Raw genomic sequence first — 114,187 nt, forward strand, 5'->3', positions numbered from 1 at the left:
ATCCAAACCACGAGGTTTTTGGCATTTGACATTGTGCACGCTGTTGAGTTCTCAAGGATCGGACGCACCCGACTTCAGGCCTAATGGCTGTCGCTCCGGGGCACTTCGATGTTGTTCTTGTTGTCTGCTGGGATCCCGGTTAGGGAATGCGAAGCAAACTTCATCAAGCTGTACAAAGCGAAGAATCGCTTTCTTTTCTGCTTGGATTTGGTCCCGCTTGAGGCCGGTAGCTCTTCGGCTTTCCGAACCTGTGGGGTGACGAGAGATGACATTACGGGGATTCTGGGGGGGTCGCAAATCCCATCCGCATCCCGGGCGTGTCGCCGCGTCGAGGCTAGGGTCGATACACCAGCATCGGCGCTTGAGAAGGGCTCTTCCATGGACTCCACGCACGACATCGTGATCGTCGGGGGTGGCCACAATGGCCTCACCGCCGCGGCCTATCTGGCCAAGGCCGGGCGGAGCGTGTTGGTGCTCGAGCGGGACGACCACGTGGGCGGTGCCGCGGTATCGGCCGCCGCCTTCACCGGGGTGGATGCCCGCCTGTCCCGGTACTCCTACCTGGTCAGCCTGCTTCCGGCGCGGATCATCGCCGAACTCGGCCTGTCGATCGAGCTGGCCCGGCGCCGGTATTCGTCGTACACCCCGGATCCGGCCAACCCGGCGACCGGCCTGTTGGTGGATGCGGGCGACTCCGAGGCGACGGCGGCCTCCTTCGACCGGATCGGGGCCGGTGCGGATCTCCCCGCTTGGCAACTACTGGGCGACGAACTCGGGCATCTGGCTCGTGCTCTGTTCCCCACCGTGTGCGAACCGCTGCCCACCCGGTCGGAGGCCCGCCGGCTGGTCGGTGACGACGCCCTGTGGGACGAGGTCATCGAGCATCCGCTCGGCGAGATGCTCAATCGCCGCTTTGAGAACGACCTGGTGCGCGGGGTGCTGGCCACCGACGGCCTGATCGGCACGTTCACCTCGGTGCACGACGCGTCGCTGGACGCGAACCGGTGCTACCTGTACCACTCGATCGGCAACGGCACCGGCGACTGGGATGTGCCCATCGGTGGCATGGGCGCGGTGACCGGAGAGCTGGAGCGGGTGGCCAGGCAGGCCGGTGCGCGCATCCTCACCGGCGCCGAGGTCACCGGCATCGATCCGGACGGCGCCGTGCGCTACCGGCACGAGGGCATTGATTTGAGCGTTAAGGGACAACACGTGCTGGCGAACGTGGCGCCGTGGGTGCTGGACGGCCTCCTCGGTGAGCGCACACCGGAGACCGTGAAGCCTGAGGGCGCCCAGGTGAAGGTGAACCTGCTGCTTCGCCGACTCCCCCGTCTGCGGGATGCGTCGGTGTCGGCCGAGGCCGCGTTCGGTGGAACCTTTCACATCAATGAGACCCTCAGCCAGCTCGAGGCCGCGCACCGGCAGGCCAGCGCCGGCCGGATCCCCGAGCTGGTGTCCTGTGAGATCTACTGCCACTCCCTCACCGACCCGAGCATCCTCTCGCCCGAGCTGGTGGCGGCCGGCGCCCAGACCCTGACGGTGTTCGGCCTGCACACCCCGGACCGGCTCACCCGCCAGGACAACACCGCCGCCAGGACCGCGCTACAGGCCGCCGTTCTGGCATCGCTCAACTCGGTGCTGGCCGAACCCATCGAGGACCTGCTGCTGAGCGACGCCACCGGCAGGCCCTGCATCGAGACCAAGACCACCGCGGACCTCGAGGCGGCGCTCAACATGCCCGGCGGGGACATTTTCCACGGCCTCCTGTCCTGGCCGTTTCTGGAGGACGACGCGCCCAGGGACACGGCCGCCCAGCGCTGGGGCGTTGACACCCGGCATCCGAGGATTCTGCTGTGCGGCGCCGGCGCCCGCCGCGGCGGCGGGGTCAGCGGACTCGGCGGGCACAACGCCGCCATGGCCGTGCTCGAGAGCGACTGAGGACTCTGGCGGCGGCCCCGAACTAGGCATAGCCTCAGAGAGAAGGCTCGTGTTTCACTCAACGTGGAGGTCACCATGCCCACACTGCCCCTGCCCGGTCCGCCGGAGGTCGCCCACGCCACGGGGCGGTTCGCCCACCGGGATGACGGGCTCTACCTGCTCTTCGACCGCATCTTCCCGGCGGCCCCGGAGTCGGTGTGGGAGGCCGTGACCAAACCAGAGGGCCTGCACGGCTGGATCGGCACCTACACGGGGTTGCCGAGCACGGGGGCGGTGCGGTTCCGGATGGAATCCAAGAACGATTCGCAGTGGGAGTACGTGAGCATCCTCGAGTGCGTCGAGCCCAGGCGGCTGGCGCTGGACATCGGCGAGGGTGAGGATGCCTGGCGGGTGATGGCGCATCTGACGGGGGGATCAGGCAAGACCGTGCTGACCTTCGGGCTGCGGTTGCACTCCCCGGCCGAGGCCGCCACCTTCGGGCCGGTCTGGGACTACTACCTCGATCGCCTCGTCGCATCGCGCACGCACCACCCGCTGCCGTCGTTCAGCAAGTACTACCCGGCGCTGAAGAGACACTACGAGGAGCTCATGGTGCCCAAGGCCGCCCCGGCGCCGGCACGCGAGGACCTGGCCTAGCCGCTAGTCCCAGATGCTGGGGGCCGGTGCCCGGGTGGCCGGCATGGCCACGTCGGCGCTCCAGTCGAGCAGCCAGTCGGGCACGGTCACTCCGGCGGGCACGGCACCGACGGCGTCGGTGAGCTCGTCGATGGTGACCACGCCGCCCGTTCGCTTGAGGAACCGGCCGCGGATGAAGCCGCGGGCGTAGACCTCGACGTCGCCTGGCGTCGCATCCGGGCCCTCGACGGGCCGTACGAAGCGTTGCTCGACGTAGACGGCCTTCTCGTCGAAACCCAGGATCCGCGACTCCACGGTGAACCGCTGGCCGATGGTGAGCGACTTGCGGAAGCTGATGGTCTCGGCCACCACCACCGGATACCAGCCCTTGGCCTGGAAGATGGCCCAGATGCCGGTGCGGTGCAGCATGTCGAACCTCGCGATGTCCATGATCGACAGGTACACGCCGTTGTTCATGTGCCGCAGGATGTCCTGATCGGTGGGCAGCGTGATGAACCGCGTGCGGGCGACGTCGTAGTGCCCGAGTCGTGGGCCGAAGCGGGAGAGCAGGCTGTGGAGCAGGGTTCGAAAGAACATGTGCACCCGATGATGCTAGCGGGCGGCGGCCTCCGAGAGCTCCCGCAGGGCGGACTTCTCGTCGATGGTCTGCAGCACCCTGTCGCGCAGCACGATCCGGCCCCGCGCCACGGCGTGTCGTACGTCGGTGGCGGTGGCCGTGTAGGCCAGCGCCGACCAGGGGTCGCGGCCTGGGCTGGTGTTCAGGGTGTCGACGCGCACGACCTGGAGGTCGGCCTGCATGCCCGGCTCGATCGTGCCCACGTCGGCCAGGCCGAGGGCGCGGGCGCCGTCGACGGTGCCGAGCCGCACGGCGAGTTCGGCGCTGATCATGGTGGGGTCGTTGCTGGTGCCCTTGTGCAACAGCGCGGCCATCCGCACGGCGGCGTACATGTCGAGGGCGCCGGCGGAGGCGGCTCCGTCGGTGCCCAGGCCCACGGCGGCGCCGTGCTGCAGCAGCTCGGGCAGTCGGGCGATGCCGCAGCCGAGCTTGAGGTTGGACATCGGGCAGTGCGCCACGGCGGCGCCGGCGGCGGCGATGCGGGCGATCTCGTCGTCGGTGAGGTGCACGGCATGGGCCAGGACGGTGTGCTCGGTCAGTAGCCCGGCCGCATCGAGCACGGCGACCGGCCGGTCACCGTTGACCTGCACCGTCAGCGCCAGTTCGCCGAGGCTCTCTGAGGCGTGTGTGTGGATGCGGGCGTCGACCTGGCCCGCCAGCTCCCGGATGCTCTCCAACTGGTCGCGGCTGAGGGTGTAGGCCGAGTGCGGCATCACCCAGAGGTCGTCGTCGGGCGACTCGGCGCGGTTGTCGGTGAGGATCGACCTGGCCTCCTCGAGCATTCCCGCGAAGTCGCGGCCCTCGGGGTCCGCGTTGCCGAGGAAGGTGGGGCCGTTCAGCAGGCGGAATCCGGCCTCGGCCGCGACCGCGCGGCTGGCCCGCGGGTACCAGTACATGTCCAACGCCGTGGTGGTGCCACCGGAAAGGCACTCGGCGATGCCGGCCCGGGCGCCGATGGCGACGGCCGCGGCGCTGAGGGTGCTCAGTTCGGCGCCGATCATGCGCTCGAGGAACACCTCGAGGGTGACGTCGTCGGCCGCGCCCCTGAACAGGTTCATGGCCAGATGGGTGTGGGTGTTCACCCAGCCGGGGGCGATCACACAGCCCGGGCTCTCGAGCACCTCCGCCGCGTCGAACCGGGCGAGCAGATCGGCGGCCGGCCCGACGCCGACGATGACCCCGGCGCGGATGGCCACGGCGCCGGCCTCGATGATCGTGCCCGCGGCGTCGACGGTGAGCACAGCATCCGCGGTGAGGATCAGGTCGACGTGCTCGGCGACCATCAGGCGAGCTCCGGCAGGGCGACGAGGGCGTCGAGGGTGACGGAGATGCCGCGGCTGACGCCGTCCGCCACGACGGTGCGGTGCGGGTCGTATCCGGTGGTGTCGACGAGGTCGTCGGCGGTGGCGCCGTCGATCACGAGACCGCCGCCCGCGCGCACGCCGCGGGTGGAGGCGAGCACCAGCAGCGCCGAGAGCTCCATTTCGATGGCGAGTACGCCGAGCTTGACGTAGCCGGCCTGGTTGAGGTCGATGATGCCCGGGTAGAAGGCCGCCCGGGTCCAGACGATTCCGCGGTGGTGCGGGGCGTCGTGCCGCCGGGCGGCGTCGGCCAGAGCGATCACGACCTCCGGGCTCGAGGCGGCGGGGTAGCTCTCCGGCACCAGCTGGTGGGTCACTCCGTCGTCGCGCACGCAGGACTCGGCGATGATCAGGTCGCCGTCACCGATGCCGCGGAGCAGTGCGCCGGCGGTGCCGAGCCTGATGATGGTGTCGACGCCGGCGTCCATCAACTCCTGGAACAGGCAGATGGCGCCGGGGGCGCCCACTCCGTGGGAGGAGACGACGACGGCGGCGCCGTTCCAGTCGCCGACGAACGAGCGATACTCACGCCGGTGGGCGACTTCGCGCACGTTGTCGAGCTGGTGGGAGATCTGCTCGGCCCGGAACGGGTCGCCGACAACGAGTGCGCGGGTGGGCAGCCCGGTCTTGGGGAGCCCGGTCACCGGGAATGTGTCGGCCTGGCTCATGTGTGCTCCTCTGGCTGGCGCGGCCCGGGTGGCCTGGCAAGTGTCGAACTTGTCTACCATGCCCGGAGGGCCATTCGCAGGCCGGGGAGCTACGCCAGGGCGGGCTCGGCCAGCGCAGGCAACGACAGCGCCTGGGTGGACGGGGCCGGCACGGCCGCCACCTTGCGCACGAACGAACCCAGACGGCGGTACACCTCCTGCGACTCGGGGTGCCGGGCGTCCTGCTGCCAGGTGTGCCGGGTGTTGGTGCGGTGGCGGCCGTAGATCACGGTGTCGGCCACGATGGACCGTCGGCGCAGTGCCTCGATGAAATTGAGGTTGGCCCGGTAGAAGTAGTCACGCTCGGAGGTCGTGATGAAGACCGGCGGGAAGCCCTTGTCGAGCCACTCGATGGGCGAGAGGAATCGGGCAGCGTCGCGCAGGGATACTCCCTGGCTGTGTGCGGGAAGCAGCATCCGCAGGAAGTTGAGACTGAGCACGAATCCACGCTCGAACATCACCGAGAAATCGGCGATGCTGCAGTGCTGCACGAGTCCGCGCAGATGCCCGGGCTCGATCGGCAGGTCGAGGTTGTAGTGCGCGGCCAGGGCTTCGTCGTTGGCCGCGGCGGTGAGCAGGGCCGCGATGTGGCCGCCGGCCGAGTCGCCGCCGATGACGATACGGGTGGGGTCGCCGCCGTATTCGTCGATGTTGCGCGTGACCCAGGTGAGCACCGCGTTGGCGTCGTCGAGCATGTGGCCGATCTTGAAGCGAGTGGCCATGCGGTAGTTGGCGTTGACGACGACCATGCCCTCGACCGCCTGACTGGCGGCGTACTTGGTGAGGGGAGCCTTGTCGCCGGAGGTCCAGCCTCCGCCGTGGAAGTAGATGTAGACGGGCAGCGGGCCCGCCGGTGTGCTCGCGTCGGGGCCGTCGTGGTGCTCGTGCGGCACGAGAACGTCGAGCCGGTGATCACGGCTGCCGTCGCCCACGTAGTCGAGGTCGAAGTGGTAGTCGACATCGTCGATCGGGTCGGCGTTGAATTTGTGCAGTTCCCCCGGCGCGACGCGGGTCATGATGGCCTTCCAGAGCCAGACGGGAACCCGGGACAATCCGGTCTCCCGGTGCGTGAGGTGCGAGTCCGCGGCGGGACCGGCGGCCGGGTCGAAACTGGTGCTGGAGTGGGGGGAGGAGTGGAACATGGTGCCTTACTGCCGACGTGGCGCTACCGGAAGCGGCTTCGAAGTGCCGACTGGCGTTGGTAGCGCTTGCATCGTTTTTTGCCGCGTGACGACGATAGGCGTCACACCCTGAGATCACCTGAGAATCCCTCAATTCGTTCGAGGTGGGCGTACTGCGGGGACCGACTAGGCCTCGGCGCCTCCGGCGAACGCGGTGGCCTCGAGCACGGCGCGGGCCAGGGTGTGGAAGTGCACGTTGAAGCCGAGCACGGCCGGGGTGGCCTGCGGGTCGACGCCCAGGTGTGCGACATCCAGGGCGTGCAGCACGAACTGGTAGCGGTGTGTGCCCGTTCCGCGCGGCGGGGCGGCACCGATGAACGTGGGCCGGCGGATCTCGTTGGGCATGACGACGGCGCCGGCGGGCAGCAGCACCGAGTTCGCGACGCCGGCCCCGGTGGGCAGGCTGTCGACGTCGGCGGGAATGTTGAAGACCGCCCAATGCCAGTACCCGGAACCGGTCGGGGCATCCGGGTCGTACACCGTGAGCGCGAAGCTCCGGGTCTCGGCCGGGAAGCCGCTCCAGTGCAGGTCGGGCGAGACATCCGCGCCGCCGGCACCGACGCCGTACTGGGCGGCGGCCAACGGACCGCCGTCGGTCATCACCGAGCTGGTCAGGCTGAACAGGGGCACCTCGCCGAAACGGGCGAAGGGATCGATCGTGCTCATTCACACTCCAAGGATCTGGTGGCGGTCTGGTGGGGCCCAGCCTACGTGGGCCACCTCACGGCCCCTCTGCGCCGCCTAAAATGTGGGGGTGGCCATTCCGAAGATCCTGCTCTACTACGTCTTCACCCCGCTCAGCGACCCCGAAGCCATTCGCCTGTGGCAGCGTGACCTCTGCGAGTCTCTCGGCCTGCGCGGCCGCATCCTGATCTCGAAGGACGGCCTGAACGGCACGGTGGGCGGCGACCTGCCCGCCCTCAAGCGGTACGTGCGCAAGACCCGCCAGTACGCGCCATTCGCGGGCATCGACTTCAAGTGGAGCGAGGGCACCGGGCTCGACGACTCGGGCTCGAGCCTGGACTTCCCCCGGCTGGTGGTGAAGGTGCGCGACGAGATCGTGAGCTTCGGCTCTCCGGACGCCCTCACCGTGAATGCCGACGGCGTCGTGGGCGGCGGCACCCGCCTGGCCCCGGCCGAGCTGCACGCCCTCGTGGCCGCACGCGGCGACGACGTGGTGTTTTTCGACGGCCGCAACGCCTTCGAGGCCGAGATCGGCCGGTTCCGGGGTGCCGTGGTGCCGGATGTGGCGAACACCCGCGAATTCGCGGCCGAGCTCGACAGCGGAAAGTACGACCACCTCAAGGGCCAGCCCGTGGTCACCTACTGCACCGGCGGCATCCGCTGCGAGGTGCTCTCCTCGCTCATGAAGGACCGTGGCTTCGGCGAGGTCTACCAGCTCGAGGGCGGCATCGTGCGCTACGGCGAGGCCTACGGCGACGACGGCCTCTGGGACGGCTCGCTCTATGTGTTCGACCAGCGGATGTCGGTGGACTTCAGCGACCACACCGTTGCGCTTGGCCACTGCCAGGTCTGCGGCGAGGGCACCAAGAACATGCTCAACTGCCGGGACCTGTCCTGTCGGGAGCAACTCGTGGCGTGCGTGGACTGCGTGGCCGTGGCGGCCCCGGCCTGCGTGGTGCACGCGGCCTGAGTCGGCCCTCACGATCGCCGAACCGGCTGCTCGCGCAATGTAGTTGCTTGCGCACTTACCTAGCGTGTGCAATCATTTATAGCGCGCCTGCAACTATCGTCGCCGGGTCTACTTCGACAAGCTCAGGACGGCGTCGACAGGCTCGACCAACGGGGCCGGCGCATCCCCACGCGCTTGAAGGAGCTTTTGCATGCCCATTGGATTGATCGCACTCGCCCTCGGCGGTTTCGGGATCGGCTTGACCGAATTCGTCATCGCCGGCCTGCTACCCGAGGTGGCCGCCGACTTCGCCGTGACCGAGGCCGCGGCCGGCTGGCTCATCTCCGGCTACGCCCTGAGCGTCGCCGTCGGAGCCATCCTGCTCACCGCCGCCGTGACCCGGCTGCCCCGCAAACACGTGCTCGTGGGACTGATGGTGCTCTTCATCATCGGCAACCTGATCTCGGCGCTCGCCCCCAGCTACTCGATCATGCTGCTCGGGCGCATCATCGCCGCCCTCTGCCACGGTGCCTTCTTCGGCATCGGCGCGGTCGTCGCCGCCAGCCTGGTGCCGGCGAGCAAGAAGTCCGGCGCCATCGCCATCATGTTCACCGGCCTCACCCTCGCCAACGTGCTCGGCGTGCCGTTCGGCACCTTCATCGGCCAGAGCTTCGGCTGGCGCGCCACCTTCTGGGCCATCACGGTGATCGGCGTTGTCGCCCTGGCCGGCATCGCGGCGCTCGTACCCCGCGCCACCGACGACACCGCGCACGTGAGCAATCTGCGCGGCGAACTGCGCGCCTTCCGGTCGAGCCAGGTCTGGCTCTCCCTGGTGGTCACGGTGCTCGGCTTCGGCGGCATGTTCGGTGCCTTCACCTACATCGCCTACACGCTCACCGAGGTGAGCGGCTTTTCCAGCGCGGCCGTGCCGTGGCTGCTCGTGGTCTTCGGCGCCGGTCTCTTCGTGGGCAACATCCTCGGCGGCAAGGCCGCAGACCGTCGTCTCGATCCCACCCTGGTGGTGCTGCTGATCGGGCTCACCGTCGTGATGGCACTCTTCGCCCTCACCGCCGCGAACCCTGTCGCCACCGTCATCGCGCTCGTGCTGATGGGCGGCTTCGGCTTCGGCACCGTTCCCGGGCTGCAGACCCGCATCATGATCTACGCCGACACCGCGCCGACCCTGGCCTCCAGCGCTAACATCGCCGCGTTCAACGTGGGCAACGCCCTCGGCGCCTGGATCGGCGGCATCACCATCAGCGTGGGCCTCGGTTACACCTCACCGCTCTGGGCCGGCGCGGCGATCACCGCCGCCGCCGCGATCGTGATGATCGTGGCCGCCACCCGCCGCAACGTGCTGACCCCGCCCAGCGCCACGCCGGGCCCCGCGGCGAGCGCCGCCCCGCTCGCCACCACCGCCTCCTGACCTCCCCGCACCCTGAACCAAAGGACCATCGCATGAGCATCCCCACCATCACCCTGAACAACGGCGTCGAGATTCCCCAGCTCGGCTTCGGCGTGTTCCAGGTACCGGACGACGAGACCACCGCCGCCGTGACCGCCGCCCTCGCCGCCGGGTACCGCAGCATCGACACCGCCGCCATCTATGGCAACGAGGCGGGCGTGGGCCGCGCCCTGGCCACGTCGGGCATCCCGCGCGACGAGCTGTTCATCACCACCAAACTGTGGAACAGCGACCAGGGTTTCACGAGCACGATCGCCGCCTACGAGGCAAGCCTGGCCGCGCTCGGCCTGGACTACGTGGACCTCTACCTGATCCACTGGCCCGCACCGGCCAACGACAACTACGTGGAGTCCTGGCGCGCCATGGAGCAGCTGCTCGCCGACGGGCGAGTGCGCGCGATCGGCGTCTCCAACTTCGCCCCCGAGCACCTCGAACGCCTGGCGCAGACCGCGCAGATCGTGCCGGCCGTGAACCAGGTGGAGCTGCACCCGAGCCTCAGCCAGACCGAGGTGCGCGCCGCCAACGCGGCACGGGGCATCCTGACCGAGGCCTGGAGCCCGCTCGCGCAGGGCGGCCTGCTGGCCGACCCCGTCATCGCGGATGTCGCCGCCCGCGCCGGCCGCTCCCCCGCGCAGGTCATCCTGCGCTGGCACCTGCAGCAGGGCCGCATCGTGATTCCCAAGTCGGTCACGCCCGGCCGCATCGTTGAGAACCTGGCCGTCTTCGACTTCGAGCTCAGCCCCGCCGATCTGCTGCTGATCGACGGCCTGAACACCGACTCCCGGATCGGCCCCGACCCCGTGCAGTTCAACGGCTGAGCCGCGGCGTCAGCGTGCCGCCCGGTCATGCCGGGCGGCCCGCACGGCCCGGGCATAGCGCCGTGCGTTGGTGCTCGACAGCGCCAACAGAATCAGAATGTCGATCGTGACACTGACCAGCGAGGTGCGTAGAGAGATCTGGGCGCCGTTCAGCGAATAATCCGCGAACGAGACCAGGATGCTCACCGAGGCGAACGTCAACGCCAGCACCCTGGCCCCGTTGCGCCCACGGAAAACCAGCACCGTCAGCCCCAGATAGAGCACCAAGATCAGCCCGTAGCCGCCGACCAGCCAGCCCAGCACGGCCGATGCGGTCTGCGAGGTGGGGCGGTCGCCGTCGAGCATGATCGTGGCGGTGAACTCCTCCCACCTGCTGAACACCGTGATGATGACAAACCCGCCGGACACGGCCCTGGCGACCATCAGCAGGCACCCTACGATCACCGACGAGGGCCGTCGGGGCCGCGCGGTTCCCTCCGACACGGCCATGCCGGCCCCGGTCATGACAGCCCGGTCAGCTCGACGACCGAGCCCTCCGAACCGGTCACCCCGTCACCGGCCGGCGGGGGCGTGCCCGGCCGGCCGGCCACGGGCATCCCGCGCAGGTCGATCACCGGCAGGTCGCCATCCGTCTGGATGGTGTCGCCGCCCCCGTTCCGGGAATGGTAGCCGGTGGCGAAGTCCCGGATCAGCACGAGGCGGGTCTGCGGCACCGCATGGCGGATGCTCGCCACGATGTGGTCACGTTCGACGTCGGTGTGCTCGTCGATCTTGTGGGTGACCTGCAGGGTGAACAGCGACAGCCCCACCGCCCTGTCGAAGGTGCCGGCGGCCACCCAGTCCACCCGGTGCCCGCCGGGCAGCATCCAGCCGTCCGGGCAGCGCCAGAACCGCACGTGGTGGCGCTTGGCCGGGTTGTTCGCCACCTCCTGCTGGTACGCGAAGTCCTGCACCCTGTCGAAGAGCAGCAGCGGACTCACCGGCGCCCGCAGATAGCTGCGCCGGCGCACCGTGGCGGTCACGATACGCCAGCTCGAGGCGAGCGTGACGTCATCCGCCCGGGTCCAGCCGGCCGCGGCGAGCGCCGCGTGCACCTGCTCGGTGCTGCCGGTGACGGCGAGGTTGACCGGGTCGCCGAGCAGGCCGTCGCTGGTGCGGGTGCGACCGATGAAGTAGTCAGGCACATAGAGCCGGGTGAGGATGCGGTGCAGGCGCGGCAGCACGAGATAGGCCAGCAGCGCCCAGAACAGCACGGCGAACCAGAGCAGCCCCCAGCCCAGCCCCAGGCTCTCGGTGGCCAGGAGCACCGCCAGCCACACCGACGCGAAGCCGGCCAGCACGAAGAAGAACGCGTCGAGAATCGCCCCGGGCGAGACGCGTCGGCGTCCGGAGGGCACCGCCGGAGTCTCTGGCATGGCGCCATGGTAGTTCGGTGTCGGCGTCAGCGGCGGCCGCGGCCGGATCAATGCTTGGATGGCAGGGTGACCTACGACGTCGATTCGATCCGCGCCCACTTCCCCGCCCTCTCGGCGGGAACCGTGCACTTCGACAGCCCGGGCGGCACGCAGACCCCGCTCAGCGTCGGCCAGGCCATTCTCAGCACCCTCACCGGCCCGCTGTCGATCCGCGGTCGCCGCAGCCTCTCGGAGCGGAACGCCGACGACGCCGTCACCGGGTTCCGTGCGGCGATGGCCGACCTTCTCGGTGCGGACCCGCACGGCATCGTCTATGGACGCAGCGCCACCCAGCTCACCTACGACTTCTCCCGCCACCTCTCCCGCGACTGGGCGCCCGGCGACGAAGTCGTGGTGTCCAGGCTCGATCATGACGCCAACATCCGCCCATGGGTGCAGGCCGCCGACCGCGCCGGGGCCACCGTGGTCTGGGTGGACTTCGACCCGGCGACCGGGGAACTGCCCGCGTCCGCGGTGGCCGCGGTGCTCACCGACCGCACCCGCCTCGTGGCGGTGACCGCCGCCTCCAACCTGATCGGCACCCGCCCGGCGATAGCCGAGATCGCCCAGGTGGCGCACGAGGCCGGGGCCCTGCTCTTCGTCGACGGCGTGCACTACGTGCCGCACACGTTCGTGGACGTCGCCGCGCTGGGTGCGGACTTCTTCGTCTGCTCGCCCTACAAGTTCTTCGGCCCGCACTGCGGAGTGCTCGCGGCGGACCCGGGGCTCCTGGCCGGCATCCACCCCGACAAGCTGCTGCCGTCGACGGATGTGGTGCCGGAGCGTTTCGAACTCGGCACCCTGCCGTACGAGACCCTGGCCGGGGTCAGCGCCGCCGTCGACTTCCTCGCCGGGCTCGGCGAGCTGGCCACCGGGGTGGCGCCGCGCCCGAGCATCAGTCGCCGGGCGCTGCTGCGCGCCTCGCTGAAGCTGGCCGAGGCCCACGAGGATTCCCTCCGCGACCGGCTGGAGGCCGGGCTGGCCGCCCTGCCCGGCGTGACGGTGTACTCCCGCGCCGCCGAGCGCACCCCCACCGTGCTGCTGGGCTTCGCTGCCCGGCCCGCCGCCGACGCCGCCGAGTTCCTGTTCGAACGCGGGATCCTCGCCCCCTCCGGCTCGTTCTATGCGCTGGAGGCCTCCAAGCACCTGGGTCTGGGCGAGAACGGGGCCCTGCGCATCGGCCTGGCCCCGTACAGCACCCCGGTTGAGATCGATGTGCTGCTGGCGGCGATCGCGGAATTCGTGCTCAGCTGACCTCATCCCACCCAGCTTGTGCAACCGCGCTCAAGAAACCCGGGCGGACCGGCCCGTTCTCCCCATAAGCTGGGCACCAAGCGACAGAGGGGACTCGGATGCCAATCGGCGCTGTCATCGAATTCACGAGCATCACCAAGAAGTTCGGCCAGGTCACGGCGGTCAACGACCTGTCCTTCACCGTCGAACCCGGCCGGGTCACCGGCTTCCTCGGCCCGAACGGCGCCGGTAAGACCACGACGCTGCGGATGCTGCTGGGCCTCGTCGCCCCGACCTCGGGCACCGCGACCTTCGGCGGCCTGCGCTACCGCGACCTGCCCCGGCCGTTGCACACCGTCGGGGCGGCGCTCGAAGCCGCCAGCTTCCACCCCGGCCGCACGGCAGCGCATCACCTGGGCGTCTACGCCATTGCTGCCGGTCTTCCCCGCACCAGGGTCACCGAGGTGCTGCACACCGTGGGCCTGGCCGACCACGCCACCCAGCGGGTCGGCGGGTACTCGCTGGGCATGCGCCAGCGCCTGGGCCTGGCCTACTCGCTGCTCGGCGACCCCGGCGTGCTGGTGCTCGACGAGCCCATCAACGGCCTCGATCCAGAGGGCATCAAGTGGATCCGTGGGTTCCTCAGCAGCATGGCCGCCGAGGGGCGCACCGTGCTGGTCAGCTCCCACCTGCTCAGCGAGGTACAGCAAAGCGTCGACGATGTCATCATCATCGCCAAGGGCGAGCTCGTGCACTCCGGGCCGCTGTCCAGCCTCGACACCAACATCGCCCCGCAGGTCATCGTGGACTCCCCGAACCGGGACGCCCTCATCGCGGCCCTCACCGAGGCCGGTCTGCCCTTCACCTCCGGCCGCACCGGCCTGATCGTCGCCGTGCCGGACCCCGGCCTGGTGGGGCATGTCGCCTTCACCGCCGGCGTGGAACTGAACGTGCTGCACCGGCAGAAGGCGGGCCTGGAAGACTCGTTCCTCGCCCTCGTCGAAGGAGGCGACTCACTGTGAACCTGATCCTGCGCCCCGTGGCCGCCGAATTCAGCAAGATCCTGACCACCCGGATGTGGTGGATCCTCGCGCTCGTGCTGTTCGGCTACATCACTCTGCTGGCCGGCGGCCTCGCCGCCCTATTCGGCGGTCTGGAGAGCGGCGCCATCAGCCCCGACGCCGTGAACACCGGCGGCGGCAGCGGCAGCCTGACCGGCCTCGGCAGTCTGCCCCCGCTGATCTACAGCTTCGCCTCCTCGGTGGGGTACGTCTTCCCGGTGCTGCTGGGCGCGCTGGCCACCACGGGCGAGTTCCGGCACCAGACCCTCACGCCCACCTTCCTCGCCACCCCGAAGCGCGGCCGAGTGCTGGGCGCCAAGACGATCGCCCTGTTCGTCGTGGGCGCGGCCCTCGGTGTGGTCGGCCTGGCCGCATCCGTCGGCGTCGGCGCGCTGGTGCTCAGCAGCTTCGGCGTCGACCCGCTCCTCGCCGACGGCGAGACCTGGGCACTGATCGGGCGCACCGTTCTCGCCATGGCGCTCTGGGCCGTCATCGGTGTGGGCCTGGGCGTACTCGTGCCGAGCCAGGTCGCGTCGATCGTGATCGTGCTCGCGTTCACCCAGTTCGTTGAGCCGCTGCTGCGCTTCGCCGCGACGTTCACCGAGGTGACCGCCGACATCGGCAAGTTCCTGCCCGGCGCCGCCTCCGACGCCCTCGTAGGGGCGAGCTTCTTCACCCTGACCAGCCCGGGCAGTGCGGTGCTCACGAGCTGGCAGGGCGGCCTGGTGCTGCTCGCCTACGGGCTGGTGGCCGCCGTCGGCGGCTACTTCATCAGCTGGAAGCGCGACGTCACCTGATTGTGTTCCCGGGCAGAAAGGCCCGGTGTGCGGCCGGATCTGGCGCAGATGCCGGGTCTAGGGTGAAGGCATGTCTGCTACCGAATTCCGCGCGATCGTCGTCACCCGCACCGAGGATGAGTCGGGCAAGCGCACCCAATCCTCAGCATTGACCACACTCGGGAACGATGCGCTGATGGACGGCGACGTCACCGTGGCGGTGGAGTTCTCCAGCATCAACTACAAGGACGGCCTGGCCCTGATGGGCAAGCCCGGCGTTGCCAGGGTCTGGCCGCTGATCGCGGGCATCGACCTGGTTGGCACGGTCGAGTCCAGCAACGACCCCCGCTGGACGGCCGGCGACCACGTGATCCTCAACGGGGCCGGGATCGGCGAAAGCCACCACGGCGGCCTCGCCGAACGGGCCCGCGTCTCCGGCGGCTCCCTGGTGCGCCTGCCGGAGTCCCTGAGCGCCGAGCGCGCCGCCGCCATCGGCACCGCCGGCTTCACGGCCATGCTCGCGGTGCTCGCCCTCGAACGCGGCGGCGTGACCGCCGACTCCGGCGATGTCCTCGTGACCGGCGCTGCCGGCGGTGTCGGGTCGATCGCGATCGCCCTGCTCGCGGCACGCGGCTACCGTGTGGTGGCCTCCACCGGCCGCGGCGACGAGCTCGGGGACTACCTGCGCGGGCTCGGCGCCGCCGAGATCCTCGACCGGCACACCCTCGACGAGGCCGGCAAGCCCCTGCAGACCCAGCGCTGGGCCGGCGCGATCGACTCCGTCGGCAGCTTCACCCTCGCCAACATCCTCGCCCAGACCCACCAGGGCGGCGTGGTGGCCTCCTGCGGGCTGGCCCAGGGCGCCGACCTGCCCACCACCGTGATGCCGTTCATCCTGCGGGCGGTCACCCTGGCCGGCATCAACTCGGTCGAAGCCCCCCTGGCGCTTCGCGAGGAGGCCTGGGCGCACCTCGCGACCGAGGTCGACCTGGAACTGCTGGACGACCTGACCTCGGTGATCACGCTGGAACAGTCGTTCGCGGCCGCCGAAGGCATTCTGGCCGGCCGGGTGCACGGTCGCACCGTCGTCGACGTGCGACGCTGAGCCCGACGACATCTGCCGTGACGACAAACGCCCGGCTAGGCTGACGGAATGGCCGTCATCGCATCCGTCTTCATCGCCCTCGCGGCGGTACTGCACGTCTATATCTTCCTGATGGAGAGCGCCTGGTGGACCCGGCCGAAGATCTGGCAGCGTTTCGGCCTGGCCAACCAGGCCGAGGCCGAGACCACCAGGGTTCTGGCCTACAACCAGGGTTTCTACAACCTCTTTCTGGCGGTGGGCGCCGTCATCGGGCTGTTCCTGTACTTCGGCGGCCCCGAGCAGGCCGGCGCGGCCCTGATCCTGTTCAGCTCGGCGTCGATGTTCGTCGCCGCCATCGTGCTCACCACCTCGGGGCCGGGCAAGGTCAGATCCGCCCTCACGCAGGGTACGCTGCCGCTGATCGGATTCATCCTCTTCCTGTCCGCCTAGGAACCGGCCCGGCAGGACCCTCCGAAAGGACCGTTGTGACCCACGTCATCCTCTTCCACCACGCGCAGGGCCTCACCGACGGCGTGGCGGACTTCGCCCAACGCCTGCGCGACGCCGGCCACGACGTGGTCGTGCCCGACCTCTACGACGGCCTCACCTTCGACAACATCGACGCCGGCGTCGCGCACGCCGAGAAGACCGGCTTCGACACCATCATCGAGCGTGGCGAACGGGCAGCGGATGCGGTGGGGCCGCACACGGTCTACGCCGGCTTCTCGCTGGGCACCCTGCCCGCCCAGAAGCTCGCCCAGACCCGCAGCGGAGCCCTCGGCGCGCTCCTGTTCCACGGCGGGGTGCCGGCGGCCATGTTCGGTTCGGCGTGGCCCGCCGCGGTGGCGCTGCAACTGCACGTGACCGCGGAGGACGAGTGGATCGAGCTGCTCGAGGTCGAGGAACTCGCCGAGGATGCCGGTGCGGCCGAACTGTTCATCTACCCGGGGTCTGCCCACCTGGTCGCCGACTCCAGCCTGGGCGAGTACAACGAGGAGATCGCCGAACTCATCCTGACGCGCACGATCGAGTTCCTCGACCGCCTGGCCTGACACCGCGAGAGCGGTCATGCGGTTGCTTCAGCCAGCTGTGGCAGCCACAAGAGCGCTTTCGCGAGGTCTGGCGCGCTTCGGGGAGCCGGTGACGGAGCGGGAACGCAAGAGGGCTTGCCGGTCTGGCACGATGGGGGGATGACCTCTGATACGCCATCCGTTGCCCAAAACGTGGGCGCCCGGCTTCGCGAGCTGCGCCTGCGGAGCGGGCGCACCCAGGCGCAGCTCTCCGCGACCACCGGCATCTCCGAGAGCACTCTCTCCCGCCTGGAGTCCGGGCAGCGCAAACCCACCCTGGAATTGCTGCTCGCTCTCTCGAGCGCCCATGACGTGACCATCGACGACCTGGTGCACGCTCCCGCCGCCGACGACCCGCGGCTGGATCAGCGCCCGTTCACGCGCCACGGCCGCACCTTCGTGCCGCTCAGCCGCACCGCCGGCGGCCTGCAGGCATTCAAGGTGACCATCCCCGGGCGCGCCGGCGACGAGCAACTCGAGCAGCGCAGCCACGAGGGATTCGACTGGTTCTACGTGTTGAGCGGTCGCCTGCGGCTGATGCTGGGCGACCACGACATGATCCTCGGCGTGGGCGAGGTCGCCGAGTTCGACACCCGGGTGCCGCACGCCTTCGGCAGCGCGGGGCCCGATCCGACGGAGATCCTCAGCCTGTTCGGCCAGACGGGCGAACGCATCCACGTGCGGGCCAGCACCATTCGCTGACCCCGGGCGAGCGGGCGATCTAGGCGGTCGCTTCCGACCGCTCCTCCGGCCCGACGACCGGCAGGTCCACCGGCTCGGCGACGGGCTCGGCGACCGGTGTCGCCTTGGCGCGGGAGGCGCGCTTGGCCGGCTTGACCGGGATAGCCGGGATAGCCGGCTCGACCGGCTCGGCGGTGTCGGCGGCCTCGACGACCGTGACGGCTTTGGCGGTCCTGGCGCGCCGGGCCGGCTTCACCGGCGCGGCCGGGTCGGCCGGGTCGGTGAGCTCGACGGGCTTGGCAACCTTGGGGGTTCGGACCCGCTTGGCTGGCTTGACCGGCTTGACCTGTTCGACCGGCTGCTCGACAGGCTCGTCGAGCTCCGGCACATCCTGCGCGTCGGTGGCCTCGAGCTTGAGCGAGGCGATGAGGTCGGGTGCGTGGTTGGTCGACAGGATCACCCGGGCGAAGTCGTCGCCGATCAGGTCGATCACGACGGCCTGGCGCCGGCGCTTGATGGCGAGGAAGTCCTTGCCGCCGTGGAACTTCCACACGCCGACGGCCAGGACCAGCGGCACCAGGGCGCCAGGGGCGCGGATGCCGCGCACCCAGATCCACGGATCATCCGTGATCGTCACCGACCGGATGTTCTCGCGCTGGATCACGACGTCTTCTCGGCGGAACGCCAGCGTCTTCTCCGCTGCCGTCAGGTGAATCTCCAGCCGGTCGGGATGTACGCGCAAAGAAGCCATTCCCCCAGTCTGCCCGGTCCGGCTGGTAAAGCTCCTGTCGCTAACTCACAAAGACGTAACGCCGCCGCGCTGGAACCTGCCCACACGCGCCCGCATCCGCGGGAGAACCGGCGCTAGGTCGCCGGACGCGCCTCGGCGGCCGCCTTCGCGGCGGCCGGCAGCGCCTCGAGAATCTTGCCGATCGAGTCGCCGTCGTGCGCGGCGGAGACGAACCAGGCCTCGAACACCGACGGCGGCAGGGAGATCCCGCTTTCGAGCATGGAGTGGAAGAACGGCCCGTACCGGTAGGTTTCCTGGCGCTGCACTTCGGCGTAGCTGCGTGGCGGCGTGATCGCCGCGTCCTGGCCGAAGACGAAGCTGAACAGGTTGCCGGCGTGCTGCACGCTGTGCGCGACACCCTCGGCGTAGAGCGCGCTGGAGACGGCCTCGGAGAGTAGCTCGGCGGTCTCGTCCAGGCGCTCGTACACGTGCCCGTCGGCCGCGGTGAGGGTGGCGATGCCCGCGGCCACGGCCACCGGGTTGCCCGAGAGCGTTCCGGCCTGGTAGACCGGCCCGGCCGGGGCCAGGAAGTCCATCACGTCGGCCCGGCCGCCGAGCGCCGCGACCGGCAGGCCACCGCCGATGACCTTTCCGTAGGTGAACAGGTCCGGCGTGTAGGTCTCACCGTCGGCGGCCTGCAGTGCCCAGTAGCCGCCGGCGCTGACCCGGAAGCCGGTGAGGACCTCGTCGACGATGAGCAGGGCGCCGTATTCGTGTGCGAGGTCGCAGAGGGCGGCGTTGAAGCCGGCATCCGGGGCGACGACGCCCATGTTGGCGGCGGCGGCCTCGGTGATCACCGCGGCGATCTGGCCGGGGTACGTCTCGAACGCGGCGCGCACAGCCTCGAGGTCGTTGTAGGGCAGCACCAGGGTCTGCGCGGCGGTGGCCGCGGTGACGCCGGCCGAGCCGGGCAGCGCCAGGGTGGCCAGGCCGGAACCGGCCTCGGCCAGCAGGCCGTCGGAGTGGCCGTGGTAGTGGCCGGCGAACTTGATCAGCAGGTCACGCTGGGTGAACCCGCGGGCTAGGCGGATGGCCGTCATGGTGGCCTCGGTGCCGGTGGAGACCAGTCGCAGCTTCTCGATGGCGCCGACCCGGTCCTTGATCAGCTCGGCCAGCACGGTCTCACCGGGGGTGGACGCGCCGAAGGACAGTCCGAGGGCGGCGGCCTCCTGCACGGCGCTGACCACGGCGGGGTGCGCGTGGCCGAGGATCGCCGGACCCCAGGAGCTGACCAGGTCGACGTATTCGCGACCGTCGGAGTCGGTGACGTAGGCGCCGGCGGCCTTGACCAGGAATAGCGGGGTGCCGCCGACCGACCTGAAGGCGCGCACCGGCGAGTTGACGCCGCCGGGGATGGAGAGCTGCGCGCGGGCGAAGAGCTCGTCGTTGTGGGTGGCGTGCGTCATCGGGCATCCGTTTCGGTGAGCCAGGCGGCGAGTTCGACAGCCCAGTAGGTGAGAATGGCGTCGGCACCGGCGCGGCGGATGCTGAGCACCGACTCCTCGATGGCACGGCGGCGGTCGATCCAGCCCTGCGCGGCGGCGGCCTCGATCATGGCGTACTCGCCGGAGACCTGGTACGCCCAGACCGGGACCTCGCTCATGGCGGCGACCTCGGCGAGCACGTCGAGGTAGCTGCCGGCGGGCTTGACCATGACCACGTCGGCGCCCTCGTCGATGTCGATGCGGGCCTCGCGCACGCCCTCGCGCCGGTTGGCGGGGTCGAGCTGATAGGTGCGGCGGTCGCCGACGAGGGTGGACTGCACGGCCTCGCGGAACGGGCCGTAGTAGGCGGAGGCGTACTTGGCCGAGTAGGCCAGCACGGCGGTGTCGGCGTAGCCGGCGGCGTCCAGGGTGGCGCGCACCGAGGCGACCTGGCCGTCCATCATGCCGGACAGGCCCAGCAGCGCCGAGCCGGCCTCGGCCTGCGCGAGCGCCATGTCGTTGTAGCGCAGCAGGGTGGCGTCGTTGTCGACGGAGCCGTCGGCGGCGAGCACGCCGCAGTGGCCGTGGTCGGTGAATTCGTCCAGGCACAGGTCGGTCTGCACCACCAGGGCGTCGCCCACCTCGGCGACCACCGCGCGGGTGGCGGCGTTGAGGATCCCGTCGGGATCGGTGGCGCCGGTGCCGGTGGCGTCGCGCACGGCGGGCACACCGAAGAGCATCACCCCGCCGATTCCGGCCGCGGCGGCCTCGGCCACGGCGCGGCGGGCACCGTCGACGCTGTGCTGAACGATGCCCGGCATCGAAGAGATCGGGGCGGATTCGTTGCCCTCGCGCACGAAGAGCGGCAGAACGAGCTCGGCGGGGTGGACACGGGTTTCGCTGGCCAGGCGGCGGAGTGCGGGGGTGCTGCGCAGTCGTCGCGGGCGGATGACGGGGTTTATCACCCGACCAGCCTAGGCCTCCCGCCTGAGTGCGCTGCCCTGACTGTGTCGGGGTGGCCAAACGGCGCGGCCCGATCCGTGAGGGATCGGGCCGCGCCGTGAGCCGTGCGGGTGCGTGCGCCTATGCGCCCGGGGTGGTGACGAGCTCGGGCTCGGCCGCCGGGTGGACCGGGTGCGTGCGCTCCAGCGACGCCCCCTCCACGTCGACGTTGGGCAGGATGCGGTCCAGCCACTTCGGCAGCCACCAGGCCGCGTCACCCAGCAGGTGCATCACGGCCGGGATGATGAGCAGCCGCACCACGAAGGCATCCAGGAGCACGCCGATGGCGAGCCCGAAGCCGATCGACTGGATCATCACCGAGTTCGAGAACACGAAACCGGAGAAGACCGAGGCCATGATCAGCGCCGCGGCGATGACCACCGTGCGGCCGGCGTGGAAACCGCGCTGCACGGCCAACCGCGCCGGCGCGCCGTGGGCGTACGCTTCGCGCATGCCGCTGACCAGGAACAACTGGTAGTCCATCGCCAGGCCGAACAGCACGCCGACGACCAGGATCGGCAGGAAGCTCAGGATCGGCCCCGGGTCGTGGATGCCGAACAGCGCCCCGAGCCAGCCCCACTGGAAGACCGCCGTGATCGCGCCGAACGAGGCGAACAACGACAGCACGAACCCGAGTGTCGCGGTGACCGGCACCAGGATCGAGCGGAACACGAAGATCAGAATGACCAACGAGAGCCCGACGACCACGAGCAGGTAGAGCGGCAGCGCGTCGGCGAGTTTCTCACTGACGTCGATGTTGCCGGATGCGTTGCCCGCGACGCCGAGGGAGGCGACACCCTCGATGTCGAGGCCGCGCAGGTCGCGCACCAGCTGCTCGGTCGACTCACTGTTCGGCCCGTCCTCGGGGATGACCTGGAACGCGAGCAGCAGGTCGTCGTCTGACGCACCGATGGGTGCGACCGCGACGACGTCGTTCTCAGCCTTGAGCGCTGTTCCGATGCGCACCTGTTCGGCGATGAGCTCGTCGTCGGTGATGGCCGTCTCGAGGTCGGCGACCACGAGCAGCGGGCCGTTCACGCCGGCGCCGAACTTGTCGTCGACGAGCTTGTAGGCCCGGTAGGCGCTCGAGTCGAGCGGCTCGGACGAGCCGGCGGGGAGCCCCAGCCGCATCGAGAGCGCGGGGATCGCCACGATCAGCAGCACGGCGATGCCGGCGATCACGGTCACGACGGCGCGCACGGTGTTCATCGGCTTGATGGGCGCCGCGACCTTGGCGGACGGGGTGCCGATGTGCGCGCGAGCCTTCTTGGTGAGGATCTTCGTGCCGACCAGGCCCAGCAGCGCCGGCGTCAGGGTGATCGCGATGAGGATCGCGACGAAAACACAGACGGCGCCCACGGTTCCCATCAGGCCCAGGAACGGGATGCCGGTGAGGTTGAGGGCGAGCAGGGCGATGAGTACGGTGGCGCCGGCGAACACCACGGCGTTGCCGGAGGTGCCGTTCGCCAGTCCGATCGACTCCCGCAGGTCTATCCCTCTCCGCAGCTGGGTGCGATGCCGGTTGAGGATGAAGAGCGAGTAGTCGATGCCGACCGCGAGCCCGAGCATGACGCCCAGGACCGGGGTGACGGAGAGCATCTCGACGCTGCCGGACAGGGCGAGCGAGGCGAGCACGCCGACGCCGACACCGATGAGCGCGTTCAGCAGCGGAAGACCTGCACCGATGAGCGTGCCGAGCATGACGAACAGCACCACGGCCGCGATGATCACGCCGCCGATCTCGCCCGGGCCGAGGATCTCGGGAATGCTGGCGGCGATGTCGTTGGACACCTCGGCCGTGACGCCATCGATCTTGGCGTTGTCCATCTCCTCGATGATCGCCTCCTTCGATTCGGCCGGAACCTGGTTGAGCGACGTGTCGAACTGCAGGCTCGCGACCGCGGTCGTCTCATCGGCCGATACCTGGCGGATGCCCGCGGCCAGGTCGAGCAGGTCGGAGCCCTGTTCCAGGGTGGCGCTCTGGGTCGTCAGTGCGGTGCGGCCCGCATCGAGAGTGGCCTGCTGCTCGGCTATCGCGGCCGCGCCCGCGTCGAGCTGGCCCTGCTGCTCATCGAGCATCGGCTGGGCGGCGGCGAGTTGTCCGGCCGCCTCCGCCTGGCTGCGGGCGGCGTCGAGCTGTGCCTGTCCGGCAGCGAGCTGGGCGGTGGCCGCGTCGATCTGCGCCTGCCCGGCGTCGATCTGGGTCGTGCCGTCGACGATCTGCTGGCGGCCGTCGATGATCTGCTGGGCCTGATCGTCGATCTGCGCCTGCGTGTCGAAGGGATTCGTGCTCGAGGTCACGTTGTCGAGCTCGACGGTGTCGGCGAGCAGCTCACCGATCGCGGTTTTCTGCTCGGCCGTGAACGCCGAGTCGTCTGTGGTGGTGAAGACGACGGTGCCCCGTCCGCCGCTGGCGGCGGGGAACTTCTCGGCGAGCTCGTCACTCACCTTCTGGGTGGCGGTTCCCGGGATGCTCACCGCTGAGGTGAGAGTGCCGCCGAAGAGGGCGAAGGCGCCGCCGGCGAGGCCGAGGATGACCACCCACGCGACGATGACCAGCCAGGCCCGGTGGGCGGAGAACCGACCGAGTCGGTAGAGAAGGGATGCCATATTCCTCAGGTTCTTTCGTGTTTGCCTAGTGACGGAAGGGGAACTCGCATCGCGTCATCGGGAAGAGAGTGGGTACAGAAGCTGGCGGGGCAAGACGGGTACGGGTCAGCTGGACGCTGCGTAGCCCATCCGGATGGAGCCGATGAGGCGGTCGAGCAGGTCGTCCCACACCTGTCGGGAAGGCTCGTCGAGCGTGGCTCCCGTCGTGGCTATCCAGTGCACAGCCACCACGGCGACGCCGTTCATCACCGAGCTGACCAGGATCGCCACCTCGAACGGGTCGATCGCGGTGCTGCGATCGGCGATCTCGCTGGAGAGTTGCTCGGTGGCGCGGGTGAAGACATCGGTGAGAGCGGGCTGGGAGCGACCGTTCTCGCCATCCGCGGCGAGCACGCCCCAGAGATAGGAGACCACGGTGGGCAGGTCGACGGCGCGAAGGGCCGTGGTGATCTCCTCGAAAAGGGCCACCCGACTGCCGTCGCCGGCGGGCGTGGCCTGCGTTGCCGCCCGGAAGTCGTCGACGGTGACGCCGAGCAACCGGGTGCACGTCGTCATGATCACGTCGTCGAGCGAGGTGAAGTGGTTGAAGACCGTGCGCCGGGAGACGTTGGCACGGTCGGCGAGCTCGTTGACACTGAACTGGGGCTTGCCCCGTTCGCGGATGAGCGCGTCGGCGGCATCCAGGATCGCCCGACGATGACGAGCCTTGAGCTCGGCTCGCCGATCGGGGGCGATGAGGGGTGGAATCACATACTTACACTAAGTGCAACGACGCACAAAGTGCAATGAACTCCCAGCCGTTCTACAGGTCCCGGGGAGCGAGACGCACGAGGGCCTCGATGAGGGACTCCGCGCTGCGTTCGTCGGCGATCACGTCGACGCGCAGGCCGATGGCCGCCGCATCCTTCGCCGTGCGCGGGCCGATGCAGGCGACCAGGGTGGTCCGGGGGATCGGGCCGAGCTGGTCCTGCACTTGCTGCGCGACGCTGCCGCTGGTGACCAGGACGGCGTGCACCCGACCGGCCTTGATGTCGGCGACGACCCGCTCGGAGACCGGCACACCGACGGTGCGGTACGCGACGACGGACTCGACATCGTGACCGATGCGGCGCAGGCCTTCGGTGAGCAGCGGCTTGGCGATCTCGGAGCGCAGGGTGAGCACGCGCAGCGGGATGACGCCGTGCGTGGCGGCCTCCCAGTCGGCGAGCAGGCCCTTGGCGGAGTTGTCCTCGGACGGAACGATGTCGACGTGGTAGCCCGCGGCCACGAGCGCGGCGGCGGTGGTCTCGCCGACCGCGGCGATGCGGGTGCCCGGCGCCACAACGGCCCGGTGCGAGGCGAGCACGTCGACGGTGGTGGCGCTGGTGACGGTCATCCAGTCGAAGTCGCCGGCGGCGAGTTTGGCCAGGGCCGTGTCGAGGGCCGCGGCGTCGTCGGTGGGAGCGAAGTTGATCATGGGCGCGACGATCGGCATGGCGCCGCGGGAGCGCAGGTTCGCGGCCACCTGGTCGCCCCAGGGCCCGCCGCGGGGCACGAGGACCCGCCAGCCGGCCAGCGGTTTGTCCGGGTTGTACCGCACGGCACTCACGAGGTCACCGTCAGCGGGGCGATCTCGGCGGCACCGCCGGCGAGGAGCTCCCTGGCGGCGCGCTCGGCGACGTCGAGGGCGGCATCCTGCAGGTCGGCCACGGAGTGGGACTCGGGGGTCGCCGCGTGCGATGCGGTGATCCGGCGGGTGCCGTCCGGGCTGTACACGGTGGCGGTGAGGAAGAGCAGGCCGTCGTCGAGCACCGCGGTGGCGCCGATCGGGGCCGCGCAGCCGGCCTCGAGACGGGCGAGCACGTGGCGCTCGGCCGTCACGGTGGCCTGGGTGGTGGCGTGGTTGAGCACGGCGAGGGCCTTGGTGAGCAGGCGGTCCGGCTTGCCCTGGCGCACCTCGATGGCCAGGGCGCCCTGCCCGGGCGCGGTAGGCCAGTCGGAGAGCTCGAGGTAGTCGGTGGCCATGTTCTCGAGCAGGCCCAGGCGGCCCAGGCCCGCCGCGGCGAGCACCACGGCGTGCAGCTTCTCGTCGGCGACCAGCGCGAGGCGGGTGCCGACGTTGCCGCGGATGTCGACGACCTCCAGGTCGGGACGCTTCGCGCGGAGCTGGGCGGCACGGCGGGGCGACCCGGTGCCGACCTTGGCGCCCTCGGGCAGGGTGGCCAGGGTGAAGCCGTCCCTGGCGCAGAGCACGTCCCTGGCGTCGGCGCGCTTGGGCGTGGCACCGATGGCGAGGCCCGGGTACTCCTCGGTGGGCAGGTCCTTGAACGAGTGCACGACAACATCGCACTCGTCGTTCAGCAGGGCCTCGCGCAGGGCGCTGGCGAAGACGCCGGTGCCGCCCAGGCTGGAGAGGGACTCGCGGGACACGTCGCCGTGCGTGGTGATCGGGATGATCTCCACCTCACCATTGGTCGCCGCCTGGATGCGGTTGGCGACGGCCGTGGTCTGGGCCATGGCCAGGGCGCTGCCCCGGGTGCCGACGCGGATGACGCTCACGGCGCGACACCGGCGACGGCCGGCTTGAAGCCGAGGCGCACGTTCTCGCAGCAGCCCGGCCGACAGATGTCGTACCAGGGGCCGAGGTCGGTCAGGGCCGGGCGGTCCTGCACGGGCACGTCATTGAGGCGTTCCTCGACGAGGTCGACCAGGCCGCTCACGTAGACCGGGTCGGCGCCGGGGGTGGGCACACGCACCGAGAACAGGCCGTGTTCCCTGGCCGTTTCGGTGGCCTCGTTGTCGAGGTCCCACATGACCTCCATGTGGTCGCTGACGAAGCCGAGCGGCACGATGACGACGGCGCGGATGCCGCGCGCGGGCAGCAGGGCGATGGCGTCGTTGATGTCGGGCTCGAGCCACGGCATGCTGGGCGGGCCGCTGCGGGACTGGTAGACCAGCTGCCACGGGCTGTCGAGTCCCTGCATGACCACGTCGGCGACAGCCAGGTGCTGGGCGGCATAGGCGCCTTCCGGCCCGAAGCCGCGCTCGGCGGGCCCGCTCTTGGCGGCATCCGTGGACGGGATCGAGTGCGTGCTGAAGAGCACCTCGACCTCGGTGCTGAGGTTGATGCCGGGGTTCGCGGCTTCGACGTCGGCCAGGCCCTGGCGCACACCGGTGATGAACGGGGTGACGAAGCCGGGGTGGTCGAAGAACTGGCGGATCTTGTCGATCTGCACGGTTCCGGTGAGCCCCGTCGAATCCAACGCCGCGGCGAAGTCCTCGCGGTACTGGCGGCAGCCGGAGTACGAGCTGTACGCGCTGGTGGCGATGGCGAGCAGGCGGTCCTGGCCGGCGGCGTGAGCCTCGGCAATGGTGTCCGGCAGGTAGGGCGCCCAGTTGCGGTTGCCCCAGATCACCGGCAGGGCGATGCCGCGGCGGTCCAGTTCGGCCTGCAGGGCGGCGCGCAGCACGCGGTTCTGGTTGTTGATCGGGCTGATGCCGCCGAAGTGGCGGTAGTGCACCGCAACCTCTTCGAGGCGTTCCTCGGGGATGCCGCGGCCACGGGTGACGTTGCGCAGGAACGGGATCACGTCGTCCTGACCCTCTGGTCCGCCGAAGCCGGCGAGCAGAATGGCGTCGTAACTCGTCATTACTGCAGGACCTCCACGAGCTCGGCGGTCGAGATGCGACGTCCGGTGTAGAACGGCACCTCTTCGCGCACGTGCCGGCGCGCCTCGGTGGCGCGGAGCTCCCGCATCAGGTCGACCAGCTCGGTGAGCTCGTCGGACTCGATCGGCAGCAGCCACTCGTAGTCGCCGAGCGCGAACGACGACACGGTGTTGGCGATGGCCCCGCGGAACGCGGCGCCCTTGCGGCCGTGGTCGGCGAGCATCTTGCTGCGCTCGGCCTCTGGCAGCAGGTACCACTCGTAGCTGCGCACGAACGGGTAGACGGTGAGCCAGGCCTTGGGCTCGACGCCGCGCAGGAAGCCGGGCACGTGGCTCTTGTTGAACTCGGCGTCGCGGTGCACGCCCATGGCGTTCCAGGTGGGCAGCAGGCTCTTGAGCAGGCGGCTGCGGCGCAGCTCCCGGTTGGCCCACTGCAGGGTCTGGGCCTCGTCGGCGTGGGTCCAAAGCATCACGTCGGCGTCGGCGCGGAGGCCGGAAACGTCGTAGATCCCGCGCAGGGTCACACCCTCGGCCTCGACGAGGGCGATGATGTCGTCGAGCTCGTCGACGAAACGCGGCACGTCGCGGCCGTCGAGGTCGTCGGGGTTGGCCGGGTCCTTGCGCAGCACCGTGAAGAGGGTGAATCCTGAGGGCGAGGCCTCGGTGGGTTCAGCCTCTGATGAGGTGTGTGTAGCGGGGGTGGGCGTGGTCATGTCTACTGCCTCTCCGGCAGCCGGGTGAGTCATGTGTACTAGTCTCCACCGCTTTGCCCGGAGAGCCAAAAGTAGACCCGCCCACCCGCACGCTCAGCGGCGGTCGAGGACCGTTTTCACGCCCCACCACACGATTGTGCCCGCGGCCGCGGCAGCGCCCAGGGCGATGCCGGCCAGGGCGAGGGGGTTGTCTTCGCCGAGCCTGTGCAACCCGAAGGTGAACCGCCGGGTGTTGATCTTGATCTGCTTGGGCACATTGAGCTTGTACTCGATCGCGTCGAGGGTGCCGGCGAGCGCGGCACGGGCCCGGTCGGCTTCGGCGCGCAGCTCGGCGGTGCTGTGGTGTACCGGCGTGGTCTCCGGAGTCTTGTCAGTGCTCATACTCGCCAACTCCCTTGAATGCGTCGACGTCCTTCTGGATGCTCGCGGTCACACCATCCGGGTCGTGGCGGGTGCCCGTCTTGACCCGGTTGAGCCCGATCAGGGCCAGGATCACCGCGATCAGGAGCAACGCGACGGCCACGATGAGTGCGGCCAGCCAGAGCGGCAGCACGAGGTCGAGAGCGATCACGGCCAGCGCGATGAACACGCAGATCGCGAAGAAACCGAACACGGCGGCGCCGACGAACAGGCCCAGGCCGATGCCCACATTCTTCGCCTTGCCGGAGATGTCGGCCTTGAAGGCGTCGATCTCGGCCTTGACCAGATCAACGATCTGACCCGGAAGCTCGCTGAGGAGCGTGAACAGTGACTGCTTGCTCTTGGGGTTGTACCCGCTGTTGCTCACTGGCATCCTTCCTTGGACTGTCGTCGGTGAGATTACTGCGCGGCCGTGGTGTCGTCGGCGGTCTTCGCGGAGTCAGCCGCGGAGGTGGCAGAGGCCGCGGCCGCCTTGGCGGACTTCGTGGCGGACGCAGCGGCCTTCGTGGCCGCGGTGGCAGCGCCGGACGTGCCGGTCGCCGGAGCGCCCTTGGTCTTCTCCGCCTTGTTCGACACCGCAGAGGCGACCTTCTTGCCCGCTTCGTACAGGGCGCCGGGAACGTCGCCGACCCGCTCGAGGGCGAAGTCCTTGACCTCGTTCACGCGCCTCTGCACGGGCGGCCGGTTCCACAGGTCTGAGGCGGCCGACGCGATCTGGTCGTAACGCTTGCGTCCGGCGCGTGCACCCAGCACGTAGCCGACGAGGCCACCCGTGATGAAAAGAAGCTTTCCCCGCATTGTGACTCCATTCCTATACGTTCATGTGTTGCCAGCGTAACCCCCCAGCCCGGGGAGGCACATGTGTACGGGACCCAAAAGACTCCTGATCAGAGGTCTAGCACTGCCCGCCTGACCCGGATACCCGCCGCGAGGGCATCGGGGATCACGGACGCCAGGCCGGTGCCGGAGAGCCAGCCGCCGGTCACGTCGAGGCCGGGCGTGGTCTCGACGACATCGCGTACCCGGCGGATGCGCTCGGGCGCGCCGATCGTGGCCGGCGACAGCGCGTCGGCCCACAGGGTGCGGGCGAAACCGGCCACCTGGCTGTCGGTGAGGTCCACCCCGAGGATCGCGGACGCATCCTGCACGGCGAGGTGCGCCAGCTCGTCGTCGCTGAGGCCGAGGGTCGGCACGGGGGCGCCGGCGCGTCCGTAGGAGAGCCGCACGACGTGCCGGCCCGGCGGGGTGAGCGCATCCAGCCAGGCCCACTTGGCGGTGACGTGGGTGAGTGCCTTGGCGGTGACGCCGGGAGTCCCCTCCGCCACGAGTGCGCCGGTGCCGCGCGGGTGCGCGTCCAGCGCCGGGGCGTCGAGCACCAGGGTGGCGAGTTCCACGGCGGCCGGTTCCGGCCAGTCCAGGGCGGCGAGGGCGGCGAATTCGGTGCCGAGCGGGGCCAGCAGCCCCAGGGCCACTGCCGCGGGCACGGCGAGGATGACGTGCCGGGCTTCGAGGGTGCCCGGCTCGTCGGCGACGGCCGCGTCGCCGGACTCGGCATTCTTCGGTGAGGCGAGCCGGACGACCCAGCTCCGGGTCGGCGCCGCGGTGCCGTCGCCGGTCGGAGTGTCAACCGGCGTGAGGCCGGTCGCGGCGGTGTGCGTGCGGATCTCGACGTCGTACCGGCCGAGGTCGGCGACGAGGGCGTCGACCAGGCGGTGCATGCCGCCGTTCAGCCCCCGCACCGCGGAACCGGCCGGCGCGGCGATGCGGAGCGCGGTGACCGCGCCGGAGAGCGACCCGGACCTGGTCAGGGCGCGGTTGAGTCCGGGGGCCACGACGTCGACCTCGAGGTCGGCGGCCGCGGTGGCGTAGACCCCGCCGGCGACCGGGTTGACCAGGCGTTCGAGCACCTTCGTGCCCATCCGTTTGCCGACGAGCTCACCGAGGCTCTGCTCCCGGCCGATCTTGAGCACCGGCATCAGCCGGTCGGCGTAGGCGCGCAGGGCGCCGGACCAGCCGATGGCGCGGCGCACGTCCTCGGCAAGCGGTGACCCCGGAATGCCGAGCACGCCGGCCTTGGGCAGCGGCACCGACACGGGTGCGCCGCCGGGCCGGTGCGCCGGCAGGTGCAGCCAGGCCCCGGCCGGGTTCGGTTCGACGATCTCGGCGGTGAGGCCGAGGTTGGCGATGAAGGCCGCCACGGTGTTGCCGCGTACGGCGAAGCTCTCCGCGCCGGCGTCGAGCGGCAGGCCCGCGACCTCGTGGCCGGCCACGGCTCCGCCGGGAGTGCCGGCGGCCTCCAGCACGACAACGCTGAGCCCGAGGTGGGCGCACTCGCGGGCGGCCACCAGACCGGCGACACCTCCGCCGATGACCAGAACGTCCTTCATGACCTTGCTTTCCGCCGGCGGCGACCGCCGGCACGGGCTCGAGTGAGCGGTGTTCTAGGAAGCGGTGGAGGTGCCGGGCGTCGTGCTGTGCACGAACTCGACGAGCCGGGTGAGCACGTCGGGGTTCGTCTCCGGCGGCACGCCGTGGCCCAGGTTGAGCACGTGGGACGGCGCCGTGCGGCCGCGCTCGAGCACGTCGAGAACGTGCGCCTCGAGCACCGGCCACGGCGCGTTCAGCAGGGCAGGGTCGATGTTGCCCTGCACGGGCACGACGCCGCCGAGGCGCCGGCTGGCTTCGTCCAGCGGCACCCGGTAGTCCACACCGACCACGTCGGCGCCGATGCCGTGCATGGCCTTGAGCAGTTCGCCGGTGCCGACGCCGAAGTGCACGACGGGCACGTTGCGACGGATCGACTCCGGATCGGCGGCCGCGTCGGCGGCGGGCTCCGAGTAGGTGAGGTCGCGCACATGCGCGATTGCGGCGGTGGACGCCGGGGCGACGAAGCGGGTGTAGTCATCGAGCGAGAGCGCGCCGGCCCAGGAGTCGAACAGCTGCGCGGCGCTGGCGCCGGCGAGCACCTGGGCGCGGAGGAACCGGCCGGTGACCTCGGCGGTCCAGGCCATCAGCCGGGCCCAGGCTGCCGGATCCGAGTGCATCAGGGTGCGGGCGTGGATGTGGTCCTTGGACGGTCCGCCCTCGACGATGTATGCGGCCAGGGTGAACGGCGCCCCGGCGAAACCGATCAGCGGGGTCGAGCCCAGCGCAGCGACGGTGAGCGCGACGGCCTCGCTGATCGGGGCCAGTGCGGTGTCGAGCACGGCGGGGTCCAGCGCCGTGAGACGGTCCACCTCCGCCGCGGTGCGCACGGCCTGGGCCAGCACCGGGCCCTTGCCGGCCACGATCTCGACGTCGACGCCCACGAGCTTGAGCGGCACGACGATGTCGCTGAACAGGATGCCCGCGTCGACGCCGTGCCGGCGGATCGGCTGCAAGGTGATCTCGCTGGCCATGGCGGGGTCCAGGCAGGCGTCGAGCATCCGGGTGCCCACCCGCAGCTCTCGGTATTCGGGCAGGGAACGGCCGGCCTGGCGCATGAACCAGACCGGAGTCACGTCCGGACGGGTGCCCTGGTATGCCCGCACGAGCCGGGAGTCTGCGGTGAGGCCGGAAGAAAGTGGGTGCGTCGTCTCGAGGTTCATCACTCTCGATTCTCCTCTACATCGGCTGGGGGAACGATTCGAGGTGTTGTTGCACACACCGTAGAATCAAGCGGTGTTGATTTGTTTGTCCGCGAACCACAAGAACTCCAGCTTCGACGTGCTCGAAAAGCTGTCTGTGGGAGCCGACTCGGCGGCGGGCGGGATGCTCACGGGGCACGATACCCTCAGCGGGGCCGTGGTCGTCGCGACCTGCAACCGCTTCGAGGCCTACCTCGACCTCGACGAACCATTCGGGGTCTCCCCGCTTCCCGCGGTCTACGCCGCGATCGACGCCGTGAGCGCGAGCACCGGCGTGAGCGCCGCGCTGCTGCGCGACACCCTTGATCTTGTGCATGGAAACGGTGTGGCCGAGCACCTCTTCGCGGTGACCAGCGGGCTCGAGTCCGTGGTTGTCGGTGAGGGTGAGATCGCCGGCCAGGTGCGCCGCTCGCTCGAGGAGGCCCGCGCCGCCGGCACCACCAGCCCCGAGCTGGAGCGCCTGTTCCAGCGCGCCTCGCAGACCTCCCGCGGCGTGAAGAACCACACCGGCATCGGCGCCGCCGGCCGTTCCCTCGTGCGTCTGGCGCTCGAACTGGCCGAGAGCCGGGTCACCGACTGGGCGCACACCCGGGTGCTGCTCGTGGGCACCGGCCGGTACGCCGGCGCCTCATTGGCGGCCCTGCGCGATCTCGGCGTCACCGATGTGCGGGTCTACTCGTCGTCGGGCCGGGCCGAGAAGTTCGCCGTCGCCCACGACATCTCGGCCGTGCCGACGGATGCCGACGCCCTGGCCGGCGCCACCGCCGTGGCCGACCTGATCCTCACCTGCACCACCGTCGAACACCACGTCATCGATGCGGGCATCCTCACCGCGGGCCGCGCGCTCGTCGCCGCGACACACGCCGGCAACGGTGCTTCGGTTGCCGAGGCCGGCGCCGTGCGCTCCTGTCCCGTCGGCTCCGAGCCGGAGGCCGCCCGCCAGTTGGTCATCGACCTCGGCCTGCCGCGCAACGTCGACCCCGACGTCAGCGACGTGCCCGGGGTGGAGCTGCTCGACCTGGAGACCATCCGCATCCACGCCCCCCTCGAACAGCTGAACGCCACGAGCGAGGCCCGCAAGCTCGTGGGTCGCGCCGCCAAGAAGTTCTCGGCCGTGGCCGAGGAGCAGAGCTTGGCGCCCGCCGTCGTGGCGTTGCGCTCACACGTCTTCGACATCCTCGACGGTGAGATCGAGCGGGCCCGAAAGCGCGGCGACACCAGCGAGCAGACCGAGTCCGCCCTGCGGCACCTCGCCGGCGTGCTGCTGCACACGCCCATGGTGCGTTCCCGCGAGCTGGCCAGGGCCGGCGATCAGGAGGCGTTCCTCGGCGGCCTCGACGCCCTGTTCGGCATCGAGGTGACCCTGCCGGACTCCGCGGCGGCGCCCGTCGGGCTGCCCGGCGCGGCCGGCGTCTCCGACGCGTCCTGACGCGGGTGCGGGCGGCGTGGTTCTGACGTGGTCCTGACATGAAGGCCGTCTGGTTCGACAGGTTCGGTGCGCTGCCGGTGCTCCGTGAGGTCGCCGATCCCGAGCCCAGCGCCGCCGGCGTCGTGGTGCGGGTGGAGGCCACCGGGCTCTGCCGCAGCGACTGGCACGGCTGGCTGGGCCACGACCCGGACATCGCCCTGCCACACGTGCCCGGCCACGAGCTCGTCGGCGTGATCGACGCCGTCGGCCCGCTGGTCACCCGGTTCACGGTGGGCCAGCGGGTCACCGTGCCGTTCGTCTGCGCCTGCGGCGACTGCCCGGAGTGCGCCGGCGGCAACGCCCAGGTCTGCCGCAACCAGACCCAGCCCGGCTTCACCCACTGGGGTTCCTACGCCGAGCGGGTGGCGCTGCACCACGCCGACGTCAACCTGATCGCGGTGCCCGACGACCTCGACGCCGGTGCCGCCGCCCTGCTCGGCTGCCGGTTCGCCACGTCGTACCGCGGCCTCGTGCACCAGGCGAGGCTGGTGGCCGGCGAGACCCTCGTGGTGATCGGCTGCGGCGGGGTGGGCCTCTCCGCGGTGATGATCGGCCAGGCGCTCGGCGCCCGGGTGATCGCGGTGGACATCAGCGTCGACGCCCTGGCCGCGGCCGCCAGGGCCGGCGCCGCCCACACGGTCAACTCCAGCGCCATGACCGACGCCGCGGTGGTGGAGCGGCTGCTCCTGCTTTCGGACGGCGGGGCCCAGGTGTCGGTGGAGGCGCTCGGCCGGGAGAACACCGTGGGCATCGCCATCCGCTCGCTGGCCACCCGCGGCCGGCACGTGCAGATCGGGCTGCTCGCCGAGGACCCCGTCGTGCCGCTCGGGCTGGTGATCGGCCGCGAACTGGCCGTGCTGGGCAGTCACGGCATGCCCGCGAGCGACTACCCGGAGCTGATGGCGCTCGTGGCCGGCGGCAAGCTGCGCCCGCAGGACCTGATCAGCAGCCGCATCCCGTTGGCCGAGGCCCCCGCGGCCCTGGCCGCCATGTCGGCGCCCCTGCCCGCCGCCGGCGTCACCCTGATCGACCTGACCCTGCCGTAGCCGCTGCGCATCCGGAGGTCCGCGGATGGCGCGCCACCGAGCGATCCGGCGCGGGGTGCGCCGGAGCTATGCGGGCGCGGCGCCGCTGTGCGGGTGGCGTGCCACCCGCACAGCGGCGCCTGACCCGCACAACGTGAAAGCGGGTCAGGCGCCGGATGTTGCGGGACTGGCGGTTACGCTCCGCGCAGGCGCACGGCCAGGTACGCGTCGAGCTCGGCCAGGGGCACGCGCTCCTGCGCCATGGTGTCGCGGTCACGCACGGTGACGGCCTGGTCCTCGAGCGAGTCGAAGTCCACCGTGATGCAGTACGGCGTACCGATCTCGTCCTGGCGGCGGTAACGACGGCCGATGGCGCCGGCGTCGTCGAAGTCCACGTTCCAGGACTCGCGCAGGCGCGCGGCCAGCGAGCGGGCCATCGGGGAGAGAGCCTCGTTGCGCGAGAGCGGCAGCACGGCGGCCTTGATCGGGGCCAGGCGCGGGTCGAGCTTGAGCACGGTGCGCTTGTCGACGCCGCCCTTCGCGTTGGGCACCTCTTCCTCGTGGTACGCATCCACCAGGAATGCCATCAGCGAGCGGGTCAGGCCGGCCGCGGGCTCGATCACGTAGGGGACCCAGCGTTCGTTCTTGGTCTGGTCGAAGTAGGAGAGGTCCTTGCCGGACGCCTCCGAGTGCGTCTTGAGGTCGAAGTCGGTGCGGTTGGCCACACCCTCGAGCTCGCCGAACTCGCTGCCGGAGAAACCGAAGCGGTATTCGATGTCGACGGTGCGCTTGGAGTAGTGCGAGAGCTTCTCGGCGGGGTGCTCGAACAGGCGGAGGTTCTCGATGTTGATGCCCAGGCCCGTGTACCAGCTCATCCGCTGGTCGATCCAGTACTGGTGCCACTCCTCGTCGGTGCCGGGCTCGACGAAGAATTCCATCTCCATCTGCTCGAACTCGCGGGTGCGGAAGATGAAGTTTCCGGGGGTGATCTCGTTGCGGAAGCTCTTGCCGATCTGGCCGATGCCGAACGGGGGCTTCATGCGTGCGGCCTGCAGCACGTTGGCGAAGTTCACGAAGATGCCCTGCGCGGTCTCGGGGCGCAGGTAGACCATACCGGCCTCTTCGTCGACCGGGCCGAGGAAGGTCTTGAGCAGGCCGGAGAACGCGCGCGGCTCGGTCCAGGTGTGCCGGTTGCCGCAGTTGGGGCAGGCGATGCCGTCGATGCCACCCTCGGGCGCGCGGCCCTTCTTCTCTTCGAACTCCTCCACCAGGTGGTCCTCGCGGAAACGCTTGTGGCAGCTGGTGCACTCCACCAGCGGGTCGGAGAAGACCTCGACGTGGCCGGAGGCCTCCCAGACCTTGCGCGGCAGGATCACCGAGGAGTCCAGGCCCACGATGTCATCGCGGCTGGTGACCATGAAACGCCACCACTGCTTCTTGATGTTCTCCTTGAGCTCCACACCGAGGGGCCCGTAGTCCCAGGCCGACCGGCTACCGCCGTAGATCTCACCGGCCTGGAAGACGAAGCCGCGGTGGCGGGCGAGGGCGATGACGGAATCAAGACGGGAAAGTGCGGCCACGGTGGCTCCAATGGTCCAAAAGGATGGTCAAAATACCGGGCGCTGGCCCGGGTACGGATTCGTCCATTTTAGCGAGGCGGACACGGCCCCCGATTACGGGCGTTGTCTGCGGCCGTCAGCGGCGATATCTTCGACTCGTTCCACTCTCGCTCGGCTCTCTCCGCTGTTCCATCAGCTCCATCGACCGGCTCCGGGGGGAGGACCGCCGTGCGGCAGGACCCAGACCTCACCCGGCGCACCGTGCTCGCCTCGCTGGGCCTCTCCCTCACCCTCGCCGGCTGCGCGGCCCTCGCGCCCGCCCCGCGCCCGGGTGTCCCGGCGGCGACGACGCCGCCGACGCCCACCCCTCTCCCCCGGCCGCTGCCCGGAGCGGTGCCGCCGCCCGCGCCCCTCGTCCGGCCCGCACCCGGCCTCGTGCGGGTGCCCGTGCCGCCCGGCACCCTGTCCGACCTGCCCGGCGAGGGCACCCTGCTGGCCTGGACCGTCGACGACGGCACCAGCAGCGAGGTACTGGCCAGGTACATCCGCTTCGCCGCCGAAACGGGCACCAGGCTCACCTTCTTCGTCACGGGCTGTTACGACGCCTGGACCGACAACGCCGACCAGCTGCGGCCGCTCGTGCAGACCGGCCAGATCCAGCTCGGCAACCACACCTGGTCACACCCCGACCTCAGCACCCTCTCCGACGCCGACGTCACCGCAGAGCTCCAGCGCAACCACGATTTCATCAGTGACACCTACGGCGTCGATGCCCGGCCCTACTTCCGGCCGCCGTACGGCGTGCACGACGACCGGGTGGATGCCCTGGCCGCCGCGCTGGGCTACACGGTCCCGACCACTTGGTACGGCTCGCTGGCGGACTCGGGGCTCCTCACCGAGCAACAGGTGGTGGAGTTCGCGACCACCTGGTTCCTGCCGCAACACATCGTGATCGGACACCTCAACTTCGAACCGGTCACGAATGTGTTCCCCCAATTGAGCGGGCTGCTGCACGACCGGGGGCTGAGCTCGGTGACCCTCAACGACGTCTTCACCAGCACTGCGCACCCCTGAGCGGGGCCGGCGGGGAGGTCGTGCGGCGACACGCGCGGGACCTAAGGCCCCCGTTCGAGGTGTCCTCGGCTGTTACCGTTACGTAGTTACCCGGCAATCCGCTGTGAGTTTCTCGGCATCTCAAAGGGGAGAATATGGGCGCCACGTCCAAGATTCCGCACGACGCGATCGACGATCCAGACCTGACCCAGGACCCGGCCCTTCCGCCCGTGGCCCTGGATCCGAGAATCCACGAGGCCGAGGAGGCCCACTGGACCCCGGTGAAGATCGCGATCTGGGTGGCCATCGCGCTGCTCGGCGGGCTGAGCTGGGTGATGTTGGCCGTTGTCCGCGGCGAGACCGTGAACGCCATCTGGTTCGTCTTCGCCGCCATCTGCACCTACCTGATCGGGTACCGGTTCTACTCCAACTACATCCAGAAGCACCTGCTGCGCCCGGATGACCGGCGTGCGACCCCCGCCGAGTACAAGGCCGACGGCAAGGACTACGCCGCCACCGACCGCCGGGTGCTCTTCGGCCACCACTTCGCCGCCATCGCCGGTGCCGGCCCCCTCGTGGGCCCGGTTCTCGCCGCCCAGATGGGCTACCTGCCCGGCACGATCTGGATCATCGTCGGCGTGGTCTTCGCCGGCGCCGTGCAGGACTACCTGGTGCTGTTCTTCTCCATGCGCCGCGGCGGACGGTCGCTCGGCCAGATGGCCCGCGACGAACTCGGCAGGGTCGGCGGCACCGCCGCGCTGCTGGCCACGCTCACGATCATGGTCATCATCGTCGCCATCCTCGCCCTCGTCGTGGTCAACGCCCTCGCCGAAAGCGCCTGGGGCGTCTTCTCGGTCGGAATGACCATCCCGATCGCCCTGTTCATGGGCTGCTACCTGCGGTTCTTCCGCCCGGGCAAGGTCACCGAGATCTCGATCATCGGCTTCGTGCTGCTCATCGCAGCGATCGTCGGCGGTGGCGCCATCGCCGGCACCGAGTGGGGCTCAGCGATGTTCCACATCGACAAGGTGCCGCTGGCCATCGGCATCATCGTCTACGGCTTCGTGGCCGCCATCCTGCCGGTCTGGCTGCTGCTGGCCCCGCGCGACTACCTCTCCACGTTCATGAAGATCGGCACCATCGGCATGCTCGCCGTGGCGATCATCATCGTGCGGCCGGAGATCACCGTGCCCGCCGTCACCGATTTCGCCACCAACGGCAACGGACCCGTCGTCAGCGGCACGCTCTTCCCGTTCCTCTTCGTCACCATCGCCTGCGGCGCCCTGTCCGGCTTCCACGCGCTGATCGCCTCGGGCACCACGCCCAAGCTGATCGAGAAGGAACGCCAGACCCGGTTCATCGGCTACGGCGGAATGCTGATGGAGTCCTTCGTGGCGATCATGGCGCTCGTCGCCGCCCTGTCGATCGACCAGGGCATCTACTACGCCATGAACGCCTCCCCCGCCCTCACCGGTGGCACCGTGCAGGGCGCCGTGGCGTTCGTGAACGGCCTGGGCCTGACCGGTGTGAACCTCACCCCGGAGATGCTCACCCAGACGGCCATCAACGTCGGCGAGGAATCGATCGTTTCGCGCACCGGCGGCGCACCGACCCTCTCGGTGGGCCTGGCCAACATCATGCAGCAGGTCGCCGGCGGCAGCGGCATGATGGCGTTCTGGTACCACTTCGCGATCATGTTCGAGGCGCTGTTCATTCTCACCGCAGTGGATGCCGGCACCCGCGTCGCCCGCTTCATGCTGCAGGACAGCCTGGGCAACTTCTTCCCGAAGTTCAAGGACACCTCCTGGCGCACCGGCGCCTGGCTGACCACCGGCATCATGGTGGCGGCCTGGGGAGCGGTGCTCGTGATGGGCGTCACCGACCCGCTCGGCGGCATCAACACGCTGTTCCCGCTGTTCGGCATCGCCAACCAGCTGCTCGCCGCAATCGCTCTGGCCGTGTGCCTGGCCATCGTGGCCAAGCGCGGCCTGTTCAAGCACCTCTGGATCGTGGCGCTGCCGCTCGGCTTCGCGGCCGTCGTGACCATCACGGCCTCGATCCTGAAGATCTTCTCGACCGTGCCGTCGGTGGGCTACTTCGCCCAGAACGCCGCGTTCTCCAACGCCCTCGCCGCCGGGGAGACGAGCTTCGGCACGGCCACCTCGGTCGAGGCGATGGAGGCCGTGGTGCGCAACACCATGGTGCAGGGCATCCTGTCGATCATCTTCGTCACGCTCGCTGTCATCGTGATCTTCACCGCGCTGCAGGCCACCTGGAACGCGTGGAAGACCCGGTCGAACGCGACCAGCGAAGACCTCGCCGTGCCGTCGCGGATCTTCGCACCGTCCGGCCTCAAGGCCACGCCGGCCGAGAAGGCCACCCAGGCGCTCTGGGACGCCCGCCCGAGCACCGGCAGGCGCAAGGTGCGCGAGCACTGATGAGCGTGACCACCGCGGTGCGCTCGGCTGCGGCCGGGCTTGCCTGGTACGTCAAAGGGGTCCTCGGTGAGGACGCCTACGACAAGTACCGGGCGCACCACGAGTCGGTGCACGGCACGGATGCTGCGACGCCGGTGATGACCGAACGGGAGTTCTGGCGCGACCAGACCGACCGGCAGGACACCAACCCGCAGGGCCGGTGCTGCTGAACGGTACCCCATCGTGAACAACGGCCCGCCCGGGTGAAAATCCGGGCGGGCCGTAGCATTGGAGGCGATGACTGACTCAACGAAGCCCACGCTGCCGACTCCTACGCCGACCAAGCCCGCGCTGAACAAGGACACCCGCCTCTGCATCTCGCTGGCCGCACGGCCGAGCAACTTCGGCACCCGGTTCCACAACTACCTCTATGAGCAGTTCGGGCTGGACTTCGTCTACAAGGCGTTCACCTCGACCGACCTGGCCGGCGCCATCGCCGGGGTGCGGGCGCTCGGCATCCGCGGTTGCTCGGTGTCGATGCCGTTCAAGGAGGATGTCATCGCTCTCGTCGACGAACTCGACGCCTCGGCCACGGCCATCCAGTCGGTGAACACCATCGTCAACGACGACGGCTACCTGCGGGCGTACAACACCGACTACATCGCCGCGGCCGACCTGCTGAAGAGCAACGCCCTCGACCCGGCCACCCCGTTCCTGCTGCGCGGCTCCGGCGGCATGGCCAAGGCCGTCGGAGCGGCCCTCCGCGACTCCGGCTTCGCCACGGGCACCATCGTGGCCCGCAACGAAAGCCGCGGCCGCGCCCTGGCCGACGAGCTCGGCTACGGCTGGCTGGCCGAGCCCGGATCCGCGACCGCGCCGTTGCTGGTGAACGTCACACCGATCGGCATGGCCGGCGGCGCGCAGGCCACCGAGTCCGCGTTCACGGCCGCGGCCATCGCGGCCTCCGACACCGTCTTCGATGTCGTGGCGCTGCCCGCGGAGACGCCCCTGATCCTCGCGGCCCGCGCTGCCGGCAAGACCGTGATCACCGGCGCCGAAGTCATCGCCCTGCAGGCCGCCGAGCAGTTCGAGCGCTACACCGGCGTGCGGCCGACACCCGAGCAGGTGCGGGCCGCCTCGGCCTTCGCCCGCGCGTGAGCGACGCCCCGGCCGCGCACCCCGACATCCTGGTCGCGGCCGTCGCGCTCATCCGCGACCGCCGGGTGCTGATGGTCACCGCCCGCGGGCGCGACGTGTGGTTCATGCCCGGCGGCAAGATCGACCCGGGCGAGAGCGAGGAGGCTGCCGCCGCCAGGGAAGCCTGGGAAGAGGTGGCCGTGCGCCTGGACCCCGCCGCCCTCAAACCCCTGTTCACGGTGCTGATCCAGGCGCACGGCGAACCCGACGGCCGGCTGGTGCGAATGAGTGTCTTCGGCGCGGAGACCACCGCGGAACCCGCGGCCAGCGCCGAGGTGAGCGCCGTGCACTGGGCCACCTCGGCCGACCAGCCGCGGTGCCCGCCGGCCGGCGTCGAGGTGCTGCGCCGGCTGCATGCCGCCGACCTGATCGACTGAGCATCGGGCGGCGCGGGCGGCAGGCACCTCGAATGCCCCTGCCAGGGTGGAGCCGGTACGGTGGACAGGCCGAACACGATCACGCAGCCCCTGAGCTGCCTTCGGCTCCCCCATGCACGAAGGAGATCTATGTCGGTGCTCGACAAGCAGCTGGTTCCGATTTTCGAGGAGGTCCTCGACCGGAACCCCGGCGAAGCCGAATTCCACCAGGCGGTACGCGAGGTTCTGGAGAGCCTCGGACCGGTGGTGACGAAGCATCCGCAGTACGCCGACTCGGCCGTGATCCGACGCCTGTGCGAACCCGAACGCCAGATCATCTTCCGGGTGCCGTGGGTGACGGATTCGGGCAAGATCGAGGTGAACCGCGGCTTCCGGGTCGAATTCAACTCCGCACTCGGCCCGTACAAGGGCGGCCTCCGGTTCCACCCGAGCGTCAACCTCGGGATCGTGAAGTTCCTGGGCTTCGAGCAGATCTTCAAGAACTCACTCACCGGGCTCCCCATCGGCGGCGGAAAAGGCGGCTCCGACTTTGATCCCAAGGGCCGTTCTGACGCCGAGGTGATGCGCTTCTGCCAGTCGTTCATGACCGAGCTGTACCGGCACCTGGGCGAGTACACCGACGTCCCGGCCGGTGACATCGGCGTCGGCGGGCGTGAGATCGGCTATATGTTCGGCCAGTACAAGCGAATCACCAACCGCTACGAGTCCGGCACGATGACCGGCAAGGGACTGAGCTGGGGCGGATCGCAGGTGCGCACGGAGGCGACCGGATACGGCACCGTCTTCTTCGTCGACGAAATGCTCAAGGCCGCCGGCCAGAGCTTCGACGGCAAGCGCGTTGTCGTGTCCGGCTCGGGCAACGTCGCGATCTACGCGATCGAGAAGGTGCACCAGCTCGGCGGCACCGTGATCGCCTGCTCGGACTCCGGCGGCTATGTGATCGACCCGTCCGGCATCGACCTCGCCCTGCTCAAAGAGGTCAAGGATGGGCGCCGGGGGCGGATCTCCGAGTACGCGACACTGCGCCCGGCCGACGTCACGCACGTCGCCGGCGGGTCGATCTGGGATGTTCCGTGCGACATTGCGCTGCCGTGCGCGACCCAGAACGAACTCGACGCCGACGGCGCCGCGGCGCTGATCCGCAACGGCTGCCAGATCGTCGCCGAAGGCGCGAACATGCCGACCACCCCGAACGCGGCCCGGTTGTTGGCGGAGGCCAATGTGAAGTTCGCTCCCGCCAAGGCCGTCAACGCGGGTGGTGTGGCCACCAGCGCGCTGGAGATGCAGCAGAACGCGTCGCGCGACTCGTGGACCTTCGAGCACACCGAGGATCGTCTCGCCGAGATCATGCGCGGCATCCACGACCGGTGCCTGGAAACCGCTGACGAGTACGGCACGCCGGGAAGTTACGTGGCCGGGGCGAACATCGCCGGCTTCACCCGGGTCGCCGACGCGATGCTCGCGCTCGGCGTCATCTAACCCCAGCCCGCGAGCCGTGAGTTAAGCCCCGGGAAACGCGAGTTTTCGGGGCTTAAGTCACGGCTCGCGGCAGGGTGCGCGCGGGCGTACCCTGCCTGCATGACCGACGAGCAGCCGCTGCCCTGGGCCGATATCCGGCTCTGGGAGATCGGCATGTTGCAGCAGTCCACCGGCAACGGGCTCGAGCACTGGCTGGCCCGCATCCGCGAGCTCGACCCGCCCGACGAACACGCCCTGCGCGAGTGGCTGGTGACCGAGGGGCTCAGCGGCTACCCGCGGGCGCTGCTCGTGCACGAGACGTTCGGCTACCCTGACTCCACGGTGCGGGCCGCCGACGAGCTGATCGACGCCCAGTACGCCGACCGCCCGTCGCTGCGGCCGATCCTCGACGCCGTGCTGCTGTACGCCGGCGACCTCGACGAGGTGGGCATCCAGACCCGCACCACGCACGTCGCGCTGTCCGGGCCGCAGCGCACCTTCGCCGTGGTGCAGCCGACCACCCGGCACCGCGTGGACCTGGGCCTCCGCATTGACATGCCTGGCGTGACACCCAGCACCCGGCTGCGTCCCGCCACCGAGCTCGGCGCCGACTTCCCCGCCCGGATCCCGCTCACCTCCGCCAGCCAGGTCGACTCCGAGGTGGCCGCCTGGCTGAAACACGCCTACGACGCGACCCTCTAGTCGCGCGGGGGGGGGTCAGTGCACGTATTCGAGCAGGTCGAGGCCGACCGAGCGCATGCCGTCCAGCACCGAGAGGCGGGAGGAGAGCGAGTGGTCCTCGAAGAAGATCGACACGGCGTAGGCCACGCCGGCGCGCGGACCGCGCAGCACGCCCACCTCGCTGCGCACCCCGTTGTCGGTGCCTGTCGAGTTCACCAGCAGCACCCCGTGCGACGCCGACCGATGGGCGTGCGGTTCGAAGCCGAACGCACTGGCGACCATGGACAGGTCGGAGTTCAGCGACAGCCAGCCGAGCACCCGTTCGCTGCCCTCGTCGTCGAGGATCTCACCGCGGGCCAGGGCCGTGAACAGCCAGGTGAGCTCGCGGGCGCTGCCCACCGACAGGTTGGGGGCGTCGTCGGGGCCGCGGGAGTCGCGGACGAGGTCGAGCAGGCCGGTGCCGCTCAGGCCGAGTTCCTCGGTGCGCCGGCGCACGGCCTCCAGGCCCACCGCGCGCAGCAGCACGTTGGTGGCCAGGTTGTCGTTGGTGGCGCCCACGAGTGCGGCCAGGTCGGCCACGGGCAGCGACGGCGCCTGCAGGTGCTGCCAGAGACCGGAGCCGTCGACCGAATCCTTCACCGTGCGGTCGAGGATCGTGTAGGCGCCGAAGTCGGCGTCGCGCAACCGCGAAGCCACCTCGATGAGCAGCAGCACCGTGCCGACGCCGGCGGTGGGCATCACGACGTGGTCATCGACGGAGAACAGCACCCGGCCGGTGGCCAGGTCGGTCGCCCGCGCCGACACCTGCGCGCCACCCATGGCGAGCTCGCCGAGCGCTTGAAAGCCACGTTCGAAGCTGGACGGCACCGAGGATTCCCGGTGTCTGCCGCCGCGTTCGATTGCGTGCCTTGACCGGCGTTCGGAATCCTGTGCTGGCGCGACCACTACTGCGTTGTCCTCTGACTATCGGTACTGCGACATCCCCGCGAACACCCTAACCCACGCGTCGCGGGGCCGGAGAAGACCGCTACCAGATCGTGACGCGCTTCTCAGGGGCGAGCCACGCGGCATCCGTCTCGGTCACGCCGAACGCCGTGTAGTACACGTCGATGTTGCGCACAATCTGGTTGCACCGGAACTCGTTCGGCGAGTGCGGGTCGATCGCGAGCAGGCGGATGGCCTCCTCATCGCGCATCTTCATCTGCCACGCCTGCGCCCAGGAGAGGAAGAACCGCTGGGCACCGGTGAACCCGTCGATGACGGGCGGCTCGGCGCCCTCGAGCGAGAGCAGGTACGCCTTCCAGGCGATCGAGAGGCCGCCCAGGTCGCCGATGTTCTCGCCGATGGTGAGGGCACCGTTCACGTGGTGGTCGGGAACCTGCGCCGGGTGCAGCGCGTCGTATTGCTCGATCAGCGACGCCGTGCGCTCGTCGAACGCGGCCTTGTCGGCCTCGGTCCACCAGTCGGTGAGCCGGCCGTCGCCGTCGTACTTGGAGCCCTGGTCGTCGAAGCCGTGGCCGATCTCGTGGCCGATGACCGCGCCGATCGCTCCGTAGTTGGCTGCGGCATCCCGGTTCACGTCGAAGAACGGCACCTGAAGGATGGCGGCGGGGAAGACGATCTCGTTGAAGCCCGGGTTGTAATAGGCGTTGATGGTCTGCGGCGTCATGAACCACTCGTCGCGGTCCAGCGGGTTGCCGATCTTGCCCAGCTCCCGGTGGAACTCGAACTCGCCGGTGGCGCGCACGTTCTTGATCAGGTCGCCGGGCTCGATGGCCAGGCTGGAGTAGTCGCGCCACTTCACCGGGTAGCCGATCTTGGGGGTGAACTTGTCCAGCTTCTCCAGGGCACGGGCCCGGGTCTCGGCGGTCATCCAGTCCAGGCCGGAGATGCTGGCCCGGTAGGCCTCGACGAGGTAGCCGACGAGCACGTCCATGCTGGTTTTGGCGTCGGGTGAGAAGTGCCGGTCGACGTAGATGCGGCCGACGGCCTCGCCGAGGGCGCCCTCCACGAGCGAGACGCCGCGCTTCCAGCGGGCGCGGATCTGCGGGGTGCCAGTGAGGGTGCGGCCGTAGAAGTCGAAGTTCGCCTCGACGAAGTCGCTCGACAGGTACGACGCGCTCGAGCGGATGACCTGCCAGCGCAGCCAGTCCCGCCAGGCGTCGAGCCGGTCCTCGGTGAGCATCTCGGCCAGGCCGACCACGAAGCTCGGCTGGCGCACGACGACCTCGGCGAATGCCACGGCCGGGGCGTCCAAGCCCTCCAGCCACAGGTCGAGGTCGGCGCCCGCGGCGAGCGCGGAGAGCTGGTCCCAGGTCTTGAGATTGTAGGTCTTCTCGCTGTCGCGGGTGCGCACGTTGTCCCAGTGGTGGCTGGCGAGCTCGGTTTCCAGGGCGAAGATGCGCCCGGCGCGCACCGGAGCGTCGTCGACGCCGGCGAGGGTGAGCATCCGTTCGACGAAGGCGAGGTAGGCCTCCCGCACGCCGGTGAACTTCTCGTCACGGTAGTAGGACTCGTCCGGCAGGCCCAGGCCGGCCTGCTCGACGAAGACCAGGTAGCGCTCGGGGTTGCCCGGGTCGTTGTCGACGAAGAGCTGGAAGGTTCCCGCGACGCCGGCCCGCTCGAGGCGGCCGAGGGTGGCGAGGAACACCGGCACGCTGCTGATGCCGTCCACGGTGGCGAGGTCGGCCGCGAGCGGGGTGGCGCCGAGCTGCTCGATGCGCTCCTCATCCATGAAGCTGGCGTAGAGGTCACCGAACTTGCGCTCCTCGGTGCCCTCCTCGGCGGTCTGCGCCTCGAGGATGATGGCCCGCACGGCCTTCTCGGCCTCCTCGGCGAGCAGATAGAACGAACCCCAGCGGGCCTTGTCGTTCGGGATCTCGGTGCGGGCGATCCACTTGCCGTTCACGTGGCGGAAGAGGTCGTCCTGCGGGCGCACGCCCGGGTCGAGTTCGTCGGTGTCGATTCCGGATGCCGTCGCCTGATCAGTCATCGCACCAGCCTAAACCTCACCGTGAAATGGTGGGGGATGTGGCGGGCGTGGGACCATGGGCCGTGGTCAGGGATGCAGCGGCATGGGAGCATAAGAACAACGGCGCTCCACACGGGTCGCCCCTGACCCAGGAGATCCCCATGCGCGTCATCACCCTGCCCGAGTTCGGCTCCGCCCTCGAACTGAGCGAGATCGACACCCCTCAGCCGTCCGCGGGAGAGGTCCGCGTGCGCGTGCACGCGGCATCCGTCAACGGGTTCGACCTGGCCGTGGCCGCCGGCTACCTCAACGGTCTGATGGAGCACCGGTTCCCGGTGGTGCTGGGCAAGGACTTCGCGGGGATCGTGGATGCCGTCGGCGACGACGTCACGGCCTACGCCGTGGGCGACCGGGTCTTCGGCGTCGTCACCAAGGCCCACCTGGGCGACGGTTCGTTCGGCGAGTTCGTGGTGGTGCCCACCGCGACGGGCCTGGCGAAGCTGCCGGAGCAGGTCGACTTCGCGCGCGGCGCCGCCCTCGGGCTGGCCGGCACGGCAGCGCAGGCCGCCGTGGATGCCGCCCAGCTCACCCCCGGCAGCACCGTTCTGGTCGTCGGCGCCACCGGCGGTGTCGGCAACCAGGCCCTGCAGCTCGCCGCCGCGGCGGGCGCGACCGTGATCGCCACCGCCCGCACCGCCCTCGGCATCGCCCAGGTGCGCCTGCTCGGCGCCAGCGAGGTCGTTGACCACACCCAGAACCTCAGTGAGGCCGTGCTCGCCGCCCACCCCGACGGCGTCGACGTGGTGCTGCACTTCGCCGGCGACGCGGCCACCGTGCTGCCGGCGCTGCGTGCCGGCGGTCGTCTGGTCTCCACCCTGATCGGCTCGCCCGACCAGCTCGCCAGCGACACCGTGACCGTGGTGCCGATCCTCGCCGACCCCACCCCCGAGGTGCTGACCCGCCTGGCCGAGAGCCTCGCCGCCGGCCGCACCTCCGTGACCGTGCAGGGCAGCTACGCCCTCGCCGACGTGGCCGAGGCCTTCGACGACTTCGAGTCCGGCGCGCGCGGCAAGCTCGTCATCCTGCCGTAGAGCGTGTCGCCGGCGCCCGGACTACCGGGCTGCCGGCGGGTCGACGCGATACGATCTGATGTATGGGGGCACGGGCACTGGGACGATCGGTCGGCCTCGTTATCGCGGGTCTGGCCACGAGCGCGGCGGCACTGCTGTGGTTCGCCGTCGCAGCCGGGAATCCGACGCCCGATGCAGCCCCCTTCCGGTACCTGATCTTCGGTGTGCTCCCTGTCTTGTACGATCCGAGCCGACCAGCGCTCTGGGCGATCCTGGGGGCCATCGCCCTCGCCGTGCTCTTCGCCACCGGCATCGCCCTTCTCGAACGCCGGGCAACGAACAGATCGCGGCGGTCCTCGAACGCGAGCCGCAACCCGCTCGCTCCGAAAATCGTGATGGCCCGGAACGGCGGTGCTTTCGCCGGACCCGTGACGGTGACCGTGCTGATCCCCGCGCACAACGAGCAGCTCTCGCTCCCGGCGACCCTGGCCTCGCTCTTCGCCCAGTCGCACAGGCCGGAGCATGTCATCGTCGTCGCCGACAACTGCACGGACGACACCGTCGCCATCGCCCGCGCGCACGGCGTCGAGGTCTTCGAATCCGTGGACAACAGCAAGAAGAAGGCCGGCGCCCTGAACCAGGCGCTCACCCGGGTGCTGCCAGGACAGCTCGACAACGACGTGATCATGGTCATGGACGCGGACACCGCGCTCGACGACGGGTTCCTCGCCGAGGCCGTCGCCCGTTTCACGAGCGATCGCGCCCTGATGGCGATCGGGGGCCTCTTCTACGGTGAGCCGGGGTTCGGCCTGATCGGGCTGCTCCAGCGCAATGAGTACGTGCGTTATTCCCGGGAACTCGCCCGGCGGCGTGGCCGCGTCTTCGTGCTCACCGGCACGGCTTCGATGTTCCGGCCCCTCGCACTGCGTTCCGTCGCCGAGAACCGCGACATCACCATCCCGGGCGTCCACGGCGATGTCTACGACACACACGCGCTCACCGAGGACAACGAACTCACGATCGCACTGAAATCGCTCGGCGCCCTGATCACCTCCCCCGCACAGTGCACAGTGGTGACCGAGCTGATGCCGACCCTGCCAGCCCTCTGGAAGCAGCGCCTGCGCTGGCAACGCGGCGCCCTGGAGAACATCGGCGCGTACGGGCTGACCCCGGCGACGCTGCGCTACTGGGCGCAACAACTCGGCATCGGCTACAGCGTCATCGCCCTGACCTCGTTCCTGACCTTGATTCTGGTCACCCTGCTCGCCGTGAGCTCCTGGGTGTGGTTCCCGTTCTGGCTCGGCCTCGGCACGATCTTCGTCACCGAACGCGTGGTCACCGTGTGGGAGGGCGGTTGGCGTGCCCGGTTGCTTGCGCTCACCGTGCTCCCCGAGCTCTGCTTCGACATGTTCCTGAACGCGGTCTACGTCAAGGGAATCATCGACATCACACTCGGTCGGCAGGCCAACTGGGAACACGCGAGCACGCAGCCCCGGAAGGTGAGGGCCGCCTGATCCCGGTGCCACCGCTCCTCACGTTGCTGTCGCTCATACCGCCCCGGGCGGTGCCGACCGGCATCCTGTTGCCCGATTCGGCCTTGGCCTCGCCCTTCTTCGCGATCTTTTCGGCGTTCGTCGGGATCAACACCGTCATCTATGTTGCGCTCGCTGTAGCGAAGATCCTGCCGAAGATCTACCTCACGGACTGGGTCAGCGGCAGGAACCGTCGGTCCACTGCCCGCAGCATCTACGGGGTGGATCATCCGCCGCCCCTGCTGCCGACACCACCGTCCCCGCCACCCACCACGGGTGCCGTGCCGACGCTGCCCGGCATCCGTTAGCCGGTCCTCACAGCGCCAGATCGCGGCGGCGGATGCCCACGGCCGCCACGGCGGTCAGCAGCACGGCCAGCGCCGGCATCCACCAGGCACCGCTCCAGTCCACCTCCGCCGCGGCCACGGCGGGCGTGTGGCTGAACGGTGAGAGGTCACGCAGCCACTGGGGCAGGTCGAGCAGGTCGCCGAACTGGCCGACGACCACCGCGGCGAGCAACAGGCCCCAGCTCAGCCCGACGCTCAGGCGCGGCACCAGCGCCACGAGCACCGCGGCGACGGCGAGCAGGAGAAGCGCCGCGGGCAGCTGAGCGGCCCCGGCCGCCAGCACACTGGCGATGCGGTCGGCGGCGTTCTCGGAACTGATGAGCCCGGCCGCCGCGCCCAGCACGGCGGCCGCGACCACCAGCACGATCCCGGCGAGGCCGACGAACAGGTAGTCGAACAGCCAGCGGATGCGGCCGAGGCTGGTGCTGAGCATCGCCTCGGCCACTCCGGCGGCTTCCTCCTGGCGCGCCCGGAGCATCGACTGGATCGCGGCGGCCGCCGCGATCACCCCGACAAGGCTGAACAGGGCGGCGGTGTACAGGTCGATGACCGCGCCGCGGCCGCCGGCCAGGCCCACCAGCACATTCTGGAAGACCGGGTTGCCCTCCATCAGGTCGGCCACGGTCTCGCCGAGGCTGCCGGCCAGTAACCCGAACAACAGCCCGGTGATGGCCCAGCCGAGGATCGCCGGACGCTGCAACCGCCAGGCCAGCCCCAACGAGCCGCGCAGCAGCGGACCGGCGGCGGGTCGGCCGGATCGTTCGGCGAAGACGCTCGAGCCCGTGTCACGTCGGGATTGCAGCAGCACGGCCACGGCAACGAGCAAGCCGGCGAAGGCGACCGCGAGCAGCAGGGGCGCCAGGTTGTTCTCGGTGAACGCTCGCGTGTGCTGGCCCCAGCCGATCGGGGACAGCCAGCTCGGCCAGGCGCTTGTGAGGCTCAGGCCGTCGGCGGCCGGTGTGCCGCCCGCGTCACCCACGGCCCGCAACACATAGGCCAGACCGACCACAGCAGCCGCCAGTCCGTTCGCACCGCGGGACGTGCGCATCAGCTGCGCCGCGACCACTCCCACACCGAGGAAGACGACGCCGGTGCCGGCCAGAGCGGCTCCGGTGACGAGCGCACCGTCAAGGTCCAGGCCGGCGGCGACTAGGGCCAGGGCCACCGCGGCGCCCGCGGCCAGGCTCGCGAGAGCGCCGAACAGCATCGTGGCCAGCAGGGGCACCATCCGGGAGGCGACGGTGGCGCCGATCAGCTCGCTGCGCCCCGCCTCCTCCTCCGCGCGGCTGTGCCGCACGGCGAGGAACGTGTTCATGAACGCCACGGCGGTGGCGAGGTTGGCGAACAGGCTGAAGAACAGCAGCGCGTCGGTGTCGGGTCCGCGCGGTTCGCCTCGCAGCATCAGAATGGCCGGCGTGCCCACGGCGATCTGCACGAGGGACTCCCGCTCGACGAGGGTGCCGAAACTGGCGGGCACCGCGATGCCGGCGAGCAGGGTGATCGCGCCGAGGGAGAGCAGCCAGACCGGCACCTGCACGCGGTCGCGCCGCAGACGCAGGGCCAGCAGCGGCCACAGGGTGGGCACCGCCGTCCTGGTGCTCGGCGGGGCGGCTTGGCGAGCCCCGGTTGGCGGGGCCGTCATCGGCGGTGCCGGTGCTGCGGGGAATGCGCTCCGGCCGGGTCCGCGCCCGCCTCCTCCGGCCCGCTCGGGGCCGCCGACGGGCCGCCGTAGTGGCGCAGGAACAGGCTCTCCAGGGTGGGCGGCGCCACGGTGAGGGCCTGCACCTTCAGGTCGGCGAGCACCGGCAGAATCCCGGGCAGCGTCGCCGCGTCGACCGTGAAACTCACCCTGTCGTCGCCGACGGTGAGGTCGCGCACGCCCGGCAGCCGAGCGGCGAGCCCGGCCAGCTCGGCATCCGTGAGTCCGGCGCCGGCGAAGGCCACCTCGGTGCGGGTGAGGTGGCGCAGCTCGGCCAGGGTGCCGGTCTCGATGATCCGGCCGGAGCGGATGATGCTCACCCGGTCGCAGAGCCGCTCGACCTCGCTGAGGATGTGGCTGGAGAGCAGCACCGTGGCGCCGTCGGCGGCCGCCCCGACGATCTCGGCCCGGAAGACGGCATCCATCAGCGGGTCGAGGCCCGAGGTGGGTTCGTCGAGGATGAGCAGGTCGGCGGGCACGGCCAGCGCCGCCACGAGAGCCACCTTCTGCCGGTTGCCCGTGGAGTAGGTGCGTCCCTTCCTGGTCGGGTCGAGCTGGAACCGCTCCAGCAGCTGCCGGCGGCGCGCCTGGTAGGCCGGGTCGGTGGTGCGCGCGCCGCGCAGCCGGGCGAGCAGGTCGATGGCTTCGCCGCCGGAGAGGTTGGGCCACAGGCTCACGTCGCCGGGGACGTAGGCGATGCGGCGATGCAGGGCGGACGCATCCGCCCAGGGGTCGCCGCCGAGCACGCTGGCCGAGCCGCCGCCGGCGCGCATCAGGCCGAGCAGGATGCGGATGGTGGTGGATTTGCCCGCACCGTTGGGGCCGACGAATCCGTGCACCTCCCCCTCTGCTACCGACAGATCGAGGCCGGCGAGGGCCTGCACCCGGCCGAACCGTTTGGTGAGGTCACGCGTCTGAACAACGGGGCTCATAGCCGTGAGACTACGCCCGAACCGCGGGCGGCGCCCTCCCTTGTCGGCGGAGCTAACTAGAGTCGAGGCATCGAACTTCTACGCCCTCAACCCATCGACCGGGAGATCCGCCGGCTGGCCCTGCCTGCCCTCGGCGCCCTCATCGCCGAGCCCCTGTTCCTGTTGTCGGACTCGGCCATGGTCGGCCACCTCGGTGCGGTGCCGCTGGCCGGTCTCGGCCTGGCCAGCGCGGTGCTGCAGACCATCATCGGGCTGATGGTGTTCCTCGCGTACAGCACCACCCCCGCCGTGGCTCGCTGGCTCGGCGTCGGCGACCGACGCCGCGCGGTGTCGGTGGGGGTGGATGGCCTGTGGCTGGCCCTCGGCCTCGGCGCCGTGCTCGCGGTGGCCGGCTGGTTCGCGGCCCCCACGCTGGTGGCCGCCTTCGGTGCCGAACCCGAGGTGACCCGCGCCGCCGCCGACTACCTGGGCCTGTCGATGCTGGGTGTGCCCGCGATGCTGCTGGTCTTCGCCGCGACCGGGCTGTTGCGCGGCCTGCAGGACACCCGCACCCCGCTCTGGGTCGCCGGGCTCGGCTTCCTGGCCAACATCCTGCTCAACCTGTGGTTCATCTACGGGTTGGGCCTCGGCCTGATCGGGTCGGCGCTGGGCACGGTGCTCGCCCAGTGGGGCATGGTGGCCGTGTACCTCGTCATCGTGATGCGGCACGCCCGCCGCGAACGGACGCCGCTCCGGCCGCACCGCGCGGGCCTGCTCCGTGGGGCCACGAGCGGCGGCTGGCTGTTCCTGCGCACCGCGAGCCTGCGCGCGGCCATGCTCCTGGCGGTGTTCGTGGCCACCAGCCTGGGCTCACCGGAGCTCGCGGCGTTCCAGATCGCGATGACCCTTTTCGCCGCACTGGCCTTCGCCCTCGACGCCCTCGCCATCGCCGCCCAGGCCCTGGTGGGCCGCGGTCTCGGCGCCGGCGACGAGCAGCAGGTGCGCCAGGTACTGCGCCGCTGCCTGGAGTGGGGCATCGGCGGCGGGGTGCTGCTCGGTCTGGTCGTGGTGGCCGCCAGCGGGGTCCTCGGCCGGGTGTTCACGAATGCCGCGGAGGTCACCGGGCTGCTGCCGCCGACACTGGTGGTGCTCGGCCTGTCCGTGCCGCTGGGCGGCCTGGTCTTCGTGCTCGACGGGGTGCTGATCGGCGCCGGCGACGACCGCTACCTCGCGATCACCGGCCTGGTCAACCTGGCCGCCTTCGTTCCGCTGGCCGGCCTGGTGCTGCTCGTCGCGCCCGCCGGCGCCGCGGGGCTCGCCTGGCTGATGGCCGCGTTCGTCTTCGGCTTCCTCGGCGCCAGGGCGGTGACCCTGAGTTTGCGGGTCCGAGGCAACCGCTGGGTGCGCCTGGGCGCCTGACCGGTTCGCGAACTGTGAGAAAAGCCCCAGAATCTCACGGTTTCTGGGGCTCAACTCACAGTTCGCGGGGGCGGTAGCGTGGGTGGAATGACGAACACTCGAGGTCGGCTGGAACTCACCCGCTGGCGGAACGCCGTCTTTGTGCTGTTTTTCGTGAGCGGGCTCGGGTTGGCGTCGTGGGTGTCCCGCATCCCCACCGTGCGCGATGACCTGGCGCTCCGCACCGACCAGGTGGGCCTGCTGATCTTCGGGCTCTCCGCCGGGTCGATCCTCGGACTCATCGCGGCCGTCTGGCTGCTGTCGGCGTTCGGCGCCCGCCGGGCCCTGGTGATCAGCATCGCCACCTCGTCGGCGGGACTGGTCCTGGTGGGCGCCGCCGCGACAGTGTGGGGTTCGTCGCCGATCGCGTTCGCCGCCCTGGCCCTGGTGGGCTTCGGCATGGGCTCGACCGACGTCATGATGAACGTCGAGGGGGCCGCCGTCGAACGCGAACTCGGCGTCACCCTGATGCCGTTGCTGCACGCCTGCTTCAGCCTGGGCACCGTGGCCGGGGCGCTGCTGGGCGCCGGGGCCGCCGGGCTCGCGGTGTCGGTGGGCTGGCACCTCAGCCTCGTCGCCGCCCTCGCGCTGGCCGCCGCCGCGATCGCGGTGCGGTTCGTGCCGCTCCGGCCGGCACTCGGCGACTCCGCTGATCATTCCGTCGTGCGGCCGAACTGGGCCGAGCGGATGCGCACCAGCCTCGCGGTGTGGCGCGACCCGAGCATCCTGATGATCGGGGTGATCGTGCTGGGCATGACCTTCGCCGAGGGCTCGGCCAGCGACTGGCTGGCCCTGGCCGTGGTCGACGGGCACGGGCAGAGCGACGCCACCGGGGCGCTGGTCTTCGGGGTGTTCGTCTCGGCGATGACCGTGGGCCGGGTGCTCGGCGGCCCGGTGCTGGACAGGCTCGGCCGGGTGCCGGTGCTTCGGGCCTGCTCGGTCCTGGGCGTGACCGGGCTGCTGCTGGTGATCCTCGCACCGTCGGTGTGGCTGCTCGTGGTGGGCACCGTGCTGTGGGGCCTCGGCGCCTCGCTCGGCTTTCCGGTGGGCATGTCCGCCGCGGCCGACAACACCGCCAACGCGGCCGCCCGGGTGAGCGCCGTCGCCATGATCGGCTATTTCGCATTCCTGGTCGGGCCGCCGGTGCTGGGCCTGATCGGCGAGCAGTGGGGCATCCTCAACGCCCTGTTTGTGATCGTGGTGCTCATGGCCCTGGCCGGGCTAGCCGCCCCGGCCGCCCGCGAGCGCGCGCAGACCCCCGCCGCCGGTTAAGCTCGTTCAGTGCGCCTCGTTATAGCAAAATGTTCAGTTGACTACGCCGGACGACTCAGCGCGCATTTGCCGCTGGCCACCCGCCTGCTCATGGTCAAGTCCGACGGCAGCCTGCTCGTGCACTCCGACGGCGGCTCGTACAAGCCGCTGAACTGGATGAGCCCGCCGTGCAGCCTGGCCGTCTCGGCGCCCGACGACCTGCAGGCCGACGCCGGGATCACCGAGCTGTGGACCGTGACGCACGCCAAGACCGCCGACCAGCTCATCGTGAGCCTGTACGAGGTGGAGCACGACTCCGCCCACGATCTCGGCATCGACCCCGGCCTGATCAAGGACGGTGTCGAGGCGCATCTGCAGAAACTGCTCGCAGAGCACATCCACCTGCTCGGCGACGGCCACACCCTGGTGCGCCGCGAGTACATGACGGCGATCGGCCCCGTCGATATCCTGGCCAGGGACGCCCAGGGCGCCTCGGTGGCCGTCGAACTCAAGCGCCGCGGCGACATCGACGGCGTCGAGCAGCTCACCCGCTACCTCGAGCTGATGAACCGCGACCCGCACCTGGCGCCCGTGGTGGGCGTGTTCGCCGCGCAGCAGATCAAACCCCAGGCCCGCACGCTGGCCGAGGACCGCGGCATCCGCTGCCTGGTGCTCGACTACGACGCCATGCGCGGGCTCGACGACACCGCGTCCAAGCTCTTCTAGGCTCCCCGTGCCCGGCCTGTCCTCTGCCGCGTCCTCCGCTCTGGAGAGCGGCGGCACCGCGCCGCTCGACCTGCTCGCCCGCCGGGTGCTCGGCCTGCTGCCCGCCGAGGGCCGCATCGTCGTGGGCATCGCCGGCAGCCCCGGCGCGGGCAAGACGACCCTGGCCGAGCGGGTGGCGCGGCGTGTCACCGAGTTGGCCGCCGCCGGGCCGGATGCCGCGGGAGTCAGCCTCGCCGCCGCGGTCACCAGCGCGGATGCCGCGGTTCCCCTGGCCGTGCACCTGCCGATGGATGGCTTCCACCTGGCCAATGCCACCCTCGACAGGCTCGGCCGGCACGACCGCAAGGGTGCCATCGACACCTTCGACGGGTGGGGCTTCGTGGCGCTGCTGCGACGCCTCACGGCCGAGACCGACCACCCGGTCTACGCCCCGAGCTTCGACCGAGCGGTCGACGAGGGCGTGGCTGGCGCCCTGGTTGTGGAACCGGGCACCCGCATCGTGGTCGTCGAGGGCAACTACCTGCTCGTGGACCAGGAACCCTGGAACCTGGTGCCCGGCTTGGCCGCCGAGGTGTGGTTCTGCCAGACCCCGGGCTCCGAGCGCCTGCAGCGCCTGGTGGCGCGGCACGAGCGGCACGGCCGCAGCCCCGTGGCCGCCCGGGACTGGGCCGAGAACGTCGACGGAGCCAACGCGGTGCTCATCGAGCGATCGGCGCCCCGCGCCGCGCTGCGGGTGTCCGGCCTCGACGCCACGGTCATCCCCTCGGCCTGATCGGCCCCGCCGCCACAACTGTTCCCCGTGCGGACAATTGCGTCCGGCGCACCGGGCGCAATTGTCCGTACGGGCAACAATTGGCTGGGGATCCGGCCGCCCCGGTTGCCGACCGCGGTGGCCGACCGCGGTGTCGCGCATACCCTGAATCCAGCTCGCATGCAAGGGTTTGCCCCCTCCGGCCCTAGGATATTGCGAGTGAACCCCACTCTGACGCGCACCTGGAGCGCCATCCTCTTCGACCTCGACGGAACCATCACGGATTCCGCCCCGGCAATCACGAACTCGCTGGCCCGCACCTTCGCTCTGCTCGGCCGCCCGGTTCCTTCCGACACCGAGCTGATGAAGTACGTCGGCCCGCCGCTGCTCGCCGCGTTCGGCGAGTACGCCGGCATGACGCCCGACGAGGCCCAGGAGGCCCTGGCCGTGTATCGCGCCGACTACCAGGGCCCCGCGTCGCTGGACACCGCCGTGTACCCGGGTGTCGCCGGCCTGCTCGAGCGCATCCACGAGTCCGGCATCCCGCTCGGCCTGGCCACCAGCAAGCCCGAGCACACCGCGATCGCGATCCTTGAGCACTTCGAGCTGGCCCAGTACTTCACCGTCATGGTGGGCGCCACCGAGAACGAGACCCGCAGCAACAAGGCCGACATCGTCGAGGAGGCCCTGGTGCGCCTGACCGCCCTCGGCGTCGACACCTCCGCCGTCGTCATGGTCGGCGACCGCATCTACGACGCCGAGGGCGCCAACGCCAACGGCGTGCCCACCATCCTCGTCGAGTGGGGCTACGGCTCCCCCGCGGAGGCCGCCCTGGCCACCGCCGTGGTGCACTCCACCGATCAGCTCGCCAAGCTCCTCCTCGGCTGATCTGCCCGATTCGCCGCATCCCCGCGGCGTCCAGTCGCCGCAAAGTGCCCCTTCACGCATCGTGAAGGGGCACTTTTCGGCATCTCGCGGCTAGCTGATGGCGGCGCGCAGCTCCGCGGCGGCGGCCGCCGGGTCGTCCGCACCGTAGATGGCGCCGCCGGCCACGGCCACCGCTGCGCCGGCGCGCTGCACGGCGGTTATGGTGGCGGCCGAAACCCCGCCGGCCAGGGAGAACGGCACCTTGGCGGTCTCACCGGCGGCAAGCAGGGTCTCCAGCGAGAAGCCGGCCTCGGCCTGCTCGTCGAGGCCGGCGTGCATCTCGACGAAGACGGCGCCGAGGGCGATGACCTCGCGGGCCCGGGCAACCTTGTCGGCCACGCCGATCAGGTCCACGACGATGCCCTTGTTGTGCTTGGCGGCCGCCTTCACGGCGCCCGCGATGGTGCTGTCGCCGGCCGTGCCGAGCACGGTGACCAGGTCGGCACCGGCGGTGAAGGCGATGTCGGCCTCGAGCTCGCCGGCATCCATCGTCTTGAGGTCGGCGAAGACGATCTTGTCGGGGTGGGCCTGCTTGATCGCGGTGACCGCGCGCAGGCCCTCCGCCTTGATCAGCGGGGTGCCGAGCTCGATGATGTCCACGTACGGGGCGACCTGGCCGGCCAGGGCCAGCGCGTCGTCGGTGGTGAGTACGTCCATTGCGACCTGAAGCTTCATGGGATCTGCTTTCTGTTGTTCGGTGGGTGGGGCGGTGAAAGAGGTGGGGTTGCTACTCGAGGTTGGCGTGCCGGGGCCAGAGCTCGGCCGCGGTGGCGCCGGATGCCTGCCAGATGGTGTGGAAGAGCGCGTCGCCGATGATCAGGACCGCCTGTTCGAACAGGCCGCCGGAGTACTGCGCCGACAAGGCGCCGCCGTGGTCCTGCTTCTCGGCCGCCGGAACGAGCACGGTCACGGATGCCAACCCGGCCAGCGGGGAGGCGGCGGCCGCCGTGAGGGCCAGCACCGTCGCGCCTTCGGCGTGCGCGGTCTCGGCCGCCCGCACGATGCCGGGGGTGCTGCCGGAGCCGCTCGCCACGATCAGCGCGTCGCCGGCCGTGATGGCGGGCGTGGTGACCTCGCCGACAACGTGCACGACCAGGCCGAGGTGCATCAGGCGCATGGCGGTCATCCGCAGGGCCAGGCCGGAGCGGCCGGCGCCGAGCACGAAGACGCGCTCGGCGGCGCCGAGCCGTGCGGCCATGGCGTCGAGGGCGGCGGCGTCGGTGGCTAGGCGCTCGATGACGGCCGTGTTCTCGGCGAGGATGGCGGCGAGGGCGATGCTCACGGAGCGGGGTGTTTCGGTGTGCGGCATCCCTCCATGGTTGCCGTCCTCTCCGGCGGCTGCGGCCCACCGAACGGACGGGTGGCCCACCCGGATGGGTAGGGCCGCGCGCACCCGGTGCGCCGGTTCGAGTAGGCTGACGCGGTGTACTCGCCAGCCAGCCCCCGCTCAATCGAACTGCTCGACGCCCTGCAGAGCGTCGTCGGGAGTTCACTGCTCGACATCGCCGGCGGCTTCTCCGATCTGCTGGAGCCCTTCATCGGGCACAGCGCGTTGGTGATCTTCACCGAGGACTGCACCGGGCGACCGCAGAAGAAGGCCGGCGACCCGGCCATCACCGACGACGTCACCCTCGTCGAGCTCGACGCCGTGCGCCGCTCGCTCACCAGCGAACCGTCCGACCCGTGGGGGCGACGGGCCGTGCTCGGCGGGACCGACCGCCCGATCACGGCGTGGACCGCCTCCACCGGCGCACTGCTGGTGCTCACCGACCCCGAACTCACGCCGGCCGGCGCGGCCGACCCCGAGTCGACCCTCGCTCTCATCGGCCGGTTGTGGCAGCTCGTGGCCACCAGCATCCGCCAGCAGGTGGCCGCGGCCGCCCCCGCCTACCTGCTCGACTCGCGGGCCGCGTCGGCCGAGCGCGCCAAGCTCATCGCCGATCTCACGGATGCCCATTCGACCACCCTCGAATCCCTGCTCGCGGTGCTGCGCTCGCGCTCGGTGAGCGCCGAGGCCGCCCGGCAGACCGCCACCGACCTGGCCGCGAGCGCCATGGTGAGCCTGCGGGCGGTGTCCGACCGGGACCGGTCGCTCGCGGAGGAACCGGTGGCGGATGCCTTCGCCCGGCTGCGGGATGACCTGCGGCCGCTGGTGCGGTTCGGCGACCTCGACGTGCAGTTCATCGAACCGCCGGCCAACGGGCGGGCCCTGCCCGGCGAGGTCGCCCACGCGGGCCGCGCCATCGTGCGCGGGGCCGTGCTGGCCCTGGTGGAGCAGGCCGGGGTGAGCCGGGTGCGCGTGCAGTGGGACTGCGACGGCGCCAACCTGCTCATCCAGATCCGAGACGACGGCGCCGGGGCCCTCACCGCGGACTCCCCCGGCATCGGCCCGCTCACCGCCAGGGTGGCCGCGCTCGGCGGCACCTTCGAGGTGCGGGCCACCTCCGGCTGGGGTTCGGAGCTCACGGTCTCGTTGCCGCTCGACGCACCGCTGACGCCGCTGGCCCCGGCCACCGAGTGGGGCCTGAGCCCGCGTGAGCAGGGCGTGCTGACCCTGGTCGCGTCCGGGGCGCGGAACAAGGCCATCGCCGCCGAGCTCTCGATCAGCGAGAACACCGTGAAGTTCCACGTGGCCAACCTGCTGCGCAAGGTGGGTGCCTCCACCCGCGCCGAGCTGGCCTCGCTGGCCCGCTAGCGACGCACGTTTATCAGGAAAAAGGTCGCAGATAAGGACCCGAGTTCCGTTTCCGTCCTTATACCCTCACTTTTTCCTTACCAACGCCGGCCGCTAGTCCCTGGGCAACCGGATCGCGCTGGTCCAGCCGAAGTCGCCGGCATCCGTGCCGCCGCCGGCCGTCGCGGCCCGGGTGACGTGGCTGCGGGCGTGCTCGATCGCGGCGTCGAGGTCGGTGAAGAGGTGGTTGCGGTGCCGCAGTGACGTGATCACGCCCACCCGGGTGACGAGCTTGAGGTGCCGCGGCTGGATGCCCTTGACCAGCACCGTGATGCCGCGGCGTTCCAGTGCCTGGATCATCTCGGTGATCACCCGGGCGCCGGTGGCGTCGAGGATCTGCAGCTGCGACATGCGGATGATCACCACGGTGATGTGGCTGGTCTGGTTGACCCGTTCGAGCATCCGCTCGGCCGCACCGAAGAACAGCGCGCCGTCCAGCCTGAACAGCGCGATGCGCTCGTCGCCCGGCACGGGTGTGCCGGGCAGTTCCTCCCGGTGCACTCCGCTGGAGGCCGACACCGCCCGCAGCGCGAAGAACGCGGCCACGGCGATGCCGATGCCCACGGCCACGATGAGGTCGACCGAGACCGTCACCAGGGCGGTGATGACAAAGACCGTGGCGTCCGACCCGGTCGAACCGATGATGCTGCGCACGGTGGCGATCGAGATCATGCGGGCCGCGGTCACCATGAGCACGCCCGACAGAGCGGCGAGCGGGATCTGCGAGACCACCCCGGTGGCGAGGTAGACCACGCCGACGAGCACGATCGAGTGCACGATCGCCGCCAGCCGGGTGCGGCCGCCCGAACGGATATTCACGGCCGTGCGTGCGATCGCGCCGGTGGCCGGCATGCCGCCGAAGAAGCCGGACGCGATCGAGGCCAGGCCCTGGCCCACCAGCTCGCGGTCGGCGTCGTACGGGCCGGTGTCGGAGAGGGTGACGGCCACCCGTGCGGAGAGCAGGGACTCGATCGCGGCCAACGCCGCGATGGTGAGCGCGGGGCCGACCAGCGAGCCGATCAGGGCGGGATCAAGCTGCGGCAGCGTGGGCGACGGCAGTGAGCTGGGCAGCTCGCCGATGCGGGCCAACGGCAGGTTGGCGAGGTTGGCGATCACGGTCACCACGACGATGGCCACGATCGAGCCCGGCAGCTTCCGGTGCACCAGGGGCGCCAGCAGCATGATCGCGGCGACGACGAGCACCATGCCCACGGGGATGATCACGGTGGACCAGTCGACGGTGCCGAAGGACTGCACGGCGGCCACGAAGGCGTTGCTGCTCGGGCCGGCCTGGGAGCCGATCGCGGCGGGCACCTGCTGCAGGAAGATGATGACGGCGATGCCGAGGGTGAAGCCCTCGATCACCGGCCAGGGGATGAAGGTGACCGCCCGGCCGAGCTTGAGGGCTCCGGCGGCGATCACGATGACACCCGCCATGAGACTGAGCACCGCGACAACGCCGATGCCGTGGGCGGCCACGACCGGTCCGAGCACCACGACCATGGCACCGGTGGGGCCGGACACCTGAATGTTGGAGCCGCCGAACACGGCCGCGATGACGCCGGCCACGATGGCGGTGATGAGGCCGCTTTCGGCGCCGGCGCCGGAGCTGACCCCGAAGGCCAGGGCCAGCGGCAGCGCGATGATGCCCACGGTGAGGCCGGCCACGAGGTCACCGCGCCAGGTGCGCTTCACGTCCCGGTAGTCCTGCCAGCTCGGCAGCAGGGCCCGCAGGTAGCGGCCGGTTCTGCCGGCGGCGGTGGTCACCGGCCGACCGTGCTGATCAGGCGCTGCTGGGTGGTCTCGAGAATCTCGACGAGCAGCTGCCGGGCCACCGCGAGCAGATCGGCGACCTGCGGGTAGGCCAGGCTGTAGAACACCAGGCTGCCCCGGCGCTCGGCCACCACGAGGTTGTGCCGGCGCAGCACCGACAGGTGCTGGGAGAGGTGCGAGGCCTCCAGGCCGGTGTCGGCGAGCAGGTCGGAGACCGACAGGTCGGTGTCGGCGTGTGCGAGCACCTCCAGCACCCGCACCCGAACCGGATGCGCCAGCCCCTTGAAGAGGTTGGCCTTCACCTCATACAGCGGGCGGTTCGCATCCGTGAAGGTGTCGGTCGGGTCCTCATTCAGCGGTTCCATGAATTCATCATATCGCGCTATCGAAGGATGGCCCGAGACCAAGGTCCCGTCGCCGGCGACCGACGAGCGGCGGGCTACTCCGCGTTGGGGTCGGCTACCGTGGCGGCCGGGGCGGCGGCGGGGACGTTGCGGTGGGTGCGCCAGAAGTACTCGCGCTTGAGGCTCTCCCAGCGGTCCATGCTGACGGCGTTTACTGAAGTCGACTTTTGGTCGGACACGAATTGCTCTTTCTCTTGACGTGCTGTCACCACATCGAGCGGCGTTCGATGTGGTGGGGCAGGGCGTCAATCAAATGAAAAGGTTGCCGTGATGAGCGTGGCGCCACTGTCGGTGGGTTCGGTCACCATCGACCTTGCTCGGCCCGACGAATTGCTGGGGCCGAATATTCAGTCTAGGTCGCCGCCGTCCCCCCGTCAGGGGACGAAGGTCCCGAACCGGCGGGCCTGGGAGCTGACTGGGAGCTGCCCCGATTCAGCACATACATAGGTGCGGGGACCAGACTGGTCGAGGCCCGAATCTGAACTGGAGACACCCGCGTGCGCACACTTCCCACTTTTCTCACCCTGACCGCGGTGGCGGCCGTCGCCCTCACCGGGTGCGCGGCGTCACCCGATACCTCGGCAACACCGTCGGCCACGGCCGCCGCCGTCGAATGCACCGATCCCGGTGCGACGTCGGATGCCGTCACCGTCGCCGGTGACGCCGGGGCCGAACCCACCGTGACCTTCGAATCTCCGCTGGCCACGAAAGCCACCGAACGCACCGTCGTCACGGAGGGCACCGGGGACGCCGTCAAGGAGGGCGACTCCGTGGCCATCTCCTACGCCGCGTACAACGCCACCACCGGTGCCAAGCTCACCGCCGGAGGCTACGGTGACGCCGCCGGCCTCACCGTGAACGTGGTCAACGGCCAGGGCGTCATCCCGGGCATCCTCAAGGGTGTGGCCTGCTCCAACGTGGGGGACAGGGTGGCCGTCGTCTTCCCGCCCGCGGACGGTTTCGGCGAGACCGGCAACACCGACCTGGGGGTGGCCGCCACCGACCAGCTGCTCTTCGTGATCGACATCAAGGAGAAGCTGCCCACCCGCGCCACGGGAGAGGATCAGGAGCCGACGGACGGCTTCCCCACCGTGAAGCTCGCCGATGACGGCGCTCCCACCGTGACCATGCCCAAGAGCGACCCGCCCGCCGAACTCGGTGTCGAGGTGCTCAAGAAGGGTGACGGCGCGGCCGTGACGGAAACCTCCACGGTGACCGTGCAGTACACCGGCGCCATCTGGGACTCCGGCAAGGTGTTCGACCAGAGCTGGGACGTCGGCCCCACGACGTTCCCGGTCTCCGGGCTGATCACCGGATTCACCCAGGGCCTGGTCGGACAGACCGTGGGTTCCCAGGTCGTGATTGTCATCCCGCCGGGCGAACTGGGTTATGAAGGCGGCAACGAGACGGCCGGCATCAGCGCAACCGACACCCTGGTCTTCGTCGTGGACATCATCGCCTCTGCATAGCCGTCCCCGGCGGCCTGCCCAGTGTGTGCACAGGCCGCCGGGCTAGTCTCCTGGGAGACCGCTTACTGCGGTTCCGGACGACGGTTCAGTACCCGGCACGCGACAAGACTGGCCACAGGAGTTGTCATGTCGTGGATCATTTTGATCGTGTCCGGTGTTCTCGAGGCCGTCTGGGCGACGGCCCTCGGAAAATCCGTCGGCTTCACCAAGCTCTGGCCCACCGTGATCTTCGGAGCCGGCCTCGTGCTGAGCATGGCCGGCCTGGCATTCGCGATGCGCACCATCCCGATCGGGACCGCCTACGCCGTGTGGGTGGGAATCGGCGCGGCACTGACCGTGCTCTACGCCATGATCTTCGGCGGCGAGCCGGCATCGCTCATCAAGATCCTGCTCATCCTCGGCCTCGTCGGCTGCGTCGTCGGCCTCAAGCTGGTCGACGGCGGCCACTGACCGCAGCCTGACACGGGATCTCGACAAGCTCGATCAGCGGTGGGGTCGCCCCGGTGACCTGACCTGTGAGTCGCGGCCGTCTCGTTGGTCGAGCTTGTCGAGACCCGGCGACCCGTCAGACGGCGAAAGGCGGCCGCTCCAGGTTGTCATCGCCGTCGACCGCGGCCGGGTCGGTTCCCACGGCGATGATGGCGTTCTGCGCATCCACGTGCACCACGGTGGGCAGGTAGGCCCTGGCCTTCTTCGTGCTCATCTGGGCGTAGGAGATGATGATGACCAGGTCGCCCTGGTGCGCCATCCGCGCTGCGGCGCCATTGACGCCGATCACGCCGCTGCCGCGCTCCCCGGCGATCAGGTAGGTCTCGAAGCGGGCACCGTTGTTGACGTTCACGATGCTCACCAGCTCACCGGGCAGCAGGTCGGCGGCGTCGAGCAGGTCGACGTCGACCGTCAACGACCCCACGTAGTGCAGGGCGGAGTGCGTCACGGTGGCACGGTGGATCTTGGACTTGAACATGGTGCGGCGCATCGGAAGGAGCCTTTCGGGGATCAACTTCTCCACGATACGCGTGCCGCGCACGGTCGAGTGTCAGGGGGCCGAACTAGAGTCGATCGAATGTCTCACTCCCCATTGACTTCTTCGGCACTGACTTCTCCGGCCCTGACTTCTGCGGAACTTCCCGCGGACCTCGCCGCCCACCCCGGCGCCGACGGCTTCGTGCGCGTGCGCGGCGCCAGGGAGAACAACCTGCAAGACGTCAACGTCGACATTCCCCGCGACGCCATCGTCGCCTTCACCGGAGTCTCCGGCTCCGGCAAGTCCTCCCTGGCGTTCGGCACCATCTTCGCCGAGGCCCAGCGCCGGTTCTTCGAGTCCGTCGCGCCGTACGCGCGCCGCCTCATCCAGCAGGGCCACACCCCGCACGTCGACCTCATCACCGGCCTGCCCCCGGCCGTGGCCCTCCAGCAGCGCCGCGGCTCGCCCAGTTCGCGCTCCAGCGTGGGCACCGTCACCACACTCTCCAATTCGATGCGGATGCTCTACTCCCGCGCCGGCACCTACCCCGCCGGGTCCGACCTGCGCCTGGACTCCGACGCCTTCTCACCCAACACGGCCACCGGCGCCTGCCCGGAATGCCACGGCCTGGGTATCTCGCACACCGTCACCGAACCTCTGCTGGTGCCCGACGCGAGCCTGAGCATCCGCGACGGCGCCATCGCGGCGTGGCCCGGCGCCTGGCAGGGCAAGAACCTGCGCGACATCACCGGGGTGCTCGGCCACGACATCGACGTACCGTGGTCACAGCTCAGCCGCGAGTCGCGCGATTGGCTCCTCTATACAGAGGAGCAGCCCGTCGTTGAGGTCACCCCGCAGCGCGACCGGGTGGCCAAGCCGTACAAGGGCCGGTTCTGGAGCGCGAAGAGCTACGTGCTGCACACCCTGGCCGATTCCAAGAGCGCCCAGATGCGCCAGCGCGTGCTCGCGTTCGTTCAGACCGGTCCGTGCCGGCTCTGCGGCGGCAGCGGCCTGCGCGCCGAGGCCCTCACCGTGCGCTTCGCCGGCCGGCCGATCAACGAACTCAACGCCCTCACGCTCAGCGAGCTCGCCGACGTGCTGCGGCCCACCGCCGAGCTCACCGGGGCCACCGGTTCGCACCGCGCCGCCCAGTCCGGCGAGATCACCGAGGTGGCCGTCACCCTGGCCGGCGACCTGGTGCGACGCCTCGAGGTGCTCATCGACCTGGGGCTGGGCTACCTCAGCCTGAGCCGCGCCACCCCCACCCTCTCGCCCGGCGAAATGCAGCGGCTGCGCATCGCCACCCAGCTGCGAAGCGGCCTGTTCGGCGTGATCTACGTGCTCGACGAACCCTCAGCTGGGCTGCACCCGGCCGACGCGGAACCGCTGCTGGTGGTGCTCGAACAGCTCAAGGCATCCGGCAACTCGGTCTTCGTGGTCGAACACAATATGGACGTCGTGCGCCGCGCCGACTGGCTCGTCGACGTGGGTCCGCGCGCGGGCGACGGCGGCGGCGAGGTGCTCTACAGCGGCCCGGTGTCCGGCCTGGCCGAGGTCGACGCCTCCGTCACCCGCGACTACCTGTTCCCCACCGCCGGCGACTCGGCGGTGCCCGCGAACCGGGAGCCGGCCGCCTGGCTGGGCCTGACCGGTGTCACCCGGCACAACCTCGTCGACCTCGACGTCCAGGTGCCACTCGGCGTGCTCACCGCCGTCACCGGCGTCTCGGGGTCGGGCAAGTCCACCCTGGTCAGCCGGGTGCTGGCGGATGCCGTGGGCCGTGAGCTGCGCCAGGGCCCGGTCGACGCCGCCCCAGCCGGCAGTGCGGCCGAGGCCGGCGCTTCCGACGAGGACTCCACCGATGAGGATGAGGCCGGCGCCGACCGGGCCGGCACCGTCGTCGACGCGGTGACCGGCGCCGGCGCCATCGACCGCCTCGTGCGGGTGGACCAGAAGCCCATCGGCCGAACCCCGCGCTCCAACCTGGCCACCTACACGGGCCTCTTCGACGCCGTGCGATCCACCTTCGCGGCGACGGATGCGGCGAAAGCGGCCGGCTTCGGCGCCGGCCGGTTCTCCTTCAACGTGGCCGGCGGCCGCTGCGACACCTGCCAGGGCGAGGGCTTCGTGGCCGTGGAGCTGCTCTTCCTGCCCGGCAGCTACGCGCCCTGCCCGGCCTGCGGCGGCTCCCGCTACAACGCCGAGACCCTCGCGGTGCTCTACAACGGCAAGTCCGTCGCCGACGTGCTCGGCCTCACCGTCGACGCGGCCGCCGAGTTCCTGGCCGACGTGCCCAGCGCCGCCCGGAGCCTGGCGACCCTGCGCGAGGTGGGCCTGGGCTACCTGCGTCTGGGCCAGCCGGCCACCGAGCTCTCCGGCGGCGAGGCGCAGCGCATCAAGCTGGCCACCGAGCTGCAGCGCGCCCGCCGCGGTCACACCCTCTACCTGCTCGACGAGCCCACGACCGGGTTGCACCCGGCCGACGTGGAGCTGCTGATGACGCAGCTGGGCCGGCTCGTCGACGCGGGCAACACCGTTGTCGTCGTGGAGCACGACATGGGCGTGGTGGCCGCGGCGGACTGGGTCATCGACCTGGGCCCGTCCGGCGGCAGTGCGGGCGGCCGCATCGTGGCCGAGGGCACTCCGGCCGCTGTCGCAGCGCATCCGCACAGCCGCACGGCGCCCTACCTCGCCCAACGCTTGGAGCTAGCTGTGTAAAGGACTCCTCCCCCGGCCAAACGGGACTTAGGTCCCCACTCCGGGTTCGGCGCCGAATCTAAGCTGAGCCAGGAGTTGAGACCTATGAAGCGCAGCACGCTGTTCACGAGGCCCGCCGCCGAGCCGCTCGACACGGGCCGGTCGGGCGATTTCGGCTACCTGCAAGCCGGCGAGGTCTATCTCGACGCCGCCTGCCAGAGCCTTCGCCCGCAGAGCGTGATCGACGCCCTCACCGACTATTACACGACCTACAACGCCTGCGGCGGCCGGGTGAAGTACGCCTGGGGCCTGAAGGTCGACGCCGCCGTGGCCGACACCCGCCGGGCCGTGCTCGGCCTGCTCGGGCTCTCGGCCAAGAGCCACGCCGTGTCGTTCACCCTCAACACCACCTACGGCCTCAACCTGCTCCTGCAGCAGCTGCCGCTGGGCCGCTTCGATCGCGTCGTCACCAGCCACATCGAGCACAACTCGGTGTTCCTGCCCACCATCACCGCCGCCCGCCGGCTGGGCGTCGAGCGCCTGGTGCTGAACCGGACCACCGACGGCGCCCTGCTCTACGAACCCGCACAGCTGGAGAAGGCAGTCGTGGTCGTCAACGCGACCTCCAACATCGACGGCCGCCAGCTCAGCAACCTCGCCGACCTCGTGCGCGACACCCACGCCCGCGGCGGCATCGTCATCGTCGACGCCGCCCAGGCCATGGGCCACAGCCGGGCGCTGCTGCAGAAGACCGAGGCGGATGCGGTCTGCTTCTCCGGCCACAAGATGTACGCCGCCAGCCTGGGCGTCGTCGTGGCTCGGCACGAGCTGCTCACCTCCCTCGAACTCGGATTCGTGGGCGGCGGCATGGTCTCCGACGTGCGCGAGAACGACTTCGACCTCGTTCAGGGTGACCCGGCGGCGCTACTCGAACCGGGCCTGCAGGCCTGGGGCGAGATCATCGCGCTGGGCCGGGCGATCGAGTGGCTGGGCAGCATCCGCCCCGGTGCTCTGGCGCCCGCCGAGCACATCAGCGCTCTGTCCACCCGGCTCCACGACGGTCTTGCCGCGATCCCCGGACTCACGCTCCTGAACACCGAGCCCAGCCCGGTGATCAGTCTCTACGCACCCGCGCAGGACTCGCACCGCCTCGCGGTGTTCCTCTCGCACTCGAAGATCATGGTGCGCAGCGGCTACTTCTGCGCCCACCACTACCTCAAGGAACAGCTCGGGCTGCCCCCGCTGCTGCGCTTCTCCCTCGGCCTGCACTCGACCGAGTCGGACATCGACTCGGCCACGCAGGCCCTCCAGCGGCTGATGAAAGGCCTCCACTAAGTGTTCTGCATCGCGGCATTCATCATCCTGGTCATCATGGCCGCCTTCTCGGCGAAGTACCGGCGCTACGTCGGCACGGCCTGGAACTGCACCTGGCGCCGGGTCACCTTCCGGCCCTGCGACACGACCTTCAAGCAGGACATCAAGGACCACCTGCTCGCCCCCATCGCCGTGCGCCGGCCCGGCCTCGTGCGGCCGGCCAGCATCGGCCTCGAGATCCTCGCCGTGCTCGTTCTTCTCACCACCATCTGGTCGGGCTACACCGTGGTCAAGAGCGCCGTCAACCTCTACGTCTACGGCACCTGCAACAAGCAGGACTCGGCATCCTGCACCCTCGGCGCCGAGGCCTGCTCGATCCCGGATGAGACGCCCGGCTTCATGGCATCGCTGGGCGAGTTCGACGTGCTCGGCGCATTCGGCAACGAGTTCGGCAGCCTCGGCGAGACCTTCGCGGCCATCCCGGCCCGCCTGCAGACCTGGACCGCCGAGGACTACCTGCCCGCCAACGCCAGCTACCTCACCGAGGACGCCGCCAACCCCGTCGCCGTCGAGGTCATCGACCCGGGCTGCACTTTCTGCAAAGCCCTCTTCCAGAACATCGAGGAGTCGGGCTTCGAGCAGAACTACAACCTCACCTACGTCGCCTACCCGATCGCGGGCACCGAGGGCTACAAGTTCCCCAACTCCCTGCTGGTCACCCAGTATCTCGAGGCCCTGCGGCTGCATCCGCTGGACGGCGCCGAGACCCCCGTCGACTGGCAGGTGCTCGAGCGCATCTTCACCGAGAAGGCCGGGACCGGCCTGCCGTGGCAGGAGACCATCAACTCGATGGACGCCGACGAGGCCACCGCGACCCTGGTCGACTGGCTGGGCGAATTCGGCCTCTCCGCCGACCAGATCGACGTGGTCGTGACCGAGGCCGGCTCCGACACCGTCGCCGACATCATCGCCGCCAACAAGACCCTCGTGGAGGAGAAGATCGCCACCGTGAAGATCCCCACGATCATCTTCGACGGCCGCCGCCACGACGGCCTGGTCTCGATCGACGGCCTGCAGTAGCCGCCCCGCCCCTCTCTCGAACTGTGAGAAAAGCCCCGAAAATCTCGAGTTTTAGGTGCTTAGGTCACAGTTCGCGGGCCATAGTGTTCTGACACCGGCGAGGGAGCTGAGATGAACGAGTGGCGCATCCGTGACTTTCACACCGACGACCTCGACGGCATCCTGCGCCTGTGGGAGGAGATCACCGCCTCGAGCACCGACCCGGTCTATGCCCTGTCGGAGGTCCTCGCCTCCTGCCAGAAGGACGACGCCGTGGTGGCCGTGCACGGCGACGAGGTGGTCGGCGCCGCCGTCGGCCGGGCCGCCCACGCGCAGGGCTGGATCGTGTTCCTGGCCACCACCAAGCCCTGGCAGAGCCGGGGCATCGGCTCGGCCCTGCTCGCGGCCCTCGAACGACGGATGGCGCCGCACGGCCTGACCAAGCTCTCGGCGCTGATGCCGGAGACCGCCACCCGGGTCGACGCGTTCCTCAACCGCGGCTTCGAGATCAAGAACCACCTCAGCTACTTCGAGCGCCGCATCCCGGTGCAGGGCCAGGAGATCCGCGCCCTGGCCGAGCTCGGCGGGCGCATCCTGCCGCGGGACCTGTGGGCCAGCGTGGGCGGCATGGCGCGGGAGAAGGAGCTGCTCGAACGGCGCCTGGTGATGCCGCTGGCCCGGCCGGAGATGGCCGACCAGTACGGCGTGGTGCCGCCCAAGGCCGTGGTGCTCTTCGGCCCGCCCGGCACCGGCAAGACCACCTTCGCCAAGGCCATCGCGTCCAGGCTGGACTGGCCGTTCGTCGAGGTCTTCCCGTCCCGGCTGGCGACCGACCCGCAGGGCCTGGCCGGGGCGCTGCGGGAGACGTTCCACAAGATCGACGACCTCGACCACGTGGTGGTCTTCATCGACGAGGTCGAGGAGATCGCCGCCCAGCGCGGCGGTGAACCGCCTTCGCCGTTGCAGGGCGTGACCAACGAGCTGCTCAAGCTCATCCCGGCCTTCCGCGAGCGGCCCGGGCGGCTGCTCGTCTGCGCCACCAACTTCATCCGCACCCTCGACTCGGCGTTCCTGCGGCACGGCCGGTTCGACTACGTCGTGCCGATCGGGTTGCCGGATGCCGCCGCCCGGCAGGCCATCTGGGAGCGCTACATTCCCCCGGTGGTGACCGGGACGGTCGACCTCGCCGCCCTGGTCGCAGCCAGCGACGGGTTCTCCCCCGCCGACATCGAGTACGCCGCCCGGCGGGCCTCCCAGCAGGCGCTGGAGGATGCCCTCTCCGCGGGCGCCGACGAGCATGCGCCCGGCGGGCCGGGTACCGAGGACTATCTCGCCGGCATCCGCGGCACCCGCACCACGGTGTCGGCGCAGGTGGCCGCCGAGTTCCTCGAGGACATCGAGCGACTCGCCCGGCTCTGAGCGGGCTCCGGCCGGCGGGCCGGTGCGGCTCTGGAGAACTAGCCCGCGGCGGGGTGGGAACCGGCCGACTCCTGCACGAACTCGGCCAGAGTGGCCTCCAGGGTCGCGTAGGCACAGCGGTAGGCGGCATCCTCGTCGCCCGCGAGCAGCGCGGCGGCCAGGTCGTTGTGCCGGTGCGCGGATGCCGGGGTGTAGTCGGTCACCGTGAAGCGTTTCTCCTGCTCCCTGGTGCGCAGCAGCGCCGCCACGGTGTTCGCGAAATGCCCCATCACCGCGTTGCCCGAGCCCTCGAGGATCAGGGTGTGGAACTCGACATCCGCCTCGAGATAGCGCCGGCCCTCGTTGTCGTGGTCGGCCTCCACCATCACCGCGGCCGCCCGCGCGACGGCCTGCCGCTGGGCCGGCGTCATCAGCCGGGCGCTCAGCCGGGCGGCCACCGGCTCGATACCCAGGCGCAGCTGCAGCATCTCGCGCATCTGCGCGAAGTAGTCGCCGCGGCCCCGCCACTGGATGACCAGGGGGTTCAGCAGGTCCCAGGACTCAGTGGCGAGGACCTGGGTGCCGACCCGCTGGCGCGGCTCCACCATGCCCACCGACTGCAGCACCCGCAGGGCCTCCCGCAGCACGGAGCGCGAGACCGTGAAGCGCTCGCTCAGCCGGTCCAGGTTGAGGATGTCGCCCGGCGCGTAGGTGCCGTCGACGATCTCCTGGCCGAGCGCGTTCACCACCCGCGCGTGCAATCCCCGGTCCCGCCAGGTTTCATCGCCTACTACAACCACTGTCACACCCTCACTCACCCGGCGCGACCACGTCGCACCGATCCGTCCCAGCCTGCGTCGTCGCACACTGCACCCCGGTGATGTTGACCACATCATCGTCGTTGTGTAACACTTCATTAATCCGATTAATCAGATTAATCAGATCACGTGCTTCTCCCTTCACTATGCCGCATCCGGCGACATGCAGGGTCCCGCGTGTTCAGCACAAGACGAAGAGGTCGCAGGGACGCGGCCTCGGAACGGATTTCGAGATGAATGTGACCCGCGCGATTCAGGCGGTGGAACCCGTGGTTCCGGCCGGCAGCACCCTGCAACTCATCCTCGCGGCGATCATCGGCGTCGCCGTGATCATCGTGTTGATCACCTGGCTCAAGGTGCACCCGTTCCTGGCCCTGTCCATCGGCGCCGTCGGCGTCGGCGTGGGCGCCGGCATGGCGCCGAACGACGCGGTCACCAGCTTCGGCGCGGGCTTCGGCTCCACCATGGCCGGCGTGGGCGTGCTCGTGGGCTTCGGCGCCATGTTCGGCAAGCTGCTGGCCGACTCCGGTGGCGCCGACCGCATCGTCGACGCCCTGGTGAGCCGTTCGAGCGTGCGCACCCTGCCCTGGACCATGGCGCTGATCGGTGGCCTCATCGGTCTGCCGATGTTCTTCGAGGTCGGCCTGGTGCTGCTCATCCCCGTGATCATCCTCGTCGCCCGCCGCAGCGGGCAGTCGCTCATCCGCATCGCCATCCCGGCCCTCGCCGGCCTGTCGGTCATGCACGGCCTCGTGCCGCCGCACCCGGGCCCGCTCGTTGCCGTCACCACCCTGAGCGCCAACCTCGGCCTCACCCTGGCCATCGGCGTGCTCATCGCCATCCCCACCGTCATCATCGCCGGCCCGCTGTTCAGCAAGTTCGCCAGCCGCTGGGTGAAGGTGCCCGTGCCGCAGATGTTCATCACCGCGGCCGACCAGGGCCTGGAAGAGAACATCAAGCGCCCGAGCTTCCTCGCCACGATCACCGGCATCCTGCTGCCCGTCGTGCTGATGCTGGCCCGCTCGATCGCCGACGCCATCAACCCCGGCTCGACCGACCCGCTCAACGCCACCCTGGACTTCCTGGGCACCCCGATGATCGCCCTGGGCATCGCCGTGATCTACGCCATGATCGTCTTCGGCCGCGGCGGCGGCATGGACCGCGCGGCCGTCTCGAAGTCGCTCGCCGACTCGCTGCCGCCCATCGCGGGCATCCTGCTCATCGTCGGCGCCGGCGGTGGCTTCAAGCAGGTGCTCATCGACACCGGCATCGGCACCGTCATCGCCGACGCGGTCAATGGCTCGAGCGTCTCGGTGCTCCTGCTCGCCTGGGTCGTCGCCGCGCTGGTGCGGGTCGCGACGGGTTCGGCCACCGTCGCCACCGTCACGGCCGCCGGCATCCTCGCCCCGGTCGCCGCCAGCCTGGGTGCAACGGATGTGTCACTCATGGTTCTTGCCATCGGCGCCGGTTCGCTGTTCCTCTCGCACGTCAACGACGCGGGCTTCTGGCTGGTCAAGGAGTACCTTGGCACCACGGTCGGCCAGACCCTGAAGACCTGGACGGTGATGGAGTGCCTGATCTCCGTGACCGGCCTGGCCGGCGTCCTCCTCCTGAACGTGGTGATCTAATCGTGTTCGAGAATCAGCAGCCCGTGCTCGTGGTGATGGGCATCTCCGGGTCCGGCAAGTCCACCGTTGCGGGAATCCTCGCCGGCCAGCTGGGCTGGGACCTCGAAGAGGGCGACGACCTGCACCCCCAGGAGAACATCGACAAGATGTCCTCGGGCGAACCGCTCAACGACGACGACCGCGCGCCCTGGCTCGACACCATCTCCTCGTGGATCATCGAGCACACCATGGCGGGCGTGCCCGGCATCATCACCTGCTCGGCGCTCAAACGCCGCTACCGCGACGTGCTGCGCGAGCACAACGTGATCTTCGTGCACCTGACCGGGTCGAAAGACCTGATCGGACGCCGCCTGGCCACCCGCCACGACCACTACATGCCCACCTCGCTGCTCGACTCGCAGGTGGACGCGCTCGAGCCGCCGGAGCCCGACGAGAACGCGATCACCATCGATGCCGGCCGGAAGCCCGCCTCGGAGGCGGCCGAGATCGTGCGCCTCCTGGGCCTCACACCGAGCCCCGGCTCGTCGGCCCTCGGCGCCCGCGACCCCGGTCAGTCTTCGGTCGCCCGCCCGGCGTCCTAACCCGCGGCCGGCGCGGGCCAGTGCTGCCGCGGATGCCCGTCAACCGCTAGTCAGGCCAGGTCGGGATGCCCGGCGGGCAGCGCGTGGCGCTGGCCGGCGGCGAGCAGCTTGCGGTTTTTCGCCTCCCAGTCGCCCAGCGCCTGGCGCATCGGGCCGAGCGCCCGGGTTTCGGGGCAGGCCGCGGCCGACTTGCCGCATCCGCAGCGCTGCGGGTCGGCGGGGTCGATGCGGTGCAGGCGGTTGATCTCCCAGAGTGCGGCCATGGCCGCATCCGTTCGGCGCTGGCCGAGCTCGGCCTTACGCTCGGCGCGCTTGAGTACCTCGGTCTCGAGCAGGCCGCGCAGGCTCGCGTCGGGACCGCGGTCGAAGCGGCCGGCCACGATGCCGGTGAGGTCGGCGACCTGGGCCGTCAGGGCCGCAATCTCGGCGTCCCGCTCGGCGATCGTCGCGGTGGTTGTGGCGGTGAGCTCCTGCAGGGTCTCCTGCTGGGCGGCGAACTGGCCCAGCCACAGTCTGATGTGGTCGGCGTCGCGCTGCTCGGCCTTCTCGGGCCCGAGATGCCGCAGGCAGTGGCCGCAGACGACCTGATCGGTCGCCGAGCTGAAGTGGAACGGCTGCAGCGACTGGCAGCAGAAGCACTGCGCCAGCACATTCACATACAGCGGATACGAGTGGGCCAAGCGCTCTCCCTGGGTCAAGGTGCTGACACCGAGCCTAGCCGGGCGCTCCCCCTCGCGAGAGCGGGGTTATGGTCACCACCGCGCCACGAAGCAACCACGCGACCGCTCTCGCGGAAGCGCCACCTCGCGAGAGCGGGGTTGTGGTCGCCACAGCGCGGCGAAGCAGCCACACGGCCGCTCTCGCGTCGCGCACGGCACCGCTCAGAGCAGGCCGGCCCGCTGCGCCAGCCCGCGCACGTATTCGGCCTGGCCGGCGTGCTGCAGATCGTCGGCGATCACGCTGACCAGCCGCACGGCCAGGGTCACCGGCGGCGTCCAGCGGGTGTCGACGATGCGGCTGAAGTCGTCCTCGTGCAGGGTGCCCAGGTAGCCCAGGGTGCGTTCGTGCACCGCGTCGAAGTAGCCCTGCAGCAGGTCCGCCCCGGCCCGCACGGCGGCCACCTCGGTGGAGCCCTGGCCGTAGCCGGTCGCGGTCGGCGCGAACGGCAGGTTGAACCGTTTCTGCCAGCCCGCCGACGTCCACAGCTGGGGCTCGCCCATCAGGTCGGCCACGTGAGTGTCCTGCACCCGGGTGAGGTGCCAGACCAGCCACGCGATGGTGTTCGCCTCGCGATCGGCGCGGTACCGCAGCAGCTCGGGGCCGGCGCCGACGAGGGCGGCGTGCACCGCCCCCTGTACCCGGCCGAACGCATCCGTGATCAGGTCGGTTGTCAGCATCCGGTACCTCCTGTGGGTCGACGATTCGGCACCACCCTAACTCGCCACCGCGGTCACAACTCCCGCTGTTTTTCCCAATTCGGACGCAATCGGCCTGTTTTGACCCGTCTGGGGAAAAACTGCAGGAGTTATGCCATCCGCACGGTCGAACTCCGCTCCGACTGTCTCGTATCTGAGACACCAATCGGGCGAAGCCCGATGCGGCCGCGCTCGCGCAGGAGTCAGATAGGAGCATGCAGACCGTCGACACCGCCCTTCCCGCCACCCCAGCCCGCCGCGGCACCGCGCCGGCGCCCGTCACCGTGGGCACCGGCCCGGTCTCCGTGGCGGATGTCGTGGCCGTCGCCCGCCACGACGCCCCGGTGCTTCTCGGCGACGACGCCCGCGCCGCCGTGGCCGCCAGCCGGGCCACCATCGAGGTTCTCGCCACCGACGCGGCCCCGCACTACGGCATCTCCACGGGCTTCGGCGCCCTGGCAACCACCTTCATCGACGCCGCCGATCGCACCCGGCTGCAACAGAGCCTGGTGCGCTCGCACGCGGCCGGCTCCGGCCCAGAGGTCGAGCGGGAGACCGTGCGCGCCCTGATGCTGCTGCGCCTGTCGACACTGCTCACCGGGCGCACCGGCATCCGCCTGACCACCGCCGAGGCCTACGCCGGCCTGCTCAACGCCGGAATCACCCCAATCGTGCGCGAATACGGCTCGCTCGGCTGCTCGGGCGACCTGGCCCCGCTGGCCCACTGTGCCCTGGCGCTGATGGGCGAGGGCACCGTGCGCGACCGAACCGGCACCGAGCTGCCCGCCGCCGAGGCTCTGAGCGCGGCCGGCCTGGAACCGGTCCTGCTGGCCGAGAAAGAGGGCCTGGCCCTCATCAACGGCACCGACGGAATGCTCGGCCAGCTCAGCCTGGCCCTGCACGACCTGCACACCCTGCTGACCACCGCCGACGTGGCCGCGGCAATGAGCATCGAGGCCCTGCTCGGCACGGATGCCGTCTTCGCCGCCGACCTCGCCGGCCTCCGCCCGCAGCTGGGCCAGCAGGCCTCCGCCGCGAACCTGCGCCACCTGCTCGCCGGCTCCCCGATCGTGGCCAGTCACAAGACGCCGGAGTGCACCCGGGTGCAGGACGCCTACTCGCTGCGCTGCGCCCCGCAGGTGCACGGCGCCGCCCGGGACACCGTCGAGCACGCCGGCCGCATCGCCGACCGCGAACTGGCCTCGGCCATCGACAATCCCGTCGTCACTCTCGACGGCCGGGTCGAGTCCAACGGCAACTTCCACGGCGCCCCGGTCGCTTACGTGCTCGACTTCCTCGCGATCGCCGTCGCCGACGTGGCGAGCATGTCCGAGCGCCGCACCGACAGGATGCTCGACCCGGCCCGCAACAACGGCCTGCCCGCCTTCCTCGCCCACGATGTGGGGGTGGACTCGGGCCTGATGATTGCCCAGTACACCGCCGCCGGCATCGTCTCCGAGCTCAAACGACTCGCCGTGCCGGCCTCGGTCGACTCGATCCCGTCGTCGGCGATGCAGGAGGACCACGTCTCGATGGGCTGGCACGCCGCCCGCAAGCTGCGCACCGGCATCGACGGCCTGGCCCGGGTGCTCGGCATCGAGATCATGACCGCCGGCCGCGCTCTCGACCTGCGCGCCCCGCTCCTGCCCGGCCCGGCCACCGGCGCCGTGCTCGCCGAGGTGCGCCGCGAGGTCGCCGGGCCCGGCCCCGACAGGTTCCTCTCCCCCGAAATCGAGGCCGTCGCCGCGAGCGCGCGGAGCGGCGCCCTGCTCGACGCCGCCCAGACCCTGACCGGCACCCTGTACTAACTCGCACGCATCACCGACACGCTCAGCTCTCGAGAAAGCAGACCCGCTCATGACCGACCTGACCGACACCGCTGCTCCAGCCACGGATGCGCCACCCGCCGACCCGCACGCCCCGCGCGTCGTGCGGGCCGCCCGCGGCAGCACCCTCACTGCCAAGAGCTGGCAGACCGAGGGTCCGCTGCGGATGCTGATGAACAACCTCGACCCCGAGGTCGCCGAGCACCCGGAGAAACTCGTGGTCTACGGCGGCACCGGCAAGGCCGCCCGCAACTGGGCGGCGTACGACGCGATCGTGCGCACGCTCACCACGCTGGAGAAGGACGAGACCCTGCTCGTGCAGTCCGGCAAACCGGTGGGCGTGTTCCGCACCCACGAGTGGGCACCCCGGGTGCTGATCGCCAACTCCAACCTCGTCGGCGACTGGGCCACCTGGCCGGAGTTCCGCAGACTCGAGGCCCTGGGCCTCACCATGTACGGCCAGATGACCGCCGGATCCTGGATCTACATCGGCACCCAGGGCATCCTGCAGGGCACCTACGAGACCTTCGCCGCCGTCGCTGCGAAGAGGTTCGGGGGAACCCTGGCCGGCACCCTCACCCTCACCGGCGGCGCCGGCGGCATGGGCGGCGCCCAGCCGATGGCGGTCACCCTCAACGAGGGCGTGGTGCTCATCGTCGACGTCGACCCGTCACGGCTTCAGCGCCGGGTGACGCACGGCTACCTCGACGAGATGACCGACGACATCGACGACGCCATCACCCGGGTCCTCGCCGCCAAGGCCGACCGCCGGCCGCTCTCGGTGGGCCTGGTCGGCAACGCCGCCACGGTCTTCGCCGAGCTGCACGCCCGCGAGGTGCCCATCGATATCGTCACCGACCAGACCAGTGCGCACGACCCTCTCGCCTACCTGCCCGAGGGTGTCAGCGTCGCCGACTGGCACGACTATGCGGCCGCGCAGCCGGAGGAGTTCACCGACCGGGCCCGCGCGGCGATGGCCAAGCAGGTGCAGGCCATGGTCGATTTCCAGGATGCCGGCGCCGAGGTCTTCGACTACGGCAACTCCATTCGCGCCGAGGCGCTGCTCGGCGGCTGCGCCCGCGCGTTCGAGTTCCCCGGCTTCGTGCCCGCCTACATCCGGCCGCTCTTCGCCGAGGGCAAGGGCCCGTTCCGCTGGGCCGCGCTCTCCGGCGACCCGGCCGACATCGCGGCCACCGACAGGGCCATCGTCGAGCTGTTTCCGCACGACGAACACCTGCGCCGCTGGATCACCGCCGCCGGCGAGAAGGTGCGCTTCGAGGGCCTGCCCGCCCGCATCTGCTGGCTCGGCTACCAGGAACGCCACCTGGCCGGCCTCAAGTTCAATCAGATGGTCGCCTCCGGCGAACTCTCCGCCCCGATCGTGATCGGCCGCGACCACCTCGATTCCGGCTCGGTCGCCTCGCCGTACCGCGAGACGGAGGCCATGAAGGACGGCTCCGACGCCATCGCGGACTGGCCGTTGCTCAACGCCCTGCTGAACACCGCGTCCGGCGCCACCTGGGTCTCGATCCACCACGGTGGCGGGGTCGGCATCGGCCGCAGCCTCCACGCCGGCCAGGTGATCGTGGCCGACGGCACCCCGCTGGCCGCCGAGAAGATCGAACGGGTGCTCACCAACGACCCGGGCACCGGGGTGATGCGCCACGTCGACGCCGGCTACGAGCGCGCCGAAGAGGTGGCCCGCGCACGCGGCCTGCGGGTGCCGATGTGGGAGACGGATGCGGCCACTCCGAACGATGCATCCGCGACGGATGCCCGCACCGGATCTCCGGATGCCTGACGCCGTCGCGCACGGCCTACTGGCCGGCCTCGACGAGATCGCCGGCACCGGCCGGGACCGGCGCGCCGGCGGCTACTCCCGGCACCTGTGGGAGCCGGCCGAACACGAACTGCGAGCCTGGTTCACCGAGCGTGCCGAGCGGCTGAGCCTGGACGTCGAGGTAGACCGCAACGGGAACACCTGGGCCTGGTGGGGCGCGCCGGGTCCCGGCGCCGTGGTGATCGGCAGCCACCTGGACTCGGTGCCCGGCGGCGGCGCCTACGACGGCCCCCTCGGTGTGGTTTCCGCCCTCGAGGCCGTCGCCCGGTTGCAGGCCGCCGGCTTCGCGCCCACCCGGCCGTGCGCCGTGCTGGTCTTCGCCGAGGAGGAGGGCTCGAGATTCGGGGTGGCCTGCCTGGGCTCCCGGCTGTTCTCCGGCGCGATCGACGCCGATGTGGCCCGCGGACTCACCGACCGGGCCGGCATCAGCCTCGCCGAGGCCGCGGCGACCGCCGGACTCAACCCCGCCCACCTGGGCCGCGACCAGGCCGCCCTCGACCGCATCGGTATATTCCTCGAATTGCATGTGGAGCAGGGCCGGGGTCTGATCGACCTGGGCGAGCCCCTCGCGGTCGCCTCCTCGATCCTCGCGCACGGCCGCTGGCGGCTGAGTTTCACCGGCCAGGGCAACCATGCCGGCGCCACCCCGATGATCGGCCGCCGTGACCCGATGGTCGCCGCGGCGCACGCGATCGTGGCCGTGCAGCAGGCGGCCCTGGCCAGCCCGGGCGCCCGCGCCACGATCGGCCGCATCGAGGCCGTGCCCGGCGGCACCAACGTGATCCCCTCTTCGGTGACCGCCTGGCTGGACGCGCGCGCGGACACCGACGACCAGGCCCGTGCCGTGGTCGCCGACATCGCCGCCCGGCTGCCGGACCCGCACTCCGGCTGCGCCGCGACCGTGGTCGAAGAGTCCTGGACCGGCACCGTCACCTTCGACCCGGAGCTGGCCGCCCGCCTGGCCGTCGCGCTCGGCGGCGTGCCCGCGCTGGCCACGGGCGCCGGCCACGACGCCGGGGTGCTCGCCGCCCGGGTGCCCACCGCGATGCTGTTCGTGCGCAACCCCACCGGCATCTCGCACTCCCCCGAGGAGTTCGCCACCCTGGCGGACTGCCTGGCCGGCATCGAGGCCCTCGACACCCTGCTGCGGGAGCTGCTGTGACCACGGCCCAGGCGGGCCCCGCGCAGCCGGCTCTGGCCACCTACTGGTGCGAGTCGCTGCTGGTCGACGGCGTCACGATCCCCGGCGTGCGCCTCACGGCGGGCGTCGACGGCCGCCTCACGGCCCGCGCCGACAAGGTGCCGGCCGAGCCCGGCGACATCCGCCTCGGCACTGTGCTGCCCGGCCTGGCCAACGCCCACTCGCACGCCTTTCACCGGGCGCTCCGCGGCCGCACCCACGACCAGGGCGGCGACTTCTGGCGCTGGCGGGAGTCCATGTACGCCGTGGCGCATACTCTCACCCCCGAGCGCTACCTGTACCTGGCCCGGGCCGTCTTCGCCGAGATGCTGGTCAGCGGCTACACCGCCGTCGGTGAATTCCACTACCTGCACCACCAGCCCGATGGCACCCCGTACCCACACGCGCACGCCATGGAGCTCGCCCTGGCGACGGCGGCCCGCGAGGTGGGCATCCGCCTGGTGCTGCTGGACACCAGCTACCTGGCCGGCGGCATCAACACCCCGGTGCGGCCCGAGCAGCGCGCCTTCAGCGACGGCTCCGCGGCGGGCTGGCTGGCCCGGTGGGCGAACCTGCACGAAACCCTCGCAGCGGATGCCGCCGCCCGGCCGGCCGAACCGGCCCTGGTCACCCTCGGCGCCGCGCTGCACTCGGTGCGGGCGGTGCCGCGCGATGCCATGCGCGAGATCCTCGCCGGGCTGCCGACCCAGGTGCCACTGCACATCCATCTCTCCGAACAGCCGCAGGAGAACGCCGACTGCCTGGCGGCCCACGGCGTCACGCCCACGGGCCTGTTGAACGGCCTGGGCGCACTCACCCCGCGGTTGAGCGTCGTGCACGCCACCCACCTCAGCGACGACGACCTGAGCCTGCTCGGCAGCACCGGCGTCACGGTGGTGATGTGCCCCAGCACCGAGGCCGACCTCGGCGACGGCATCGGCCGCGCCCGGGAGCTGGCCGCCGCGGGCTCCCCGATCGCCCTGGGCTCCGACCAGAACGCCGTCGTCGACCCGTTCCTGGAGATGCGCGGCCTGGAGATGGGCGAACGTCTGGCCTCCGGGTCCCGTGGCCGGTTCACCCCGGCGGAGCTGCTGTACGCCGCCGGAACCGACGGCTACGCGGCGCTCGGCCTCGGGCGGGCGCGCCTGGTGCCGGGTGACCCGGCGGACCTCGTCGAGGTCGATGCGCACAGCATCCGCACTCTCGGGGCCCGGCCCGACCAGCTGGTGCTCGCCGCCACGGCGAGTGACGTGCGGCGGGTGATCGTGGCCGGCCGCATCGTCGCCGACAGCGGCCGCCTGGTGGGCACCGCCGCGGCCGCCCTCGCACCCCCTGGCTCGCCGGCCGGGCTCCTCCGGGACGCGCTCGACACCCTCGACACCGGCCGCTCCCCCGAAGCCCCGAGTCCCGAATGACCGCCCGGGCGCAGGTCTACTGTTCCCCGTGCGGACATTTGTGCCCGGCGCACCGGGCACACTTGTCCGGAACGGGAACAGTTGCATCGGCTCACGCTTCGCCCCACCCGACTCGCCCCGTTTTCCTCCCCGACTGGAAGGCCCCACGATGACCGCCGAACTGATCACCGGGATCGCCGAGCTCACCACCCAAGCCGCCGAATCCAGCCACGACGACGACAGGCTGCGGGATGCGGCGCTCGTGATCGAGAACGGCCGCATCGCCTGGATCGGGCCGGCCACCGAGGCGCCCGCCGCCGACAGCTCCGTGGATGTGCACGGTCGGGCGGTGCTGCCCGGCTGGGTCGACACCCACACCCACCTGGTCTTCGCCGGCGACCGGGCCGCCGAGTTCGAAGCGCGCATGGCCGGGCAGAAATATGCCGCCGGCGGCATAGCCATCACGATGGCGGCCACCCGGGCCGCGAGCGAGGCCGACCTCGTCGCCAACGCCCGCCGCCTCCGCCGGGAGGCCGAGGCCCAGGGCACCACATTCCTGGAGACCAAGACCGGCTACGGCCTCGACCTGGCCAGCGAGCTCCGCAGCGCCCGGGCGGCGGCCGAGGTCGCCGATGTGGTCACCTTCCTCGGCGCCCATCTGGTGCCACCGGGCATCGACCGGCGCGACTATCTCGATCTGGTGACCGGCCCGATGCTTCAGGCCGTGGCCCCGCACGTCGACTTCATCGACGCCTTCTGCGAGACCGGGGCGTTCGACGTGGACGAGTGCCGGGAGGTGCTGCTGGCCGGCCGGGCCGCCGGGCTCGGGTTGCGCCTGCACGGCAACCAGCTCGGCGCGGGCGGCGGTGTGCGCCTCGCCGTGGAGCTGGGCTGCGCCAGCGTCGACCACTGCAACCACCTCGCCGACGCCGACATCGACGCCCTCGCCGGCTCCGACACCGTGGCCACCCTGCTGCCGGCCTGCGACCTGTCCACCCGGGAGCCGTTCCCGCCGGCCCGCCGGCTGCTCGACGCCGGCGCGCACATCGCGCTGGCCAGCAACTGCAACCCGGGCACCTCGTACACCACGTCGATACCGTTCTGCGTGGCCACGGCTGTGTTGCAGATGGGCCTGACCGTGCGCGAGGCGGTCTGGGCGGCCACGCGCGGCGCGGCGCGAGCGGTCGGCCGTGAGCACGGGCCGGATGCCGTGGGCTCACTGCGGGTCGGCGGCCGGGCCGATCTGCAGGTGCTCGACGCCCCGTCGGTGGCGCATCTGGCCTACCGGCCGGGCGTGCCGCTCTGCGTCGCCACCTGGACAGAGGGTGTGCGCGCCCAGCCCCCCGCGAACCGTGACTTAAGCACCTAAAACCGCAAGATTCTGGTGCTTAACTCACAGTTCGCGGGAGGGGTCGCGGGCTAGGAGACCGGCCAACCGTGCCGGGCGAGGGCCTCGCGGGCCAGCTCGCGCGCGGAGTACGGCGTGCGCACGCCCCGGATGTCGCGGTAGTCCTGGTGTCCCGGTCCGGCCCAGAGGATGGCGTCGCCCTCCCTGGCGAGGTCCACCGCGTAGTCGATCGCGGCCTCCGGCGGGGAGACCTCCACGATCTGCTTGGCGGGGAAGGCCTCCCTGGCGGCGTCCACGAGCATCCGGCGGATACTGGCCGGGTCTTCGAAGCGGGGGTGGTGGTCGGTGATGACCACGATGTCGGAGCCGGCGGCCGCGACGCGCGCCATTTCGGGCCGCTTGACCGGGTCCCGGTCGCCGTCGGCGCCGAAGAGCATGATGACCCGGCCGGGGGTGACGGCCTTGACCGCCCGCAGCGTCTTCTCGAACGCGTCGGAGCTGTGGCCGAAGTCCACGTAGACGCGCGGGCCGGTCGGTCCGGAGACGCTCTCGGTGCGGCCGGGGATGTACACCTCGATGCCGTCCTGCAGCGCGGCCTGCACCCGGGCGGCGGAGTAGCCGGCCTCGACGATCATCGCGACGGCCAGCCCGGCATCGGCCACCAGGTGGTCGCCCAGCAGTGCGACCGTCGTTTCGACGGACTCGCCGGCCCGGTTCTGCACCCGGAAGCGGGTGGCCTCCGGCAGCGCCTCGAGGATCTCCAGGCGCCAGTCCGGGTCGGATGCGGCATCCGCCGAGATCGAGGACACCGGGATCTTCGGCTCGGACAGCAGCTTCTGGCCCCAGGTGGTCTCCATGCTCACCACACCGGTGCGGGAACGGTCCGGCCGGAACAGAAGCTCCTTGGCGTCGAAGTAGTTCTCCATGGTGCCGTAGTCGTCGAGGTGGTCGATGGAGAGGTTGGTGAAGCCGGCGACGTCGAAGACGATGCCGTCGACCCTGCCGTGGGTGAGGCCCTGGGCGCTGACCTCGAGCACCACGGCCTCCACCTGCTGTTCCTTCATGCGGGCGAGGAGCGCGTGCACGTCGGTGGCCTCGGGGGTGGTGAGCCTGGAGATGAAGACCTCGCCGGCGATGTGGCGTTCGGCCGTGGTGGACAGGCCGGTGACCAGGCCCATCTGGCGCAGTACGGCTTCGAGCACGTAGGCGGTGGTCGTCTTGCCGTTGGTTCCGGTGATGCCGAAGATGGTGGGGGCGCTGTCGGCGGTGCCGTAGATGAAAGCGCTGAGCTCGCCCAGCCGGCCGCGCAGGTTGTCGCTCACGAGAACGGGCACGCCGGCGGCACGGGCCGCGGCCTCACCGTCAGCGTCCGTGAGAACGGCCGCCGCGCCGGCCTGCACAGCGCCGTCGGTGTACGTGGCGCCGTGGCCGTTCTTGCCGGGCAGGGCCACGAAAAGGTCACCCGGCTGCACCGACTGGGTGGAGAGGGCGATGCCCGTCACGATCGTGCCCGCGTCAGACGGAGCGCACGACGTGTCAGCCCGACCGGCGACGTCCTCCAGGCGAACCCGCGGTGGGTTGCTCGGCCTGACGACGGGTGGGGTACTTTCGATTGCCAAAACAAATGCCTCCGGATTCACCCCCCCGAATGAGGGCAGAATATTACCGTAGGCTCCCGTTCTGCAAGGGACCTCCGATACCGGCCCGTTCCGGCACACTCATGTCAATTGCATAGAAAGCGGTGCTGTCGGGTCGCCCGGAGCGCCCGGCGGGGCCTCAGCTCAGGATGTCCTTGGTGACGAATCGGCCGTAGGCGAGCGCCCCGAAGACCAGCAGATAGCCGCCCTGCAGCAGCGCATTGGCGCCGAACGACGTGAAATCGATCGGTTGGCGCAGCAGGTCGGCGAAGTCGAGCCAGTAGTGGCTGAACAGCCACGGATGCAGCCAGTCCAGTTGCGGCAGCGAGTCGAGCACCTGCGCCACCACCGAGAGCACGATGGTGGCGGCCATCGCTCCGACGGGCACCACGGTGAGGGTGGAGAAGAACAGCCCGATGGCCGAGAGGCCCAGCAGTGAGACCGTGACGTAGCCGGCTATGAGCAGGGCACGCAGGAATGACTCGGACAGGCTGATGGTGTCTCCGGAGAGCAGGGTCAGCGGGCCCACCGGGAAGAACGCCAGCCCGGCGAGCACCCCGGCGGTGACGACAGCGAGCGTGGCCGCGAGGCAGAACACGGCCGCGCCGATGTACTTCACCACGAGCAGCCAGACCCGTCCGGCCGGGGCCGCGAGCAGGTAGCGCAGGGTGCCCAGTCCGGCCTCGCCCGCGATGGTGTCGCCCGCCACGACCCCCACGGTGAGCGGCAGGAACAGCGGGATCGACACGATCAGGCCGGTCACGGCGACGAACAGGCCGTTCTGGGTGACCTGGTCGAGAAACGGCGGGCCGCGGCCCGGGGTCGGCTCCTGCGACGAGAGCCGAACGGCGACGGCGATGAGCACCGGTACCGCGGCCAGCGCGAGCAGCAGCGCCCAGGTGCGGCGGCGGCGGAAGAGCACGGTGAGCTCGGAGACCAGCAGCGCCCAGGCGCCGCCGGGCGGGGCCGTCTCGGCCGGCGCCGCCGCCGGGGATGCCGCGGACACGCTCTCGGACACCGTTCTATCGGACAACGTCGAACCCCTCTCCGGTGAGAGCCACGAAGCGGTCCTCGAGGCTGGTGTCCTGCAGGTGGAATCCCCGCACCCGCACCCCGCCGGCGACGAGCGCCGCGACGAGGTCCTCCTCCGCGAGTTGCCCACCTGCGGACGAGGTGCCCCGCTCTACCGGGGCAACTCGTCCGCTGCGGGGCAACTCGATGGGGGCGCTCACCCAGTGGTCGGCGGACCGGCCGGATGACCACCCGGAGGAACCGTCAACGCCCGGGGAGCCCTCGGCGGCGGTGAAACTCTCGGCGCCGCGGTCGTCCGGCGCGGTCTCCAGCTCGGCCACCAGGCCGGCGTCGGCCAGCACCCGGATGGCCGCCGCGGCATCCGGGGTGCGCACCCGCACCCGGGACTCACCGGCGCGCAGCTCGTCGAGGGTGCCCTGGGCCACCAGGCGCCCGGCGCTCATGATGGCCGCGTGGGTGCACATGTGCTCCACCTCGGCGAGCAGGTGGCTGGAGACGAAGACCGTGGTGCCCTCGCCGGCCAGCGACCGCACCAGGGCGCGCACCTCGCGGGTGCCCTGAGGGTCGAGCCCGTTGGTCGGTTCGTCGAGCACGAGGAGTCGGCGCGGCATCAGCAGGGCGTTCGCGATGCCCAGGCGCTGCTTCATTCCCAACGAATAGGCCGACACCTTCTTGCCCGCCGCGTTCGACAGGCCCACCCGCTCGAGCGCGCGGTCCACCCGGGTCCGGCGGCTGCGGCCGGGGGCGGCGCGGTCGGCGGAGTCGAACCGGCGAAGGTTGGCGGCGCCGGAGAGGAACGGGTAGAACGCGGGGCCCTCCACCAGGGCGCCCACTTGCGGCAGCACCCGGGCGAGGCGGCCCGGCATCGACTCGCCGAGCAGACTCACCTCGCCGCTGGTGGCCGCGGCGAGGCCGAGCATCACCCGGATGCTGGTGGTCTTGCCCGACCCGTTGGGGCCGAGGAAGCCGAACACCGAACCCATCGGCACGGCGAGGTCGATGGCGTCGACGGCGATCTGGCGGCCGAACCGCTTGGTGAGAGCCCGGGTCTCGATGGCCAGGTCGCCGGCCCGGGTCGCCGGTGTCACTCCTGGGCTGCGGCGTCCTGCAGCCGCTCCACAGGGACGGAACCGGCGAAGATCCGGCCGTCGTCGGTGATCAGCACGCTCATGAGGGTGGTGCTCAGGGCCCGGCCGCCGTCAACGGCGTCGGTGAGCTGGCTGTACAGGGGTGAGGCGGTGAGTTCGGCCAGGGCCGCGGCATCCGCGCCGGCCGGCATCACCACGACGGCGTCCCAGCCAGTGCCGAGAACAGTGACACCGCTGGGCTCGCCCTCGGGGTGACCGGCGTGGTCCTTGGTGGGCAGGGTCTCCTCGGTGACGGTGGCGCCGGCCGGCGGGGTGAAGGCGAACAGGTCGGCGGGCGGGGCGTCCAGGCTCAGGGAGGTGAAGGCCACGCTGACCGCGGGCTCGGCGGCATCCCGCGCCTCGACCTGCACGCGCAGCGGCAACCCGGTCTCGGAGTCGACCGCGATCGAGACCGATCCCACCAGGGTGTCGTCGGTGTTCGGGGTGAGCACGAGCTCGTACGCGGCGCGGCCGGCCACCTGGGTGTTCTCGCCCAGGGTTACGTCGGTGCTCGGCGTCACCTCGGCGAGGAACGTCTCGGCCAGTTCGCTCGGCGTGTAACCCGGCGCGGCCTGGTCAGCCGTGTCGGCGGGCAGGGTCGTGTGCGCGGCGGTGTTGTCGGCGGAGTCGTAGAGCCACAGGTCCGAGCCGTTCCGAATCAGGTTGCGCTCGGACATGGTGTCCTGCACCTGCACCCGGCTCTGGTCGGGGCCGTTCTGGTAGACCCGCACGGTGTGGCTGCCGGTGAGCAGGTCGAGGGCGTCGGCGAATTCGGCGGTGGCGGCGTCCCCGGTGCTGGGGATCTCGGGCAGTCCGAGCTCCGAGGTCTGCTCGAGGGTGCCGGAGAGGGTGTCGACGGTGCTGCCGGCGGCAAGTTCGAGCACCTCCTGCGGGGTCTTGTCCGGCAGGTCGACGGCCGCGCCGGCCTGCAGGGGAACCGCGAGGACCCCGGCGACGATCACGGCGGGAACCGCGACGGCGGGCATCCACTTCAGCCAGGTTCGGGACATGACGAGCAACCTCCAGTGTGACCACATAGAACTGCGCAATGCGTATGCCCGACATTACGCTTCGATGCTGAAAGTTCCACTCGATATTTTGCCGGCGTTCAGGCTTTCCCACAGGAGTTCCGCCACCGCCCGGGCGGTTCGGGCGTGCCAGGTGGGCGTGGCATCACCCTGCGTCCAGGCCAGAGACAGGCCGCACCAGGCGATGGTCCACTCCGCGAGCATCACCGGGGCGATGCTCGCCTGGCGGCTGATGGTGTGCAGCCGCACAGGGAGGTTGTCGAGCGCGGCCGTCTCAGTGGGGTTGCAGAGGATGTTGGCGAACTCGAAGGCGCGGTGTCCGAGCAGGGCTTTCGGGTCGATGGCGGCCCAGCGGTCGCCGAAGTCGAGCACGTTGCCGTGATGGATGTCGCCGTGCAGCACCACGATGTCTTGGGTCGACGTGCCGGACAGCAGGCGGTCGGCTAATGCGGCCGCGCGCTGAAGGAGTGGATCGTCGGAGTCCGTTGCCAGCAGGTCGCGGAACCAGTCGCGGAGGGAAACAAGCTGCACACCGTCCCGGATGGTGGGTGCCGGATGGTCGTGCAGTGCCAGCGTGGTGCGCACGAGGATGTCGGTGGCGGTCGCATCCTGCCCGGAGGCGGCCAGCGCCGCCAGCTCTCGCGTGCCCGTGGCCCGCTCCATCAGCGTGGCGTGTTCTTCACGGACGAGAACACGCGCGGCACCGCGGCCGCCCCACCACTGGAGCAGTGCCGCGCCACGGACTTCCTCCTCGACCAGCGCGATCTTCAGCATCACCGGCAGCCCCTGACACGTGCCGGGCAGCAGCTCACTCGACGGCGTTCTCAGCCCCGGCCCGCTGGGTGTCACGCCCCACGCGGCCAGCCACCGGCGCATCCGAATCGAGGGCTCCTCCACACTCATCCCTGACCGCGGAGCGCCGGCGCCACCGTCACCATTTGCGCCCGCAGCGCGTCCACCACCGCCGCGATCACCGGCTGGCGTTGCGCCTCAGGCCGCAGCACCATCCAATACGGCAGCTCCTCGGCGAACTCCGCCGGCAGCACCCGCACGAGGTCGTCGTGCCGGTCGGCCATGAAGCAGGGCAGCAAGCCGATCCCGCCGCCCACCCGGGTGGCCTCGATCTGCACGAACACATTCGTCGAGCTCAGCGCCCCGCGCATGGTGGGCACCCGCCGGCGGGGCGCATCCAGGTCGTCCACCTGCAGCATCGAGTCGACGAAGTAGACCAGCGGATGCTCGGCCAGCGCAGCCATGCTGGCCGGCGTGCCGTTGTGAGCCAGGTAGTCCCGGGACGCGTACATGCCCAGCGTGTACCGGCCGAGTTCGAAGGCCTCGGCCCGGTGCGCCTGGGGCCGGCCGACCACCACCTCGATGTCGAGACCGGAGCGGTGCTGCAGCGCCTGCCGGGTCACCGTGACGATCTCCACCCGCAGTAGCGGATGCGTGCGCTGCAGCTCGGCGACCGCCGGGGCGGCGATGAATGCGCTGAAGCCATCCGTCGCGCTCAGCCGCACCACCCCGGTGAGCTCCCGGCCGTCGGCCTGCCCGCTCAGCAGGTCCAGGGCGGCCTCCACGTTCTCGGCCGCCCGTACCGCCCGGGTGCCGAGGTCGGTGAGCTCCCAGCCGCCCGCCGTGCGGGAGAGCACCCGGCCGGCCAGCGCCGTCTCCAGGGCGGCGATGCGCCGGGAGATTGTGGTGTGGTTAAGGCCGAGTGATTCGGCGGCGGTGGTGAAGCGGCCGGTCCTCGCGACGGCCAGCAGCACCAGCAGATCGTCGGGATTGGCCGGGGTGACAACGCGAGAATCGGTCATATCTGCAATTATGCACATCCGGAGTGGTGAAGTGGTCATTGCCGCAGCATCGGCGGGCCGGAATACTCAGGGGAGCCGTTCCCAGCCTTTACGCGCAGAACGGCACATCTTTCCCCCACCCAGTGTCAATGCCGATACTCAAGGAGATCACCATGAGCGCGAACTCGCGTACCGAAGCCGCCAGCGGCCCCGCCCCCACTCAACCTCCCGGTGAAACCTCCGGCCTGAAGAAGATCGTCGCGGCCTCCATGGTCGGCACCGTCGTCGAATGGTACGAGTTCTTCCTCTACGCCACCGCCGCGAGCCTGGTCTTCGCCACGGTCTTCTTCCCCAATGCGGGCAGCCAGCTGGACGGCATCATCGCCGCGTTCCTCACCTACGCGGTGGGCTTCATCGCCCGGCCGCTGGGCGGCATCGTCTTCGGCCAGATCGGCGACAGGCTCGGCCGCAAGCACACCCTGCAGGTCACCATCATCCTGGTCGGCGTCGCCACCTTCCTGATGGGCTGCCTGCCCGGCTTCGACAGCATCGGTTACTGGGCGCCGGCCCTTCTGGTGGCGCTGCGGTTCATCCAGGGCTTCGCCGTCGGCGGCGAATGGGGCGGTGCGGTTCTGCTCGTGGCCGAGCACAGCCCCAACCAGTCCCGCGGTTTCTGGTCCAGCTGGCCCCAGTCGGCCGTGCCGGTGGGCAACCTGCTCGCGACCCTCGTGCTGCTGACTATGTCGTGGGTCCTGCCCGCCGACCAGTTCCTCAGCTGGGGCTGGCGCGTGGCGTTCTGGCTGTCCGCCATCATCGTCGTGGTCGGCTACTACATCCGCACGCACGTCAGCGAGGCTCCGATCTTCCTCGAGGCCCGCGCCCAGGTCGAGGCCGACAAGGCCGCCAACTACGGTGTGCTCGAAGTGGTGCGCAAGTACCCGAAGGGCATCCTCGGTGCCATGGGCCTGCGTTTCGCCGAGAACATCCTGTACTACATCATCGTGAGCTTCTCGATCGTCTATCTGGTCACCGTGCACGAGTACAACACCAGCAGCTTGTTGCTGGCACTGCTGATCGCCCACGTCGTGCACTTCCTGGTGATCCCGCAGGTCGGTCGGCTGTCCGACCGCGTCGGCCGCAAGCCCGTCTACCTCGCCGGCGCCCTGCTCGGCTCCACCTGGGCGTTCTTCGCCTTCCCCATGTTCGACACCCAGAACCCGGCGCTGATCGTGCTGTCCATCACCATCGGGCTCTGCTTCCACGCCCTGATGTACGCCGGCCAGCCCGCGATCATGGCCGAGATGTTCCCGACCCGCATGCGTTACTCCGGCGTCTCCCTCGGCTACCAGGTCACCTCGATCCTGGCCGGCTCGCTGGCCCCGATCATCGCGACGGCGCTGCTGAAGGAATACGACTCCTGGCTTCCGGTGGCCTTCTATGTGGCCGCCGCCTGCGCGGTCACCCTGGTTGCCGTCGTGACGCTCAAGGAGACCCGCGGCATCTCGCTCCGCGAGATCGACAAGGTGGATGCCCAGAAGCACGGGCTGACCCCGGCCGGCAGCCTCTGATGATCAGCGACCTCTCCGGCCAGACGGCGCTCATCACCGGCGGCGCGGGCGGTATCGGGGCCGCCTGCGCGGCGGCCCTGGCCGCCCAGGGCGCGCACGTGATCATCGCCGACCGCGACGCCGAAGCCGCCGAGCGCGTGGCCGGGGAGGTGCGCGGCGAGGCCTGGGCCGTCGACCTGCTCGACACCGCCGCACTCGAAACGCTGACCCTGTCCGCCGACATCCTGGTCAACAACGCCGGTTACCAGGCCATCAGCCCGATCGAGGCCTTCGACCCCGCCGAGTTCCGGCGGATGCTCACCCTCATGCTCGAGGTGCCGTTCCTGCTGATCCGGGCCGCCTTGCCGCACATGTACGCCACGGGGCACGGCCGCATCATCAACGTCTCGTCGGTGCACGGGCTGCGCGCGTCGCCGTTCAAGTCGGCGTACGTCACGGCCAAGCACGGCCTGGAGGGCCTGTCCAAGGTGACCGCGCTCGAGGGCGGCGACCACGGGGTGACCAGCAACTGCGTGAATCCCGGCTACGTGCGCACTCCCCTGCTCGAGAGCCAGATCGCGGCGCAGGCCGAAGCGCACGGCATCCCGGCCGACGAGGTGATGCACGAGGTGATCCTGGCCAAGAACGCGATCAAGCGGCTCGTCGAACCCGACGAGGTCGCCGCCCTGGTGGCCTTCCTGGCCTCCCGCGACGCGGCCATGGTCACCGGCTCGTCGTACGTGATGGATGGCGGCTGGACCGCCTGAGCGGCCTGGCCCCGCCATCCCCCACCCCGATCACGCAAGGAGAATCCGATGACCACACTGCACCTCAGCGCCGCCGAAGCCCTGGCCGGCACCCTCACCGACGGCTGCGTGCTCGCGGTCGGCGGCTTCGGCCTCAGCGGCATCCCCGCCGACCTGATCGAGGCCGTTCGCGACTCCGGCGTCACCGGCCTCACCGTCGTGTCGAACAACATGGGCGTCGACGGCAAGGGCCTGGGCCTGCTGCTCGAGGCCGGCCAGGTGCGGAAGGTGATCGCCTCCTACGTGGGTGAGAACAGGCTCTTCGCCGAGCAGCTGCTCGATGGCCGCCTCGAGGTGGAGTTCAGCCCCCAGGGCACCCTCGCCGAGCGGCTGCGGGCCGGCGGGTCCGGCATTCCCGCGTTCTACACCAAGACCGGGGTGGGCACCCTCGTGGCCGACGGCAAACCACACGCCGAGTTCGACGGGCAGCGCTACGTGCAGGAACGCGCCATCGTCGCCGATGTCGCCCTGGTGCGCGCGCACACCGCAGACACCGCCGGCAACCTTACCTACCGTTACACCGCCCGCAACTTCAACCCGGTGGTCGCCACCGCCGGCCGGGTCACCATCGTCGAGGCCGAGCACATCGTGCTGGCGGGCGAGCTCGACCCCAACCACGTGGTCACCCCCGGCGTGTACGTGCAACGCCTGGTGCCGGCCACGGCCCGCGAAAAGCCGATCGAGCAGCGCACGGTGCGCCAGCGCGCGGCCGTGACCGAAGGAGTACTCCGATGACCTGGACCCGTGACGAGATGGCCGCGATCGCGGCCGCCGAGCTGGAGGACGGCGATTACGTCAACCTCGGGATCGGCATCCCCACCCTGGTCGCCAACAACCTGCCGGATGGCGTCAGCGTCACCCTGCAGAGCGAGAACGGGCTGCTGGGCATGGGGCCGTTCCCGTTCGAGGGCGAGGAGGACGCCGACCTGATCAACGCCGGCAAGCAGACCGTGACGGTGCTGCCGGGCGGGTCGGTGTTCGACTCGGCCACCTCGTTCGGCATGATCCGCGGCGGCCACGTCAAGGTGGCGATCCTCGGCGCCATGCAGGTCTCCGGCTCCGGCGACCTGGCCAACTGGACCATCCCCGGCAAGATGGTCAAGGGCATGGGCGGCGCGATGGACCTCGTCGCCGGTACCCCGCGGGTGGTGGTGCTCACCGAGCACGTCGCCCGCGACGGCTCCGCCAAGATCGTCACCGAGTGCACCCTGCCGCTCACCGGTGTGGGGGTGGTCGACCGCATCATCTCCGACCTCGCCGTCTTCGATGTCACCGATGCCGGGCTGCAGCTCGTCCGTCTCGCCCCCGGCGTCACCGTGGCGCAACTGCGCGACTGCACCGACGCCGCGTTCACGGTGGCCGTAGCGACGAAGGACGTCGCATGAGCCTCGCTGACCGCTTCCGCACCGATGTGCTGCTCACCGGCTGGGGGCACAGCCGGTTCGGCAAGCTCACCGACGACACCCTCGAGTCCCTCATTGTGCAGGTGACCCGCGAGGCCATTCAGAACGCCGGCATCGATGCCGCCGAGATCGACGAGATCTACCTGGGCCAGTTCAACTCGGCACTGGTTCCGCTGGCGTTCCCGTCGTCGCTCGCGCTGCAGGCCGACCCGGTGCTGGCCAATGTGCCCGCCACCCGGGTGGAGAATGCCTGCGCGTCCGGTTCCGCGGCGCTCCAGCAGGGCGTGAAGTCGCTGCTGGCCGGCACCGCCAAGACCGTGCTCGTGATCGGTGCCGAGAAGATGACGCACGCGCCGGCCGAGCAGGTCGGCTCGGCGCTGCTCGGGGCCGACTACGACCTGGCCGGAACCCCGTCGACCACGGGTTTCGCCGGCCTGTTCGCCGTCGTCGCCGACGCCTACGCCGACCGGTACGGGGCGATCGGCGACGTGCTCGGCTCCATCGCCGCCAAGAACCACCGCAACGGCGTGGCCAACCCCTACGCGCAGCTGCGGAAGGACCTCGGCGAGGAGTTCTGCCAGACCGTGTCGGAGAAGAACCCGATCGTGGCCGGGCAGCTGCGCCGCACCGACTGCTCCCCGGTCTCCGACGGCGCCGCCGCGGTGATCCTCAGCACGGATGCCCGCCGCGGGTCCGGCGCGGCCACCGACCCGGTGCGTCTGGCCGGGTTCGGCCAGGCCAACGATTTCCTGCCGGCCGCCCGGCGCGACCCTACCGCCTTCGCGGCCACCCGGGTCTCGTTCGAGCGGGCGCTGGCCATGGCGGGAGTGGGGTTGGCCGAGGTGGACTTCGCCGAACTCCACGACTGCTTCACCATCGCCGAGCTGGTGCTCTATGAGGCCATGGGACTTGCGCCGGTGGGCCAGGGCCGCCGGGCCATCGAGGAGGGCTGGGTGCAGCCGGACGGTCTGCTGCCGGTCAACCTGTCCGGTGGGCTCAAGGCCAAGGGGCATCCGGTGGGCGCCACCGGGGTGTCCCAGCACGTGGTCTCGGCCATGCAGCTCACTGGCACCGCCGGCGACATGCAGCTGCCCGGCGCCCGCCGCGCCCTGGTGCAGAACATGGGCGGCGTGGGTGTGGCCAACTACGTCAGCGTCCTCGAGGCCGTCTGACCAACCCCAGAAACGCCCCGATCGTTGGTCGAGCTTGTCGATGCCGTGCTGAGCTTGTCGAAGTAGACCCCGCGAGACGATCTCTGAACGGAGACATCGTCACCGGATCTCGACAAGCTCGATCAGCGAAGTGGTTGCGACTGTCGCGCCATTCTGCGTGCTGCAGCGACTCAGATCAGGCCGTGGCGGCGGAACGCATTCCAGACACCGTCGTCGACCACGCTGGTCGTGACCTCGTCGGCGTGCGCCTTGACCACGTCGGTGGCGTTGCCCATGGCGATGCCGACGCCGCAGACCTGCAGCATCTCGATGTCGTTGGTGCTGTCGCCGATGCCGATCGCGGATGCCGCATCGAGGCCGAGCAGGTCGAGCAGCTGCAGGACCGTCGTGCCCTTGTTCACCCCGTCGAGGGTGACCTCGCCGCTGCCCTTGCCCATGTGCGGCACGGTGCCGGTGATCACGTGGAAGTCTCCGCTGAGCGCTTCGGACACCCGGTCGTATGCCATGAGGTCGGCGGCGAGGAACACCGACTTCGCGATGCCCGTGTAGCTGAGCGGGCGCACGTTCGCGAAGGCCTTCAGCGCGGGGTGTTCGTCGGCGTCGGTGACGGCTTCCAGATCGGTGCGCACCTCGCCCCTGCGCTCCTGGTCGTCCTGCAGGTAGGTCGCGAACCGCCCTCGGACACCGGGGCTCGGGAACAGCTCGTCGAAGGCCTGCAGGTAGAAGTCATACCCTGACTCCTCATAGAAGCCGACCATCCGGGCCACCGCATCCTCGGGCATGGTGCGGGAGATCACGAGTTCATCGCCGATCTCGGCGAACCCGCCGCCGGCGCTGATGGCGCCGTCGAAGCCGATGTCCCGGATCGCGGGGTAGATCTCCACCGAGGCCCGCCCGGTGCTGAGGTAGACCAGGTGACCGTTCGCCCGGGCGGTGCGCACCGCCTCGATGGTGGACGGAGCGACAACTTCGCTCGAGTCGATGAGGGTGCCGTCCACGTCGAGGAACGCGATGCGCGGGGAAATCATGTGGTGCTCCAAACGAGGCGGTCTTTCGGAACGGAAATACGCCTTGGAGACCACCTAAGGGTTAATACGTATGCCTCGACGCTACCGGGTGCCGCTGTGCCCACGAGACCGGATCATCTCTGCAGGCCGCCCGGCCGGGTCAGCCCGCGACGTCGTGCAGGTGGTGCGTCGGGTCGTGGAGGAAGTACTGGGCCAGCGTGGTCACGGTGAACCTCGCGCCGTCGCTGCGGCGGCCGGTGCGCTGCCGGTCGGCGGGCGGCACAGCCGCGAAGGCGTCGGCGACGGATGCCGCGGCCGCGGCCAGTTCCGCCGCCACGACCCGCGGATCCTGCTCGTTGTAGCGCTCGGCCACCGCGGTGGCGTCCTGGTCCCAGTTCGCGAAGAGCGGGTCGTCCTCGGTGCGGATCAGGCCCAGCCGCAGGTCGAAGATGCGGAACACGTCGCGCACGTGGGCCGCGTATTCCAGCGCCGACCAGGTGGTGTCGTCTGGCCGCACCGCCACATCCGCCCGGTCGAGCACGGGCGCCCAGGCGGCCGCGTTCCGGCGCACGAGGGCGGGTACGTCGTCGTAGTGGAGCTCGGCGGCGGAGTATCCGCACTCGGGGCAGGGGCGCTCGAGCACCCAGGTCCAGTCTTTGGTGTCGGGGGTGATCGGCATGCACACAGCCTAGGGAGCCGCCCCGTCCGGGCGGTGGAAGACGACTGCCAATCCTCGGGCATCTCCTGCCAACCCCGGCGGTCCCGCCGCAGTCCGCCACCCGCTGGTAACTGGTCCCGAAACGGACAATTGGTCCCGGCGCACCGGGACCATTTGTCCGAACGGGGCACAGTTGCCCCGAGCAGGGAGGCCGGCGCGGCCCAGCCGAGCACGGTGGGCTAGGTGCCCGGCGCCGCCGACTCGTAGCGGCGCGGTTTGCCCTCGCCGAGGTCGAGCAGGGTCGGCACCGCTGCCACCGTCACCGGCTGCCCCAGCAGCCGCCCGAGCGCCGCACCGATCTGTGCGGCATCACCGCCCACCACCGTGGCGGTCACGCTGCCGTCGACGCCCTGCCGCACGGCCCAGCCGCGGGCCCCGCCGGCCTGCAACTGCTGGGTGAGATCCACGCTGGGCACCAGGCTGCCGTCCAGCGCCAGGAACCGGGTGGCCTCCCGCCCCTCCAGGTCGGCCAGCGCGGGCCGGCCGGCCACGTCGACCAGCCGGCCGAAGTCCCCAGTGCGGTACCGCACCAGCGGAAGCAGCGGGTTCTCCCCCGCGGTCACCACGATCTCGCCCCGCTGGCCCGGCGGCACCGGACCACCGGCCGCGTCAAGGACCTCCACGTGCACCCGCCGGTCCAGGATCACGAACGGTCCCCCGTCGGCGCTGGCGGCAATCGGCCGGGTCTCGTGCAACCCGTAGACGTCGATCACCGGGCAGCCGTAGGCCCGCTCGAGGTCGCGGCGCAGGCCGAGACTCAGCGCCATGGCGCCGCTGAACAGCGCGAGCGGCCGCAGACCCGCCACCAGGTCGGGGTGCAGCAGCTCCGCCAGGCTGGTGGGGTTGCCGGTGATCACCTGCGGCTGTTGCGCCAGCAGAAACCCGGTGCGTTGCCCGGTGGCCGGCCACTGCGACGGGTGCAGGTTCAGCCTGGCCATCGTCGCCTGACCGAAACTGCTGATCGACGAGGTGTAGGTGAAGGCCTGGCGCTGGTGCACCACGTACGCCAGCGCCATCCGGCCGGGGTCGGGCCGCCACTGAACACCCTGGTCGGCCAACAGTTTCACCAAAAGGTGAAAGCTGCGGGCGACCTCCTCGACGTCATCGGGGATCTGCAGCGCCCGCCCGGTGGTGCCGGAGCTCGAGCCCTCGATCATCCGATCCAGGTCGGCATCCAACGGCACGAAGGCCGAGACGTCGTCCAGCAGGTCCTCCCGGGTCACGGTGGGCCAGCTGGGCAAATCGCCGAGCGTGGCTGCGACCCGGCGGTACGCGGGCAGCTTGCGGGCGGTGGCGAGGTGTTCGGCCAGCCAGCCATCAACGGGCAACGGGGCCTGAGCCCGCGCGATGCCGTCCGCGCTGAGCCGGTCCCCGGTGCGGTGCACCCAGGCCGGGGCGAGCGGATGCCGGGCCACCCCGTCGAGCCGCGCGGCGCCGGCCGCGTCGAGGGTGGGCCACCGTTCGGCGTCGGTGAGCGCGACGGCCCCGCCCGGCGCGTATTCGGCCAGCGCCAGTGGGTCGTCCGGGTCGGGCAGCAGAGCGGCCGGCACGGGCCGGTCACTCATTCGAGTACCGGGCGGCGGCCTCGCGGGCCCGGGCCTCCTGCAGACGCTTGGTCACCTGGAGCCGGTGTTCCTGCTCGGCCATGGTCTGGGCCAGCGCCGTGTTCTGCTCCAGGGAGTCGCGCATGGCAAGGATCGACCTGGCGGTGGCCTCGTCCTCACCGGCCGGCAGGTGGCCGGACCAGAGCAGGAAGGTTCGGGCCGCTTCGTCGCGCCGGTCGGCGGTGCGCACCCACTCGGCCGGGTCGACGACCGCCGCCAACCGAAACGAGAGCGCGGCGATGGCCCGGCCGTAGTACACCGGGCTCAGCGGCACGGATAGCGGACCGTTCAGGTCGTCGCTGGCCCAGAGCCACAGCACCAGAGCGGCGCCTCGGCGGGCGGCGGCCGACCCGGTGGCGCGCACCTGGTCCGCGATCCGGAGCACCTCCTGCCTCCGGCGGTCCGGCGGAGTCGTGCCGGATGCGCCGTATTCTATTTCGAGAATATTCTCGGCGAGCTGCAGAACATCCACATCGTCGGCGAGGAATGCGGCCGGAACCAGGGACAGCCTGGTGGCGATTTCGGCGGCACTCGCGCCGGGCAGGCAGGAGCGCCAGACGATGACGTCGTCTTGCTCGCGGGCGAACCAGATATCGAGAAGCGCCTCGGAGTCGACGACCTTCGTCTCGGCCGGCTCCGGCGCGGCCGCGGGCCGGGACACCCGGTCGACGGGCGGAGAGAACGGCGTGGCGTTCGTCGCCGTCTCGTTACGGTCCGGGTCCCTGAGCCCGGCCGAGTTGGTCAGCCGGCGCCAGAACGGCACGGGTCCCTCAGCCACGGAATCCTCCTGGTGTTCGGGTGACATGGCTCGGCTCGCTCTCCGTCAGTCGCCGGGCGAGCCGGGCGCAGGCGGCCGGGGCGTCGTCCATCCGCTCGATGTACTCCACGTCGTATCCGGCCGCGGCGGCGGGCGTCGTGATGGAGCGGCGCGGATCCTGCAGGATCAGGGTGGCCGTGTCGAGACCCCGGCGCACCCGCGCGGCAACGTCGGCGTATTGCGGCTGCCCCGCGCCGAACATTGATAGCAGGCCCTCGTCGGAGAGCACCACCACGTGTCGGCGCACGCTCGAGCTGGTGCGCCCGAGCCCGCTGTATCGGCTGCCGTACAGGTCGAGGGGAAAAACGGTGCCGCCGCCGAAGTAGAAGGTGAGGTCGCGCAGCGCCTCGAGACGGTCGCGGGTGAACCTGTGGCCGCCGGCGACCTGCCCTGCCGCCGAGAACGAGGTCACCCGCACCCGGCCGCCGCCACGCAACACCGAGAGGATGAGAATGGTGCCGGCCAGGACGGCCGGGGATTCGCGCACCGGGCTCACCATCGACCCCGAGGAGTCGATGTAGAGGTCGAGGTCCAGGCTCACCGACGCGACCGGCGGCACATCAGGCAGGTACTCGCGGCGGCGCGTCGTCACCCCGGGCACGATGGTGGGGCTCCGCGCCATCGACGCCGCCCAGTCGATGTCGGCCAGATCGTCGCCCAGCTCCCACGATTCCAGCGGTCCGGGGATCTCGGTGCCGGCCGGCGGCGCTGTCGTGGCCCTCTGCAGCAGCGGGCGCACAAAGTGTCGCGCCCGGGTCTGGTACCAGGCGGCGGTCACGTCGTTGGCGGCGCTGGCGCGGTACAGCTCGAGCGTTTTGGCCAAGCCATAACCCTGCCCGGTGGATATCGTGGGCGAGCCCATCGAGGTGCCCGGCGGGTCCGACATCCCCGGGGCGGTCGAGGACGGTGCCACCAGGCCACGGGCCTTGGCCACCGCCGGATGTTCCGGGTCCTCCTGCAGCCGGGCATCCCCCAGCACGGCGACGAGTTCACCGGCGGTCGCGGGGCCCGCACCGGTCTCACCGTCGCAGAGCCCGGATGGTGCCCCGGGCTTGGGCATGTCCTCCTGACCCACCAAGTACGGCGCCAGAAGCATCCCGAACCGCAGCGCACCGCTCACGGGGTCGTCGCCGAAGGTGCGCACGGTCTCGGCCAGCAGTCCGGCGTCCAGGCGTGGGTTGGTGAGCGCCAGGGCGTCGAACTCGCGCTGCACCTCGGCGGCGGCGTCCTGCGCGAGGAAGTCCTGTTCCCGCTCGGCGACCTTCTGCTTGCTCTGGGTGGCCCGCATGTTCTCGAGCACGGTCTTCCGGTACTGCGCCGTCGAGGACGCCTCAAGACGACGACGCTTCTCCTCGGTCGGGTCGACCGGCGCGGCGGGCGGCTCGGCCGGGCAGAGCGAGCCGGCTGCGAGACCCCAGAGCACCTCGTAGGCGCGCAGAACCACCCACCACAGCGTGTCGCCGCTGCCGTTGCCGCCCAGGACCGTCCACATCCGCACCATTTCGGGCGGCGCGGCCGGGCCATCCCGGCGGCGCTGCGCCTCGGCCACGCGCACATTGATGAGCATGTCCGACCACAGGTTCGAGAGCCTGTGCACCTCGTCCTGCACGTTCGGGATGCGGGTGGCGTCGGTGGCCGCCAGTGCCCGCGCGATCTGGTGCTGGATTTTCAGGCTCGTCAGCCGGGTCGACGGCGAGAGGGCGTGGTGGCCGATCTCGTGCGCGAAGATGCTCTCCAGAAAGCCACCGACTCCCAGCCGGTCGGCCAGGGGCAGGTCGAAGCTCACCTGGGGCGGGAAGGTGAACCAGGCGAACGACGGTGCCTTGGCGTGCGGCGCCAGCTCGGGGTCGTGCAGCTCGACGCCCCAGAGCGTCTGGGCGCTCTGCCAGGCCGTGCGCTGCTCGGGGGTGAGCTGGTGGCGGCGGTTCCCGAACGGGGTCACCGGGCGGCCTCCGGTGTCCACAGCTGTGCCGTGTAGGCGCGCACGGTCAGCACCGCGCCGGCCACGCCCGCCTCGGCGAGGCCCGGCGCGGTGTCGCCCGCCGCAGACCAGCGGGTCTCGGCCTCAGCGGCGACAGAACCATGCTCGGTCTCGTCGACCGCGAGCCGCACCAGGGTGTGCCCGAAGACATCCGCGGTGAGCAGCCAGTCCTCGGCGGAAGCGGCAGTACCGGTGCGGATGAGGAACGTGCCCGGCCGCTCACCGGCCAGCGCCGCCACCGGCGGTGCCAGCCACGGACCGTACAGGCCGCGGAAGCCGCCGATCACGGCCAGGAGTTCGCCGGGGGCGTGCAGGCCCGGCCAACCGAACCGAGAGTCCCGCTGCAGCTGGGCGAACGGGGCGACACCGCCCTCACCCAAGCCGAGTGCCGCCGCGACGGCGCTCAGTGGGGTGCTGCCGCCGGCCAGGGCCAGGTCGAGGCGGCGCAGCGCATCCGTGCGAAACGCGAGGGCGCCGCTTCGCCAGGCGGCCAGCGCCGCGAGGGTGAGCAGGTCGTCCCGGCCGGCGAAGGGCTGGGCCGCGAGCGCCCGGCCGATGAAGTGGCGGTAACGGGCGCCGGCCGCGGAGCCGTGCCGCTCCTGGATGCGGGTCGCCGAGAGCGCGAGGTCCACCGTGGTCGCGGGCAGGGCCTCGTCGGTGAGCTCCAGCGACTCGTTCACGAGGTGCCGGGGGCGCTGGGTCACCCGCTGAACCCCAGCCAGCTGACGTAGTTCGTGTAGCGCTGGTGCAGGTACTTGAGGGCGAGCAGGTCGTCGAAGTGGCGGCCGTAGAGTTTGCCCTGTTTGGCGATTCCGCTGATCAGCGACTCAATTCCGGTGAGTCGTTGCGCGGCCTGCGCGGAGGTGACACCGTCCAGGCCGCGGTTGAACAGGTCGAGGGCGTCGCTGATCGGGTCGTTGGCGCCGAGGCCGAGCGCGGTGAACTGACGTCGGGACTCGGCGAAGAGGTCGGCGAGCCAGCTGATCGAGTCGGTGGCCAGCTCCCGGTCGGCGCCCACGTCGAAGCGGGGGTGCAGTTCGTTGGGCAGCAGTTTGCCGCGCAGCGCGAACGGCAGCACGGCGGCCAGGTCGTCGAGGCCCACCACGGGCCGGCCACGAAAGTAGGCCATCGCCTTGGCGTAGCGGATGAGGGTCTGCAGCGACCGCACCGACAGGCTGTTGGCGGTCTGCGAGCCCAGGTCGACCTGCAGGTCGGCGCCGGAGTTGGCCTCGATCACCTCGGCCACCTCGCCGCCGCCGGTGCGCACGGTGTCCTTGGTGCGGTACTCGAACCGGCGGCCGCCCTGCTGCACGAATTCGAAGTGGCTGGCGAAGAACTCCAGCTGGCGGCGCACGGCGCCGGGCAGCGGTACGGCGCGGATGGCCGCCTCGAGCAGGCGCTGTTCGTCGGCGTCGAAGACGAGCTCGGGCGGCAGGTGGTCCTCTGGCCGTTCGCCGGCCTCGACCCTGGCGACGAGTTCGTCGAAGAACCGGTTGTTGAAGCCCTGCGCGGCGACGGTCACGTCCATCCGGTCGCGGAGCGCCTGGATCACCGGGAAGGTGCCGCCGCCGGCGTCGTCGTTGGCGGTGAAGAACCAGCTCTCCACCCCGGATTCCGGCGCGGTGGAGTGCATCTGGTCGTGGCTCTCCACGTAGCCCTCGGCCACCATCGTGAGCAGCGCGGACTGGGTCTTGGTGGGGATGCGGTTGTACTCGTCGATGATCTTCACCGGCTGGCTGAGCCAGCTGCGCCAGGCGATCTCGATCTCGGCCAGGCTCCCGGCGGTGACGAGGTCGCGCGGCAGCGGCATCCCGACCAGGTCGCTCACCGTCACCTGCGGCTGGCCCTGCTGCACGTTGCGGCGCACCTCGCGGGCACTTGACCCGGCCAGCACACCCATCAGGATCGCCAGGGTGGTCTTGCCGCGCCCGGGACCGCCCACGAGCAGGCACTTGCCGCCCACGGCGAAGGTGAGCAGCGGCAGCAGAACGTTCGAGGAGTAGGACTGGTCGGTGGGCAGGTGCAGTTCGGCGCCGGCATCGCCGAGTTCGAACGTGACCGGTGCGCCCGTGGAGAATTCCACGTCGTAGAACGGCGAGATCACCGCGCGGTTCACCAACCAGAAGTAGGCCTGACGCAGCTTCTCATCCAGCGCCGTGTCCACCACCGCCGGCGCCTCGGTGAAGAGGTCCTCCGCGGTCAGCTCCTCGGCCAGCATGGCGGCGTTAGCGCGCGTCGGTGATTCGGATACCTTGTTCCAACGATTCCCCAGCGCCATGGTTTTCAGCCTATCGGGCGGGCTCGGCGGATCCGGCAGCGGCGAGCTCGAGCGCGGCCTGCTGCTCCAGTGGCAGCGCGAAGTCGAAGGCGCCGGCGAGCATCCGGTCGATGGCCACGGCGGCCTGCGCGACCCGCTGCGGCACCGACCCCGTCACCTCCAGCCACGGCACCTGCTGCCCGGCCAGGGTCTGCCGAAACCGGTGCTGCATGTCGTGCCGAATGTGCTCGCCGTCGCGCAGGCCGTCCTGCACGAACGGGATCTCGTCCCCGGTGAGCAGGTACAGCGCGGGCGGATGCGCAGCGGCGCGCGCCACGAGCCCGGCGGGGGTCAGTCCCACGTAGCGCTCGTGCCAGAGGGTGGTGGCCAGCACGTCGGTGTCGCAGAGCAGCAGCGGGCGCGGCACCCGGCGCAGGGCCTGGTTCTCCCAGCCGATCTGCCGGTCCACGATGAGGTCGAACTCGTCGCTCCGCCACGGGGTGTCCAGGCCGCCCACCCGGGTTTCGCTGTGCTCGCGGCCGTACTCCGGCACCCACTCGGTGTCGTAGTGGCCGGCGAGGGCCTCGGCGAGGGTGGTGGAGCCGGTGGATTCGGCGCCGAGCACCACCACCCGCGGGGTCAGCCAGGCGCGCACGGCGGGGGCCAGCGCCCACCAGTGGCCCGGCACATCCGCCCGGATCGCGGTGCCGGAGACCGGGGTGTGCCGCCGGCCGGGGTCGACCTGCACCCACGAGGCGCCCAGGCGTGCGGCGAGTTCGGCGCCGTACCCGTCGCTGGAGAACACGGCGTCGACCGGGGCGTCGAGCAGCGCCCGGATCGGCACCATGTGCTCGTCCCAGGCGTCGGCGGAGTCGAAGTCCACCGGGGCGTCGTCGATGGCACTCACGATGTGCGCGGTGGGGTGCTCCTCGCGCAGCCACTCCTCGCGCACGCTCAGCGGGATGGACTCCTGGCTGGCACCGAACAGCTGCACGGTGACCCTGTCGCAGCGGCTGAGGGCCGTGCGGATCAGGGCCGAGTGCCCGGCGTGCAACGGGTAGAACTTGCCGAGCACCAGGCCGTGCCCGAACCGGGCCGCGGGCTCAGGCTCCGGCAACGGGTCAGGCACTTGTCGTGCCGGCCGGCACCGGCTGGCGAGGCAGGGCGCCCGGCTCCTCGGCGTCGCTCGCCGTCTGCTCCCGGCGAGCCCGCAGCCAGCCGCGCAACCCGATCACGCACAGGCCGATGAAGAGCAGGTAGAGGGCGGCGGTGATGTTCAGCCCCTTATAGAGGAACAGGCCCACATAGGCCACGTCGACGGCGATCCAGACGAACCAGTTCTCCAGCCAGCGCCGGTTGAGCATGTACTGGGCGACCAGGCTCACCGAGGTGGTGGCGGCATCCGCGATCTCGGTGGTGGAGTCTGTGTAGGAATGCAGGGCGTAGGCGATGATCGCGGTGCCGGCCACCGCGGCCACAGCCAGCGGCAGGATGGCGCGCCGCGGCATCCGGCCGATCAGCGCGCGGTCGTCGGCGGCCCGGTGCCGGGACCAGCCCAGCCAGCCCATCACCCCGAGCACCAGGTAGACGATCTGCAGGCCGAGGTCCGCGTAGAGCGCGGCGCCGAAGAACAGCACGATGAAGACCAGGTTGTTCGCGATGCCGAGCGGGAAGGTCCAGATGTTGCGGCGCGCGGCCAACCACACGCACGCGGCCCCGGTTCCGAACCCCACGACCTCGGTCCAGTTGTCGATCAGCCATTCCCCCATGCTCCCCATCCTAAAAGACCGGCAACTGTTCCCCGTGCGGACAATTGGTCCCGGTGCGCCGGACGCAATTGTCCGATTCGGGAACATAACCGGCGGTTTCTGGTTGAAACAGGGGTACCTCACACCGGGGTCGCACCTGAGCCCGTTCCGTTAGGACCCCGATGACTGACTCCACCGTCACCACCGCCCCCGCGCCCGTCGCGCCGACCGGCAATGCCCCGGATGCCGCCGGCACCAAGCTTGTCATCTCGCTGCTGCTGGTCTCGGCGTTCGTCGTGATCCTCAACGAGACCATCATGGGCGTGGCGCTGCCGCACCTGATGAAAGACCTGAACATCACCGCCGGCGCCGCCCAGTGGCTGACCACCGCGTTCATGCTCACCATGGCCGTGGTGATCCCCATCACCGGCTTCCTGCTGCAGCGGTTCAACACCCGCCCGGTCTTCCTCGCCGCGATGACCCTGTTCAGCACCGGCACCCTCATCGCCGCCATCGCGCCGGGCTTCGAGGTGCTCATCGTGGGCCGCGTGGTGCAGGCCATGGGCACCGCGATCATGATGCCGCTGTTGATGACCACCGTGATGACCCTGGTGGCGCCGGCCGCCCGCGGCAAGACCATGGGCAACATCTCCATCGTCATCTCGGTCGCCCCGGCGATCGGCCCCACCATCTCCGGCCTCATCCTCAGCGTGCTCGACTGGCGCTGGATGTTCATCCTCGTGCTGCCGATCGCCCTCGGCTCCCTGGCGCTCGGCGCCGCCCGCATCAAGAACGTCACCGAGCCCATCGCGGTGCCCCTGGATGTCGTCTCGGTGATCCTCTCCGCGTTCGGCTTCGGCGGCCTGGTCTACGGGCTGAGCAACCTCGGCGAATCCGCCACCGGCAACGCCGCTGCCGGCCTGGTGCCGCTGGGCATCGGCGTCGTGGCGATCGCCCTGTTCGTCTGGCGCCAGCTCGCGCTGCAGCGCACCGACCGGGCCCTGCTCGACCTGCGCACCTTCGTCTCGCGCACCTTCAGCTTCGCCATCGTGATGCTCGCCGTGAGCATGATGGCCCTGTTCGGCACCCTGATCCTGCTGCCGATCTACATGCAGACCGTGCTGGGCCTGGATGCGCTGACCACCGGCCTCATGCTGCTGCCCGGCGGTCTCACGATGGGCCTGCTCGCCCCGTTCGTCGGCCGGTTCTACGACAGGTTCGGCCCCACAGTGCTGCTCGTTCCCGGGTCGATCATTGTCAGCGGCGCGTTCTGGTTCCTCACCATGCTCACCGCCACGACACCGGTCTGGTGGGTGCTCGTGGCCCACGTGGCCCTGAGCTTCGGCCTGGCGTTCCTGTTCACCCCGCTGTTCACCTCGGCGCTCGCCTCCCTCAAGCCCTCGCTGTACTCGCACGGCAGCGCCGTCGTCGGCACCGCCCAGCAGCTGGCCGGCGCCGCGGGCACCGCCCTGTTCGTCACGGTGATGTCCTCCACCGCGGCGACCCAGATCGCCAATGGCGCCGGCGAGGTCGCCGCCACGGCGGCGGGCACCCAGAGCGCCTTCATCTACGGCGCGATCATCTCGCTCTTCGCGATCCCGCTGGCGTTCTTCATCCGCAAGCCGGCCGCGTCGGTCACCGACACGCTCGACGCGCCGATGATGGCGCACTGACCGTCGGCGCACTGACCTCAGGGGCGCTGAGCCCGGGTCACCGGTTGGCGGCCCGGGGCGCTCCCATCCCCCGCTCGATCTGGAACGGCCCGGCCGCCGACGGGCGCACGTCGAAGTCGAAGATGGCCGTGGGGATGTACACGGTCGAACACGAGTTGGGGATGTCCACCACACCCGACAGGCGGCCTTCGATGGGCGCGGCCCCGAGCAGCAGGTAGGCCTGCTCCGGGCTGTAGCCGAACTTCGTCAGGTAGTCGATCGCGTGCAGGCAGGCCCGCTGGTAGGACAGGTGCGAGTCCAGGTACTTCTGCTCCCCGTCCAGGGTCACCGAGGTGCCCGAGAAGGCCAGCCACTGGCTGAACCGCGGGTCGACGGTGCCCGGCAGGAAGATCGCGTTCTCCCCCACACCGTAGGTCTCCATGCCGCCGCGGATGATGTCGACGCGCAGGTCGATGAAGCCGCCCATCTCGATCGCACCGCAGAAGGTGATCTCGCCGTCCCCCTGGGAGAAGTGCAGGTCGCCCAGGGACAGGTTCGCGCCGTCGACGAACACCGGGTAGAAGATCCGGGTGCCCTTCGACAGGTTCTTGATGTCCTGGTTCCCGCCGTTCTCCCTCGGCGGCGCCGTGCGGGCCGCTTCACCGGCCACCCGCGCGAACTCGGCCGCGGGCAGGCTGCCCAGCACCGCGTGTTCGGCCTCCGGCGGCAACGCCAGCGGCGGCACCCGGTGCGGGTCCGTGGCGATGAGGGCACCCTCGCGCTTGTTCCAGGTGGCGAGCAGCTTCGCTGAGGGGGCCGTGCCCATCAGGCCGGGATGGATCAATCCGGTGAACGAGACTCCCGGGATGTGCCGCGACGAGGCCACCTGCCCGGTGAAGTCCCAGATGGCCTTGTAGGCATCCGGGAACTGCTCGGTGAGGAAGCCACCGCCGTTGTTCCGGGAAAAGATGCCGGTGTATCCCCAGCCCTGACCGGCGAGGGGGCCGGAATCCTCCTGCGGGATCGGGCCAACGTCCAGGATGTCCACGATCAGGAGGTCGCCCGGCTTCGCTCCCTCCACCGCGAACGGCCCGCTGAGCTTGTGCACGGTGAGCAATGGGGCGTTGAGGATGTCCTCGGCCGAGTCGTCATTGACGATCGCGCCGTCGAACCACTCCCGGCAGTCGACCCTGAAGGAACTGCCGGGCTTGACAGTTGCGACCGGTGGGACCTCCGGATGCCACCGGTTGTGCCCCACCTTCTCCTGGTCTTCGAATTTCCTGCTCGAATCCAACGGGAACAGTTGCTCTGGCATGTGGAACCCCTCTTTTTCGGTGCCGCGGGTAGGCGAACTACGGGCGCGGCAGTTTCCTGTGGAGCGGATTGGCCGTGAACTGCGCACCGGCGCCCGACCGTCGTCCCGGGAGGGCGGACTCGACCACCTCCGGTTCGAAGGCACTGCGCGCAGTCGAATCGATCAGGCCGAACGCGGCGGACCCCACCGCGGACAGGTGGGGGGCGCTCATCAGGCGGCGCGCGGGCGCCCGGCAGGTGGGACAGTCGACGGTGTCCGGGGCCGAGCCCATCGGGTGCGTCTGCTCGAAACGGGCGCAGACGTCGCACCTGAACTCATATATCGGCACGGGTTGTCCACTGCATCGTCGTCTTCTCCCGGTGTCGCAGCATCGCTGGTGCGCTTCTCTGACCTGGTTCTGGACCGTCGTGTGAACATATTCGGGGTGACACCCGAAGTCAACAACGGCACGGGACCGGCTGATTCGGTCGAAGCGGGGAGATTGGCAACAGAACGTTAACACTTCGGCACCACGTTGGACAGGTCCGAGACCTAGGATCGACATGCACGTGCTCCGTCTGTCTGACCCGAGACGACGCCCCCGAAGAATTTCGTGATCCACAGTGCAAGTGACAAGCTCGACTACCCGGTTTTAGCCATTTTTTCACGCACCTACCAAGCAGGGCTCCACATTGACTTCCCCCCACTCCCCCCTTACGCCAGCTGAGACCCGAGACCGGGTCCTGGGCGCGCGCGGCGTGCTCTTCGACCTCGACGGAGTGCTCACCCCCACCGCCGAGGTGCACATGAGCGCCTGGTCGCGCCTGTTCACCCCATTCCTCGAGTCGAAGGGTGTGAAGCCCTACGCCGACGCCGATTACTTCGGCTACATCGACGGCAAACCCCGTTACGACGGCGTGCGGTCGTTGTTGGCTTCCCGCGGCCTCACCCTGCCCGACGGTGATCCCACGGATGCGCCGGAGCTCGAGACCGTCTGCGGTCTCGGCAACCGCAAGAACAAGGCCTTCAACGAGACCCTCGCCGAGGATGGCGTGAGCCCGTACCCCGGTTCGCTCCGGTTCCTCGACGCCGTGGTCGCCGCCGGCCTGCAGGTCGCCGTGGTCACCAGCTCCCTCAACGGTGAGATGGTACTCACCGCCGCGGGCCTCCGCGACAGGTTCGAGATCGTCGTCGACGGTGTCCGCGCCCGCGCCGAAAAGCTCGCCGGCAAGCCCGCCCCGGACACCTACGCGTTCGCCGCCGAGCTGCTCGGCCTCACCGCCGCCCAGTGCGTGGTCGTCGAAGACGCCGAGTCCGGCATCCAGTCCGGCCGTGCCGGCGACTTCGGCCTGGTGCTCGGCGTCGACCGCGGCGTCGGCTCCCACGTGCTCCTCGACGCCGGGGCCGACACCGTCGTCACCGACCTCGACGAACTCCTGCCGCTGATCGGCAGCACCGTCCTGACACCGAGCGGAGTCCGCGCATGACGCTTGACGCGACCATCCAGAACCTGTCCGACCCGCTCGATCGCAGCCGGTTCCCGCTCGACGAGTGGGCACTGGTGGAGACCGACTTCTCCGGCGACGACATGGGCCGCACCGAGACCCTGTTCGCCGTCGGCAACGGCTACCTGGGGCTTCGCGGCAACGTGGACGAGGGCCGCGACGGCCACGTGCACGGCACCTTCATCAACGGGTTCCACGAGACCTGGCCCATCCGTCACGCCGAAGAGGCATTCGGTTTCGCCAGGGTCGGCCAGACCATCGTCAACGCACCGGATGCGAAGATCATCCGCATCTACGTCGACGACGAACCCCTGGTGCTCACCCTCGCCGAGCTGCTCAGCTACGAGCGCCGGCTCGACTTCGCCGACGGCATCCTGTCGCGGTCGCTGGTCTGGCGCACCCCGTCGGGCAAGCAGGTGCTGATCCGCTCGCGTCGCATGGTCTCGTTCACCGAACGCCACCTCGCCGTGCTCGAATACGAGGTCACCATGCTCGACGCCGACGCGTCGGTCGTCATCTCCAGCCAGACCCTCAACCGGCAGGACGGCATCGGCGAGTACGACCGGCCCAAGTCCGGTTCGGCGAACGACTGGGATCCCCGCCGCGCCGAGACGTTCACAGACCGGGTGCTGCAGCCGCGGCTGAAGCGCGCCAACAACGGCCGCTACATCCTCGGCTTCCGGTGCACCAACTCGGGCATGACCATCGCCACGGCGTCCGACCACTCGATCGACACGATCAACGACTTCGACGAGTCGTCGCAGCTGGGCGACGACCTGGCCAAGCACGTGTACAAGGTGAAGGCCAAGATGGGCAACCCCATCCGCATCACCAAGCTGCTCAGCTACCACACCTCGGCCGGGGTGCCCACGCACGAACTCGCCGACCGCTGCGACCGCACCCTCGACCGCGCCAAGGAGGCCGGCGTCGCCGCGCTCGTCCAGGAGCAGCGCGACTGGCTCGACGCGTTCTGGGCCCGCACGGATGTCGAGCTGCCCGGCCAGCCGGCCCTGCAGCAGGCCACCCGGTGGAACTTCTTCCAGCTCGCCCAGGCGTCCATGCGCGCCGACGGCCAGGGTGTCTCGGCAAAGGGGGTGTCCGGGTCCGGTTACGGCGGACACTACTTCTGGGACACCGAGGTCTACGTGCTGCCGTTCCTCACCTACACGTCACCGAACGCGGCCAGGAACGCCCTGCGGTTCCGGCACGGCATGCTCGACCACGCCCGCGCCCGCGCCACCGAGCTCAACCAGCTCGGCGCACTGTTCCCGTGGCGCACCATCAACGGGCTCGAGTCCAGCGCGTATTATGCGGCCGGCACGGCGCAGTACCACATCGACGCCGACATCTCCTATGCGCTGAGCCAGTACGTCTCGGCCACCGGCGACGAGGACTTCCTCGCCCGCGAAGCCATCGACATCCTGGTGGAGACCGCCAGGATGTGGGCCGACCTGGGCTTCTGGCGCGGCAACGGCAACGACGTCTTCCACATCCACGGCGTCACCGGCCCCGACGAGTACACCACCGTCGTCAACGACAACCTGTACACGAACATCATGGCCCGCTCCAACCTGCGCGCCGCGGTGAAGAGCGTGCGCCGGCTGTACTCGGTCGACCGGGCCTCGTTCGACTCCATGTCCGCGCGGCTGAAGCTCGATGAGGCCGAGGTGATGGAGTGGTCCTTCGCCGCCGAGGCGATGCACATCCCCTTCGACCGCAACCTCGGTATCCACCCGCAGGACGCCCAGTTCCTCGAGAAGGAACGCTGGGACCTCACCGCGACGCCGCCGGAGAACCGGCCGCTGCTGCTGCACTACCACCCGCTGGTGATCTACCGGTTCCAGGTGCTCAAGCAGGCCGACGTGGTGCTGGCGCTGCTATTGCAGGGCGACCAGTTCACGCCGGAAGAGAAACGCGCCGACTTCGACTACTACGACCCGCTGACCACGGGCGACTCCACGCTGTCGGATGTCGTGCAGTCGATCATCGCCGCCGAGGTGGGCTACCACGAGCTGGCGCTGAACTACTTCACCTCCGGGCTGTTCGTGGACCTCGCCGACCTGCACCACAACGCGCAGGACGGCGTGCACGTCGCATCCGCCGGTGGCGTGTGGAGCGCGTTGGTCTACGGGTTCGGTGGCCTGCGCGACCACAGCGGGCGCATCACGCTCGACCCGCGCCTGCCGGAGGACTGGGATGAGCTGGTCTTCAGGGTCACGCTGAAGGGCTCCCGCCTGCGCGTGGCGATCACGCAGTCCAGCGTGCACCTCAGCATCGAGGAGGGCACCGAGGCGCGGCTCACCGTGCGCGGCCTGCAGGTCATCGTGACTGCCGGCCAGCCGGAGACCGTTCCGTTGTCGCACCAGGGCGCTCGCGACCCCGGTGCTCCCACGGCGGCGCTCATCGAGGACACCCGTCGCGCCGACGGCACCGTGATCACCTCGTCGATCCCCACGATCGCGCACATCACCGAGCAGATGCCCACGCTCGACTAGCGGTCGCACAGCCGAAGGGCCGCGCATCCACCCGGATGCGCGGCCCTTTCTCTGTCCGCCGCACCGTTGGTCGAGCTTGTCGAGACCCCGTGACCGATCGTCACACCCGCACCCACCAGCGATACTTGGATGACTACCGTTTCACCGAGGAGATCACCGTGGATTCCGACACCGTCGTCGCACCCGTCCCGCCCGCCGACCAGACCCGGCCGCCGCTGGGCATCCGCGGTGCGGTCCTGAGCTCCACCGGAGCCGCCCGGCCCTACCGGACCTCACGGCCGCTGGAGATCCTCGACCTGCAGCTCGAGGGCCCGGGTCCCGGCGAGATCCTCGTCAAGATCGAGGCCGCGGGCCTCTGCCACTCCGACCTCTCGGTCGTCAACGGCAGCCGGGTGCGGCCCACCCCGATGCTGCTCGGCCACGAGGCGGCCGGCCGGGTCGTGGAGTTGGGTGCCGGGGTCGGCGACCTCCGGGTCGGCCAACGCGTGGTGATGGCGTTCCTGCCCCGCTGCGGCGACTGCGCCGGCTGCCACACCGACGGCAAGCTGCCCTGCATCCCGGGCAGCGCCGCCAACAACGTGGGAAGCCTCCTCGGCGGCGCCCGCCGGCTCAGCCACGACGGCATCCCGGTGAACCACCACCTCGGCGTCTCCGCGTTCGCCGACCACGCTGTCGTCAACCGGTTCTCGGTGGTGCCGGTGGACGACGACGTGCCGCCGGACATCGCCGCCGTCCTCGGCTGCGCGGTGCTCACCGGCGGCGGCGCCGTCATCAACGCGGGCCGGCCCCACCCCACCGACACCGTCGCCATCGTCGGGCTCGGCGGCGTCGGCATGGCCGCCCTGATCACGGCGCTCTCCCTCGACGTGGCCGAGGTCATCGGCATCGATTCGGTGCACGCGAAGCTCGACCAGGCCATCGAGCTCGGCGCCGGCTCGGTGTACACCCCGGAGGACGCCCTCGAGCAGGGCATCCGGGCGAACGTGGTCATCGAGGCGGCCGGGCATCCGCGTGCCTTCGAGACCGCCGTGCGCATCACCGCTGCCGGCGGAACCACCGTCACGGTGGGGCTGCCCGCCGCCGATCAGCTCGCATCGGTGTCCCCACTCACGATCACCGCCGAGGCGCGCACAATCGTCGGCAGCTACCTGGGCTCCGCCGTTCCCGCCCGGGACATCCCGTTTTATGCAAACCTCTGGCGAGAGGGCAAACTTCCCGTTGAGAGCCTCATCTCCAGCCACATCCGGCTCGAGGACATCAACGAGGGCATGGACACCCTGGCCGAGGGCAACGCCGTGCGGCAGATCATCCTCTTCGGCTGAGGCGCCCGCTCCATCCGGGCCGCAACTGTTACCGCTGCGGACAAGTGCGCCCGGCGCACCGGGTGCAATTGTCCGGACGGGCAACAGTTAGAGGTGTCGCAGGGTCTCCAGCACCACCACGGCGGACCGCTCGGCCGCATCGTCCACGTGGGTGAGGTGATCGCCCACCGGGCCGCACAGGTCCGAGATGCCCCGGATGGCCACGAACGGCACCCCGTAGGCGAAGCAGGTCTGCGCGATGCCCACCGATTCCATATCGGTGCAGAGCACTCCCGGAAACAGCTCGCGCAGGCTCTCGGCGAGCTCGGCGCCCACGAACTTGTCGTTGGAGACCATCAGACCGCGCTGCACGACCACTGCGGAGCCGTCGGGCATCCGGGTCGGCGATTCCGCGGCGTCGAGGGCCGTGGCCGCACCGTCATACCGGGCCGGCATGCCGGGCACCTGGCCGAGCGCGTACCCGAAGGGGCGCGCATCCGCGTCGCTGTTCAGGCATTCGCTTCCGATCACGACCTCACCGACCCGCACCTGCACGCCCACGCCGCCGGCCGAGCCGGCGCTGATCACCAGCGGCGTCGCGGCCGGGTCGGCCGCCCGGGCGGTCAGGATCGCGGATGTCGCCGCTCCGGCCGCGTTGACCAGGCCGATGCCGCCCTGCACGAGCAGCACGTCGCGGCCGGCCAGGGTCAGCCGGTACTGCAGGGCCTTGCCCACGGTGACCGGTTCTGCAACCCCGGTGGCCGCCGCCAGGAACGGTGCGGCCTCTTCCGCCATCGCGACCAGGACGATCGCGTCGGGGCCGATCGAGTCCGGGCTGCTGGTGCCGAGGGTATCTACGATGCTCATGCGGTGACGTTGGACCAGCCGTCGCGGCCGGCCAGGAACACCGTCACGGCCTCCTGTGCGGCGCTGAGCGAGTGGTTCGCGCCCCAGCCGCACTGCACCTCGTTGGCCGCCGGCACCTCGGTGGCGCCGAGGATGTCGGTCATGGTGGCCTCGATCAGCTCGAGCACCTCGGTGAACTCCGGCTGGCCCTGCAGGATCAGGTAGAAACCGGTCTGGCAGCCCATCGGCGAGAAGTCGATGACCCGCGCCGAGTGGTTGCGGGAGTGCTCGGCGAAGAGGTGCTCGATCGAGTGCACCGCCGGCATCTCCAGGTGGGCGACGTTGGGCTGGGTGAAGCGCACGTCGTACTTCACGATGACATCGCCCAGCGGCAGCACCTTGGTGTCGGCCAGGCGCACATACGGCGCGACGACGGTGCGGTGGTCGAGGTTGAACGACTCGACGTTCATGCGCGGCTGGTTCACGTGAGCTCTCCCTGCAAACAGTGGTGTCGGCCCGGTTCCGGGTGACCCATCGACAGTAACAGGCGGGCCCGGCGCACCCCTGGGCCGACGGGATGCTGATACTGAACCGATGGTCACCCGGGAGCCGGACGACCGTGTGACCGGCTGAGAGGTGCCTAGGGCACCCGGTATCCGGCGGCGCGGAACAGCTCGTACCATTCGGCGCGGGTGAGCGGGATCTCCGAACCCAACGCGGCCGCGGCGACCCGCTCGGGGCTGGTGGT

At 70.4% G+C, this 114,187-nt stretch carries 107 protein-coding genes and 1 riboswitch (1 of these 108 cut by a window edge); of the genes, 52 read left to right on the plus strand and 55 right to left on the minus strand.

What is annotated here, in order from left to right:
- Window positions 1–378 precede the first annotated feature (378 nt).
- Window positions 379–1,938, plus strand: coding sequence for an NAD(P)/FAD-dependent oxidoreductase (locus CXY76_RS07500; protein WP_104163626.1), 1,560 nt, complete (start codon window positions 379–381; stop codon window positions 1,936–1,938).
- A gap of 75 nt (window positions 1,939–2,013) precedes the next feature.
- Window positions 2,014–2,574, plus strand: coding sequence for an SRPBCC domain-containing protein (locus CXY76_RS07505; RefSeq protein WP_146073405.1), 561 nt, complete (start codon window positions 2,014–2,016; stop codon window positions 2,572–2,574).
- 3 nt (window positions 2,575–2,577) lie between these two features.
- On the opposite strand, the gene CXY76_RS07510 is transcribed toward CXY76_RS07505, so the two are convergent.
- The 5 genes from CXY76_RS07510 to CXY76_RS07530 form a co-directional block, all read right to left on the minus strand.
- Window positions 2,578–3,156: a thioesterase family protein gene (locus CXY76_RS07510; protein WP_199190226.1), complete on the minus strand. Its 579-nt coding sequence runs from the start codon at window positions 3,154–3,156 to the stop codon at window positions 2,578–2,580.
- Window positions 3,157–3,165: 9 nt separating this feature from the next.
- The gene (locus CXY76_RS07515; protein ID WP_104163629.1) at window positions 3,166–4,473 is read right to left on the minus strand and encodes an amidohydrolase family protein; all 1,308 of its coding nucleotides are present in this window, start codon (window positions 4,471–4,473) and stop codon (window positions 3,166–3,168) included.
- A complete protein-coding gene (locus CXY76_RS07520) occupies window positions 4,473–5,219 on the minus strand; it encodes a nucleoside phosphorylase (protein ID WP_104163630.1) in 747 nt (248 codons plus the stop codon). Before CXY76_RS07520 ends, CXY76_RS07515 begins: the two co-directional genes overlap by 1 nt.
- Before the next feature lie 89 nt (window positions 5,220–5,308).
- On the minus strand, window positions 5,309–6,400 hold the full coding sequence (locus CXY76_RS07525) for an alpha/beta hydrolase (RefSeq protein WP_233199633.1): 1,092 nt from the start codon (window positions 6,398–6,400) through the stop codon (window positions 5,309–5,311).
- A 165-nt stretch (window positions 6,401–6,565) separates the two neighbouring features.
- On the minus strand, window positions 6,566–7,105 hold the full coding sequence (locus CXY76_RS07530) for a YbhB/YbcL family Raf kinase inhibitor-like protein (RefSeq protein ID WP_104163631.1): 540 nt from the start codon (window positions 7,103–7,105) through the stop codon (window positions 6,566–6,568).
- Between the two features lie 88 nt (window positions 7,106–7,193).
- Here CXY76_RS07530 and CXY76_RS07535 point away from each other — a divergent pair, with 88 nt between their 5' ends.
- From CXY76_RS07535 to CXY76_RS07545, 3 genes are all read left to right on the plus strand, one after another.
- Window positions 7,194–8,093 (plus strand): rhodanese-related sulfurtransferase, encoded by a 900-nt coding sequence (locus CXY76_RS07535; RefSeq protein ID WP_104163632.1) that lies wholly within the window; start codon window positions 7,194–7,196, stop codon window positions 8,091–8,093.
- A 190-nt stretch (window positions 8,094–8,283) separates the two neighbouring features.
- Window positions 8,284–9,498 carry an MFS transporter gene (locus CXY76_RS07540; protein ID WP_104163633.1) on the plus strand — a complete coding sequence of 405 codons (1,215 nt, stop codon included), beginning with the start codon at window positions 8,284–8,286 and terminating at the stop codon, window positions 9,496–9,498.
- Between the two features lie 32 nt (window positions 9,499–9,530).
- A complete protein-coding gene (locus CXY76_RS07545; protein WP_104163634.1) occupies window positions 9,531–10,355 on the plus strand; it encodes an aldo/keto reductase in 825 nt (274 codons plus the stop codon).
- A gap of 9 nt (window positions 10,356–10,364) precedes the next feature.
- Here CXY76_RS07545 and CXY76_RS07550 read toward each other — a convergent pair whose 3' ends face one another.
- Both CXY76_RS07550 and CXY76_RS07555 read right to left on the minus strand, forming a co-directional pair.
- On the minus strand, window positions 10,365–10,778 hold the full coding sequence (locus tag CXY76_RS07550) for a hypothetical protein (RefSeq protein WP_146073406.1): 414 nt from the start codon (window positions 10,776–10,778) through the stop codon (window positions 10,365–10,367).
- A 77-nt stretch (window positions 10,779–10,855) separates the two neighbouring features.
- Window positions 10,856–11,770, minus strand: coding sequence for an LssY C-terminal domain-containing protein (locus CXY76_RS07555; RefSeq protein WP_104163636.1), 915 nt, complete (start codon window positions 11,768–11,770; stop codon window positions 10,856–10,858).
- A 66-nt stretch (window positions 11,771–11,836) separates the two neighbouring features.
- On the opposite strand from CXY76_RS07555, the gene CXY76_RS07560 reads away from it, so the two are divergent.
- The 7 genes from CXY76_RS07560 (at window position 11,837) to CXY76_RS07590 (ending at window position 17,735) form a co-directional block, all read left to right on the plus strand.
- A complete protein-coding gene (locus CXY76_RS07560) occupies window positions 11,837–13,063 on the plus strand; it encodes a cysteine desulfurase-like protein (RefSeq protein ID WP_104163637.1) in 1,227 nt (408 codons plus the stop codon).
- A 98-nt stretch (window positions 13,064–13,161) separates the two neighbouring features.
- Window positions 13,162–14,064, plus strand: a complete 903-nt coding sequence (locus tag CXY76_RS07565) for an ATP-binding cassette domain-containing protein (protein ID WP_104163638.1) — start codon at window positions 13,162–13,164, stop codon at window positions 14,062–14,064.
- Complete coding sequence (locus CXY76_RS07570) at window positions 14,061–14,900, plus strand: ABC transporter permease (protein ID WP_233199634.1); 840 nt, start codon at window positions 14,061–14,063, stop codon at window positions 14,898–14,900. Before CXY76_RS07565 ends, CXY76_RS07570 begins: the two co-directional genes overlap by 4 nt.
- Before the next feature lie 70 nt (window positions 14,901–14,970).
- The gene (locus tag CXY76_RS07575) at window positions 14,971–15,984 is read left to right on the plus strand and encodes an MDR family oxidoreductase (protein WP_104163639.1); all 1,014 of its coding nucleotides are present in this window, start codon (window positions 14,971–14,973) and stop codon (window positions 15,982–15,984) included.
- Between the two features lie 48 nt (window positions 15,985–16,032).
- Complete coding sequence (locus CXY76_RS07580; RefSeq protein WP_104163640.1) at window positions 16,033–16,413, plus strand: DUF1304 domain-containing protein; 381 nt, start codon at window positions 16,033–16,035, stop codon at window positions 16,411–16,413.
- A 35-nt stretch (window positions 16,414–16,448) separates the two neighbouring features.
- On the plus strand, window positions 16,449–17,015 hold the full coding sequence (locus tag CXY76_RS07585) for a dienelactone hydrolase family protein (protein WP_104163641.1): 567 nt from the start codon (window positions 16,449–16,451) through the stop codon (window positions 17,013–17,015).
- Between the two features lie 138 nt (window positions 17,016–17,153).
- Window positions 17,154–17,735, plus strand: a complete 582-nt coding sequence (locus tag CXY76_RS07590; protein WP_104163642.1) for a helix-turn-helix domain-containing protein — start codon at window positions 17,154–17,156, stop codon at window positions 17,733–17,735.
- Window positions 17,736–17,754: 19 nt separating this feature from the next.
- Here CXY76_RS07590 and CXY76_RS19525 read toward each other — a convergent pair whose 3' ends face one another.
- The 14 genes from CXY76_RS19525 to hemE form a co-directional block, all read right to left on the minus strand.
- Window positions 17,755–18,465 (minus strand): hypothetical protein, encoded by a 711-nt coding sequence (locus CXY76_RS19525; protein WP_199190227.1) that lies wholly within the window; start codon window positions 18,463–18,465, stop codon window positions 17,755–17,757.
- 113 nt (window positions 18,466–18,578) lie between these two features.
- Window positions 18,579–19,910, minus strand: coding sequence for a glutamate-1-semialdehyde 2,1-aminomutase (gene hemL / locus CXY76_RS07600; protein ID WP_104163643.1), 1,332 nt, complete (start codon window positions 19,908–19,910; stop codon window positions 18,579–18,581).
- Complete coding sequence (gene hemB, locus CXY76_RS07605; protein WP_369826105.1) at window positions 19,907–20,890, minus strand: porphobilinogen synthase; 984 nt, start codon at window positions 20,888–20,890, stop codon at window positions 19,907–19,909. The genes hemL and hemB overlap by 4 nt, the downstream gene beginning before the upstream one ends.
- 121 nt (window positions 20,891–21,011) lie before the next feature.
- The gene (locus CXY76_RS07610) at window positions 21,012–23,540 is read right to left on the minus strand and encodes an MMPL family transporter (RefSeq protein WP_104163645.1); all 2,529 of its coding nucleotides are present in this window, start codon (window positions 23,538–23,540) and stop codon (window positions 21,012–21,014) included.
- 105 nt (window positions 23,541–23,645) lie between these two features.
- Window positions 23,646–24,290 (minus strand): TetR/AcrR family transcriptional regulator, encoded by a 645-nt coding sequence (locus CXY76_RS07615; protein WP_104163646.1) that lies wholly within the window; start codon window positions 24,288–24,290, stop codon window positions 23,646–23,648.
- Between the two features lie 52 nt (window positions 24,291–24,342).
- Window positions 24,343–25,128, minus strand: a complete 786-nt coding sequence (locus tag CXY76_RS07620; protein WP_104163647.1) for a uroporphyrinogen-III synthase — start codon at window positions 25,126–25,128, stop codon at window positions 24,343–24,345.
- Entirely contained in the window at window positions 25,125–26,078 is a 954-nt protein-coding gene (gene hemC / locus CXY76_RS07625; protein ID WP_104163648.1) for a hydroxymethylbilane synthase, read from the minus strand. Before hemC ends, CXY76_RS07620 begins: the two co-directional genes overlap by 4 nt.
- Window positions 26,075–27,169, minus strand: a complete 1,095-nt coding sequence (locus CXY76_RS07630) for a ferrochelatase (RefSeq protein WP_104163649.1) — start codon at window positions 27,167–27,169, stop codon at window positions 26,075–26,077. Before CXY76_RS07630 ends, hemC begins: the two co-directional genes overlap by 4 nt.
- Window positions 27,169–27,900, minus strand: coding sequence for a hydrogen peroxide-dependent heme synthase (gene hemQ, locus CXY76_RS07635; protein WP_104163650.1), 732 nt, complete (start codon window positions 27,898–27,900; stop codon window positions 27,169–27,171). The genes CXY76_RS07630 and hemQ overlap by 1 nt, the downstream gene beginning before the upstream one ends.
- A 93-nt stretch (window positions 27,901–27,993) precedes the next feature.
- Entirely contained in the window at window positions 27,994–28,281 is a 288-nt protein-coding gene (locus CXY76_RS07640) for a DUF3618 domain-containing protein (protein ID WP_104163651.1), read from the minus strand.
- Window positions 28,271–28,687 carry a phage holin family protein gene (locus CXY76_RS07645; RefSeq protein WP_158253859.1) on the minus strand — a complete coding sequence of 139 codons (417 nt, stop codon included), beginning with the start codon at window positions 28,685–28,687 and terminating at the stop codon, window positions 28,271–28,273. The genes CXY76_RS07640 and CXY76_RS07645 overlap by 11 nt, the downstream gene beginning before the upstream one ends.
- A 32-nt stretch (window positions 28,688–28,719) precedes the next feature.
- Window positions 28,720–29,118 carry a hypothetical protein gene (locus CXY76_RS07650; protein ID WP_104163653.1) on the minus strand — a complete coding sequence of 133 codons (399 nt, stop codon included), beginning with the start codon at window positions 29,116–29,118 and terminating at the stop codon, window positions 28,720–28,722.
- Between the two features lie 89 nt (window positions 29,119–29,207).
- Window positions 29,208–30,707: an NAD(P)/FAD-dependent oxidoreductase gene (locus CXY76_RS07655; RefSeq protein ID WP_104163654.1), complete on the minus strand. Its 1,500-nt coding sequence runs from the start codon at window positions 30,705–30,707 to the stop codon at window positions 29,208–29,210.
- 54 nt (window positions 30,708–30,761) lie between these two features.
- Window positions 30,762–31,907 carry a uroporphyrinogen decarboxylase gene (gene hemE / locus CXY76_RS07660; RefSeq protein WP_104163655.1) on the minus strand — a complete coding sequence of 382 codons (1,146 nt, stop codon included), beginning with the start codon at window positions 31,905–31,907 and terminating at the stop codon, window positions 30,762–30,764.
- 73 nt (window positions 31,908–31,980) lie between these two features.
- Between hemE and CXY76_RS07665 the strand changes: the two genes are divergently transcribed.
- Together CXY76_RS07665 and CXY76_RS07670 are read left to right on the plus strand one after the other, a co-directional pair.
- Window positions 31,981–33,375 (plus strand): glutamyl-tRNA reductase, encoded by a 1,395-nt coding sequence (locus CXY76_RS07665; RefSeq protein WP_104163656.1) that lies wholly within the window; start codon window positions 31,981–31,983, stop codon window positions 33,373–33,375.
- Between the two features lie 38 nt (window positions 33,376–33,413).
- Window positions 33,414–34,460: an alcohol dehydrogenase catalytic domain-containing protein gene (locus tag CXY76_RS07670; protein WP_104163657.1), complete on the plus strand. Its 1,047-nt coding sequence runs from the start codon at window positions 33,414–33,416 to the stop codon at window positions 34,458–34,460.
- A 173-nt stretch (window positions 34,461–34,633) separates the two neighbouring features.
- Here the strand turns inward: CXY76_RS07670 and CXY76_RS07675 are convergent, their stop codons facing one another.
- The gene (locus CXY76_RS07675; protein ID WP_104163658.1) at window positions 34,634–36,019 is read right to left on the minus strand and encodes a glycine--tRNA ligase; all 1,386 of its coding nucleotides are present in this window, start codon (window positions 36,017–36,019) and stop codon (window positions 34,634–34,636) included.
- 207 nt (window positions 36,020–36,226) lie between these two features.
- Here CXY76_RS07675 and CXY76_RS07680 point away from each other — a divergent pair, with 207 nt between their 5' ends.
- The 7 genes from CXY76_RS07680 to CXY76_RS07710 all read left to right on the plus strand — a co-directional run bounded on the left by CXY76_RS07680 (window position 36,227) and on the right by CXY76_RS07710 (window position 43,202).
- Window positions 36,227–37,072 carry a polysaccharide deacetylase family protein gene (locus tag CXY76_RS07680; RefSeq protein ID WP_104163659.1) on the plus strand — a complete coding sequence of 282 codons (846 nt, stop codon included), beginning with the start codon at window positions 36,227–36,229 and terminating at the stop codon, window positions 37,070–37,072.
- 134 nt (window positions 37,073–37,206) lie between these two features.
- Window positions 37,207–39,489: a carbon starvation CstA family protein gene (locus CXY76_RS07685; RefSeq protein ID WP_104163660.1), complete on the plus strand. Its 2,283-nt coding sequence runs from the start codon at window positions 37,207–37,209 to the stop codon at window positions 39,487–39,489.
- Entirely contained in the window at window positions 39,489–39,698 is a 210-nt protein-coding gene (locus tag CXY76_RS07690) for a YbdD/YjiX family protein (RefSeq protein WP_104163661.1), read from the plus strand. The genes CXY76_RS07685 and CXY76_RS07690 overlap by 1 nt, the downstream gene beginning before the upstream one ends.
- A gap of 67 nt (window positions 39,699–39,765) precedes the next feature.
- The gene (locus CXY76_RS07695; protein WP_104163662.1) at window positions 39,766–40,626 is read left to right on the plus strand and encodes a shikimate 5-dehydrogenase; all 861 of its coding nucleotides are present in this window, start codon (window positions 39,766–39,768) and stop codon (window positions 40,624–40,626) included.
- Window positions 40,623–41,042, plus strand: coding sequence for an NUDIX domain-containing protein (locus tag CXY76_RS07700; RefSeq protein ID WP_233199635.1), 420 nt, complete (start codon window positions 40,623–40,625; stop codon window positions 41,040–41,042). The genes CXY76_RS07695 and CXY76_RS07700 overlap by 4 nt, the downstream gene beginning before the upstream one ends.
- 129 nt (window positions 41,043–41,171) lie before the next feature.
- Window positions 41,172–42,521 (plus strand): NADP-specific glutamate dehydrogenase, encoded by a 1,350-nt coding sequence (gdhA, locus tag CXY76_RS07705; RefSeq protein ID WP_104163663.1) that lies wholly within the window; start codon window positions 41,172–41,174, stop codon window positions 42,519–42,521.
- A 99-nt stretch (window positions 42,522–42,620) separates the two neighbouring features.
- Window positions 42,621–43,202, plus strand: coding sequence for a DUF5655 domain-containing protein (locus CXY76_RS07710; RefSeq protein ID WP_104163664.1), 582 nt, complete (start codon window positions 42,621–42,623; stop codon window positions 43,200–43,202).
- 15 nt (window positions 43,203–43,217) lie between these two features.
- On the opposite strand, the gene CXY76_RS07715 is transcribed toward CXY76_RS07710, so the two are convergent.
- On the minus strand, window positions 43,218–44,048 hold the full coding sequence (locus tag CXY76_RS07715) for a serine hydrolase (RefSeq protein ID WP_233199636.1): 831 nt from the start codon (window positions 44,046–44,048) through the stop codon (window positions 43,218–43,220).
- Window positions 44,049–44,208: 160 nt separating this feature from the next.
- Window positions 44,209–46,173 (minus strand): M13 family metallopeptidase, encoded by a 1,965-nt coding sequence (locus CXY76_RS07720; RefSeq protein ID WP_104163666.1) that lies wholly within the window; start codon window positions 46,171–46,173, stop codon window positions 44,209–44,211.
- Window positions 46,174–46,313: 140 nt separating this feature from the next.
- Here CXY76_RS07720 and CXY76_RS07725 point away from each other — a divergent pair, with 140 nt between their 5' ends.
- From CXY76_RS07725 to CXY76_RS07735, 3 genes are all read left to right on the plus strand, one after another.
- Window positions 46,314–47,243, plus strand: a complete 930-nt coding sequence (locus CXY76_RS07725; RefSeq protein WP_104163667.1) for an NADP-dependent oxidoreductase — start codon at window positions 46,314–46,316, stop codon at window positions 47,241–47,243.
- A gap of 62 nt (window positions 47,244–47,305) precedes the next feature.
- Window positions 47,306–48,736: a glycosyltransferase family 2 protein gene (locus CXY76_RS07730; RefSeq protein ID WP_104163668.1), complete on the plus strand. Its 1,431-nt coding sequence runs from the start codon at window positions 47,306–47,308 to the stop codon at window positions 48,734–48,736.
- A gap of 50 nt (window positions 48,737–48,786) precedes the next feature.
- Window positions 48,787–49,062, plus strand: a complete 276-nt coding sequence (locus CXY76_RS07735) for a hypothetical protein (RefSeq protein ID WP_199190228.1) — start codon at window positions 48,787–48,789, stop codon at window positions 49,060–49,062.
- Between the two features lie 7 nt (window positions 49,063–49,069).
- On the opposite strand, the gene CXY76_RS07740 is transcribed toward CXY76_RS07735, so the two are convergent.
- Window positions 49,070–50,686: an ABC transporter permease gene (locus CXY76_RS07740; RefSeq protein ID WP_104163669.1), complete on the minus strand. Its 1,617-nt coding sequence runs from the start codon at window positions 50,684–50,686 to the stop codon at window positions 49,070–49,072.
- 53 nt (window positions 50,687–50,739) lie between these two features.
- The gene (locus CXY76_RS07745) at window positions 50,740–51,732 is read right to left on the minus strand and encodes an ABC transporter ATP-binding protein (RefSeq protein ID WP_104163670.1); all 993 of its coding nucleotides are present in this window, start codon (window positions 51,730–51,732) and stop codon (window positions 50,740–50,742) included.
- A gap of 69 nt (window positions 51,733–51,801) precedes the next feature.
- Between CXY76_RS07745 and CXY76_RS07750 the strand changes: the two genes are divergently transcribed.
- The 5 genes from CXY76_RS07750 (at window position 51,802) to CXY76_RS07770 (ending at window position 56,785) form a co-directional block, all read left to right on the plus strand.
- On the plus strand, window positions 51,802–53,130 hold the full coding sequence (locus CXY76_RS07750) for an MATE family efflux transporter (RefSeq protein WP_255408469.1): 1,329 nt from the start codon (window positions 51,802–51,804) through the stop codon (window positions 53,128–53,130).
- 87 nt (window positions 53,131–53,217) lie between these two features.
- Window positions 53,218–54,441 (plus strand): MFS transporter, encoded by a 1,224-nt coding sequence (locus CXY76_RS07755; RefSeq protein ID WP_104163672.1) that lies wholly within the window; start codon window positions 53,218–53,220, stop codon window positions 54,439–54,441.
- 9 nt (window positions 54,442–54,450) lie between these two features.
- Complete coding sequence (gene nucS, locus CXY76_RS07760; protein WP_104163673.1) at window positions 54,451–55,146, plus strand: endonuclease NucS; 696 nt, start codon at window positions 54,451–54,453, stop codon at window positions 55,144–55,146.
- A gap of 16 nt (window positions 55,147–55,162) precedes the next feature.
- The gene (locus CXY76_RS07765; RefSeq protein ID WP_199190237.1) at window positions 55,163–55,918 is read left to right on the plus strand and encodes a nucleoside/nucleotide kinase family protein; all 756 of its coding nucleotides are present in this window, start codon (window positions 55,163–55,165) and stop codon (window positions 55,916–55,918) included.
- Window positions 55,919–56,116: 198 nt separating this feature from the next.
- Window positions 56,117–56,785 carry an HAD hydrolase-like protein gene (locus CXY76_RS07770; protein ID WP_233199638.1) on the plus strand — a complete coding sequence of 223 codons (669 nt, stop codon included), beginning with the start codon at window positions 56,117–56,119 and terminating at the stop codon, window positions 56,783–56,785.
- A gap of 90 nt (window positions 56,786–56,875) precedes the next feature.
- On the opposite strand, the gene hxlA is transcribed toward CXY76_RS07770, so the two are convergent.
- The gene (gene hxlA / locus CXY76_RS07775; RefSeq protein ID WP_104163676.1) at window positions 56,876–57,499 is read right to left on the minus strand and encodes a 3-hexulose-6-phosphate synthase; all 624 of its coding nucleotides are present in this window, start codon (window positions 57,497–57,499) and stop codon (window positions 56,876–56,878) included.
- A 52-nt stretch (window positions 57,500–57,551) separates the two neighbouring features.
- Entirely contained in the window at window positions 57,552–58,133 is a 582-nt protein-coding gene (hxlB, locus tag CXY76_RS07780; protein ID WP_104163677.1) for a 6-phospho-3-hexuloisomerase, read from the minus strand.
- Window positions 58,134–58,247: 114 nt separating this feature from the next.
- Between hxlB and CXY76_RS07785 the strand changes: the two genes are divergently transcribed.
- Window positions 58,248–59,519, plus strand: a complete 1,272-nt coding sequence (locus CXY76_RS07785) for a LuxR C-terminal-related transcriptional regulator (RefSeq protein WP_104163678.1) — start codon at window positions 58,248–58,250, stop codon at window positions 59,517–59,519.
- Window positions 59,520–59,612: 93 nt separating this feature from the next.
- Here the strand turns inward: CXY76_RS07785 and CXY76_RS07790 are convergent, their stop codons facing one another.
- The 3 genes from CXY76_RS07790 to CXY76_RS19390 all read right to left on the minus strand — a co-directional run bounded on the left by CXY76_RS07790 (window position 59,613) and on the right by CXY76_RS19390 (window position 61,914).
- Window positions 59,613–61,325 (minus strand): SulP family inorganic anion transporter, encoded by a 1,713-nt coding sequence (locus tag CXY76_RS07790; protein ID WP_104163679.1) that lies wholly within the window; start codon window positions 61,323–61,325, stop codon window positions 59,613–59,615.
- Entirely contained in the window at window positions 61,322–61,696 is a 375-nt protein-coding gene (locus tag CXY76_RS07795; RefSeq protein ID WP_104163680.1) for a metalloregulator ArsR/SmtB family transcription factor, read from the minus strand. Before CXY76_RS07795 ends, CXY76_RS07790 begins: the two co-directional genes overlap by 4 nt.
- Window positions 61,697–61,770: 74 nt before the next feature.
- Complete coding sequence (locus tag CXY76_RS19390; RefSeq protein ID WP_158253860.1) at window positions 61,771–61,914, minus strand: hypothetical protein; 144 nt, start codon at window positions 61,912–61,914, stop codon at window positions 61,771–61,773.
- Between the two features lie 318 nt (window positions 61,915–62,232).
- Here CXY76_RS19390 and CXY76_RS07800 point away from each other — a divergent pair, with 318 nt between their 5' ends.
- A complete protein-coding gene (locus CXY76_RS07800) occupies window positions 62,233–63,204 on the plus strand; it encodes an FKBP-type peptidyl-prolyl cis-trans isomerase (protein ID WP_104163681.1) in 972 nt (323 codons plus the stop codon).
- A 52-nt stretch (window positions 63,205–63,256) separates the two neighbouring features.
- Window positions 63,257–63,321: riboswitch (guanidine-III (ykkC-III) riboswitch) on the plus strand.
- 9 nt (window positions 63,322–63,330) lie between these two features.
- Window positions 63,331–63,654, plus strand: coding sequence for a multidrug efflux SMR transporter (locus CXY76_RS07805; RefSeq protein WP_104163682.1), 324 nt, complete (start codon window positions 63,331–63,333; stop codon window positions 63,652–63,654).
- A 115-nt stretch (window positions 63,655–63,769) separates the two neighbouring features.
- Here the strand turns inward: CXY76_RS07805 and panD are convergent, their stop codons facing one another.
- The gene (gene panD / locus CXY76_RS07810) at window positions 63,770–64,183 is read right to left on the minus strand and encodes an aspartate 1-decarboxylase (protein WP_104163683.1); all 414 of its coding nucleotides are present in this window, start codon (window positions 64,181–64,183) and stop codon (window positions 63,770–63,772) included.
- Window positions 64,184–64,270: 87 nt separating this feature from the next.
- On the opposite strand from panD, the gene CXY76_RS07815 reads away from it, so the two are divergent.
- From CXY76_RS07815 to CXY76_RS07830, 4 genes are all read left to right on the plus strand, one after another.
- On the plus strand, window positions 64,271–66,889 hold the full coding sequence (locus CXY76_RS07815; protein WP_158253861.1) for an excinuclease ABC subunit UvrA: 2,619 nt from the start codon (window positions 64,271–64,273) through the stop codon (window positions 66,887–66,889).
- A gap of 84 nt (window positions 66,890–66,973) precedes the next feature.
- Complete coding sequence (locus CXY76_RS07820) at window positions 66,974–68,203, plus strand: aminotransferase class V-fold PLP-dependent enzyme (RefSeq protein WP_104163684.1); 1,230 nt, start codon at window positions 66,974–66,976, stop codon at window positions 68,201–68,203.
- Window positions 68,204–69,262, plus strand: a complete 1,059-nt coding sequence (locus CXY76_RS07825; protein ID WP_104163685.1) for a hypothetical protein — start codon at window positions 68,204–68,206, stop codon at window positions 69,260–69,262. It begins immediately after the preceding gene.
- Between the two features lie 111 nt (window positions 69,263–69,373).
- Window positions 69,374–70,660, plus strand: coding sequence for an ATP-binding protein (locus CXY76_RS07830; RefSeq protein ID WP_104163686.1), 1,287 nt, complete (start codon window positions 69,374–69,376; stop codon window positions 70,658–70,660).
- A gap of 38 nt (window positions 70,661–70,698) precedes the next feature.
- On the opposite strand, the gene CXY76_RS07835 is transcribed toward CXY76_RS07830, so the two are convergent.
- Window positions 70,699–71,439 carry a FadR/GntR family transcriptional regulator gene (locus tag CXY76_RS07835; RefSeq protein WP_158253862.1) on the minus strand — a complete coding sequence of 247 codons (741 nt, stop codon included), beginning with the start codon at window positions 71,437–71,439 and terminating at the stop codon, window positions 70,699–70,701.
- 251 nt (window positions 71,440–71,690) lie between these two features.
- On the opposite strand from CXY76_RS07835, the gene CXY76_RS07840 reads away from it, so the two are divergent.
- Together CXY76_RS07840 and CXY76_RS07845 are read left to right on the plus strand one after the other, a co-directional pair.
- On the plus strand, window positions 71,691–73,085 hold the full coding sequence (locus CXY76_RS07840; protein WP_104163688.1) for a GntP family permease: 1,395 nt from the start codon (window positions 71,691–71,693) through the stop codon (window positions 73,083–73,085).
- A 35-nt stretch (window positions 73,086–73,120) separates the two neighbouring features.
- The gene (locus CXY76_RS07845; protein WP_104163770.1) at window positions 73,121–73,666 is read left to right on the plus strand and encodes a gluconokinase; all 546 of its coding nucleotides are present in this window, start codon (window positions 73,121–73,123) and stop codon (window positions 73,664–73,666) included.
- A 50-nt stretch (window positions 73,667–73,716) separates the two neighbouring features.
- On the opposite strand, the gene CXY76_RS07850 is transcribed toward CXY76_RS07845, so the two are convergent.
- Window positions 73,717–74,346: a hypothetical protein gene (locus CXY76_RS07850; RefSeq protein WP_104163689.1), complete on the minus strand. Its 630-nt coding sequence runs from the start codon at window positions 74,344–74,346 to the stop codon at window positions 73,717–73,719.
- A 201-nt stretch (window positions 74,347–74,547) separates the two neighbouring features.
- A complete protein-coding gene (locus CXY76_RS07855; RefSeq protein ID WP_104163690.1) occupies window positions 74,548–75,063 on the minus strand; it encodes a DUF664 domain-containing protein in 516 nt (171 codons plus the stop codon).
- Between the two features lie 233 nt (window positions 75,064–75,296).
- Here CXY76_RS07855 and hutH point away from each other — a divergent pair, with 233 nt between their 5' ends.
- From hutH to hutI, 5 genes are all read left to right on the plus strand, one after another.
- The gene (gene hutH, locus CXY76_RS07860) at window positions 75,297–76,889 is read left to right on the plus strand and encodes a histidine ammonia-lyase (protein ID WP_104163691.1); all 1,593 of its coding nucleotides are present in this window, start codon (window positions 75,297–75,299) and stop codon (window positions 76,887–76,889) included.
- Between the two features lie 49 nt (window positions 76,890–76,938).
- Complete coding sequence (hutU, locus tag CXY76_RS07865) at window positions 76,939–78,708, plus strand: urocanate hydratase (protein WP_104163692.1); 1,770 nt, start codon at window positions 76,939–76,941, stop codon at window positions 78,706–78,708.
- On the plus strand, window positions 78,701–79,909 hold the full coding sequence (locus CXY76_RS07870; protein ID WP_104163693.1) for an allantoate amidohydrolase: 1,209 nt from the start codon (window positions 78,701–78,703) through the stop codon (window positions 79,907–79,909). The genes hutU and CXY76_RS07870 overlap by 8 nt, the downstream gene beginning before the upstream one ends.
- The gene (locus CXY76_RS07875) at window positions 79,906–81,342 is read left to right on the plus strand and encodes a formimidoylglutamate deiminase (RefSeq protein WP_233199639.1); all 1,437 of its coding nucleotides are present in this window, start codon (window positions 79,906–79,908) and stop codon (window positions 81,340–81,342) included. The genes CXY76_RS07870 and CXY76_RS07875 overlap by 4 nt, the downstream gene beginning before the upstream one ends.
- Window positions 81,343–81,490: 148 nt before the next feature.
- Window positions 81,491–82,690: an imidazolonepropionase gene (hutI, locus tag CXY76_RS07880; RefSeq protein WP_104163694.1), complete on the plus strand. Its 1,200-nt coding sequence runs from the start codon at window positions 81,491–81,493 to the stop codon at window positions 82,688–82,690.
- Between the two features lie 50 nt (window positions 82,691–82,740).
- On the opposite strand, the gene CXY76_RS07885 is transcribed toward hutI, so the two are convergent.
- From CXY76_RS07885 to CXY76_RS07910, 6 genes are all read right to left on the minus strand, one after another.
- Window positions 82,741–84,171 carry a Mur ligase family protein gene (locus CXY76_RS07885; protein ID WP_233199640.1) on the minus strand — a complete coding sequence of 477 codons (1,431 nt, stop codon included), beginning with the start codon at window positions 84,169–84,171 and terminating at the stop codon, window positions 82,741–82,743.
- A gap of 274 nt (window positions 84,172–84,445) precedes the next feature.
- Entirely contained in the window at window positions 84,446–85,312 is an 867-nt protein-coding gene (locus CXY76_RS07890; protein ID WP_104163773.1) for an ABC transporter permease, read from the minus strand.
- Between the two features lie 16 nt (window positions 85,313–85,328).
- Window positions 85,329–86,426, minus strand: coding sequence for an ABC transporter ATP-binding protein (locus tag CXY76_RS07895; RefSeq protein WP_104163695.1), 1,098 nt, complete (start codon window positions 86,424–86,426; stop codon window positions 85,329–85,331).
- Window positions 86,423–87,475, minus strand: a complete 1,053-nt coding sequence (locus CXY76_RS07900; protein WP_199190229.1) for a DUF2092 domain-containing protein — start codon at window positions 87,473–87,475, stop codon at window positions 86,423–86,425. Before CXY76_RS07900 ends, CXY76_RS07895 begins: the two co-directional genes overlap by 4 nt.
- Window positions 87,476–87,529: 54 nt before the next feature.
- Window positions 87,530–88,396: an aminoglycoside phosphotransferase family protein gene (locus CXY76_RS07905; RefSeq protein ID WP_104163696.1), complete on the minus strand. Its 867-nt coding sequence runs from the start codon at window positions 88,394–88,396 to the stop codon at window positions 87,530–87,532.
- A complete protein-coding gene (locus CXY76_RS07910) occupies window positions 88,393–89,307 on the minus strand; it encodes a LysR family transcriptional regulator (RefSeq protein ID WP_233199641.1) in 915 nt (304 codons plus the stop codon). The genes CXY76_RS07905 and CXY76_RS07910 overlap by 4 nt, the downstream gene beginning before the upstream one ends.
- A 152-nt stretch (window positions 89,308–89,459) precedes the next feature.
- Here CXY76_RS07910 and CXY76_RS07915 point away from each other — a divergent pair, with 152 nt between their 5' ends.
- Genes CXY76_RS07915 through CXY76_RS07935 form a run of 5 tightly spaced genes read left to right on the plus strand, consistent with a single transcriptional unit; the run spans window position 89,460 to window position 94,214 of the window.
- The gene (locus CXY76_RS07915) at window positions 89,460–90,854 is read left to right on the plus strand and encodes an MFS transporter (RefSeq protein ID WP_104163698.1); all 1,395 of its coding nucleotides are present in this window, start codon (window positions 89,460–89,462) and stop codon (window positions 90,852–90,854) included.
- A complete protein-coding gene (locus CXY76_RS07920) occupies window positions 90,854–91,600 on the plus strand; it encodes a 3-hydroxybutyrate dehydrogenase (RefSeq protein ID WP_199190230.1) in 747 nt (248 codons plus the stop codon). Before CXY76_RS07915 ends, CXY76_RS07920 begins: the two co-directional genes overlap by 1 nt.
- A 48-nt stretch (window positions 91,601–91,648) precedes the next feature.
- The gene (locus CXY76_RS07925; RefSeq protein ID WP_104163699.1) at window positions 91,649–92,374 is read left to right on the plus strand and encodes a CoA transferase subunit A; all 726 of its coding nucleotides are present in this window, start codon (window positions 91,649–91,651) and stop codon (window positions 92,372–92,374) included.
- Entirely contained in the window at window positions 92,371–93,024 is a 654-nt protein-coding gene (locus tag CXY76_RS07930) for a 3-oxoacid CoA-transferase subunit B (RefSeq protein ID WP_104163700.1), read from the plus strand. Before CXY76_RS07925 ends, CXY76_RS07930 begins: the two co-directional genes overlap by 4 nt.
- Entirely contained in the window at window positions 93,021–94,214 is a 1,194-nt protein-coding gene (locus tag CXY76_RS07935) for an acetyl-CoA acetyltransferase (protein WP_104163701.1), read from the plus strand. The genes CXY76_RS07930 and CXY76_RS07935 overlap by 4 nt, the downstream gene beginning before the upstream one ends.
- Before the next feature lie 170 nt (window positions 94,215–94,384).
- Here CXY76_RS07935 and CXY76_RS07940 read toward each other — a convergent pair whose 3' ends face one another.
- The 9 genes from CXY76_RS07940 to pnuC all read right to left on the minus strand — a co-directional run bounded on the left by CXY76_RS07940 (window position 94,385) and on the right by pnuC (window position 104,367).
- On the minus strand, window positions 94,385–95,242 hold the full coding sequence (locus CXY76_RS07940; protein ID WP_104163702.1) for a Cof-type HAD-IIB family hydrolase: 858 nt from the start codon (window positions 95,240–95,242) through the stop codon (window positions 94,385–94,387).
- Window positions 95,243–95,381: 139 nt separating this feature from the next.
- Window positions 95,382–95,900, minus strand: a complete 519-nt coding sequence (locus CXY76_RS07945; protein WP_104163703.1) for a DinB family protein — start codon at window positions 95,898–95,900, stop codon at window positions 95,382–95,384.
- A gap of 218 nt (window positions 95,901–96,118) precedes the next feature.
- Window positions 96,119–97,504, minus strand: a complete 1,386-nt coding sequence (locus CXY76_RS07950) for an AMP-binding protein (protein WP_233199642.1) — start codon at window positions 97,502–97,504, stop codon at window positions 96,119–96,121.
- Entirely contained in the window at window positions 97,497–98,321 is an 825-nt protein-coding gene (locus CXY76_RS07955; protein ID WP_104163704.1) for a phosphohydrolase, read from the minus strand. Before CXY76_RS07955 ends, CXY76_RS07950 begins: the two co-directional genes overlap by 8 nt.
- Window positions 98,314–100,302, minus strand: a complete 1,989-nt coding sequence (locus CXY76_RS07960) for a VWA domain-containing protein (RefSeq protein WP_199190231.1) — start codon at window positions 100,300–100,302, stop codon at window positions 98,314–98,316. Before CXY76_RS07960 ends, CXY76_RS07955 begins: the two co-directional genes overlap by 8 nt.
- A complete protein-coding gene (locus tag CXY76_RS07965) occupies window positions 100,299–101,045 on the minus strand; it encodes a hypothetical protein (RefSeq protein WP_104163705.1) in 747 nt (248 codons plus the stop codon). The genes CXY76_RS07960 and CXY76_RS07965 overlap by 4 nt, the downstream gene beginning before the upstream one ends.
- Window positions 101,042–102,619 carry a MoxR family ATPase gene (locus CXY76_RS07970; RefSeq protein WP_233199643.1) on the minus strand — a complete coding sequence of 526 codons (1,578 nt, stop codon included), beginning with the start codon at window positions 102,617–102,619 and terminating at the stop codon, window positions 101,042–101,044. Before CXY76_RS07970 ends, CXY76_RS07965 begins: the two co-directional genes overlap by 4 nt.
- Before the next feature lie 10 nt (window positions 102,620–102,629).
- Window positions 102,630–103,727, minus strand: a complete 1,098-nt coding sequence (locus CXY76_RS07975; protein WP_233199644.1) for an AAA family ATPase — start codon at window positions 103,725–103,727, stop codon at window positions 102,630–102,632.
- The gene (gene pnuC, locus CXY76_RS07980) at window positions 103,720–104,367 is read right to left on the minus strand and encodes a nicotinamide riboside transporter PnuC (RefSeq protein ID WP_104163707.1); all 648 of its coding nucleotides are present in this window, start codon (window positions 104,365–104,367) and stop codon (window positions 103,720–103,722) included. Before pnuC ends, CXY76_RS07975 begins: the two co-directional genes overlap by 8 nt.
- A 161-nt stretch (window positions 104,368–104,528) precedes the next feature.
- Between pnuC and CXY76_RS07985 the strand changes: the two genes are divergently transcribed.
- Window positions 104,529–106,019 carry an MDR family MFS transporter gene (locus CXY76_RS07985; protein ID WP_104163708.1) on the plus strand — a complete coding sequence of 497 codons (1,491 nt, stop codon included), beginning with the start codon at window positions 104,529–104,531 and terminating at the stop codon, window positions 106,017–106,019.
- A gap of 37 nt (window positions 106,020–106,056) precedes the next feature.
- Here the strand turns inward: CXY76_RS07985 and fmdA are convergent, their stop codons facing one another.
- Together fmdA and CXY76_RS19740 are read right to left on the minus strand one after the other, a co-directional pair.
- Window positions 106,057–107,313, minus strand: a complete 1,257-nt coding sequence (fmdA, locus tag CXY76_RS07990; RefSeq protein WP_104163709.1) for a formamidase — start codon at window positions 107,311–107,313, stop codon at window positions 106,057–106,059.
- A gap of 37 nt (window positions 107,314–107,350) precedes the next feature.
- Window positions 107,351–107,857 (minus strand): zinc ribbon domain-containing protein, encoded by a 507-nt coding sequence (locus tag CXY76_RS19740; RefSeq protein WP_255408467.1) that lies wholly within the window; start codon window positions 107,855–107,857, stop codon window positions 107,351–107,353.
- 193 nt (window positions 107,858–108,050) lie between these two features.
- Between CXY76_RS19740 and CXY76_RS08000 the strand changes: the two genes are divergently transcribed.
- The 3 genes from CXY76_RS08000 (at window position 108,051) to CXY76_RS08010 (ending at window position 112,614) form a co-directional block, all read left to right on the plus strand.
- Window positions 108,051–108,779 carry an HAD family phosphatase gene (locus CXY76_RS08000; RefSeq protein ID WP_255408468.1) on the plus strand — a complete coding sequence of 243 codons (729 nt, stop codon included), beginning with the start codon at window positions 108,051–108,053 and terminating at the stop codon, window positions 108,777–108,779.
- Entirely contained in the window at window positions 108,776–111,292 is a 2,517-nt protein-coding gene (locus CXY76_RS08005) for a glycoside hydrolase family 65 protein (RefSeq protein WP_104163711.1), read from the plus strand. The genes CXY76_RS08000 and CXY76_RS08005 overlap by 4 nt, the downstream gene beginning before the upstream one ends.
- Window positions 111,293–111,507: 215 nt before the next feature.
- Window positions 111,508–112,614, plus strand: a complete 1,107-nt coding sequence (locus CXY76_RS08010; protein WP_199190240.1) for an alcohol dehydrogenase catalytic domain-containing protein — start codon at window positions 111,508–111,510, stop codon at window positions 112,612–112,614.
- An 87-nt stretch (window positions 112,615–112,701) separates the two neighbouring features.
- Here CXY76_RS08010 and mtnN read toward each other — a convergent pair whose 3' ends face one another.
- The 3 genes from mtnN to CXY76_RS08025 form a co-directional block, all read right to left on the minus strand.
- Window positions 112,702–113,460: a 5'-methylthioadenosine/S-adenosylhomocysteine nucleosidase gene (gene mtnN, locus CXY76_RS08015; protein ID WP_104163713.1), complete on the minus strand. Its 759-nt coding sequence runs from the start codon at window positions 113,458–113,460 to the stop codon at window positions 112,702–112,704.
- Window positions 113,457–113,909 carry an S-ribosylhomocysteine lyase gene (locus CXY76_RS08020; RefSeq protein ID WP_104163714.1) on the minus strand — a complete coding sequence of 151 codons (453 nt, stop codon included), beginning with the start codon at window positions 113,907–113,909 and terminating at the stop codon, window positions 113,457–113,459. The genes mtnN and CXY76_RS08020 overlap by 4 nt, the downstream gene beginning before the upstream one ends.
- A gap of 170 nt (window positions 113,910–114,079) precedes the next feature.
- A protein-coding gene (locus tag CXY76_RS08025) for an aldo/keto reductase family oxidoreductase (RefSeq protein WP_104163715.1) crosses the window boundary here: on the minus strand, window positions 114,080–114,187 show its 3' portion. 828 nt of this gene lie beyond the right edge of the window; only the last 108 of its 936 coding nucleotides appear in the window; its start codon lies off the right edge, out of view — the gene reads right to left on this strand; its stop codon occupies window positions 114,080–114,082.

Source organism: Cryobacterium sp. N22 (assembly GCF_002929555.1).
In the GTDB taxonomy this organism is placed as follows: domain Bacteria; phylum Actinomycetota; class Actinomycetes; order Actinomycetales; family Microbacteriaceae; genus Cryobacterium.

Bases quoted from the DNA above. Each gene is read 5' to 3' on its own strand.
- CXY76_RS07690 (WP_104163661.1), top strand. From the start codon at position 39,489: ATGAGCGTGACCACCGCGGTGCGCTCGGCTGCGGCCGGGCTTGCCTGG.
- CXY76_RS07945 (WP_104163703.1), bottom strand. From the start codon at position 95,900: ATGCCGATCACCCCCGACACCAAAGACTGGACCTGGGTGCTCGAGCGC.
- CXY76_RS07540 (WP_104163633.1), top strand. From the start codon at position 8,284: ATGCCCATTGGATTGATCGCACTCGCCCTCGGCGGTTTCGGGATCGGC.
- hutU (WP_104163692.1), top strand. From the start codon at position 76,939: ATGACCGACCTGACCGACACCGCTGCTCCAGCCACGGATGCGCCACCC.
- CXY76_RS07745 (WP_104163670.1), bottom strand. From the start codon at position 51,732: ATGAGCCCCGTTGTTCAGACGCGTGACCTCACCAAACGGTTCGGCCGG.
- hutH (WP_104163691.1), top strand. From the start codon at position 75,297: ATGCAGACCGTCGACACCGCCCTTCCCGCCACCCCAGCCCGCCGCGGC.
- CXY76_RS19740 (WP_255408467.1), bottom strand. From the start codon at position 107,857: ATGTCGATCCTAGGTCTCGGACCTGTCCAACGTGGTGCCGAAGTGTTA.
- CXY76_RS07505 (WP_146073405.1), top strand. From the start codon at position 2,014: ATGCCCACACTGCCCCTGCCCGGTCCGCCGGAGGTCGCCCACGCCACG.
- CXY76_RS07555 (WP_104163636.1), bottom strand. From the start codon at position 11,770: ATGCCAGAGACTCCGGCGGTGCCCTCCGGACGCCGACGCGTCTCGCCC.
- CXY76_RS07610 (WP_104163645.1), bottom strand. From the start codon at position 23,540: ATGGCATCCCTTCTCTACCGACTCGGTCGGTTCTCCGCCCACCGGGCC.
- CXY76_RS07845 (WP_104163770.1), top strand. From the start codon at position 73,121: ATGGGCATCTCCGGGTCCGGCAAGTCCACCGTTGCGGGAATCCTCGCC.
- CXY76_RS19525 (WP_199190227.1), bottom strand. From the start codon at position 18,465: ATGGCTTCTTTGCGCGTACATCCCGACCGGCTGGAGATTCACCTGACG.
- CXY76_RS07520 (WP_104163630.1), bottom strand. From the start codon at position 5,219: ATGAGCCAGGCCGACACATTCCCGGTGACCGGGCTCCCCAAGACCGGG.
- CXY76_RS07910 (WP_233199641.1), bottom strand. From the start codon at position 89,307: ATGACCGATTCTCGCGTTGTCACCCCGGCCAATCCCGACGATCTGCTG.
- mtnN (WP_104163713.1), bottom strand. From the start codon at position 113,460: ATGAGCATCGTAGATACCCTCGGCACCAGCAGCCCGGACTCGATCGGC.
- CXY76_RS07905 (WP_104163696.1), bottom strand. From the start codon at position 88,396: ATGAGTGTGGAGGAGCCCTCGATTCGGATGCGCCGGTGGCTGGCCGCG.
- CXY76_RS07920 (WP_199190230.1), top strand. From the start codon at position 90,854: ATGATCAGCGACCTCTCCGGCCAGACGGCGCTCATCACCGGCGGCGCG.
- CXY76_RS07670 (WP_104163657.1), top strand. From the start codon at position 33,414: ATGAAGGCCGTCTGGTTCGACAGGTTCGGTGCGCTGCCGGTGCTCCGT.
- hxlA (WP_104163676.1), bottom strand. From the start codon at position 57,499: ATGAAGCTTCAGGTCGCAATGGACGTACTCACCACCGACGACGCGCTG.
- CXY76_RS07695 (WP_104163662.1), top strand. From the start codon at position 39,766: ATGACTGACTCAACGAAGCCCACGCTGCCGACTCCTACGCCGACCAAG.
- CXY76_RS08005 (WP_104163711.1), top strand. From the start codon at position 108,776: ATGACGCTTGACGCGACCATCCAGAACCTGTCCGACCCGCTCGATCGC.
- CXY76_RS07550 (WP_146073406.1), bottom strand. From the start codon at position 10,778: ATGGTCGCCAGGGCCGTGTCCGGCGGGTTTGTCATCATCACGGTGTTC.
- CXY76_RS07500 (WP_104163626.1), top strand. From the start codon at position 379: ATGGACTCCACGCACGACATCGTGATCGTCGGGGGTGGCCACAATGGC.
- pnuC (WP_104163707.1), bottom strand. From the start codon at position 104,367: ATGGGGGAATGGCTGATCGACAACTGGACCGAGGTCGTGGGGTTCGGA.
- CXY76_RS07925 (WP_104163699.1), top strand. From the start codon at position 91,649: ATGACCACACTGCACCTCAGCGCCGCCGAAGCCCTGGCCGGCACCCTC.
- hemE (WP_104163655.1), bottom strand. From the start codon at position 31,907: ATGAACCTCGAGACGACGCACCCACTTTCTTCCGGCCTCACCGCAGAC.
- CXY76_RS07805 (WP_104163682.1), top strand. From the start codon at position 63,331: ATGTCGTGGATCATTTTGATCGTGTCCGGTGTTCTCGAGGCCGTCTGG.
- CXY76_RS07985 (WP_104163708.1), top strand. From the start codon at position 104,529: ATGACTGACTCCACCGTCACCACCGCCCCCGCGCCCGTCGCGCCGACC.
- CXY76_RS07545 (WP_104163634.1), top strand. From the start codon at position 9,531: ATGAGCATCCCCACCATCACCCTGAACAACGGCGTCGAGATTCCCCAG.
- CXY76_RS07685 (WP_104163660.1), top strand. From the start codon at position 37,207: ATGGGCGCCACGTCCAAGATTCCGCACGACGCGATCGACGATCCAGAC.
- CXY76_RS07870 (WP_104163693.1), top strand. From the start codon at position 78,701: ATGCCTGACGCCGTCGCGCACGGCCTACTGGCCGGCCTCGACGAGATC.
- CXY76_RS07820 (WP_104163684.1), top strand. From the start codon at position 66,974: ATGAAGCGCAGCACGCTGTTCACGAGGCCCGCCGCCGAGCCGCTCGAC.
- gdhA (WP_104163663.1), top strand. From the start codon at position 41,172: ATGTCGGTGCTCGACAAGCAGCTGGTTCCGATTTTCGAGGAGGTCCTC.
- CXY76_RS07755 (WP_104163672.1), top strand. From the start codon at position 53,218: ATGACGAACACTCGAGGTCGGCTGGAACTCACCCGCTGGCGGAACGCC.
- CXY76_RS07525 (WP_233199633.1), bottom strand. From the start codon at position 6,400: ATGTTCCACTCCTCCCCCCACTCCAGCACCAGTTTCGACCCGGCCGCC.
- CXY76_RS07855 (WP_104163690.1), bottom strand. From the start codon at position 75,063: ATGCTGACAACCGACCTGATCACGGATGCGTTCGGCCGGGTACAGGGG.
- CXY76_RS07655 (WP_104163654.1), bottom strand. From the start codon at position 30,707: ATGAAGGACGTTCTGGTCATCGGCGGAGGTGTCGCCGGTCTGGTGGCC.
- hutI (WP_104163694.1), top strand. From the start codon at position 81,491: ATGACCGCCGAACTGATCACCGGGATCGCCGAGCTCACCACCCAAGCC.
- CXY76_RS07710 (WP_104163664.1), top strand. From the start codon at position 42,621: ATGACCGACGAGCAGCCGCTGCCCTGGGCCGATATCCGGCTCTGGGAG.
- CXY76_RS07630 (WP_104163649.1), bottom strand. From the start codon at position 27,169: ATGACGAGTTACGACGCCATTCTGCTCGCCGGCTTCGGCGGACCAGAG.
- panD (WP_104163683.1), bottom strand. From the start codon at position 64,183: ATGCGCCGCACCATGTTCAAGTCCAAGATCCACCGTGCCACCGTGACG.
- CXY76_RS07795 (WP_104163680.1), bottom strand. From the start codon at position 61,696: ATGGAACCGCTGAATGAGGACCCGACCGACACCTTCACGGATGCGAAC.
- CXY76_RS07590 (WP_104163642.1), top strand. From the start codon at position 17,154: ATGACCTCTGATACGCCATCCGTTGCCCAAAACGTGGGCGCCCGGCTT.
- CXY76_RS07915 (WP_104163698.1), top strand. From the start codon at position 89,460: ATGAGCGCGAACTCGCGTACCGAAGCCGCCAGCGGCCCCGCCCCCACT.
- CXY76_RS07950 (WP_233199642.1), bottom strand. From the start codon at position 97,504: ATGAGTGACCGGCCCGTGCCGGCCGCTCTGCTGCCCGACCCGGACGAC.
- CXY76_RS07530 (WP_104163631.1), bottom strand. From the start codon at position 7,105: ATGAGCACGATCGATCCCTTCGCCCGTTTCGGCGAGGTGCCCCTGTTC.
- CXY76_RS07970 (WP_233199643.1), bottom strand. From the start codon at position 102,619: ATGGCGCTGGGGAATCGTTGGAACAAGGTATCCGAATCACCGACGCGC.
- hemL (WP_104163643.1), bottom strand. From the start codon at position 19,910: ATGACGCACGCCACCCACAACGACGAGCTCTTCGCCCGCGCGCAGCTC.
- CXY76_RS07900 (WP_199190229.1), bottom strand. From the start codon at position 87,475: ATGTCCCGAACCTGGCTGAAGTGGATGCCCGCCGTCGCGGTTCCCGCC.
- CXY76_RS07720 (WP_104163666.1), bottom strand. From the start codon at position 46,173: ATGACTGATCAGGCGACGGCATCCGGAATCGACACCGACGAACTCGAC.
- fmdA (WP_104163709.1), bottom strand. From the start codon at position 107,313: ATGCCAGAGCAACTGTTCCCGTTGGATTCGAGCAGGAAATTCGAAGAC.
- CXY76_RS07565 (WP_104163638.1), top strand. From the start codon at position 13,162: ATGCCAATCGGCGCTGTCATCGAATTCACGAGCATCACCAAGAAGTTC.
- CXY76_RS07935 (WP_104163701.1), top strand. From the start codon at position 93,021: ATGAGCCTCGCTGACCGCTTCCGCACCGATGTGCTGCTCACCGGCTGG.
- CXY76_RS07515 (WP_104163629.1), bottom strand. From the start codon at position 4,473: ATGGTCGCCGAGCACGTCGACCTGATCCTCACCGCGGATGCTGTGCTC.
- CXY76_RS07940 (WP_104163702.1), bottom strand. From the start codon at position 95,242: ATGATTTCCCCGCGCATCGCGTTCCTCGACGTGGACGGCACCCTCATC.
- CXY76_RS07725 (WP_104163667.1), top strand. From the start codon at position 46,314: ATGCGCGTCATCACCCTGCCCGAGTTCGGCTCCGCCCTCGAACTGAGC.
- CXY76_RS07650 (WP_104163653.1), bottom strand. From the start codon at position 29,118: ATGCGGGGAAAGCTTCTTTTCATCACGGGTGGCCTCGTCGGCTACGTG.
- hxlB (WP_104163677.1), bottom strand. From the start codon at position 58,133: ATGCCGCACACCGAAACACCCCGCTCCGTGAGCATCGCCCTCGCCGCC.
- CXY76_RS07830 (WP_104163686.1), top strand. From the start codon at position 69,374: ATGAACGAGTGGCGCATCCGTGACTTTCACACCGACGACCTCGACGGC.
- CXY76_RS08020 (WP_104163714.1), bottom strand. From the start codon at position 113,909: ATGAACGTCGAGTCGTTCAACCTCGACCACCGCACCGTCGTCGCGCCG.
- CXY76_RS07815 (WP_158253861.1), top strand. From the start codon at position 64,271: ATGTCTCACTCCCCATTGACTTCTTCGGCACTGACTTCTCCGGCCCTG.
- CXY76_RS07730 (WP_104163668.1), top strand. From the start codon at position 47,306: ATGGGGGCACGGGCACTGGGACGATCGGTCGGCCTCGTTATCGCGGGT.
- CXY76_RS07640 (WP_104163651.1), bottom strand. From the start codon at position 28,281: ATGAGCACTGACAAGACTCCGGAGACCACGCCGGTACACCACAGCACC.
- CXY76_RS07575 (WP_104163639.1), top strand. From the start codon at position 14,971: ATGTCTGCTACCGAATTCCGCGCGATCGTCGTCACCCGCACCGAGGAT.
- CXY76_RS07840 (WP_104163688.1), top strand. From the start codon at position 71,691: ATGAATGTGACCCGCGCGATTCAGGCGGTGGAACCCGTGGTTCCGGCC.
- CXY76_RS07930 (WP_104163700.1), top strand. From the start codon at position 92,371: ATGACCTGGACCCGTGACGAGATGGCCGCGATCGCGGCCGCCGAGCTG.
- hemQ (WP_104163650.1), bottom strand. From the start codon at position 27,900: ATGACCACGCCCACCCCCGCTACACACACCTCATCAGAGGCTGAACCC.
- CXY76_RS07580 (WP_104163640.1), top strand. From the start codon at position 16,033: ATGGCCGTCATCGCATCCGTCTTCATCGCCCTCGCGGCGGTACTGCAC.